General features: G+C 65.4%; 92 protein-coding genes, 3 tRNA genes, 1 other RNA gene and 1 pseudogene (1 of these 97 running past the window's edge). 53 read left to right on the forward strand and 44 right to left on the reverse strand.

Features of this window, described 5'->3' with window-relative positions:
• The 4 genes from gap to QA600_RS12030 form a co-directional block, all read left to right on the forward strand.
• On the forward strand, positions 1-898 hold the 3' portion of the coding sequence (gene gap, locus QA600_RS12015; RefSeq protein ID WP_278292183.1) for a type I glyceraldehyde-3-phosphate dehydrogenase. The gene continues 173 nt to the left of window position 1, outside the view; the window shows 898 of its 1071 coding nt (coding positions 174-1071); its start codon lies beyond the left edge, outside the window; it ends in the stop codon at positions 896-898.
• Positions 899-927: 29 nt separating this feature from the next.
• Positions 928-2052, forward strand: coding sequence for a phosphoglycerate kinase (locus QA600_RS12020; RefSeq protein WP_278292184.1), 1125 nt, complete (start codon positions 928-930; stop codon positions 2050-2052).
• A gap of 1 nt (position 2053) precedes the next feature.
• A complete protein-coding gene (locus QA600_RS12025; RefSeq protein WP_278292185.1) occupies positions 2054-3034 on the forward strand; it encodes a sugar phosphate nucleotidyltransferase in 981 nt (326 codons plus the stop codon).
• Positions 3035-3167: 133 nt separating this feature from the next.
• Positions 3168-3329, forward strand: a complete 162-nt coding sequence (locus QA600_RS12030; protein ID WP_278292187.1) for a hypothetical protein — start codon at positions 3168-3170, stop codon at positions 3327-3329.
• Here QA600_RS12030 and QA600_RS12035 read toward each other — a convergent pair.
• Both QA600_RS12035 and QA600_RS12040 read right to left on the reverse strand, forming a co-directional pair.
• The gene (locus QA600_RS12035) at positions 3318-3557 is read right to left on the reverse strand and encodes a hypothetical protein (RefSeq protein ID WP_278292188.1); all 240 of its coding nucleotides are present in this window, start codon (positions 3555-3557) and stop codon (positions 3318-3320) included. The genes QA600_RS12030 and QA600_RS12035 overlap by 12 nt on opposite strands.
• 31 nt (positions 3558-3588) lie before the next feature.
• Positions 3589-4761 carry a hypothetical protein gene (locus QA600_RS12040; RefSeq protein ID WP_278292189.1) on the reverse strand — a complete coding sequence of 391 codons (1173 nt, stop codon included), beginning with the start codon at positions 4759-4761 and terminating at the stop codon, positions 3589-3591.
• Positions 4762-5011: 250 nt separating this feature from the next.
• Between QA600_RS12040 and QA600_RS12045 the strand changes: the two genes are divergently transcribed.
• Together QA600_RS12045 and QA600_RS12050 are read left to right on the forward strand one after the other, a co-directional pair.
• Positions 5012-6790: an acyl-CoA carboxylase subunit beta gene (locus QA600_RS12045; protein ID WP_278292190.1), complete on the forward strand. Its 1779-nt coding sequence runs from the start codon at positions 5012-5014 to the stop codon at positions 6788-6790.
• Between the two features lie 130 nt (positions 6791-6920).
• Positions 6921-7271, forward strand: coding sequence for a DUF5658 family protein (locus QA600_RS12050; RefSeq protein WP_278292191.1), 351 nt, complete (start codon positions 6921-6923; stop codon positions 7269-7271).
• A 14-nt stretch (positions 7272-7285) separates the two neighbouring features.
• Here QA600_RS12050 and QA600_RS12055 read toward each other — a convergent pair whose 3' ends face one another.
• Genes QA600_RS12055 through QA600_RS12065 form a run of 3 tightly spaced genes read right to left on the reverse strand, consistent with a single transcriptional unit; the run spans position 7286 to position 9389 of the window.
• On the reverse strand, positions 7286-7906 hold the full coding sequence (locus QA600_RS12055; protein ID WP_278292193.1) for a PH domain-containing protein: 621 nt from the start codon (positions 7904-7906) through the stop codon (positions 7286-7288).
• On the reverse strand, positions 7903-8754 hold the full coding sequence (locus QA600_RS12060) for a PH domain-containing protein (protein ID WP_278292194.1): 852 nt from the start codon (positions 8752-8754) through the stop codon (positions 7903-7905). Before QA600_RS12060 ends, QA600_RS12055 begins: the two co-directional genes overlap by 4 nt.
• 2 nt (positions 8755-8756) lie before the next feature.
• Positions 8757-9389: a MaoC family dehydratase gene (locus QA600_RS12065; protein WP_345782026.1), complete on the reverse strand. Its 633-nt coding sequence runs from the start codon at positions 9387-9389 to the stop codon at positions 8757-8759.
• An 87-nt stretch (positions 9390-9476) separates the two neighbouring features.
• On the opposite strand from QA600_RS12065, the gene gdhB reads away from it, so the two are divergent.
• Positions 9477-10751, forward strand: coding sequence for a glutamate dehydrogenase GdhB (gene gdhB, locus QA600_RS12070; RefSeq protein WP_278292196.1), 1275 nt, complete (start codon positions 9477-9479; stop codon positions 10749-10751).
• 180 nt (positions 10752-10931) lie between these two features.
• Here gdhB and QA600_RS12075 read toward each other — a convergent pair whose 3' ends face one another.
• Positions 10932-12215: an orc1/cdc6 family replication initiation protein gene (locus QA600_RS12075; RefSeq protein WP_278292197.1), complete on the reverse strand. Its 1284-nt coding sequence runs from the start codon at positions 12213-12215 to the stop codon at positions 10932-10934.
• Between the two features lie 904 nt (positions 12216-13119).
• Here QA600_RS12075 and QA600_RS12080 point away from each other — a divergent pair.
• The gene (locus QA600_RS12080) at positions 13120-13248 is read left to right on the forward strand and encodes a hypothetical protein (protein ID WP_278292198.1); all 129 of its coding nucleotides are present in this window, start codon (positions 13120-13122) and stop codon (positions 13246-13248) included.
• Positions 13249-13466: 218 nt separating this feature from the next.
• The gene (locus QA600_RS12085) at positions 13467-13844 is read left to right on the forward strand and encodes a helix-turn-helix domain-containing protein (protein ID WP_278292199.1); all 378 of its coding nucleotides are present in this window, start codon (positions 13467-13469) and stop codon (positions 13842-13844) included.
• A 70-nt stretch (positions 13845-13914) separates the two neighbouring features.
• Here QA600_RS12085 and QA600_RS12090 read toward each other — a convergent pair whose 3' ends face one another.
• Positions 13915-14421, reverse strand: a complete 507-nt coding sequence (locus QA600_RS12090) for a GNAT family N-acetyltransferase (RefSeq protein ID WP_278292200.1) — start codon at positions 14419-14421, stop codon at positions 13915-13917.
• Between the two features lie 158 nt (positions 14422-14579).
• On the opposite strand from QA600_RS12090, the gene QA600_RS12095 reads away from it, so the two are divergent.
• A complete protein-coding gene (locus QA600_RS12095) occupies positions 14580-14681 on the forward strand; it encodes a twin-arginine translocation signal domain-containing protein (protein WP_278292201.1) in 102 nt (33 codons plus the stop codon).
• Between the two features lie 189 nt (positions 14682-14870).
• A complete protein-coding gene (locus QA600_RS12100; RefSeq protein ID WP_278292202.1) occupies positions 14871-15629 on the forward strand; it encodes a hypothetical protein in 759 nt (252 codons plus the stop codon).
• Between the two features lie 110 nt (positions 15630-15739).
• On the opposite strand, the gene QA600_RS12105 is transcribed toward QA600_RS12100, so the two are convergent.
• The 4 genes from QA600_RS12105 to ribH all read right to left on the reverse strand — a co-directional run bounded on the left by QA600_RS12105 (position 15740) and on the right by ribH (position 18301).
• Positions 15740-15812: transfer RNA gene (locus tag QA600_RS12105), tRNA-Gln, on the reverse strand.
• Positions 15813-15917: 105 nt separating this feature from the next.
• Complete coding sequence (locus tag QA600_RS12110) at positions 15918-16649, reverse strand: HNH endonuclease signature motif containing protein (protein ID WP_278292203.1); 732 nt, start codon at positions 16647-16649, stop codon at positions 15918-15920.
• A gap of 87 nt (positions 16650-16736) precedes the next feature.
• Positions 16737-17885, reverse strand: coding sequence for a pyridoxal phosphate-dependent aminotransferase (locus QA600_RS12115; RefSeq protein WP_278292204.1), 1149 nt, complete (start codon positions 17883-17885; stop codon positions 16737-16739).
• Positions 17882-18301, reverse strand: coding sequence for a 6,7-dimethyl-8-ribityllumazine synthase (gene ribH, locus QA600_RS12120; RefSeq protein WP_278292205.1), 420 nt, complete (start codon positions 18299-18301; stop codon positions 17882-17884). The genes QA600_RS12115 and ribH overlap by 4 nt, the downstream gene beginning before the upstream one ends.
• 213 nt (positions 18302-18514) lie before the next feature.
• Here ribH and QA600_RS12125 point away from each other — a divergent pair, with 213 nt between their 5' ends.
• From QA600_RS12125 to QA600_RS12215, 19 genes are all read left to right on the forward strand, one after another.
• Positions 18515-19708, forward strand: coding sequence for a 5-(carboxyamino)imidazole ribonucleotide synthase (locus tag QA600_RS12125; protein WP_278292206.1), 1194 nt, complete (start codon positions 18515-18517; stop codon positions 19706-19708).
• Between the two features lie 152 nt (positions 19709-19860).
• On the forward strand, positions 19861-20496 hold the full coding sequence (locus QA600_RS12130; protein ID WP_278292207.1) for an AIR carboxylase family protein: 636 nt from the start codon (positions 19861-19863) through the stop codon (positions 20494-20496).
• 238 nt (positions 20497-20734) lie between these two features.
• Positions 20735-21145 (forward strand): NADH-quinone oxidoreductase subunit A, encoded by a 411-nt coding sequence (locus QA600_RS12135; RefSeq protein WP_005553434.1) that lies wholly within the window; start codon positions 20735-20737, stop codon positions 21143-21145.
• A complete protein-coding gene (locus QA600_RS12140; RefSeq protein ID WP_278292208.1) occupies positions 21145-21852 on the forward strand; it encodes an NADH-quinone oxidoreductase subunit B in 708 nt (235 codons plus the stop codon). The genes QA600_RS12135 and QA600_RS12140 overlap by 1 nt, the downstream gene beginning before the upstream one ends.
• Positions 21849-23501, forward strand: coding sequence for an NADH-quinone oxidoreductase subunit D (locus QA600_RS12145; RefSeq protein ID WP_278292209.1), 1653 nt, complete (start codon positions 21849-21851; stop codon positions 23499-23501). Before QA600_RS12140 ends, QA600_RS12145 begins: the two co-directional genes overlap by 4 nt.
• Complete coding sequence (locus QA600_RS12150) at positions 23498-24583, forward strand: complex I subunit 1 family protein (RefSeq protein WP_278292210.1); 1086 nt, start codon at positions 23498-23500, stop codon at positions 24581-24583. The genes QA600_RS12145 and QA600_RS12150 overlap by 4 nt, the downstream gene beginning before the upstream one ends.
• On the forward strand, positions 24580-25041 hold the full coding sequence (locus tag QA600_RS12155) for an NADH-quinone oxidoreductase subunit I (protein ID WP_278292211.1): 462 nt from the start codon (positions 24580-24582) through the stop codon (positions 25039-25041). Before QA600_RS12150 ends, QA600_RS12155 begins: the two co-directional genes overlap by 4 nt.
• Before the next feature lie 40 nt (positions 25042-25081).
• Positions 25082-25366 (forward strand): NADH-quinone oxidoreductase subunit J, encoded by a 285-nt coding sequence (locus QA600_RS12160; protein ID WP_278292212.1) that lies wholly within the window; start codon positions 25082-25084, stop codon positions 25364-25366.
• Positions 25363-25791: a hypothetical protein gene (locus QA600_RS12165; RefSeq protein WP_278292213.1), complete on the forward strand. Its 429-nt coding sequence runs from the start codon at positions 25363-25365 to the stop codon at positions 25789-25791. Before QA600_RS12160 ends, QA600_RS12165 begins: the two co-directional genes overlap by 4 nt.
• Entirely contained in the window at positions 25788-26093 is a 306-nt protein-coding gene (nuoK, locus tag QA600_RS12170) for an NADH-quinone oxidoreductase subunit NuoK (protein WP_005553423.1), read from the forward strand. The genes QA600_RS12165 and nuoK overlap by 4 nt, the downstream gene beginning before the upstream one ends.
• A 1-nt stretch (position 26094) precedes the next feature.
• Positions 26095-28131, forward strand: coding sequence for an NADH-quinone oxidoreductase subunit L (gene nuoL, locus QA600_RS12175; protein ID WP_278292214.1), 2037 nt, complete (start codon positions 26095-26097; stop codon positions 28129-28131).
• On the forward strand, positions 28128-29654 hold the full coding sequence (locus QA600_RS12180) for a NuoM family protein (RefSeq protein ID WP_278292215.1): 1527 nt from the start codon (positions 28128-28130) through the stop codon (positions 29652-29654). Before nuoL ends, QA600_RS12180 begins: the two co-directional genes overlap by 4 nt.
• Positions 29654-31183: an NADH-quinone oxidoreductase subunit N gene (locus QA600_RS12185; RefSeq protein ID WP_278292216.1), complete on the forward strand. Its 1530-nt coding sequence runs from the start codon at positions 29654-29656 to the stop codon at positions 31181-31183. The genes QA600_RS12180 and QA600_RS12185 overlap by 1 nt, the downstream gene beginning before the upstream one ends.
• Before the next feature lie 84 nt (positions 31184-31267).
• Entirely contained in the window at positions 31268-32749 is a 1482-nt protein-coding gene (locus QA600_RS12190) for a DHH family phosphoesterase (protein WP_278292217.1), read from the forward strand.
• Positions 32750-32792: 43 nt separating this feature from the next.
• Positions 32793-33599: a CBS domain-containing protein gene (locus QA600_RS12195; RefSeq protein ID WP_278292218.1), complete on the forward strand. Its 807-nt coding sequence runs from the start codon at positions 32793-32795 to the stop codon at positions 33597-33599.
• A 64-nt stretch (positions 33600-33663) separates the two neighbouring features.
• Positions 33664-34401: an NAD(P)-binding oxidoreductase gene (locus QA600_RS12200; protein ID WP_278292219.1), complete on the forward strand. Its 738-nt coding sequence runs from the start codon at positions 33664-33666 to the stop codon at positions 34399-34401.
• Positions 34402-34447: 46 nt separating this feature from the next.
• Positions 34448-36148, forward strand: a complete 1701-nt coding sequence (locus QA600_RS12205; RefSeq protein WP_278292220.1) for a methylmalonyl-CoA mutase family protein — start codon at positions 34448-34450, stop codon at positions 36146-36148.
• Positions 36149-36211: 63 nt separating this feature from the next.
• Positions 36212-36826 (forward strand): cation transporter, encoded by a 615-nt coding sequence (locus QA600_RS12210; protein ID WP_278292221.1) that lies wholly within the window; start codon positions 36212-36214, stop codon positions 36824-36826.
• Entirely contained in the window at positions 36826-37125 is a 300-nt protein-coding gene (locus QA600_RS12215; protein WP_278292222.1) for a cation transporter dimerization domain-containing protein, read from the forward strand. Before QA600_RS12210 ends, QA600_RS12215 begins: the two co-directional genes overlap by 1 nt.
• Here QA600_RS12215 and QA600_RS12220 read toward each other — a convergent pair whose 3' ends face one another.
• The 3 genes from QA600_RS12220 to QA600_RS12230 form a co-directional block, all read right to left on the reverse strand.
• Complete coding sequence (locus tag QA600_RS12220) at positions 37126-37404, reverse strand: hypothetical protein (protein WP_278292223.1); 279 nt, start codon at positions 37402-37404, stop codon at positions 37126-37128.
• A 78-nt stretch (positions 37405-37482) separates the two neighbouring features.
• Complete coding sequence (locus QA600_RS12225; RefSeq protein ID WP_278292224.1) at positions 37483-37863, reverse strand: hypothetical protein; 381 nt, start codon at positions 37861-37863, stop codon at positions 37483-37485.
• A 147-nt stretch (positions 37864-38010) separates the two neighbouring features.
• Positions 38011-39075, reverse strand: a complete 1065-nt coding sequence (locus QA600_RS12230; RefSeq protein ID WP_278292225.1) for a polyprenyl synthetase family protein — start codon at positions 39073-39075, stop codon at positions 38011-38013.
• Between the two features lie 168 nt (positions 39076-39243).
• On the opposite strand from QA600_RS12230, the gene QA600_RS12235 reads away from it, so the two are divergent.
• Complete coding sequence (locus tag QA600_RS12235; RefSeq protein ID WP_278292227.1) at positions 39244-40554, forward strand: M28 family peptidase; 1311 nt, start codon at positions 39244-39246, stop codon at positions 40552-40554.
• Positions 40555-40597: 43 nt separating this feature from the next.
• Positions 40598-41368 (forward strand): ATP-NAD kinase, encoded by a 771-nt coding sequence (locus QA600_RS12240; protein ID WP_278292228.1) that lies wholly within the window; start codon positions 40598-40600, stop codon positions 41366-41368.
• 269 nt (positions 41369-41637) lie between these two features.
• Here the strand turns inward: QA600_RS12240 and QA600_RS12245 are convergent, their stop codons facing one another.
• Together QA600_RS12245 and nth are read right to left on the reverse strand one after the other, a co-directional pair.
• Positions 41638-41883, reverse strand: coding sequence for a hypothetical protein (locus QA600_RS12245; RefSeq protein ID WP_005556246.1), 246 nt, complete (start codon positions 41881-41883; stop codon positions 41638-41640).
• A gap of 88 nt (positions 41884-41971) precedes the next feature.
• Positions 41972-42655: an endonuclease III gene (gene nth, locus QA600_RS12250; RefSeq protein ID WP_278292231.1), complete on the reverse strand. Its 684-nt coding sequence runs from the start codon at positions 42653-42655 to the stop codon at positions 41972-41974.
• A gap of 116 nt (positions 42656-42771) precedes the next feature.
• Here nth and mvaD point away from each other — a divergent pair, with 116 nt between their 5' ends.
• The gene (mvaD, locus tag QA600_RS12255) at positions 42772-43749 is read left to right on the forward strand and encodes a phosphomevalonate decarboxylase MvaD (RefSeq protein ID WP_278292233.1); all 978 of its coding nucleotides are present in this window, start codon (positions 42772-42774) and stop codon (positions 43747-43749) included.
• Between the two features lie 117 nt (positions 43750-43866).
• Here mvaD and QA600_RS12260 read toward each other — a convergent pair whose 3' ends face one another.
• From QA600_RS12260 to QA600_RS12270, 3 genes are all read right to left on the reverse strand, one after another.
• On the reverse strand, positions 43867-44172 hold the full coding sequence (locus QA600_RS12260) for a hypothetical protein (protein WP_005556241.1): 306 nt from the start codon (positions 44170-44172) through the stop codon (positions 43867-43869).
• Between the two features lie 246 nt (positions 44173-44418).
• The gene (gene fen / locus QA600_RS12265; protein ID WP_278292234.1) at positions 44419-45396 is read right to left on the reverse strand and encodes a flap endonuclease-1; all 978 of its coding nucleotides are present in this window, start codon (positions 45394-45396) and stop codon (positions 44419-44421) included.
• Positions 45397-45709: 313 nt separating this feature from the next.
• On the reverse strand, positions 45710-46276 hold the full coding sequence (locus QA600_RS12270) for a GNAT family N-acetyltransferase (protein ID WP_278292235.1): 567 nt from the start codon (positions 46274-46276) through the stop codon (positions 45710-45712).
• A 121-nt stretch (positions 46277-46397) separates the two neighbouring features.
• Between QA600_RS12270 and QA600_RS12275 the strand changes: the two genes are divergently transcribed.
• Positions 46398-46676: an amphi-Trp domain-containing protein gene (locus QA600_RS12275; RefSeq protein WP_278292236.1), complete on the forward strand. Its 279-nt coding sequence runs from the start codon at positions 46398-46400 to the stop codon at positions 46674-46676.
• A 263-nt stretch (positions 46677-46939) separates the two neighbouring features.
• On the opposite strand, the gene QA600_RS12280 is transcribed toward QA600_RS12275, so the two are convergent.
• From QA600_RS12280 to QA600_RS12290, 3 genes are all read right to left on the reverse strand, one after another.
• On the reverse strand, positions 46940-47410 hold the full coding sequence (locus QA600_RS12280) for a hypothetical protein (RefSeq protein WP_278292237.1): 471 nt from the start codon (positions 47408-47410) through the stop codon (positions 46940-46942).
• A gap of 300 nt (positions 47411-47710) precedes the next feature.
• A tRNA-Gly gene (locus QA600_RS12285) sits at positions 47711-47781 on the reverse strand.
• 31 nt (positions 47782-47812) lie between these two features.
• Entirely contained in the window at positions 47813-48484 is a 672-nt protein-coding gene (locus tag QA600_RS12290) for a class I SAM-dependent methyltransferase (protein ID WP_278292277.1), read from the reverse strand.
• Positions 48485-48651: 167 nt separating this feature from the next.
• Between QA600_RS12290 and QA600_RS12295 the strand changes: the two genes are divergently transcribed.
• The 4 genes from QA600_RS12295 to QA600_RS12310 all read left to right on the forward strand — a co-directional run bounded on the left by QA600_RS12295 (position 48652) and on the right by QA600_RS12310 (position 52612).
• The gene (locus tag QA600_RS12295; RefSeq protein ID WP_278292239.1) at positions 48652-49119 is read left to right on the forward strand and encodes a DUF5793 family protein; all 468 of its coding nucleotides are present in this window, start codon (positions 48652-48654) and stop codon (positions 49117-49119) included.
• 86 nt (positions 49120-49205) lie between these two features.
• A complete protein-coding gene (locus QA600_RS12300) occupies positions 49206-50378 on the forward strand; it encodes an ABC transporter ATP-binding protein (RefSeq protein WP_278292240.1) in 1173 nt (390 codons plus the stop codon).
• A 79-nt stretch (positions 50379-50457) separates the two neighbouring features.
• Positions 50458-50736: a UPF0058 family protein gene (locus QA600_RS12305; RefSeq protein WP_008426477.1), complete on the forward strand. Its 279-nt coding sequence runs from the start codon at positions 50458-50460 to the stop codon at positions 50734-50736.
• A gap of 37 nt (positions 50737-50773) precedes the next feature.
• Entirely contained in the window at positions 50774-52612 is a 1839-nt protein-coding gene (locus tag QA600_RS12310; RefSeq protein ID WP_278292241.1) for a hypothetical protein, read from the forward strand.
• 81 nt (positions 52613-52693) lie between these two features.
• On the opposite strand, the gene QA600_RS12315 is transcribed toward QA600_RS12310, so the two are convergent.
• Positions 52694-52999 (reverse strand): hypothetical protein, encoded by a 306-nt coding sequence (locus tag QA600_RS12315; protein WP_005556221.1) that lies wholly within the window; start codon positions 52997-52999, stop codon positions 52694-52696.
• Between the two features lie 328 nt (positions 53000-53327).
• Here QA600_RS12315 and QA600_RS12320 point away from each other — a divergent pair, with 328 nt between their 5' ends.
• The 3 genes from QA600_RS12320 to QA600_RS12330 all read left to right on the forward strand — a co-directional run bounded on the left by QA600_RS12320 (position 53328) and on the right by QA600_RS12330 (position 55638).
• Positions 53328-54707 (forward strand): adenylosuccinate synthase, encoded by a 1380-nt coding sequence (locus tag QA600_RS12320; RefSeq protein WP_278292242.1) that lies wholly within the window; start codon positions 53328-53330, stop codon positions 54705-54707.
• Between the two features lie 103 nt (positions 54708-54810).
• Positions 54811-55005, forward strand: a complete 195-nt coding sequence (locus tag QA600_RS12325; protein WP_005556217.1) for a methytransferase partner Trm112 — start codon at positions 54811-54813, stop codon at positions 55003-55005.
• 15 nt (positions 55006-55020) lie between these two features.
• Positions 55021-55638, forward strand: coding sequence for a hypothetical protein (locus QA600_RS12330; protein WP_278292243.1), 618 nt, complete (start codon positions 55021-55023; stop codon positions 55636-55638).
• Between the two features lie 36 nt (positions 55639-55674).
• Here QA600_RS12330 and QA600_RS12335 read toward each other — a convergent pair whose 3' ends face one another.
• The 3 genes from QA600_RS12335 to QA600_RS12345 all read right to left on the reverse strand — a co-directional run bounded on the left by QA600_RS12335 (position 55675) and on the right by QA600_RS12345 (position 58150).
• The gene (locus QA600_RS12335) at positions 55675-56787 is read right to left on the reverse strand and encodes a DR2241 family protein (protein WP_278292244.1); all 1113 of its coding nucleotides are present in this window, start codon (positions 56785-56787) and stop codon (positions 55675-55677) included.
• A gap of 2 nt (positions 56788-56789) precedes the next feature.
• Positions 56790-57692, reverse strand: a complete 903-nt coding sequence (locus QA600_RS12340; RefSeq protein ID WP_278292245.1) for a CbiX/SirB N-terminal domain-containing protein — start codon at positions 57690-57692, stop codon at positions 56790-56792.
• A gap of 110 nt (positions 57693-57802) precedes the next feature.
• Entirely contained in the window at positions 57803-58150 is a 348-nt protein-coding gene (locus QA600_RS12345; RefSeq protein ID WP_278292246.1) for a BsuPI-related putative proteinase inhibitor, read from the reverse strand.
• A 103-nt stretch (positions 58151-58253) separates the two neighbouring features.
• On the opposite strand from QA600_RS12345, the gene QA600_RS12350 reads away from it, so the two are divergent.
• Together QA600_RS12350 and QA600_RS12355 are read left to right on the forward strand one after the other, a co-directional pair.
• A complete protein-coding gene (locus tag QA600_RS12350; protein WP_278292248.1) occupies positions 58254-58853 on the forward strand; it encodes a class I SAM-dependent methyltransferase in 600 nt (199 codons plus the stop codon).
• Positions 58854-58903: 50 nt separating this feature from the next.
• A complete protein-coding gene (locus tag QA600_RS12355; RefSeq protein WP_278292249.1) occupies positions 58904-59656 on the forward strand; it encodes a DUF2797 domain-containing protein in 753 nt (250 codons plus the stop codon).
• Positions 59657-59708: 52 nt separating this feature from the next.
• Here QA600_RS12355 and QA600_RS12360 read toward each other — a convergent pair whose 3' ends face one another.
• Complete coding sequence (locus QA600_RS12360) at positions 59709-60344, reverse strand: hypothetical protein (protein ID WP_278292250.1); 636 nt, start codon at positions 60342-60344, stop codon at positions 59709-59711.
• A gap of 223 nt (positions 60345-60567) precedes the next feature.
• Here QA600_RS12360 and QA600_RS12365 point away from each other — a divergent pair, with 223 nt between their 5' ends.
• Positions 60568-60930 carry a hypothetical protein gene (locus tag QA600_RS12365; RefSeq protein WP_278292251.1) on the forward strand — a complete coding sequence of 121 codons (363 nt, stop codon included), beginning with the start codon at positions 60568-60570 and terminating at the stop codon, positions 60928-60930.
• An 81-nt stretch (positions 60931-61011) separates the two neighbouring features.
• On the opposite strand, the gene QA600_RS12370 is transcribed toward QA600_RS12365, so the two are convergent.
• The 4 genes from QA600_RS12370 to QA600_RS12385 are packed head-to-tail and all read right to left on the reverse strand — an operon-like array spanning position 61012 to position 66312.
• Complete coding sequence (locus QA600_RS12370; protein WP_278292252.1) at positions 61012-61848, reverse strand: phosphatase PAP2 family protein; 837 nt, start codon at positions 61846-61848, stop codon at positions 61012-61014.
• Complete coding sequence (locus QA600_RS12375; protein WP_278292253.1) at positions 61848-63596, reverse strand: ABC transporter substrate-binding protein; 1749 nt, start codon at positions 63594-63596, stop codon at positions 61848-61850. Before QA600_RS12375 ends, QA600_RS12370 begins: the two co-directional genes overlap by 1 nt.
• A gap of 54 nt (positions 63597-63650) precedes the next feature.
• Complete coding sequence (locus tag QA600_RS12380) at positions 63651-64514, reverse strand: phosphatase PAP2 family protein (RefSeq protein ID WP_278292254.1); 864 nt, start codon at positions 64512-64514, stop codon at positions 63651-63653.
• Positions 64515-64518: 4 nt separating this feature from the next.
• Positions 64519-66312 carry an ABC transporter substrate-binding protein gene (locus QA600_RS12385; RefSeq protein WP_278292255.1) on the reverse strand — a complete coding sequence of 598 codons (1794 nt, stop codon included), beginning with the start codon at positions 66310-66312 and terminating at the stop codon, positions 64519-64521.
• Between the two features lie 159 nt (positions 66313-66471).
• On the opposite strand from QA600_RS12385, the gene QA600_RS12390 reads away from it, so the two are divergent.
• From QA600_RS12390 to QA600_RS12400, 3 genes are read left to right on the forward strand one after another with little or no spacing between them, the layout of a single operon-like run.
• Complete coding sequence (locus tag QA600_RS12390; protein WP_005556190.1) at positions 66472-66750, forward strand: ribonuclease P protein component 4; 279 nt, start codon at positions 66472-66474, stop codon at positions 66748-66750.
• Positions 66751-66804: 54 nt separating this feature from the next.
• Positions 66805-67053: a YhbY family RNA-binding protein gene (locus tag QA600_RS12395; protein WP_005556189.1), complete on the forward strand. Its 249-nt coding sequence runs from the start codon at positions 66805-66807 to the stop codon at positions 67051-67053.
• On the forward strand, positions 67050-67943 hold the full coding sequence (locus tag QA600_RS12400; RefSeq protein WP_278292256.1) for a mechanosensitive ion channel family protein: 894 nt from the start codon (positions 67050-67052) through the stop codon (positions 67941-67943). Before QA600_RS12395 ends, QA600_RS12400 begins: the two co-directional genes overlap by 4 nt.
• Before the next feature lie 27 nt (positions 67944-67970).
• On the opposite strand, the gene QA600_RS12405 is transcribed toward QA600_RS12400, so the two are convergent.
• The 5 genes from QA600_RS12405 to QA600_RS12425 form a co-directional block, all read right to left on the reverse strand.
• Positions 67971-68954 carry a kelch repeat-containing protein gene (locus QA600_RS12405; protein ID WP_278292258.1) on the reverse strand — a complete coding sequence of 328 codons (984 nt, stop codon included), beginning with the start codon at positions 68952-68954 and terminating at the stop codon, positions 67971-67973.
• Positions 68955-69062: 108 nt separating this feature from the next.
• An RNA gene (gene ffs, locus QA600_RS12410) (signal recognition particle sRNA) lies at positions 69063-69375 on the reverse strand.
• 115 nt (positions 69376-69490) lie between these two features.
• Positions 69491-70003, reverse strand: coding sequence for a hydrolase (locus QA600_RS12415; protein WP_278292259.1), 513 nt, complete (start codon positions 70001-70003; stop codon positions 69491-69493).
• A 116-nt stretch (positions 70004-70119) separates the two neighbouring features.
• A complete protein-coding gene (locus QA600_RS12420; protein ID WP_278292260.1) occupies positions 70120-72372 on the reverse strand; it encodes a CDC48 family AAA ATPase in 2253 nt (750 codons plus the stop codon).
• A 146-nt stretch (positions 72373-72518) separates the two neighbouring features.
• Positions 72519-72890, reverse strand: coding sequence for an Hsp20/alpha crystallin family protein (locus QA600_RS12425; RefSeq protein ID WP_278292261.1), 372 nt, complete (start codon positions 72888-72890; stop codon positions 72519-72521).
• Positions 72891-73004: 114 nt separating this feature from the next.
• Here QA600_RS12425 and QA600_RS12430 point away from each other — a divergent pair, with 114 nt between their 5' ends.
• Positions 73005-73325, forward strand: coding sequence for a DUF5798 family protein (locus tag QA600_RS12430; protein WP_278292262.1), 321 nt, complete (start codon positions 73005-73007; stop codon positions 73323-73325).
• Between the two features lie 100 nt (positions 73326-73425).
• Positions 73426-74406, forward strand: a complete 981-nt coding sequence (locus QA600_RS12435) for a PLP-dependent cysteine synthase family protein (RefSeq protein ID WP_278292263.1) — start codon at positions 73426-73428, stop codon at positions 74404-74406.
• A 33-nt stretch (positions 74407-74439) separates the two neighbouring features.
• Here QA600_RS12435 and QA600_RS12440 read toward each other — a convergent pair whose 3' ends face one another.
• From QA600_RS12440 to QA600_RS12460, 5 genes are all read right to left on the reverse strand, one after another.
• On the reverse strand, positions 74440-74619 hold the full coding sequence (locus QA600_RS12440) for a hypothetical protein (RefSeq protein ID WP_008426423.1): 180 nt from the start codon (positions 74617-74619) through the stop codon (positions 74440-74442).
• Between the two features lie 100 nt (positions 74620-74719).
• A complete protein-coding gene (locus QA600_RS12445) occupies positions 74720-75130 on the reverse strand; it encodes a CoA-binding protein (RefSeq protein WP_278292264.1) in 411 nt (136 codons plus the stop codon).
• A 42-nt stretch (positions 75131-75172) separates the two neighbouring features.
• On the reverse strand, positions 75173-75784 hold the full coding sequence (locus tag QA600_RS12450; RefSeq protein WP_278292265.1) for a recombinase RecA: 612 nt from the start codon (positions 75782-75784) through the stop codon (positions 75173-75175).
• A gap of 120 nt (positions 75785-75904) precedes the next feature.
• A complete protein-coding gene (locus tag QA600_RS12455; RefSeq protein ID WP_278292266.1) occupies positions 75905-76756 on the reverse strand; it encodes a geranylgeranylglycerol-phosphate geranylgeranyltransferase in 852 nt (283 codons plus the stop codon).
• A gap of 41 nt (positions 76757-76797) precedes the next feature.
• Positions 76798-76989 carry a hypothetical protein gene (locus QA600_RS12460; protein WP_278292267.1) on the reverse strand — a complete coding sequence of 64 codons (192 nt, stop codon included), beginning with the start codon at positions 76987-76989 and terminating at the stop codon, positions 76798-76800.
• A gap of 140 nt (positions 76990-77129) precedes the next feature.
• Here QA600_RS12460 and QA600_RS12465 point away from each other — a divergent pair.
• Positions 77130-77204 (forward strand) — tRNA-Arg (locus QA600_RS12465).
• Positions 77205-77447: 243 nt separating this feature from the next.
• On the opposite strand, the gene QA600_RS12470 is transcribed toward QA600_RS12465, so the two are convergent.
• Entirely contained in the window at positions 77448-78569 is a 1122-nt protein-coding gene (locus QA600_RS12470; protein WP_278292268.1) for a site-specific integrase, read from the reverse strand.
• Positions 78570-79145: 576 nt separating this feature from the next.
• On the opposite strand from QA600_RS12470, the gene QA600_RS12475 reads away from it, so the two are divergent.
• The 3 genes from QA600_RS12475 to QA600_RS12485 all read left to right on the forward strand — a co-directional run bounded on the left by QA600_RS12475 (position 79146) and on the right by QA600_RS12485 (position 81515).
• The gene (locus QA600_RS12475) at positions 79146-79694 is read left to right on the forward strand and encodes a hypothetical protein (RefSeq protein ID WP_278292269.1); all 549 of its coding nucleotides are present in this window, start codon (positions 79146-79148) and stop codon (positions 79692-79694) included.
• A 565-nt stretch (positions 79695-80259) separates the two neighbouring features.
• On the forward strand, positions 80260-80586 hold the full coding sequence (locus tag QA600_RS12480; protein ID WP_278292270.1) for a hypothetical protein: 327 nt from the start codon (positions 80260-80262) through the stop codon (positions 80584-80586).
• A 242-nt stretch (positions 80587-80828) separates the two neighbouring features.
• Positions 80829-81515 (forward strand): hypothetical protein, encoded by a 687-nt coding sequence (locus QA600_RS12485; RefSeq protein ID WP_278292271.1) that lies wholly within the window; start codon positions 80829-80831, stop codon positions 81513-81515.
• Between the two features lie 21 nt (positions 81516-81536).
• Here QA600_RS12485 and QA600_RS12490 read toward each other — a convergent pair whose 3' ends face one another.
• Together QA600_RS12490 and QA600_RS12495 are read right to left on the reverse strand one after the other, a co-directional pair.
• A complete protein-coding gene (locus tag QA600_RS12490) occupies positions 81537-81851 on the reverse strand; it encodes a cold shock domain-containing protein (protein ID WP_278292272.1) in 315 nt (104 codons plus the stop codon).
• Positions 81852-81887: 36 nt separating this feature from the next.
• Positions 81888-82221: pseudogene (locus QA600_RS12495) on the reverse strand (cell division control protein Cdc6); the annotation flags it as partial.

The raw sequence follows: 82221 nt of genomic DNA on the forward strand, positions 1-82221 counted from the left end.
GTACGATTCGGTTCACGGCCGTCTCGACGGAGTCTCCCGTCGCGGCGATAGGCTCTTTGTGGACGATCGGGAGTTCCAGTTGCTCTCGAAGGGCGAGCCGCCAGAACTCCCGTGGGACGAACTGGATGCCGACGTCGCCTTCGAAGCGACGGGGTTGTTCCGGACCCGCGACGAGGCTGCACAGCACCTCGAGGCGGGCGCAGAGAAGGTCATCATCTCGGCGCCACCGAAGGGCGAAAAGGAGGTACCGATGTTCGTCTACGGCGTCAACCACGAGGAGTACGGCGGTGACGACGTCATCTCGAACGCCTCCTGTACGACGAACTCGGTCGCGCCGGTCCTGAAGATCCTCGACGAGGTGTTTGACGTCGTCTCTGGACACTTGACGACCGTCCACGCCTACACCGGAAGCCAGGGACTCGTTGACGGCCCCATGGCCAAGCGACGACGCGGCCGCGCCGCTGCCGAGAACATCGTCCCCACGACGACCGGGGCAGCCGGTGCGACCAGCGAGGTGCTTCCCGAGTTCGAGGGCAAACTCGAGGGGATGGCGATGCGGGTACCGGTCCCGAACGGTTCGATCACCGACATCACCGTCAACATCGAGGAAGACGTCGAGCGGGACGAAGTGATCGACGCGATCCGGGTGGCGGCCGACGACGACCTGGCCGGCGTCCTCGGCTACACCGACGACGAGATCGTCTCGCGGGATATCGTCGGGTCGCCCTTCGCCTCGTATGTTGACCTGGAATCACTGATGGTCGCGGCCAACGACACCGTAAAAGTGCTCGCCTGGTACGACAACGAGTACGGCTTCTCGAACCAGATGATCAAACTCGCGAAACACGTCGCGACCGAGTCGGAGAGCATCGACGCCGGGCGAACCGTCATCAACTGACGGAGACACGCGAGCAATACTTTCCAGCCATGGCTACGTTTCGAACTATCGACGACCTCGAACCTGGGCGACGCCTGCCCGTCCGGATCGACGTCAACACCGCCGTCGAAGACGGAATCGTACAGGACAGTCGCCGGTTCGCAAGCCACGCGGAAACCATCCGGGAACTGCTCGCGGACAACCACCTCAATCACCCCGTCGAGTTCGTCGCAGACACGTACGGCGAGGACGCGCTCGCAGCTATCGACGACCTCGAGTCGGGTGACGTGCTCCTCCTCGAGAACGCCCGGATGTGCGACGAGGAGTTACCCGAGGAAGAGCCGGACGTGAAAGCCGAGACGGACTTCGTTCGGACGCTCGCTCCGGAGTTCGACGCCCACGTCGGGGACGCGTACTCGGCCGCGCATCGTTCCCACGCTTCGATCGTCGGCTTTCCGCGCGTCATGGACGCGTACGCGGGGCGCGTGATGGAACAGGAGTACACGGCGATCACGGCCGTCCGGGAGCGGGAGTTCGACGGTCCGGTTACGATGGTCCTCGGCGGGACGAAAGCCGAGGACGTCATCCCGATCATCGAGCGACTCGACGACACCGTCGACCGGTTCTGTCTCGGCGGCGTCGTCGGCGAACTCTTCCTGCAGGCGGACGGGTACGACGTGGGCTACGACGTCGCCGAGACGTCGCTTTTCGACCACCAGTGGGACGACCATCGTGGTCGACTCGAGCGTACCCTCGAGGCCTACCGCGACCGACTGTCGCTCCCAACCGACTTGGCTTACGAGGACGACGACGGCGAACGTGTGGAAGCGTCGCTCGAAAGACTCGAAAAAGATCGACCGTTCCTCGATGTCGGTTCCGAGACGGCCGATCGCTACGCCGACGTCGTCGAGGACGACGACGCGGTGTTCGTCAAGGGCGCACTCGGCGTCTTCGAGGACGAGCGGTTCGCCCACGGGACCGTGACGGTCGTCTCGGCGATCGTCGAGACCGACTGTTTCTCGGTCGTCGGCGGCGGCGACATCGCCCGCGTCGTCGAACTGTACGACCTCGACGAGGACGATTTCTCGCGCGTCACGGTCGCTGGCGGCGCGTACGTTCGCGCGCTCACCGGCGATCCGCTCGTCGGCGTCGAGATACTCGAGGGAGGGGGCTGAAATGGCGGACACGACTACCGCCGTCGTTCTGGCCGGTGGCTACGCGACTCGCTTATGGCCGATCACGAGGCACCGACCGAAGATGTTGCTCCCGCTCGGCGAGACGACGGTCATCGATCGCATCTACGCCGAACTCGAGGCCCTCGATCGGATCGAGGAGGTCTACGTGAGCACGAACGAACGGTTCGCTCCCGACTTCGAGGCTCACCTCGAGGACAGGCCGTACGACAAACCGCGTCTGTCCGTCGAGGAGACCGAACGCGAAGACGAGAAACTCGGCGTCGTCGGCGCGCTCGCCCAGTTGATCGATCGCGAAGGACTCGACGACGACCTGCTGGTGATCGCGGGCGACAATCTCTTTAATTTCGCACTCGAAGAGTTCTTCGAGTACTTCGACCGACGCGAGGGCCCGGCGATCGCGGCCTACGACGTCGGCTCACGGGAGCGGGCCACGTCGTACGGTGTGCTCGAACTGGACGACGAGCGCGTCGTCGGCTTTCAGGAGAAACCGGACGAACCGGAGAGTTCGCTCGTCTCGATCGGCTGCTACGCGTTCCCCGGTGAGATGCTGTCCCTGTTCGATCCCTATCTCGAAGGGGGAAACGACCCGGACGAGCCGGGCTGGTTCGTCCAGTGGCTCCAGGACCGCGAACCCACCTACGCATACACGTTCGACGGTGCGTGGTACGACATCGGAACCAGGAGGAGCTACCTCGACGCCGTCTCCTGGCACCTCGACGGCGACTCCCACGTCGCCGAGTCGGCGACCGTTCGGGATGGCAGTGTCGGCGACGACGTCCACGTAATGGCGGACGCGACCCTCGTCGACGCCGACGTCGAACGCTCGGTTATCTTCCCGGCAGCGCATCTCGGATCGACGACTGTTCGCGACTCGATCGTCGACGAAGAAGCCAGAATCAGCGGCTTCGACCTCGAGTGCGCCCTTATCGGAGCCCACTCCCGGATCCCGGACGACCGGTGAGACGAGGCCGGTTCCTTACGTTGGTAGCTCACCGAACCGCTGTCGCCGTCGGCAGATCCACCTCGTCGCCCAGCGGATCCGGCCGCGTCGACAGAAGTCGTCGGTGAAACAGGTCACTGCGTCGTTCCACTTGATGCGACCGGTCGTGTGGCCGATCAGCGCACCCACCGTCTGGATCTGGCGACGGGATCGGCGACAGCACCTCGACTCGAGTTTCGTCCTCGAGGCCGTCGTGCCGTGGCCGGGAGCGGGACCGATCGAGACAGGCTGTCTCGCATTGCAGTTACGACCCTGAGGTCGACCCGCCCCACCAGGCGGTGAACTGGACGTAGAGTCCGACCCCGCCGAGCAGGAGGACGTAGAACAGCCACCGCGGCCAGTTCGTCGAGAGAAACAGCAGCGTCAGAAACAGGACCCAGAGCCCGACGACGAGCGCGTCGGCGAGGACGCGGGTCCCGACGCCGATGGCTGCCGCGAGGGTGGCGACGGCGCGGCGCAGTCGGGAGGGGTGATCGTCGGACATCCGGGATCCGTGCGTAGTATCGCGTTCCATATCAGAAGTGATAACCGTACCGTTCGGTGACGCGATAGGCGGCGACCCCCCAGACGTAGCTCTGGCCGGGCCACCAGGTGCGGGCGTTGTTGAACCCCGCAACGAGAACGTCCTCCTCGTTACCGTCGGGATCGTCGTAGTAGCTGGCCGAGCCGCTGTCGCCGTCGGTCAGGTCCATCTCGCCGCCCCAGCGGATCTGGCCCCGCCGACAGAAGTCGTCGGTGAAACAAGTTACCGCGTCGAACCCCTGAACCCGGCCGGTCGTATGGCCCGTCAGCGCGCCGACCTTCTCGAGGCGTTCGTCCCGTGCGATGAGGTCGGCGAGGCCCCAGCGCGTCAGCTGACCGCGCACGCGGACCGGCTCCGGGGCGTCGATCCACATCGACGGGGCGAGGCTCCCGTTCGGTTCAATAGCGGCGACGTCCTCGACAGGATAGGCGTGTCTGACCGGCCCGAGATCGACGGGTTCCTCCGCCGAGATCGGAAGCGAGAGCAACGCGCCGTCGACCTCGTCCTGTTCCTCGAAGGCGTGTTCGGCCGTGACGAAGTACCGCTGCTGCGTTTCGGGGTCGAACATGGCCGGCCCGAGCGTCGCGAGACTCGAGGGCGTCTCGCAGGCGATTCCGGCGGGGATCTGACTCGAAGTAAGCGATTCGGCCATCCGCGGCTCGTAGCGGTCGGAATCGTCCTCGACCGCGTCGACGTCGACGATCTCCCGGACGTTTAGGGAAACGCCCTCGGAGAGGTTGCCGACCGCGTCCCGGATCGAACCGAGATCGCTAGAGACGCCGACGGAGACCGCCGCACCGCCGTCGTCGTAGGGCTCGGGGACGACCGCGCTGCCGAGGTATCCGGTGAAAGCAGCCCGCGAGAGGCGGTCGTTCAATTCGATCGCACTCTCGACGGCGGCGTACCAGTCGGCGGGAACGTACTCCGTGCGTTCCTCGAGCGACCAGGGGTCGTCGGGGTCGCTCCGGACGAGCGCGGTGACGACCGGGACCTCGCCGTCGTCGGCCGCGAGGAAGTCCTCGACGCCGAGAAAGTGGGCCATACCGAGGGCGTACCCGCCGGTAGCGAGGGTTCGGAAGAACTCGCGGCGGCTCATCCCTTCCTGTACGTGGTCGCGAATCCTCGCGAGTCGATCTGCGGAGCGGGAAGCGGTCGCATCGGACATACTACTGATCTCTCGAGTCTGGCTCTACGGTGTACGCCACGGGCTGTCATAGCTAATCGTCACGTACACCCGTGGGATCGGAATCTACTACGGGTTTGGGCGATTTAGAAGATACCGATTCTGCCTGCAGGTGCTATTTCCGTTTCGAGACCTGACAGTCACCGAAACCGGCGTTTCGACGGGACGATCAGTCGAACCTCGGCGCCGGCGAGTGAAAACGGTTTTGAGACCCCCCGTCGCAATTTTTGTCATGAAAGTTCGTATCGCTGCGACCGCGTCCGACGACGAGGCGGCCGCGATCGCGGCCGCGCTGGCCGAACACGTTGGGAGCAACGTCGAGGTGTACGTCGGCGACGGAGACGAGCCAGCGGCGACCCACGAGGAGCCGTCCGAACCCGAGTCGACGGCGGATCGATCGGCGGACGACCGGTCCGCCGAGTCGCTCGGCCCGACCGACCGCGAGGAACTGCTGTGGGAAGAAATCGAGGACATCCTCGAGGGTGGCCCGAAGAAGTACCGCGAACAGCTCGAGGACGGCGAGAAGCTGTTCGTCCGGGACCGCCTCGACCTGTGGTTCGGCGGGGACGACGGCGACCTGCTGTTCGAGGACGGGAAGTTCGCGGCGTTCGACGACTGGCACCCCCGCGGAGCCGATGCGGACGAGGAGACCGACGACCGACTTCCGGCCGACGGGCTCATCACTGGCGCCGCGGAGTTCGAGGACAGGGACGTCCACTTCATGGCCAACGACTACACCGTCAAGCGCGGCAGCATGGCGGCCAAGGGCGTCGAGAAGTTCCTCCGGATGCAACAGCGGGCGCTGAAGACGGGCAAGCCGGTACTGTACCTGATGGACTCCTCCGGGGGGCGGATCGATCAGCAGACGGGCTTTTTCGCCAACCGCGAGGGGATCGGGAAGTACTACTACAACCACTCGATGCTCTCCGGTCGTGTGCCCCAGATCTGCGTGCTCTACGGCCCCTGTATCGCCGGGGCCGCCTACACGCCCGTCTTCGCCGACTTCACGGTCATGGTCGAGGAGATGTCCGCGATGGCGATCGCCTCTCCGCGGATGGTCCAGATGGTGACTGGTGAGGACATCAGCATGCAGGACCTCGGCGGCCCGCGGGTCCACGCCGCCGAATCCGGCTCCGCGGACCTCGTTGCGCGCGACGAGGAACACGCCCGCGAACTCGTCGCCCAGCTGATCACGTACCTCCCCGACAGCGCCGATGAGAAGCCACCGAAACAGGAGCCGAAGCCGCCGGCCGCCTCGCCGGAGGGGATCGACGCGATCGTTCCCCAGGAACCGAACAAGGGGTACGACATGACCGACGTCATCGATCGGGTCGTCGACGACGGCTCCTACTTCGAGTTACGGCCCGACTACGGCGAGGAGATTATCACGGCGTACGCCCGAATCGATGGCCAACCCATCGGGATCGTCGCGAACCAGCCGGCCCACCGCGCCGGCGCGATCTTCCCCGACGCCGCCGAGAAGGCCGCCGAGTTCATCTGGAAGTCCGACGCCTTCGATATCCCCCTGCTCTACCTCTGTGACACGCCCGGCTTCATGGCCGGCTCGCAGGTCGAGAAAGACGGCATCCTCGAACAGGGCAAGAAGATGATCTACGCGACCTCCTCGGCGACGGTGCCCAAGCAGACGGTGGTCGTCCGCAAGGCCTACGGCGCCGGCATCTACGCGATGGGCGGGCCCGCCTACGACCCCGAGAGCGTCATCGGCCTCCCCTCCGGCGAGATCGCCATCATGGGCCCCGAGGCCGCGATCAACGCCGTCTACGCGCGCAAGCTCTCCGAGATCGACGACCCCGAGGAGCGCGAACGCCACGAGCAGGAGCTGCGCGAGGAGTACCGCGAGGATATCGACGTCCACCGGATGGCCAGCGAGGTCGTCATCGACGAGATCGTTCCCCCGAGCACGCTTCGCGAGGAGCTGTCGGCCCGCTTCGCGTTCTACGAGGGCCTCGAGAAGGAGCTGCCGGACAAGAAACACGGTACTATCCTCTAGTTCGGCTATCGGGAACCGTTTAGCAGCCACCTATCCGGCCGCTATCGCTCCCATAACAAAACCGCTCCTCGTCGAGGTGAGCAGTGCGCTCCCGAGGGCGGCCGCCGGTTCGACTCCGGCGGGGAGACTTATGAGTTTCGACGAGGGGTACACCTCGAGACGGCTTCCCGGCGAGCTGACGCCGCAGACGCTCGAGCGCGCGCTCTGGATCCTCGTCGCCCTCTCGCTGGTCGGCGACGTCGTCACGACGTTCGTCGGCCTCCAGCTCGGGTTGGCCGAGTCGAACCCGATCGCCAGGAACGTGATCTATAGCTACGGGCTCGCTGGAATGCTCGCGATGAAGGGCGCCGCCGTCGGCGTCGGCCTGGCCTGTCGGCCCCTCCTTCCACAGGTGTATCGGGTGATCGTCCCCGCCGGCCTCGCGATCCCCTGGACCATCGCGGTCGGGATCAACCTCTACATGATATCGCAGGTCGTCTGAGTGCCTAAGAGGGGCTACCGGCGCTCGTCGCCGTTTCGCTCCTCGAGGGCGACCCGCCAGTCCCGAACCGCGTCCCTGATCGCGGTCCACTGTGCCCGTGTCCCGGGAATTCCAGCCCTTCCGGACCCGTCCGCCGCGCGCTCGAGTTCGGCGCGAACCTCGAGCGGAGCGTCGACGGAGCGAAACGCGAGCGTCGACCCGCTCGCGGTCTCGATCGAGACCGTTCCGGCGTCGATCACCGTCTCGAGGGCGCCCTGCGTGACGGTCGTGTTCTGGACCTGCTCGAGGCCGACCGTTCGCACCGAGACGCCGACCACGCCGCGTCTGATCGCCAGCCGGTGGTCGGTGATCACGAACTCCGTTCTCGCGAGTCGAACGTAGGGCCACACCGGGATCGCCGCGAGTATCGGGATCCAGCCTAGTGCCAGAACCGTGAGGAACTCGAGGACGACGCCGGCCGCGATCGCGGCCATGGCGAAGACCGTGCCGGCCAGCCACGGGTAGACGGTCTGGATTCGGGGCCGACCCCGCCAGCGAAGCCGTTCGTCCGACTCGAGGGCCAGCCAGGATGCGACCCCGTTCCGATCGGTCGGCTCGGCGGAGTCGGTCGAAGAACGACTCGTCGTGGCCGTCATCGTCGGTTCCGATCGTCGTCGTCGGATCCGTTCCTCGAGGGGTCGTCCTCGAGCGGACGGTCATTGAACGACGGATCATCACCCTCGAGGAGTCGGTCGTCGGACGGCTCGCCGTCGAACGGGCTCTCATCCGTCGGGCTTGTGTCGTCCGTCGGCGGCTGTCGCCTGCGAACGGGCTCCCGCCGATCCGGTTCGGGTTCGGTCCTGGATTCGAATGCAGGCTTCGACTCGGCTTCGCGTCCGGCGTCCGAGTCGGGCTCGAGCAACCCTTCGCCGTCGATATCCGATATTTCGTCGTCGATATCCGGCATCTCGCCGCGGTCGTCCGACTCCTCGACGGCCGCACGGATCGCCCGTAGCTCGGTGAGGATCTCCTCGAGGACATCGCCCTCCCCCTGACCCGGGTCGCGGTGACGGCCGACCTGCTCGCTGATCCGCTGTTGGACCGTTCGGGGCTCCGGAACGGACCGGAACGCCATCTCGACGCCCGCGCCGCCGGCTGTCGTGAGTTCGACGGTCCCGTAGCCGAAGGTCGAGCCGAGCGCGGACTGGCTGTAGGAGATGTCCTGGACCTTCTCGTGGTCGATCCGTTTGACGTCCCGGGAGAGTACACCCGTCTTCCGGTAGACGGCGCTGTCGGTGATCACGTAAACGGTGTTACTGATCCGAAGGTACTCGCCGACGATGAGCAGGATCCCAATCAGCACGATCGAGAGCGGGATCCCGATCGCCAGCGTCGGCAGCAGCGTCCGACGGTCGGGGCCGCCGACCCAGACGATCTCCTCGTCGTCCTCCAGCGAGAGCCACTCGAGGTCGTGCTCGAGGGCAGCGTCACCGGAGGCCGACATCGTCACTCCGCCTCCGCGTGCTCGCGTTTCAGCGAGAGGACGGTGCGCTCGAACTCGCAGACGAGCTCGTCGTTCTGGTTGAACGCCTCGACGCGCATAGTGACGATCCCGCGCTCGCCGTCGCTGGTTTCGCGCTTGTCGGTCACCGTTGATTGGACCCGGATCGTGTCGCCGTGAAACACCGGCTGGGGGTGTTCGACGTCGTCGTAGGAGAGATTCGCGACGATCGTCCCGTCGGTCGTCTCCGGGATCGAGACCCCGACCGCCAGCGACATCGTGTAGAGACCGTTGACCAGCCGCTCCCCGAACTCGGTGTCGCCAGCGAACTCCTCGTCTAAGTGGAGGGGCTGCTGGTTCATCGTCATGTCACAGAAGCGCTGGTTGTCGCTCTCGGAGATCGTCCGGCGGCGCTCGTGTTCGATCGTCTCTCCGACCTCGAACTCCTCGTAGTACAGTCCGGTCATGCGTTCGACCTCCACGAGACCGCACAAAAACGCGTCGGGATCTCGAGGCGTCTTTCGCGCGCTCGAGGGTAGCCCAGGTGCGATCGGACGGCTGTCGGGTGTTGGCCTCGTGGTCGCAAGTATTGTCATAATTCGTCGGGAGTGACAAGGATTATTGTTCGGCGCGGACATCGATCAGACCTGCACTCCGGAGCCCGGGTCGACGACGAGTCGCCGATCCGTTCGAGCACTACTCCGATCGTGCACCACCGTTTCACAATGACTACAGCCGAATCCACAGCGGAACCCGAATCCGAGAGCGCCGTCGAAACCGCCCGTCGCCAGCTCGAGCGCGCCGCGGCACACCTCGAGGTCGACGAGGGCGTCGTCGAACGGCTCCGGCACCCGACCAGCGTCTACCGGGTGTCGATCCCGCTCGAGCGCGACGACGGGACGACCGAGATGTTCACCGGCTACCGCGCCTACCACGACAGCGTTCGTGGCCCGTACAAGGGCGGGCTGCGCTACCACCCCGGCGTCAGCGAAGACGAGTGCGTCGGGCTCTCGATGTGGATGACCTGGAAGTGCGCCGTGATGGATCTCCCCTTCGGCGGCGCGAAGGGTGGCGTCGTCGTTAACCCGAAGGAGCTGAGCAAAGGGGAGAAGGAGCGGCTCACCCGGCGATTCGCCGAGGAGCTCCGGCCGGTCATCGGCCCGATGAAAGATATTCCGGCCCCGGACATGGGAACCGATCCACAGACGATGGCGTGGTTCATGGACGCCTACTCGATGCAGGCCGGCGAGACGACGCCCGGCGTCGTTACGGGGAAGCCGCCAGTTATCGGCGGTTCCAAGGGCCGCGAGAAGGCCCCCGGTCGAAGCGTCGGGATCGTCACGCGGGAGGCGATCGACTACTACGACTGGGAGCTCGAGGAGACGACGGTCGCGGTCCAGGGGTTCGGCAGTGTCGGCGCGAACGCGGCCCGCTATCTGGACGAACGCGGCGCGACGATCGTCGCGGTCTCGGATGTCGACGGGGCGATCTACGATCCGGACGGGTTCGACACGAACGACGTCGAGGACCATGACGAGGCGCCAGGGATGGTATCGACGTACGATGCCCCCGAGACGCTCTCGAACGCGGAGCTGCTCGAGCTCGACGTCGACGTCGTGATCCCCGCGGCGATCGGGAACGTGTTGACGGTCGAGAACGCCCGTAACGTCCAAGCTGACATGATCGTCGAGGGCGCGAACGGACCGACGACGTCGGCCGCCGACCAGGTCTTCGAGGACCAGGGCGTTCACGTGATCCCGGACATCCTCGCTAACGCCGGCGGGGTGACGGTGAGCTACTTCGAGTGGCTTCAGGACATCAACCGCCGGGCCTGGAGCTTGGAGCGGGTCCACAAGGAGCTCGAGTCGGAGATGCTCCAGGCGTGGAACGCCGTTCGGGAGGAGTACGACGCGCGGGACGTCACCTGGCGCGACGCGACGTACCTCGTTGCACTCTCGCGGATCGCGGACGCACACGACGCCCGCGGCCTGTGGCCGTAGTAAGGGGGTATCGTCCCCCGTCGATAATCGCGACCGTTGGGTCGGGGTCCCACCCCTCGTTCAGAGTGAAACGGCTCGAGAGAGCGGTGGGGCGACGGAAACGCGGAGTGGTGCCGAGACTACTGGAACGGAGAGCGACTGCGATGGGGAGCGACGTAAGAGAGCGACTGGAACGGAAAGCTACGAGAACGAGGACAGGTCGACGCGCCCGCGTGTCGAGTCGGTACTGTCGGCGAGTTTGTCGTAGGGCGGTAGCTCCTCGAGCGAGTCGTCGCGGCGGACGGCCTTGACGATGTGTTTCGGATCCGTGACGAGCCGGTGGAGGAGGTAGCTTCCCTGGGAACGTCCCCCGCCGGTCTTCTCGGACTCGATGACGCCTAAAAAGGCCTGTTCCTTGAGCTGGCGGTAGAGCCCGTTCTCGGTGATCGGGTCCGTCGCGACCAGCTCGCAGATGTCGGCGTAGCGCTCGTAGATCTCGCGGGTCTTGTAGGTCTCGCGGTCGCCGGTGACGATACAGCTCGCCAGCGCGTACAGCGCCAGCTTCGCGTGGGCGGTCGCCCCGCTGGTGAGCTCCTCGATCCGGTTGATCTCGGCGACCTCCTGAGCCTGCTTGATGTGGCGCTCGGAGACGCTCTCGGAGGCCGTGCGGCGCGCGAGCTCGCCGGCTTCCTTGAGGATCTCGATTGCCTTGCGCGCGTCGCCGTGTTTCTTCGCCGCGAGGGCGGCACAGAGCTCGATCGTGCCGTCCTCGAGCACGCCGGGTTGGAAGGCGTCCTGCCGATTTCGCATAATCTCCCGGAGCTGTGCGGCGTCGTAGGGGTGAAAGAACAGCTCCCGGTGGCCGAAGCTGCTGTCGATCCGTTCATCGAGGGTCTCGCGGTACTGGACCTTGTTCGAGATGCCGATGACACCGATGTAGGCGTCGGTCTTTCGGGCCTCGCGGGCCCGCGAGAGCTGCATCAGGATGTTACTGTTGTCGAGCTTGTCGATCTCGTCGAGGATCACGATCACCGAGTCGAAACAGTCCTCGAGGATCGACCAGATGTGCTGGTAGTACTCCATTGTACCGACGCCACGGACCGGAATATGCTGGTCGTAGCCGGTCTGGTCGGCGAGGCTAAGCGCGAGCTGGCGGGTCGCCCGCGTTTCGGTGTTGGCTTCGGAACAGTCGACGTAGAGCACGCCACAGCCGATCTCGTTGTCATCGGCGGCATCCCGGGCCCGTGTCGCGACGTGGCGGGAGATGAGACTCTTCCCGGTCCCGGTCTTGCCGTAGATCATCACGTTGTTCGGTGGATCGCCCCGCGTGATCGCCCCGACTTCGGCGGCGACGGACTGGATCTCGTCGTCCCGGCCGACGATCCGGTCCTCCTCGGGGACGTGGCCGACGTGCAGGAGTTCCTTCCGATTGAAGATCGGATCCTGCGACTGGAAGAGGGGATCCCCACCGGCCTGTTCGGTCATGTTGCTGTCCTTGGAGAGTTGTATAATAAAACTATGGAAGGTAGCTCAGACTGATAAGGTATCTCGAGCGGCGTTGAACCGATGTATTTCGAGAGAATCGGCGCGAGCGGGCCGGAGGCCGCATGCAGACTGAACTGCAGGGAGACTCCACCGATGTTTTCGGCCTCTGTTCGACCCCACCCCCACCCCTCGTTCAGAGTGTAACGGCTCGAGAGAGGGTGGGGGTGGGGTGATGAGAAACGGCAGTGGGTAACCACGGGATTGAGACAGTAACTGCTGTGAGGACGTGATAGTTCATTCACCATACACCCATCTCGAACGTAGCGTGAGTGTGTCTAGCGTTCCCTGTAGCCAAGGTCTACTAGTTAGTATTATATTTTGTGTTATAGGTTATTATTGCTGGGAAATGGCAATGTCTAGAACACCTCTAGTTAGTTACTGTGTCTTTCTAGATATCTATCTAGTGTCCAGGCATAGACATTCAGAGAGACAGTCCACCACGATATGCTAGTTGCTAACTAGGTCAAAGATAACATACTCCAAGACAGCGTGCTACACGAATCGACACCTACATCGGTCCAGAACAAGGATGCTGGCAGTATACCGTATCTACACAGCAGCGTTTGCTCCCCTTTTCCGCTCTGATCTAGGGACTGTGTAAAATTGTCGCGAGACAACCCAGCTGTGGTGATTCCGAACGATACGCCGGTTTCTCGCTGAGTATCTTTCCCACCCTCGTGCCCTACAGGCAGTGGGACACCTTCGAAGCCCTTTTCACTCTGAACGAGGGGTGGGGGTGGGCACACACCCCATTCAGAGTGAAAACCTGCAGTCAGCTATCGCCGCTTCCCCGAGCTTCCCGCTCGAGCCGTTACACTCTGAACGAGGGGACCGGGGGACGGGGATGGCGACAGCGACGCCACACCGATCGTTCAACGACGGTGAGGGTGACTTCCGCTGTGGAACCTGCAGCGCGACGTCCTCGGGACCGACCGCCGAGATGCTGATGGGCAACCGCAAAGGTCCCTACTGAGCTCCCGTTCGATTTCGGCCGTATCCCGTTCGATCCCGCGTCCGATCGGAGTCGTCCCTTTCCGACCCGATTCGGCGCTGCCCGATCCGATCTCGAGCGGACTTGTGTTTCGCTGCACCTCCAACCCTGTCCCACATAACCACCCCCTAATAAATGGGCCCGTATATTTTGGGCAGTAGTTGGTACGGATCCCACGGAGAGAAGGGAGTAGAACGACGATGTCCGCGACGAACTACGACCGCGACCCCGCCGACTCCGAATCGCCTCTCTCGACCGAAGACGACGTCGACGTCGACTCCGTCCTCACGGCCCTCGAGGACGGCGACTGCCGAACGATCCTCGAGGCGACGACCGACGAGGCGCTGACCGCCTCCGAGGTCGCCGAACGGTGCGAGATCCCCTCCTCGACGGTGTACCGCAAACTCGAGCTACTGACCGATGCAGGACTGCTCGAGGAGCGGATCCGCATCCAGATGGGCGGCAAACACGCCAGCGAGTACTATCAGTGTTTCGATGAGATAACGGTCTCCGTGACCGGCACCGACGAGATTTCGATCGACGACCCGGGGCAGGGCTCGAGTGCGCTCTCGGACTAAGATCGACACTTCTGCGAGCTCCCGCCGATGCTCGAGCGATCGCCACGCAACGTGCTCTGATTCGACCGGTCTACAGGAAGAGCTCCATCTCGTGTTCTCCGCGCCCGCTCGCCGTCGTCTCGAATCCGGCCGACCAGTAGAGATTCATCGCGATCCGGTTCGAGCGGGAGACGGTGAGCCAGACGTGCTCGACGCCGTGCTCCTGTCCCTGGCCCAGCAGCCCGCGGATGAGCTGCGTGCCGATTCCCGCCGCCTGGTACTCCGGTCGGACGAAGATCGCGAGCTCGAACAGCTCGCCGGAGGGGACCAACACTGCGTGGCCCACCGCGTCGTCGCCGTGGTAGGCGACGGTGTTGTACCCGTCCTCGAGCAGCCCCTCGAGCCACTCGCGGGTTCGATCGTCCGACCTGGGCGGGAGCCCCTGTGACCGCGACTCCTCGTCGAAGTGGCCGTACATCTCGACGAGGGGTTCGGTGCCGCCGTCGTACTCGACGACCGTTATCGTCCGGCCCTCGTGATCGTCGGCCGTCGTCGGCGGACGCGGGAACCGCGATCGCTGGTCGGGCGGGAGGGTCATGTGCTGTACTCGGTAGTGGACGTTCCTAAGCCTGTCCCGGGTTCCCAGCGGCTGGGAGCGAGCGAGCATCCGTCGTTTCGGTCGAGAGACTCGGTACCGTACGTCTCTACGGGACGAGCGCGTCACGGTTTTCCCCGTTCGGGCCGAAGCGCCACCGTATGAAACGCCGTCAGTTTCTCTCGACGACTCTCGCCGCGACGGGCGTCGCGACGATCGCCGGGTGTTCCGGCACCGGCGACCTCGACGGTGACGACGGCTAGTTCCCCTCCCGCGACGTTCCCGGCTACGCCGGGTGGGTCCCCGAGGCGAGCCGAGGAACGGAGACGGGAACGTTTTTCGCCCACCTCGACTGGACGGCCCTCGAGGACGTCGAGCGGGAGGCCGACGTTCCGAGAACTGACGACGAAACCGAGGCGTTCCTCGAGGAGGCTCCGATCCTCGGCCTTCCGGTGTACGGCGGTCTGGTCGCTCCGTTCGCGGTGTCCGGGATCGCGTTCTACCCCTTCTCCAACGATCTCCTCCCCGAGGACGGCCAGGAGGTCGACGGGATCGCGACCGACTCGGTGACCTGGACCGAGAACGTGCTCGTGTTCCATGGAACGTACGACCCCGAACTCTTCGTCGCGCAGTACTCCGAGGAGTTCGAACAGGCGGACGAACGGAACGGGTACACCGTCTACGTCGCCCCCGAGGAGCTGGCCTACGCCGTCTCGGAGGACGCGGTAGTCGTCGCGATCCAGCCCGGCGACGACGACGGGTACCGACCCGAAGCCGTCGTCGAGGACGCGCTCGAGCGTCGCCTCGACGAGGTCGACCGAACCGTCGACACCGACGACGGTCGCTGGCTCTTCGAGACGACGGGCGACGCCGCGATGGCGTTCGGCGTCTGGAACGTCGAGAGCTTCGACGACGCGCTCGAGCCGGCAGAGGAGCTCGGCGCCGGCGACGAGCCGCGAGTCGACCTGGATGTGGGCGGCAATCCCGTCCTCAGCGACGTCGATGAGTTCGTCACTACTCTCGTGGTCGATACCGAGGACGGCGACCTCCTCGAGACGGAAGCCCGATTCTCGGGGCGCTATCCCGAGGATTCGGTCCCCGCCGAGAGCATGGTTCGGGACCACCTCGTCGACGAGGACGTGCCCCACGAGATCAGCCTCGAGGGGAATCGCGTCCACGCGTCGGCGACGTTCGAGGAACTGCCGTCGTAGGCTGTTCGGGAGTTGGGGTCGGGTGGCTTGGGATTGCTTCCGCTAAAAGGTATCTACGCACTACTGCTCTCGGTTGAGCGGGTTTGTTTCACGAGAAAATATCTGAAATATAGTCCCGGGCGGATTCGAACCGCCGTCATGGGCTCCAAAGGCCCATATGATTGGCCACTACACCACGGGACTTCTCACTCCGGTCGAAGCCCCGTAAGGATCGCAGTTCCAAGGGAACTGCTCACCACCACGGGACTCCTCGTGTTACGCGCAGATGCGGCTTATCCGCGTAACGGTTTATGAGTTGCTGTTTCCCGTCGAGATGTCGATCGCCCCGATTTCGGCTAGCCGGTGGCAGCTTCGGCACAGACAGACGAGGTTATCTATCGAGTGGGCGATCTGTGGATCACTGAACTCGCGAACGGGAACGATATGATGTACATCCGGTTCCTGTCCGAGTTCTTCCTCGGTAGCTCCACAGTTTTTACAGCGGTGGTCGTCTCGATCCAACGCTCGTCGTCTTACTTCTCGCCAGTTCCCGTTGTAGACGTTCTGGTCCGAAGCATCCCGCATCATGAGCGAGAGGGATAGACAGTTGTGACTGCAGAACCTCACAGGATATCTATCGGCTCGAGACTGAAGGACGTCTATTATTCTACCGCAAAACTCACAGACTTTCTTGGTCCGCTCGATCTCGTGCACTTCGTAGTACGGTTCTCCGAGAAACTCGGACGATGCTTCCACACATTCCGGACAGTACACTCCTTTCTTGTCCGACGGATAGAACTCGAACGTCTCGTCACACCGTTTGCAAGTCGTTTCTTCCCGCTTTCCTGTCCAGTTTCCGTTGTGTTCCCCCGCGTTCGGATTACAGTTGTCGCAGAACTTCCGGCGAGCCTTCGGGTCGTAGAACTCCGTTTCACAGCCCTTACAGGTTCGGTTTAGTAGCGGCTCCCCGTGTACTTTCGTGTGGTGCTGTCGCATTCCTCGCTCCGACTGGAGGGACTTGTCACACGTTGGACAGTCCATACCGTCGTTGACCTCGCTATCGTACGTAAAGCTAGGTCAACGGACAAAATCGACTGGGACCCGCGAAAATCGGGATCGGTGACGGCGTTACAGGTAGCCTTCGTCGGCCAGCCGCTCGATACCTTCCTGCAGGCGCTCCTCGCTCGCGGCGTAGGAGATCCGGGCGTACCCCGGCGTACCGAACGCGCTGCCGGGGACCGTGGCGACGTGGGCGTCCTCGAGTGCGCCCTCGCACCACGCCTGGTCGTCCTCCGAGACGGGCAGCATCATGTAGAACGCCCCCTTCGGAACGGCGACGTCGACGCCGTGGCCCTCGAGCAGGTCCACCACCAGGTCCCGTCGCTCGGCGAAGGCGGCGACCATGTCGTCGACGGCCTCGTCGGTGTTCTCGAGTGCTTCGACGCCGGCGTGCTGGACGAAGTTTACCGCCGAGGAGACGGAGTGGCTGTGCAGTTTGCCGGCCTGGTCGATCAGTTCCTCGGGGCCGGCGAAGTACCCGAGCCGCCAGCCGGTCATCGAGTAGGCCTTCGAGAAGCCGTTGACCGTGACGGTGCGCTCTTCCATCCCCTCGAGCGTTCCCAGGCTCGTGGGCTCGACGCCGTAGGTGATCTCCTTGTAGATCTCGTCCGAGATCACCGTCACGTCGTGCTCGACGGCGAGGTCGCGGACGCCCTCGAGCGCCTCGTCGGAGTAGACGGCGCCCGTGGGGTTCGACGGCGAGTTGACGATCAGCAGTTCGGTGTCGTCCGACACCGCGGCCTCGAGGTCCTCGAGGCCGGGCTCGAGCTGGAACTCGTGTTCGGAGAGGTCGACCCGCGAGAGCGAGCCGCCGGCCATCTTGACCATCGCCTCGTAGGAGACCCAGGCGGGATCGAGCAGCACGACCTCGTCGCCCTCGGCGATCAGCGCCTGGACGATCTCGTAGAGGGCCTGCTTCGCCCCGGGCGTGACGATGATCTCGTCGGTGCCGTGCTCGAGGCCGTCCTCGGCGAGCTTCTCGGAGATCGCCTCGCGCAGCTCGAGAATCCCCGCCGAGGTCGTGTAGCCGGTGTGGCCGGCGTCCATCGCATCCTTGCCGGCCTCGACGACGTTCTCCGGCGTGGGGAAGTCGGGTTCGCCGACCGAGAGGTCGACGACGTCTTCGCCGTCGTTCTCGAGTTCGGTCGCGAGTGCGGAGATGGCGAGCGTTGCGGACGGTTCGACTCGGGTCAGGCGGTCGGTGAATTCCATGGTCATCGTTGATCTGGGTCGGGTAGCTCGGCGACGAGGTCGAGCGCGCCGTCGACGGCCTTCGCCGCGTTGTCGACGCGTTCCCGGGCTTCCGCGGCTGACATGCCGGGGCCGGTGACGCCGAGCGTCACGGGTGTGTCACGCTCGAGACTGACGTCGGAGAGTCGCTGTGCGGCCGCGTCGGTGATCACCTGGTCGTGGTCCGTGTCGCCGGTGATGACCGTGCCGATCACGGCGACGGCGTCGACGTCCTCGAGGCGAGCGAGTCGGTCGGCCGCGAGCGGGGCGTCGTAGACCCCCGGGACACGAACCGTCTCGTACACCTCGGCGCCGGCGTCGGCGGCGGCCTCGCTGGCGACGGTCTCCATCTGCTCGGTGATCTCTCGGTTGAACTCCGCGACCACCAGTCCGAGCGTGGTCATACTCGAGCGGTCGGGTGGGGAGTTCAAAGAGGTACCGTTCTCGGCGGACGGCGCGGCTCTTTGGCCGAGGACGAGCCATCGCCGCGAACTGAAGCGGACAGTCGGTCGTCGTTCGCCGAAGTACTCACGAACGTGCCGACCGCGGCCGTTCTCAGCCGAAGAAATCGGCAGCATTGAGAATACTTAAGCGACGGCCCGTCCAACTCACAGCCGATGACGACGCTACGGACGCCGGGGCCGACCCTCGGCGTGGTCGGTGGCGGACAGCTCGGACGAATGCTCGCCGAGGCGGCCGCACCGCTCGGCGTCGAGGTCGTCGTGCTCGATCCGACGCCGGACTGTCCGGCCGCACCCGTCGCGCGCGATCAGATCGTCGCCGAGTTCGACGACGAGGCAGGTATTCGGGAGCTCGCCGCCCGGGCCGACGTCCTCACCTTCGAGATCGAACTGGCCGACCAGGATGTCCTCGAGCGGGTCAGCGAGGAGTCGGGAACCCCCGTCCACCCCGATCCCGCGACCCTCGAGACGATCCACGACAAGCTCGTCCAGAAACGGGCCCTTGAGGACGCGGGCGTCCCCGTCCCGCCGTTCCGGGCGGTCGAGGGTCCCGACGACGTCCGCGAGGCGATCGACGACTACGGCGCGCCCGTCATGCTGAAGGCCCGGACTGGCGGGTACGACGGTCGCGGGAACGTCCCCGTCGAGTCGAAAGCCGACGCGGAAGACGCACTCGAGTCGGTCGCCGGCCCCGCGATGGTCGAGTCGTTCGTCGATTTCGAACGCGAGATCTCGGTGATCGCGGTCAAAGGCGACGGCGAGACCGCAGCCTTCCCGATCGGCGAGAACGTCCACGAGGACGAGATCCTGCGGGAGACGATCGTTCCCGCCGGCTCGAGCGAGGCCGTCGAACAACGAGCCCTCGAGGTCGCCGAGGACGTCCTCGGGGTGATGGACGGGCGTGGCGTGTACGGGATCGAACTCTTTGAAGTGAGCGAGGCGCGTAGCGCTTCGGAGGACTCGAGCGACGGCACCGTCCTGCTCAACGAGATTGCCCCTCGCCCGCACAACTCGGGACACTGGACCATCGAGGGCGCACAGAGCTCGCAGTTCGAACAGCACGCCCGAGCCGTGCTGGGCTGGCCGCTGGCGGCGACCGACCTGCGCTCGCCGACCGTCTCGGTGAACCTGCTCGGCGACGTCAAGGAGTCGCGAGACGCCGAACTCAGAGACGTCGAGCGGATCCTCGAGACGCCCGCGGCGAACCTCCACTGGTACGGCAAGCGACAGGCTCGGCCGCTGCGAAAGATGGGCCACGTCACGATCACTGATCGTGAGGGCGAGACGGCCGAGGATTTACTCGAGACCGCCCGTGAACTCGAGCGTTCCGTTACGTTCACTGCGGAGTGACGAGCGAGCGGGAAGTGACGGACGGGCCAGCACAATATATCGAAGTTTCGACACGACGAGCGCGTTCCATCTTGGGTCCACGGCGAATGCTTCTCTGACCCGACGCCGACGAACCGTACCGTTTCTTTGTCGACGGATCGTAGTCTCGACTCATGCCCGCCAACTCGGTTTCGGAACTGATCGACCGTCTGCACCGCGAAGCCGAACTGGACCTGCCCGACGCCGAGACCCCCGACGTGGGTATCGTGATGGGCAGCGACTCCGACCTCGAGGTGATGTCAACCGGAGGCACCCGTCGCGGCGCCTACGACGCCCTCGTCGACGAGCTCGGCTTCGAGGAGCAGACCGACTACGAGAACCCGCCCGAGGCCCGGTTTACCTTCGAGACGTACGTCACCTCCGCCCACCGCACGCCGGAGCTGATGACCGCCTACGCCGAGACGGCCGAGGACCGCGGGCTCGAGGTGCTCATCGCCGGCGCGGGCGGGAAGTCCGCGGACCTGCCGAACATGACCGCCTCGATCGCCTACCCGCTTCCGGTGATCGGCGTCCCCGTCCAGGAGAAGTCCGTCGACAGCGTGATCGGGATGCCGACGGGCGCGCCGCTGGTCGCTGTCGATGCCGGGAAGTCGTTCAACGCTGCGCTGTCGGCAGCCCAGATCCTCGCCCGTCAGCACGAGCCGGTTCGAGAGCGACTCCTCGAGTATCACGAAGGACTGCGAGCGGAGGTCGGTGAGGTCTCCCGGCGGCTGCACGACGACGGCACCGCGCGCTTCTCGAGCGAGTAGCCGACTGACGGCGCCCCCGGTCGGCTTGTCGGTTCAGTCTCCAGTGGGGCTATCGATTCGGGACCGTCCCACGTGAGAGATTGGGGCTTCTTTCGGCGATGAACGGGTCAGGAGTTGTGCTGCCGATCATTCGGCCGATACCCCGAACGACGAAAACGGATGCTGATGCTCCTACCGGCCGAAACAGCAAGAATCAACCCTTATATGCGTGGGGTCAGAAGATTCGGACGTTACCGAGATGAATGACTGGATCGCTATCGGCGCGCTCGCGCTCGTCGGACTGCTGATACCGTTCGGGATGATGGCGGTATCGTACCTCCTGCGGCCGAGCGTCCCCGAAACGAGCAAACGTGCCACCTACGAGAGTGGCGAGGTGCCGACCGGCGGGACGCGCATCCGATTCAACATCCAGTACTACATGGTTGCGCTTCTGTTTCTCGTCTTCGACATCGAAACCGTCCTGTTGTTTCCGTGGGCGGTTGTCTATCAAGATGCGCTCGCGGCCGAGGAGTACGGCCTCGTCCACGCTCTCGGTCCGATGCTGGCGTTCGTCGCCATCCTGCTGATCGGGTTCGCCTGGGCGTGGCGCACCGGCGCCGTTCAGTGGGCGCGAACGCCAGAGCAGGTGGAGGCCGGAGCTGATCGATAATGAGTAGTGACAACCCACGCCAAGAGATCTACGACAGTACCGCCCCGTCGACCGACACTCGAGAGGCGCGGATGGGTGCCGGCCCCGACGATCGATTCAACTCGAAGCTTCGGGAGGCGTTCGGTGCGTCGCCGTTCATCCTCACGAAGTTCGACCAGTTCATGAACTGGGTTCGGGGGAACTCGATGTTCATGCTGCAGTTCGGGATCGCCTGCTGTAGTATCGAGATGATTCACACGTACGCGATCAAACACGACCTCGACCGCTTCGGTGCGGGCGTCCCTCGAGCCTCGCCGCGACAGGCCGACGTGATGATCGTTCCCGGAACGATCGTCTCGAAGTTCGGCCCGCGGATGAAGCGGGTCTACGACCAGATGCCCGAACCCAAGTTCGTCGTCGGGATGGGATCGTGTACGATCTCCGGAGGTCCGTTCCAGGAGGGGTACAACGTCGTCAAGGGTGCCGAGGAGATCATCCCCGTCGACATCCACGTTCCCGGCTGCCCGCCCCGACCGGAGGCGTTGATCTACGGCGTCGCCAAGCTTCAGGAACGAATTCGCAACGGCGAGACCTCGCCCGTCGTGGTCAAGCCGTACGAACTCGAGCAGTTCGGCGACCTTCCGAAGGACGAACTCATACAGAAACTCGCGGACGATATCGACGAGGAGGACCTCGTCATGCGGTACAACTGGGCTGATTCGCCATGAGCACGGAACTCGAACCACAGACACCGGAGGTCACCGAGAACGACCTCGAGGCGCTGATCGGCGACCGCGCGCTCAGACGTGACGACCACCTCAACGCGCCGGGCTTTGTCATCCGGCCGGACGACGTTCAGGACGTCCTGTTCGATCTCCGGGACGAGGCGGGGTTCGACCACCTCTCCTGTCTGACCGCCCAGCAGTACGAGGACCGCTACGAGTCGATCTACCACATGAAGAAGTATGCCGACCCGACCCAGGAGGTGTCGGTCGTCGTTCCGACGTCGGTCGATAACCCGGTCAGCCAGTCGGCCGAACCCGTCTTCCGCACCGCCGACTGGCACGAGCGGGAGGCGTTCGACCTGGTGGGGATCGACTACGAGGGCCACCCCGACCCGCGCCGGATCCTCCTGCCCGAAACCTGGCAGGGTCATCCCCTCTCGAAGGACTACGACCAGGAGCAGCCACAGGTCGTCACTCTCGCCGAGCACGCCAACCCGATCCAGCCCGATCACCACGACGAGGAGTCGGACACGATGTTCCTCAACATCGGTCCCCACCATCCGGCGACCCACGGCGTACTCCACGTCAAGACGGTGCTCGACGGCGAGACTGTCGTCGACATCGACCCCGACATCGGCTACCTCCACCGCTGTGAGGAACAGATGTGCCAGCAGGGAACCTACCGCCACCAGATCATGCCCTACCCGGACCGATGGGACTACGTCTCGGCTGGCCTACTCAACGAGTGGGCTTACGCTCGCGCCGCGGAGGATCTGGCCGACATCGAGGTCCCCGAGTACGCCCAGGTCATCCGGACGATGGGCGCGGAACTCTGCCGGATCGCCTCGCACTTCCTGGCGCTCGGCACGTTCTGTCTGGACGTCTACGGCGACTTCAACGCCGTCTTCCAGTACTCGTTCCGCGACCGGGAGGTCGTCCAGGACATCTTGGAGGACCTGACCGGTCAGCGGCTGATGTTCAACTACTTCCGACTCGGCGGGGTCGCCTGGGACCTGCCCGAACCCCGCGACGAGTTCATCGAGAAGGCCCGGGACTTCCTCGACGAACTCCCGGCGAAGATCTCCGAGTACAACGACCTCGTAACGGGCAACGAGATTTTCCAGGTGCGCTGCAACGATACGGGTGTCCTCGAGCCCGACCTCGCCAAGTCCTACGGCTGTACGGGGCCCGTCGCCCGCGCGTCGGGGATCGACTACGACCTCCGGCGAGACGACCCCTACGGCTACTACGAGAACCTCGACTGGGACGTCATTACCCGCCAGGGCTGTGACAACTACGCTCGTGTCCTCTGTCGGATGGAGGAAGTCGAGGAGTCCGCGAAGATCATCGAGCAGTGTCTCGACCTGCTCGAGGACTGGCCCGAGGACGACCGCGAGATCCAGGCGAACGTCCCCCGGACGCTCAAACCGGACCCCGACACTGAAATCTACCGGGCCGTCGAGGGTGCGAAGGGTGAACTCGGTATCTACATTCGGTCGGACGGGACCGACAAACCCGCCCGATTCAAGATCCGCAGTCCGTGTTTCCACAATCTCTCGTCGCTCGAAGAGATCAGCGAGGGTGACTTCATCCCCGATCTGATCGCCTCGCTGGGCAGCCTCGATATCGTGCTCGGAGAGGTGGATCGATGATCGAGGGGACGCTCATCCAGGCCGGTGATACGGTCTTGCTTCCCGAGCGGATCGGCGACCTGACCGGGCTCGACCAGTTCGGCCTCGCCGGAGAGCTGCTCGCGGCATTTCTCGCCGCGTTCATCGTCGGCAACCTGATGCTGGCGATGACCGGCGTCGCCGGCCCGTGGGCGAAACGGAAGATCACCGCCGCGTTCACGGACCGGATCGCCGTCAACCGACTGGGACCCGCCGGGCTATTGATCATCGTGGCCGACTCCGTTCGGCTGCTCTCGAAGGAGAACATCATCCCCGAGAACGCCGACCGACCGGCCTACGACCTCGCACCGATCGTCGTCGCGTCCTCGGCGCTGCTCGGCTTCGCGGTTATTCCGATGGGCAGCGGAATTCATCTCGCCGACCCTGAGGTCGGCCTGGTGTTCGTCTTTGCGGTCGCCGGCATCGCGAGTCTCGGCCTGGTGATGGCCGGCTACTCGTCGGCGAACAAGTACTCGATGCTCGGCGGTCTCCGTGCCGTGGCACAGAACGTCGCCTACGAGATCCCGCTCGTCGTCACCGGGATGTCGGTCGTTATCTTCACCGGCAGCCTGCAGATGAGCGAGATCGTCGCGGTCCAGAACCAGCCGCTGGTCGATTTCGGCCTGTTCGCGATTCCGGCATGGTTCGCGATCGTCAACCCGTTCGCGTTCGTTCTCTTCCTGCTCGCGAACTTCGCGGAGGTCGGCCGCAACCCGTTCGACACGCCGGAGGCACCGACGGAGATCGTCGCCGGCTACCAGACCGAGTACTCCTCGGTGTATTTCGTCCTGATCTACCTCGGCGAGTTCCTCCATATCTTCCTCGGCGGGGCGATCATCGCGACGATCTTCCTCGGCGGCCCCGCCGGACCCGGTCCCGAGGCGCTCGGGATCGTCTGGTTTATCATCAAAATCTGGGGCGTCTTCCTGCTGACCCAGTGGATGCGGTCGGCGGTGCCGCGAGTTCGAGTCGACCAGCTGATCGAAATCGGCTGGAAGGGACTGCTCGTCCTTTCGTTTGCGAATCTCATCTTGACCGCGATAATCGTGGGGATCATCCAATGATTGGGATACTCAAATCGATGGCAACGACGATGAAACACGCACTGGATGGCTCGACGTTCACCGTCGAGTATCCGGAGACCGCACCGGACGTCTCCCCGCGCTTTCGGGGCGTCCACAAGTTCAGCCAGGAACGCTGTATCTGGTGTCGCCAGTGCGAGAACGTCTGTCCGAACGACACCATCCAGATCGTGATGGACGACCAGCGAAACGGCGAACAGTACAACCTCCACATCGGCCAGTGTATCTACTGCCGGCTCTGCGAGGAAGTCTGTCCAGTCGACGCGATTCTGCTCACCCAGAACTTCGAGTTCACGGGCGACACCAAACACGATCTGGTGTACAACAAAGAACAGCTGAAGGCCGTCCCGTGGTACAAGGACATCGACCCGCTCGAGTCACGCGAACCCGACCGGGGCGCGTGGATCGGTGAGGGTGACGGGGAGGTCGATTATCAGTAATCGGGCCGCCCGTCCCGAGAACGGGCAGACACTCACAATAATGACATATGAGCTGATCGCGTTCGCGCTGTTCGCGTTCGTCACGCTCGCCAGCGCGCTCGGCGTCGTGTTGCTTGCTGACCCGTGGCACTCAGCACTGATGCTCGGCGTGACGCTGGTCAGCGTCGCGGTGTACTACGTGATGCTGGCGGCGGAGTTCGTCGCCATGATGCAGATCCTCGTCTACGTGGGCGGGGTGCTCATCCTTATCACGTTCGCCGTGATGCTTACCCAGCGCGAGGACGCGGACGCGGAGACGGAGACCGACGAGGTGGTACAGACATGACGAACGGGCCGCAACTCCGGCTCGGCGAATCGCTGTTGCCCGGTATCCTCGCCGTTGCGCTGTTCGGCGTGATGGCGATGATCGTGCTCAACACCGGTTTCGCCGACGAGATGGTCGGCTTCCCCGAGGGGATCTCGGTCACCTCCGAGATCGGCTACGCGCTGTTCGACTTCACGGCGCTGCAGTCGACGGAGGGGTCGATCGGCAACACCGAGCCGTTCCTCATTTCGTTCCTGCTAATCGCGGTCGTCCTCGACGCCGCGCTGGACGCCGCGCTCGTGCTCGCGAAACGCGAGACCGAGGGTGAACCCATCGCGGCGCTCTCGAGCGTCTCGACCGGCGACTCGGCAGGTGCCCAGCCCGCGGCAACCGATGGCGGCGCCGAGAACGGCACCTCCCGCTCGAGCGGAGGTGAGCAGCGGTGAACGTTCCCATCGAGTACTTCGTGTTGCTGTCGATGGCGCTGTTCTCGATCGGTCTCTTCGGGATTCTGACGCGCCGAAACGCACTGATGTTCCTGATGTCCGTCGAGATCATGGTCAACGCGGCCAATATCAACCTGATCGCGTTCGCGCTGTATCACGGCAACCTCACGGGACAGGTGTTCGCGCTGTTCGTGATGGCGCTCGCTGCCGCAGAGGTCGCGATCGGACTCGGGATCATCCTAGTGTTGTACCGCAACTTCCGTGACGTCGACGTCACGGTTCCGACGACGATGAGGTGGTAAGATGGAAGGGTTATTCGACTACGCACCGGCGATCGCGCTGTTCCCGCTTGCGGCGTTCGTCATCGCTCTGGCCTTCGGGCCGAAGCTCCCGAAGAAGGGGGCGATTCCGGGCATCGTTGCGACGGCTGGCTCGCTGGCCCTCTCGCTCGCGATGGTCGCGGCTGTCGTGGGCGGCGAGGAGGGGTACTATCACACGACACTGTTCACGTGGGCGGCCGGCGACGCCGCCGGCGAGGTCGGCGAGGGGATCGAGTTCACGTTCGGTATCCTGATCGACCCACTCGCCGCGCTGATGCTCGTGATCGTCTCGCTGATCGCCTTCCTCGTTCACGTCTTCAGTCTCGAGTACATGAACGCCGAGGGCGAGACCGGACTCCCACGGTACTACGCCGGGCTCGGTCTGTTTACGTTCAGCATGCTCGCCTTCGTCTATGCAGACAACCTGCTGATGGCGTTCATGTTCTTCGAGCTGGTTGGACTGTGCTCGTTCCTGTTGATCGGTTTCTGGTTCCGCACCCGATCGGCACCTTCGGCTGCGAAGAAGGCGTTCCTTGTCACCCGATTCGGTGACTACTTCTTCCTGATCGGGGTCGTCGCCATCGCCGCGACGTTCGGCACGCTCCAGTTCGCCGGCGACGACTCGTTCGTCGCCGCGGCCGAGGCGGCTATCGACGACGGCGGCCAGCTGTTCGGCTTCGACGCCGAGACCTGGGTGACGATCACCGGGCTGCTCGTCCTCGGCGGCGTCATCGGTAAGTCCGCCCAGTTCCCGCTACACACCTGGCTACCCGATGCGATGGAGGGTCCCACCACCGTCTCCGCGCTGATTCACGCGGCGACGATGGTCGCGGCCGGGGTCTACCTGATCGCCCGGATGTTCGGCTACTACGCCCTCTCGCCGACGGCGCTGGCGATCATCGCCTTCGTCGGCGGCTTCACTGCGCTGTTCGCGGCAACGATGGGCGTCGTCAAAGACGACATCAAACAGGTGCTGGCGTACTCGACGATCAGCCAGTACGGATACATGATGCTCGGGCTGGGAGTCGGCGGCTACGTCGCCGGAGTCTTCCACCTGATGAACCACGCCTTCTTCAAGGCGCTGCTGTTCCTCGGGGCCGGCGCCGTCATCATCCTCATGCACCACGAACAGGACATGTGGAAGATGGGCGGTCTGAAGAACAAGGCTCCCGTCACCTACTACACGTTCCTCGCGGGCGCGCTCGCGCTCGCCGGGATCATCCCGTTCTCGGGCTTCTGGTCGAAAGACGAGATCCTCTACGACGCCCTGATCGTCGGCACCGAGGAGCCCCTGATCATGGCGGCGTACGCGATGGGACTGCTCGCCGTCTTCTTCACCGGCTTCTACACGTTCCGGATGGTGTTCCTGACGTTCCACGGCAAGCCGCGTTCGGACGTCGCCGAGGATCCCCACCCGGTCGGCTGGGCAGTGAAGTTCCCGCTGATCGCACTCGGCGTCCTCGCGGTCATCGCGGGCGTCGCGAATCTCGCCCCGGTCGCGAAGCTGACCGGACTCGAGATCGAGTTCTTAAACGAGTGGCTCAGCGGCGGTGCCGAGGGGGCGAACTACGCCGCCTACACCGACGCACTCGCGGCCGTCTACGACACCGGCTTTATCGGAACTGAGTCGACGACCGTGCTGATCGCAGCGGGGCTGTCCCTGCTGCTTGCCTTCTCGGGCGCCGGTCTGGCCTGGAAGCTGTACAACGTTCCGGAGCCGGTCGCACACAAGGAGCGTCTCGGGAGCGTTCGCGAGACGATCGAATCCAACTACTACCAGGACGAGTATCAGGTCTGGCTTGCGGAGGGGCTGACCCTGCCGCTGGCTCGAGCCGCGGACCGGTTCGACCAGACCGTCATCGACGGCACCGTCAACGGCGTCTCGTCGGTGAGCCTGTTCGGCAGCGATCGGATCAAACGGATCCAGACGGGGATCGTAACTAACTACGCGGCGCTGATCGTAACCGGCTTTATCGCCCTGGTTATCGTGCTCGGCGTTCTTGGAGGGTGGTTCCTATGATGATCGAAGCGCTACTCGCGGTGACACTGGTCGGTGCGCTGGTAACGTTCGTCGCGCCGAATCGCATCGCCGGCAAGCTGGCCTTCGGGATCAGCCTGATCCCTGCGGCGCTCAGCCTGTGGATGTTTACGGCGTTCGACGGCAGCGGAAACGCCTTGCTCGACGGCGAACTCGCCTTCGAGTCCCAGTTCGAGTGGATCCAGCTGGGCGACTACACCATCTCGTGGCTCGTCGGCCTCGACGGGATCAGCCTGCCGCTGGTCGTGTTGACGACGGTCCTGACGTCGCTCGCGATCATGAGCTCGTGGACGCCGATCGACGAGCGCGAGTCGCAGTTCTACGGGCTCGTGCTCTTTATTGAGGCGAACCTGATCGGCGTCTTCACGGCGCTTGACTTCTTCGTCTGGTTCATCTTCTGGGAGGCCGTGTTGATCCCGATGTACCTGCTGATCGGCGTCTGGGGTGGTCCGCGCCGGAAGTACGCGGCGATCAAGTTCTTCGTCTACACGAACGTCGCCTCGCTGCTGATGTTCGGTGCGTTCATCACGCTCGTGTTCGGCCTCGGCGACGTCACCAGCTTCGCGCTGCCCGAGGTCGCCACGGCGATGCTCGAGGGCGGGCCTGACGGCTTCGCCGGCCTCGGCGGCTCGGCGCTTGCCTCGGTCGTGTTCGTCGCGATGTTCCTCGGGTTCGCGGTCAAGGTTCCCGTGGTGCCGTTCCACACCTGGCTGCCCGACGCTCACGTCGAAGCGCCGACCCCCGCGTCGGTGCTGCTGGCGGGCGTCCTGCTGAAGATGGGGACGTACGCCCTGCTGCGGTTCAACTTCACGATGTTCCCGGAGCAGGTCGAGGCCTACGCCATCCCGATCGCCGCGATCGCGGTCATCAGCGTCATCTACGGCGCGATGCTCGCGCTGGCCCAGACCGACCTCAAGCGGATCGTCGCCTACTCCTCGGTGTCGTCGATGGGCTACGTTATCCTCGGTCTGGTCGCCTACACCCAGTTCGGCGTCGGCGGTGCGACGTTCCAGATGGTCAGTCACGGTCTGATCTCCGGACTGATGTTCATGGCCGTCGGCGTCATCTACAACGCGACCCACACTCGGATGGTCACCGACATGTCCGGGATGGCCGATCGAATGCCCGTCGCCGTCGGCATCCTCGTCGCCGGCGCCTTCGGCTACATGGGACTGCCGCTGATGAGCGGCTTCTTCGGCGAGTTCGCCATCTTCTTCGGCGCCTTCGGCTCCGGACTGCTGGCGTACTCGCAGCTCTTCACCTCGCTGGCGATGTTCGGTATCGTCATCGTGGCTGGCTACCTGCTGTTTGCCCTCCAGCGGACCGTCTTCGGACCGTATCACCTGGAAACCGACTACGACGTGGGCCGCGCGCCACTACACGACGTCGCGCCGATGTTCGTGTTGCTCGGCATCATCATCGCCCTCGGCGTCGCGCCCGAACTGATCTTCGACATGATTACAGACGCGGTCGATCCGATCCTGGAGAACGGAGGTGACGCCTGATGGCGGTGTTCGAGCTCCCCGACTGGGCCGCACTCGCCCCGGCGTTGATCCTCGTGGCGACGGCACTCGCGCTGTTCGTCATCGACAGCATCAACCCGCACACGAAGAACCGATCGCTGCTCGCGGGCACGACCGCAGTCGGCGCGCTCGCAGCGCTGGGCGTCGCCGTCTGGTTCATGGTCGCCGGCGTCGGCACGCCCACCGCCGCTGGCGGTCGCGGCGTCGTCGAGCTGTTCGGCGGCCAGCTCGTGGTCGACCAGATGGCGCTGTTCTTCATGACCGTCGTCTCGGTCGTCACCGCACTCGTTGCCGTGGCGAGCTACGACTACATGGGCGACCACGCCTACCAGGCGGAGTACTACTCCCTGATGATGCTCGCGGCGACCGGGATGGCCACGATGGCCGCCGCGAACAGCCTGGTCACGATCTTCATCGCCCTCGAGCTGGCGAGTCTCCCATCCTACGCGCTGGTCTCGATCCTCAAGGACAACCGCGGCAGCGTCGAGGGGGGGCTGAAGTACTTCCTGATCGGCGCGCTCTCGTCGGCGATCTTCGTCTACGGGATCTCGCTCGTATACGGCGCGACCGGTCACCTCCAGCTCGAGGCGATCGCGGATAACCTCCAGGGTGCCGGCGAGTACGGCGGCCTGCTCGGGCTCGGCATTCTGATGTTGATCGGCGGCTTTGCGTTCAAGACCGCCAGCGTGCCGTTCCACTTCTGGGCGCCAGACGCCTACGAGGGCACGCCCGCACCGGTCGCGGCGTTTCTCTCCTCGGCGTCGAAGGCGGCGGGCTTCGTGATCGCCTTTCGCGTGTTCACGACGGCGTTCCCGCTCGAGCCGACGACCGCGGTGATCGGCGTCGACTGGACGCTCGCGTTCATCATCCTCGCGATCGTCACGATGACGCTGGGTAACTTCGCCGCGGCGACCCAGGACAACGTCAAGCGGATGCTCGCGTACTCCTCGATCGGCCACGCCGGCTACGCCCTCATCGGACTCGCCGGGCTCTCGGCCGACGGCGGCGAGATCGTAATGGGCGCGGCGATGATGCACCTGCTGGTCTACGGCTTCATGAACACGGGTGCGTTCCTGTTCGTCGCACTCGCGGAGTACTGGGGTGTCGGCCGCACGTTCGAGGACTACAACGGACTCTCGAACCAGGCGCCGGTCGCCTGTTTCGCGCTCGGGATCTTCATGTTCAGCCTCGCGGGGATTCCGCCGCTGGGCGGCTTCTGGAGCAAGTACTTCCTCTTTACCGGCGCGATCGAGGCGGCAACGGCAAACAGCGCGATGTTGATCGTCGCCGCGGCGCTCGTAGTTAACAGCGCGATCTCGCTGTACTACTACGCGCGGCTGGTGAAGGCCGTCTGGATCGAGGACCCGGTCTCCGGGCGCGACACGCTCTCCCAGCCGACGGGCCTGTACGCGGCGATCATCTTCGCCGCCGTCCTGACCGTCGTCGCGTTGCCGGTGTTCGGCCCGATCGCCGACGCCGCGCTCGAGGCGGCGACCGTCGCGATCAGCTAACCTCGGCCGCGTCGGCGTTCTCGACTCCGTTCGATCTCACCCGAGCCGGTAGCTTTTACCCGACAGGGTTGCAAGCACCGCTGTATGGTTTTTCGGCTCGTACTCGGGTGTGGAACCATCGGTCGCCAGACGATCGGACGGCTGCCCGAGTGCGACGGCCGGCTACTCGTCGTCACCGACGACGAACAGACCGTCGAGACGCTACGCGACGAGAGCGTCCCGGCTCGAGACGCCGACCCAGCCGATCCCGTCCTCCTTGAGAGCCTCGAAACGCCCGACATCGTCTTCGTCGCCGGGGATCGCACCGATCGCAACCGGCTCGCACTCGAGCGTGCCCGAGACCGGTTCCCGGCCGCGTCGATCGTCGCCTACCTCGGCGGGAAACCGACCGAGGAGGATCGGACGGCGTTCGACGAACTCGCGGACCGGGTCGTCGACCCCGAACTGGCCATCGGCGACGCCGTCCTCAGGGAGACGACGAGTTCGCCCGCCGACGCCGGGATTCGGCTCCGGCGGCATCTCCAGGGACTCGAGGGACCGCTCGCGGTCGTAATGCACGACAACCCCGACCCCGACGCGATCGCCAGCGCGGTTGCGCTGGCCGAAATCGCCGAGTCGGTCGGCCTGTCGGCAGACCCCTGTTACTTCGGACGGATCTCCCACCAGGAGAATCGGGCGATGGTCAACGTCCTCGAACTGGACCTGCGAAACTTCGAGCCCAACGCCTCTCTCGAGGAGTACGGCTCCTTCGCGCTGGTCGATCACTCCAGGCCGGGCGTCAACGACCAGCTTCCGGAGGATCTCCACGTCGACATCGTCATCGATCATCACCCGCCGCGTGGCCCGGTGCCGAGCGACTACGTCGACCTCCGGGAACACGCCGGCGCGACGAGTACGGTGTTGACCGAGTACTTAGAGCGGTTCGAGCCGGCCCTCGAACGGGCGGTCGCGACGGCGCTTCTGTACGGGATCCGCGTCGATACAGACGAGTTCACCCGAGAGGTCTCGGCGGCCGACTTCGAGGCGGCGGCGACGCTGTGGCCACACGTCGACACCGACGTGCTCCGACAGATCGAACAGCCGTCCCTCGAGGGCGAGACGCTGGAGACGATCGCCCGCGCGATCAAAAACCGGGAGCAGCGGGGTTCGGTCGCGGCCGCGAGCGTGGGCCGAATCGGCGACCGCGACGCGCTCCCACAGGCGGCCGATCGGCTGCTCACGATGGAGGGCGTCGACACGTCGCTCGTCTTCGGCTTCATAGCGGAGATGGTGTTCGTCTCCGCGCGGTCGCGGGCGACCGACGTCGATCTCGGCGAGACCCTGCGGGACGCGTTCGACCGAATCGGCAGCGCCGGCGGCCACGCCGACATGGCGGGCGCCCAGCTCGAGATCGGCATCCTCGGCACCGCCGACGACGAGCAGGTCGACTCGATCGTCAGCGTCGTCGAGGAGGTCATCACGGATCGGTTCTTCGAGGCGATCGAGAGCCAGCCCGGCACGCCGGTCGGCTCTTACACCCAGACCAGCGAGGTGCTGTTCTCGCTCGAGGAGCCCGAGGCCGAGTAGCGGCGACGACAGCGCTTTTGCACCGGGGTTGCGTTGGTACGGTATGGACGTAACGTCGGATCGGACCAAACCTCAGGTCAAAGATTACATGACCCGCGACGTGGCGACGGTCTCGCCCGACACCACCGTCGGCGCGGTCGCGAACCGAATCGCCGAGACCGACAACCACAGCGGCTTTCCCGTCTGCGAGCGCCGGCGCGTGGAGGGATTTATCAGCGCCCGCGATCTGTTGCTGGCCGACGATGGTGACCCGATCTTCAAGGTGATGACGACGGACCTGCTGGTCGCCCACCCCGAGATGAAGGTCACCGACGCCGCCCGGGTGATCCTGCGCTCGGGGATCCAGAAGCTGCCCGTCGTCGACGACGCGGGCAACCTCGTCGGCATCATCTCGAACGCCGACGTGATCCGCAGCCAGATCGAGCGGGCGACCCCCCAGAAGGTCGGCAAACTGGTCAACACGTTAGAACAGATCCACAACGTCGAACTGCGCCAGGAGCGCCGAACGGTCCCCCTCGAGGAGCTCACGCCGACCCAGGGCCGGGTGTACGCCGACGAACTCGAGGGTCGGCGGTACGAACTCGAGAACGGGCTGGCCGAGCCCCTCGTCGTCATCGACAACGCCGGCACCCTGCTGCTGGCCGACGGCCACCACCGTGTGCTCGCGGCCGACCGCCTCTCGATCGACGAGATGGACGCCTACATCATCGTCATCGACGATCCGATCGACCTCGGGATGGCCCGCACGGCGAAGAAGGAGGGTCTCGAGCGAATTAGCGATATCGAGGTCGTCGACTACGCGCGCCATCCGCTGGTTCAGACGACCGAACGGCTCCAGGGCGAGGAATAGTCCGAACGTTTCGCTCCGTTGATCACTGGTCAGGGTTTTCCCGCTCGGGCGAGTACGCGGTTCGATGACCGATGACAGTTCAGCGAGCGTACTCATCGCGGGGGCGAGCGGCGACACCGGGACGGAACTGCTCGCCGTCCTCCGGCCGACGGATCTCACGGTTCGCGCGACGACCCGGTCGTACACGAACGTCGATCACCTCGAGCGCCTCGGCGCCGACGAGGTGATCGTCGCGGACTTCTTCGAACCCGGCGACGCGGTCGCGGCCGTCGAGGGCTGTGACGTCGTCTGCTGTGCGCTCGGGACACCGCCCAGTTATCGCCACACCGTCGGCGGCAAACTGGTCGATCGGACCGGCGTCAGCAACCTCCTGACGGCCGCCGTGAGCGAAGAAGTTTCTCACTTTGTCCACCAGAGCGCGATCGGCGTCGGGAGTTCGAAGGCGGGACTCCCACTGCTGGCAAGAATCCTCATTAGGGGTTCGCTGAAGGCCAAGGCCGACGCCGAGACCGCGATCCGGCGGTCGGGGATCGACTACACGATCGTCCGGCCCGGACGACTCACGAACGAGCCGCCCAGCGGCGACATCGTCGTCGGCGAGGGAGGCGACTCCGTCGCGGGATCGATCTCACGGGCCGACGTCGCCCGCGTCATGGCCGCCGCGCCGTTCACTCCGGATGCGCGAAACCGCACCCTCGAGGTCGCCAGCCGGAACGGGCTCTCGGGCCCGCCGAAACGCGTCGTCGAGGTCGACTGGGCGTTCGATCGCGTCGAGGCGGATCGGGACCGGATGCGCCTGTAGAAGCCACCCGGAATCCTTAATGGACCGTCCGGCAAAAATTACGATCATGTACGACGATGAGGATCTAGAGTCCATTCGGCAAGCCGGCGAGGAGTGGGAAGCGGAGAGCCTCGAGCCGACGCTCGAGGCCCACGGCGAGCGAAAAGACCGGTTCGCGACCATCTCGAACCTCGAGGTCGATCGGCTCTACACGCCCGAGGACGTAAGCGATCTGGACTACCTCGAGGATCTGGGCTTCCCGGGCGAGGAGCCCTACACCCGTGGTCCGTATCCGACGATGTACCGCGGGCGCACCTGGACGATGCGCCAGTTCGCCGGCTTCGGCACCGCCGAGGAGACCAACGAACGCTTTCACTACCTGATCGACGAGGGCCAGACCGGGCTGTCGGTCGCGTTCGACATGCCGACGCTGATGGGGCTTGACTCGGACGACCCGATGAGCGAGGGCGAGATCGGCAAGGAGGGCGTTGCGGTCGACACCTTGCGGGACATGGAGATCCTCTTCGACGGGATCGACTTAGAGGAGATCTCGACGTCGTTTACGATCAACCCCTCCGCGCCGGTGATCTACGCGATGTACGTCGCGCTGGCCGACGATCAGGGCGTCCCCCGCGAGAAGATCCGCGGCACCCTCCAGAACGACATGTTCAAGGAGTTCATCGCCCAGAAGGAGTGGGTGATCCCGCCCGAGCCGTCGCTGGACCTCGTGACGGACACGATCGAGTTCTCGACCGAACAGACGCCGAAGTTCCACCCCGTCTCGATCTCGGGCTATCACATCCGCGAGGCCGGCTCGACCGCGGTCCAGGAGCTGGCCTTTACGCTGGCCGACGGCTTCGGCTACGTCGAGGACGCGATCGATCGGGGGCTCGAGGTCGACGAGTTTGCTCCTCGCCTCTCCTTTTTCTTCAACTGCCACAACTCCTTCTTCGAGGAGATCGCGAAGTACCGGGCGGCCCGCCGGATCTACGCCCGCGTGATGGACGACTGGTACGACGCCGAGCGTGCGGAGTCCAAGCGTCTCAAGTTCCACACGCAGACCGCAGGCCAGTCCCTGACGGCTCAGCAGCCGCTGAACAACGTCGCTCGCGTGACGATCCAGGCGCTGGCAGGCGTTCTCGGGGGCACCCAGTCGCTACACACCAACAGCTTCGACGAGGCGCTGGCCCTGCCCGGCGAGAAGGCGGTGCGGGTGGCGCTTCGCACCCAGCAGATCATCGCCGAGGAGTCGGGCGCCGCGGATATCGTCGACCCGCTGGGCGGAAGCTTCGCCGTCGAGGCGCTGACCGACGAGACCGAACGGCGCGCGATGGAGTACATCGAGGAGATCCGCGAGATGGGTGAGGGTTCGGTTCGGGACGGCATCCTCGAGGGGATCGACCAGGGGTACTTCCTGCGGGAGATCCAGGAGGCCTCCTACGAGTACCAGGAACGGGTCGAGCGCGGCGAGGAGGTCGTCGTCGGCGTCAACCAGTACACGATCGAGGAGGACACCAGCCCCGATATCCTCCAGGTCGACGAGGACACCGCCGACCGCCAGCTAGGCCGACTCGAGGACGTCAAGAGCAAGCGCGACGACGGCGAGGTCGAGGCGACGCTCGAGGCCCTCGAGGGAGCCATCGACCGCGGCGAGAACACGATGCCGTACATCGTCGACGCGGTGAAGGCCTACGCCACGATGGGCGAGATCATGGACGTCTTCGAGGCCGAACACGGCGCCTACAGCGAGCAGATCGGACTGGCCTGAGCGGCGCTCGGCAGTCTGGCGATTCCCTGCGTTCTTGATGGTGCGCCGAGAGATGGCTACCGGATGGTCTCGACCCGTCTCGTCGTCCTCGTCTCGCTGGTCGCGAGCCTCGCGATCGCGATCGCGAAGTTCGTCGCCTACCTGCTCACCGGCAACGTGAGCATGCTGAGCCAGACGTACTACTCGCTCGCCGACGTCGCCAACCAGGGACTGTTGCTACTTGGGTTTCGACTCAGCGAGGAGGGCGCGAGCCGCAAACACCCCTTCGGGCGCGGGAAGGAGCAGTACTTCTTCGCGTTCGTCGTCACCGTGCTCCTGTTCGGGATCGCCGGCTTCGCCTCGGTCCGGGAGGGATACGCTGCCCTCGAAGCCGGCGGATCCGCCGACGACGTCGACGTGACCAACTACGTCGTCCTCGGAGTCGCGCTTCTCTTCGAGTCCTACGCGCTGTACACCTCCTACGGTGGCATGCAATCCGAGCGCGAGGCGAAGGGGTTCGGCTCCATGTTCGAGACGTTCCGTCGCTCGAAGGACCCCTCGCTGCTGACCGCGGCCACGGAGAACTTCGTCGCAGTCGTCGGTGTGTGCGTCGCGATCGGCGGGATCTACCTCACCGATCGCACCGGTGTGCGGTCGTCTACGACGCGGCGGCGAGTATCGTCATCGGGCTCCTGCTGATGGGCCTGGCGCTGGCGCTGGCCTGGGAAAGCCGCAGCCGCATCGTCGGCGAGGGCATGACCCGCCGCGAGCGGATCGCGATCGTCGACGCGATCCGCGCGGTCGACGGCATCGAGGAACTGCTCGACCTACGGACGATGCATCTGGGTCCGGAGTCGGTGCTCGTGGCGTGTGATGTCCGCTTCCGGTCGGATCTCGAGACGGTCGACCTCGAGCGAACGGTCGACGCCGTCGAGGTCGCGATCCGGGAGCAGGTCCCCGAGGCCGATCGGATCTACGTCGAGGCCGAGTCGGCCTGATCAATCGTCCTCGAGGTGTGCGATCGACGTGAACACGAACGCCAGCGTCGCCAGAAAGACGCCGACCGTCACGCTGGCGTACAGCGCCCCCGTCGTCGGCGAGGCCACGAACGTGATGCCGAGGACGGTCACGTCCTCGACTCCGGTACGGACCGGGATCGCGTAGCCGATGAGCGCTCCGAGCGCGGCCGCAGCGGTGACGAGCGCGAGCCCGAGGGCGACGACGAGACGCCGTCTCTCGAGCGATCGGCCGCCGCGTCGGTCGGAGTCGGTAGCCACGGCCGACGGTTCGAGAGCGGCCCTTAGACGATTGTCGGTTTCTCGCACGGACCCGGTGACCGCGGTCGGCGTGGACGGCTATCCGCGACGGTATCGCAGCACGACGGCGCCGAGGGCCGTTATGACACCCGCAGCCACGAGCGCGACGCCCCGGGCCGCGAGGCCGAACGGGTCGTCGCCGGCGGCGGCGACCTGCTCCGTGCCGACGGCGTACAGCCCCCCACCCAGCACGACGAAGAGGGCGCCGAAGCCGATCGCGAGCGGCCAGGGGCTCGAGACGTGGCCCGACTCCGTGATGAAGCCGGTGACGCTCGACGCGAGGAGCACGAGGCCGCCGATTGCGACCGGGAGGACGTCGACGAGGATGCCGATTTCCGAGAGGACGAGTCCGGCGGCGATCAGCACGGGCCAGGGGCTCGAAGTGGGCGGCTGTTCGGTTTCGGTCGAACCGTCGGTCATATCGGTCGTAGGACCTCCCGCGTGTAGTACCTGCCCAAATCGAGCCGAACGGATCGATACCCCGGACGCATCGTCAGCGCTCGAGACGGGTCTTCCGTGCTACGTTCGGACGATAGCGTTCGCTTGCCGGCTCGCGTGCGGCCGATGCTAGACGTCGCGGTCGATGACGAACTCCGTGAACTCCCGAAGCTTGCGCTCGTTCTCGGGATCGAACTCGAGTCCGTCGATCGCCGCTCGAGCTTCGGTCGCCAGCTCGAGGGCGTGCTCGCGGGCGTACTCGATGCTGCCGGCCTCCTCGAGGACCGAGAGCGCCTCGCCGATCTCCTCGTCGGTGTTCTCGTCGGCCTCGAGGATCGCCTCGAGCCGACGAGCCGTTTCGGGGTCGCTTTCCTCGATGGCGTGGATCACGAGCAGCGTCTTCTTTCCCTCGCGGACGTCGTTGCCGAACTCCTTGCCGAACTCGCCGGCTCGGCCGAGCGAGTTCTCGACGTCTAAGATGTCGTCGCCGATCTGGAAGGCGACGGCGGTCAGCTCGGCGTAGCTGGCGACTGCCTCCTCGACGTCGGCGGGCTGGTCGGTGATGATCGCGGCCAGCCGGGCGACGATCCGACCCAGACAGCCGGTCTTGCAGGCACACATCTCGAGGTACTGCTCCGGTGTGACCCGTACTTCGCTCTCGTTGTGCCAGCAGATGTCCATTCCCTGACCGAGATGGGTCCGATTGAGTTCGTCCATCAGCATCTCGTAGGCAGCCAGCCGACGCTCGGCCGGCAGCTCTGCCTGCTCTCGGGTCAGGATCTTCAGCGGAAGGAAGTACATCGCGTTGCCCGCGTTGAGCGCAATGTCCTCGTCGAAGACGTGGTGGAGGGCCGGCTCCCCCCGACGCATCGCGGCCTCGTCCTCCACGTCGTCGACGATGATCGTTCCGTTGTGGAGGATCTCAGGGATACAGGCGTAACGCAGGTACTCCTCCGGATCCTCCCCGAACGCGTCGATGAACACCAGAAACAGTACCGCCCGCCAGCGTTTGCCGCCCCGATCGAGCAGCTCCCAGAGCGGGTCGGATAGCGCCCGCTGGATCCCCTCCGGGTCGTACTCGTAGGTCGGCTCGCCGAAGAAGTCCTCGAGGTACTCCCCTTCGACCTCGCGCGGTACGAGATCGGCGATCGCCTCGTCGATAGCCGGCTGCCACTCGGCAAGCGTCTCCCGCATACCACCTTCGAGTGGGAGCGAGGTAAAAAAGATTCAGTTCCTCGTGTCTCCCCGCGCTCGCGGACGGTCGCGGTCGCGGGAGTGCCACGCCGTGACGAACTGTCAGGGAGCGTACTCGCTGTCGCCGAAGCCGATACCGTTACACGGCGGCAGGGAGACGATGCGAGCATGAGTACGTGGATCGGCGAGCTGTTTCGAAGCGACGTCGGCTGGAATCACCTCGAGGAGTTGGTCGACATCGGAGATCGGATGGCCGGCAGCGCGGGCGAGCGCGAGGCCGCCGAACTGACCCGTGACGCCCTCGCAGACGTCGGCGCTGAAAACGCCCGGCTCGAGTCCTTCGAGATTCAGGGCTGGAGCCGCGGCGAGAGTTCGATCACCGCCGGCGAGACGACCCAGGACTCCATCGCGCTGCCGCGCAGTCCCGCCGACCGCGTCAAGGCGCCGCTGGTCGATCTGGGGTACGGCCTGCCCGAAGCGTTCGAGGACGCCGACCTCGAGGGCAAGGTCGTCATGGTCCGAAGCGACATCCCGAGCTACGCGGACCGGTACGTCCACCGCCGGGAGAAGTACTACCACGCCGTCGAGGCCGGCGCCGTCGGCTTCGTCTACCGGAACCACGTCGAGGGCTGTCTCCCGCCGACGGGTAGCGTTGGAACGGCCGAGGACCCGATCGGCGAGATCCCGGCCGTCGGCGTCTCGAGCGAGGTCGGGGCCCGCCTGGCGCGGCGGTTCGACGGCGAGCCGATCGAGGTCTCGGTCGACGCCGAGATCGGTACTGCAGAAAGTCAGAACGTCCACGCCGAACTCGGCCCCGACACCGACGAGCGCGTGCTCGTGACGAGCCACGTCGACGCCCACGACATCGCGGAGGGGGCGCTGGACAACGGCGCGGGCACCGCGATGGTCGTCGAACTCGCGAACGCGCTCGCGGCCCGCGAGGACGACCTCGAGACTCGCGTCGAGTTCGTCGCCTACGGCGCCGAGGAGGTCGGACTGGTCGGCTCGAACTCCCACGCCGAGACCGCCGACCACGACGCGATCAAGGCGATCGTCAACAACGACGGCGTCGTCCGAGATCGCACCCTCGAGTTCACGACCCACGGCTTCGATGGGCTCGAGTACGCAGCCGAAGCGGTCGCCGACCGCTACGATCACCCGGTCGATATCGTCCCGCGACTCGGCCCTCACAGCGACCACTGGCCGTTCGTCCAGTGGGGCGTTCCGGGCTACCACGTGATGTCGACCTCCGACGACGTGGGCCGGGGCTGGGGCCACACCTTCGCCGACACGCTCGACAAACTCGAGGTGCGCGACCTGCGCGAGCAGGCGATCCTGCTGACCGATCTGGTCGTCGACCTGGCGGGCGAGGACCGGTCCGTCGAGCCCCGTTCGCCCGAGGAGATAATCGATGACCTCGAGGACCAGGACCTCGCCGAGGGGATGCGGGTGACCGGCGACTGGCCGTACGACGAGTAGCGGGAACCGTATCCTTTTGGATCGGCCGCGCGAACGCCGAGCCATGGACGCCGCGTGGGAACCGCCCGAGGACGGTGCCGTCGTCGGGATCGTCGTCGAGGAAGCCGACCGTCAAAGCGCCGTTGCCGACTCGTTGGCGGCCTCCCTCGAGGACCGCGGCCGGACGACCGTCGAGGTCTCGGCCGCGGAGCCGTCCGAGGCCGACGCCTCGGTACTGGTCGCACTCGGCGAGTGCGCGCTGTCGGCACTCGCCCGCGAGACCCCCGACGTTCCGGTGCTCCCGGTCGGGGATAGCGCGGGCCTCGAGTCGGCCGCAGCCGAGTCAGTTGCCGACGCGCTCGAGGCGCTCCTCTCGAATACCGCCAGCGTTCGCTCGCGTCCGATCCTCGAGGTCGTCCTCGAGGGCGAGCGCTACCGCTGCCTGTTCGACGTCACGCTGGTGACCGCCGAACCCGCCAAGATCTCGGAGTACAGCGTTCACTCGGATGACGAACTCGTCGGCTCGTTTCGCTCGGACGGCGTCGTCGCGGCGACGCCCATTGGTACCCACGGCTACGCGAGTGCCGTCGACGCACCGGAACTCTCGCCCTCGCTCGAGGCCGTCGCCGTCGCCCCGATCGCGCCCTTCGCGACGCACGCCCGCCAGTGGGTGCTCCCGCCCGGGTTCGAACTGCAGGTCGAACGCGACGAGGGCCCCGTCACGCTGGTCGTCGACGATCGCTCGGTCCGGTCCGTTCCCGTGGGCTCGCCGGTCGAGCTAACGTTCGAGGACGAACTCCGAACGCTGGTCCCACCGGCGGGCTGCCGGCGATAACTCGGTTCAACCGCCTCAAGCGTCGGCCTCGAGGTCCGCCCGCTCGAGGTCGTCGCCGCGGACGAGCAGGTAGATGATGAGGACTAGCAGACCGAGAACGACGGCGAGCACTGCGAGCACCTTGAGGTACGTCACGATCGGATTCGCCGTCGGTGTCGAAAGCGTTCGTGTAGCTACACACACCAGTCGGTATTAGTTAAATCCTTCACACAGTCCAGTTCGGATGGCGGAACGAAAACGGGGCAGCGTGCGAGACGGCGGAACGAACGTTAGCTCTCGAAGGGCTCCTCGTCGCGGTGGTTGTTCGGGTTCTGGTGCTCGAGGGCGTCGTCCTCGCGGTCGTCGGACTTGTGCTCGATGTCCTGGCGGCGCTGCTCCTCGTCCTGTCGTTCGCGGGCCTCCTTTTCTTCCTCGGTCAGTCCCTCCTCGTCCTCGTCCTCGGCGTCCGCGTCCTCGTGGGTCAGCTCGACGTCCCGTCCGTGCTCGTCCTTGCCGGTCTCGTTGTTATCGGACATAGTGATCTCGGGAGTGGATTCACACGGGCGGCGAAAAGACGTTCGGCTTGCAACGGACGGCTGCAACCGACGAACCAGTTCGGCGCGACTACCAGGGCTCGCCCGATGCGAGGTCGACCTCGCTGTCGCCCTTCTCCGAGGGACAGACGTCGGCGAGCACGCAGTCGTCACAGTCCGGACTGCGGGCGGTACAGGTCGCCCGTCCGTGGTCGATACAGAGATGGGTAAACTGCTGCCAGTACCTCTCCGGAACGAGCGCCATTAGCTCCTGCTCGATCGCCTCCGGACGCTCCTCCTCCGTGAGTCCGAGCCGACGGGAGAGCCGTTGGACGTGCGTGTCGACGACGATCCCCTCGACGACGTCGTGGCCGTGCTGGAGCACGACGTTCGCGGTCTTCCGTCCGACCCCCGACAGCTCGGTCAGTTCGTCCATCGTGTCGGGCACCTCGCCGTCGTGTTCCTCGAGGATCGTCTCGCAAGAGCTCTTGATGTAGCCGGCCTTGCTGTTGTAGTAGGTGATCGAGTTCAAGTCCTCGGCGAGTTCGTCCTCGGAGACGGCGACGTAGTCCTCGGCGCCGTCGTACTTTTCGAAGAGGTGGTCGGTCTCTGCGTTGACCCGTTCGTCGGTACACTGCGCCGAGAGGATCACGGCGATCAGCAGTTCGAGTCGGTTCGAGTACCGCAGCGAGATCGTCGAGTCGGGGTACTCGGCCTCGAGCCGATCGACGACCTCGACGGCCTGCTCCTCGGGGGTCTCGAGCGGGGTTCCCATGGCCGTTCTTTCGATGGCGTCCATTTCAGGGGTTCGGTTCGGCGGTCCGCACGGAGTGCAGACGGCACACACCCGGATGTCGTGGGTTTTAAGCGCACTTCAGCCGGCTATCCGGTATGAAAGCGACCGCGATCGCCCACCCCATCCAGGGCCTCGTCAAGTACCACGGGATGCGCGACGACGAGAAGCGCCTGCCGTACCACGACAGTATCAGCCTCTGTACGGCGCCGAGCCACACGAAGACGACCGTCGAGTTCTCGAGCGAACTCGATGCCGACACGTTCGTCGTCGACGGCGAGACCCTCGAGGGTCGAGCGGCGGAGCGAGTCGACAGCGTCGTCGCGAAAGTCCGGGAACGAGCCGACGCTGACCACGCCGACGAGCCGGTACACCTCGAAAGCGAGAACAGCTTCCCCACGAACGTCGGGCTGGGTTCTTCGTCGTCGGGCTTCGCCGCAGCGGCGATGGCGCTCTCCGAGGCCGCGGGCCTCGAGGCCGATCTGGAGACGGTGTCGACGATCGCCCGCGTCGGGTCGGCCTCGGCCGCCCGCGCGGTGACCGGCTCGTTCTCCCAGCTTCACACCGGATTGAACGACGAGGACTGTCGCTCTCGAGCGATTCCGAGCGACCTCGACGAGGACGCCAAGATCGTCGTCGGACTCGTCCCCTACCACAAGGAGACCGAGGACGCCCACGACGAGGCCGCCGACAGCCACATGTTCCAGGCCCGCAACGCCCACATCCACGGCCAGATCGCGGAGATGCGCGACGCGCTCCGGAGCGACGACTTCGACCGGGTCTTCGAACTCGCCGAGCACGACTCGCTGTCGCTGGCGGCGACGACCATGACCGGCCCGAAGGGATGGGTCTACTGGCAGCCGGCGACCCTCGAGATCTTCAACCGGGTGCGCCAGCTCCGCGAGGAGGAGGACGTCCCGGTCTACTTCTCGACGGACACCGGCGCGAGCGTCTACGTCAACACTACCGAGGACCACGTCGACCGCGTCGAGGACGAAGTGAGCGACTGCGGAGTCGAGACGATGGTCTGGGACGTCGGCGGCCCGGCACGAACCGTCGATGACCACCTGTTCTGAGCGACCGCTCGGATCGAAACTCGGCTGCCCGACACGGTCGGAGACGCCGCTTCTCGAGATCGTTCGCGGAAAGAATGGGTGAGCAACGACTACGTCGATCGGATCAGACTCGGCGCGCTACCGAGGCCGCGCGAAACTCATCGCTCGCAGCGCCGCGATGACGAGGATCAACGCGAGCACCGCCACCGCGAGCCACTGTCCGGTGTGTGTGGCGAGCGCGTCGCCGACCATGCCGAGGAGGTCGGCGCCGACCGCTTGCCCCACGGCGAACAGGACGACTGCGAGACCGACGAGGATGACGACCGTCTGGACGGCGGTCGAGGCCATCCACGCCCCGGGAGCGAACCGGGAACCGCGCGGTTGTTCCTCCGGCGGACGACTCTCGTTCGACTGGGAGCCACCGCGTTCGGTCTGTTCGGACATAGGCGTTCACCCGACCAGGGCTACCGCCACGCCACGGATTATTATGTCTCAGGTAAGGCGGTCGCCCCGGGCCGTCTCGAGTACCCTATCCGAATGCTAACGGCGATCCGATCGACGAAACTATGCGATGATTCTTCGTGAAGTTATCGAGGATACCGGGCAGGTTCGGCCCTCGAGGCCGACCGTTTGGCTGTCGAAACGGTCTTCGAAGGGGCGGTCGGACCCGACCCGCTCCGGTACGCCGGCTCAGGTCCAGCGATCCAGCCCCGTCTGGGTCGCCTGCTCCTCGATGCGCTCGAAACTGCGCTCGACCTCGTCGGCCGCGACGCCCCACTCGCCGGTGACGTACGCGCGTGCAGCCTCGAGGTCTGGCTCGATCGTCGTCTCGAGGCTGTAGTCGTCGGTAACGTTCGGATCGCGGAACAGCTGGCGAACGCGATCGCCGTACTTGATGGTGTCTCCGCGGGCCTCGAGCACGCTCCAGAGGTCGCCGTGCTCGGTGATCTCGCTGATCGCCGTCTTGGGTCCAATCCCCGAGATGCCCTCGTTGAAATCGGTACCGATCAGGATGGCGGCGTCGATCAGCTGCTCCAGCGTGAGGGCGTGGCGTTCGAGGGTCGCTTCGAGATCCATCAGCTCGGGGTCGCCCTTGCTCGTCAGCTGGCGCAGCGTCAGCGGCGCGCCGAAGAGCAGGGCGTCGTAGTCCTCGGAGCCGACGTAGTCGGCGTCGCCGCGTTTGGCCATGTGGGCCGCCTGGGCCTCCCCCTCAGCGGGCGCCTCGACGACGGGAACGTCGAGCAGCTCGAGCAGCTCGCGGCTCGTCTCCTGGATCGTCGGAGTCAGGCGCTGGGTTCGGGATTCGAGTTGGGCGATGGCCACCTCGTCGCCCTCCTCGCGGGCGGTCTCGAGCTGTTCCTCGTACGTTCGGCGCTGCTCCCGGCGGGATTCGATCTCGTCTTCCTTGAGCTGTGAGGGGCCGCCGTCGAACACCATGACGGGGGTGACGTCGTGTTCGAAGAACCGAGAGATGCCCTGGACGATACCGATGAGGTTCGCGACCTCGGTGCCGTCGGCGGTAGTGTACTTTTCGCTCGAGGTCCACTTGACCGTCGTCGTCAGATACCGATAGAGCCAGTTGTGGGCGTCGACGGCGATGACGCCCTCGACCTCGTCGAACGGCACGTCCTCGATGACCGCGATGTCCCGCAGTGCAGCGTTACCCATTACCGGTCGTTGGACGCGTCGGGGTTTGAATCGTTGGCTTCCGGATCGTGGCCGTCGACGGTCGAAGCTATCGAGTGAGTCCCTCGAGTGATACCCTCTTGAGCGTAGGGAAGGCGGATTGTGGGCACAGACGCTACTCACACGCGTGAGAACGGGAGAACGCCTCGTCCTCCCCAGCCGACTCGCTCGCGTGGACCGCTCGCTCGCCCCTCGCGGTTCGCGGCGCGTCTCACTGCGCTCGCAGCGCCGCCGCGCGCCAGCGAACGGGTGGTCCGTCGCCAGTAGGATGCTCGCGGTCGTTTCGCGGGATCGGTCACTCGCGGGGCGCGCTCGAGTCGGGTGGGCCACGATCCCGCCGCGCCTCGAGGAACGCCTCCTCCTCCGTCGAGAGATCACGCTCGCGGAACTCCTCGAGCCCCGCCTGGTAGCGCTCGCGGCTCGTCCCTTCGTCGGTCGCGTCCTCGTCGCTCGAGCCGTCGACGGGAGCGGGGTACTCGAGGATCAGCTCCGCGATCCCGGTCGTCTCGCCGGTGTAGCCGAAATCCGCTCTGTACAGCGCCTCGTAGGCGAAGGGATTGTTGACCGCGATCCGCAGGCGATCGTACCCGCGCTCCGTCGCGCGGTCTCGGACGAGACGGACGAGTTCGGGGCCGATTCTCTCGCCGCGGCGGTCGCGGGCGACCGTCACGTACCGCAGCCAGAGGGTCGCCTCGTCCGTGCGGTCCTCGTTGAACGCGATCGCCGCGACGAGGTCGCCGTCCTCGCGCGCGACGGCCTTTCCGATGTTCGTCATAACGAACTTCCCGGCGTAGCTGAACCGCTCGTGGTCGAGGCAAAGTTTCGGTCCGTCCGGCGGCCAGCCCAGTAGTTCGTACTCCACGGGTGACCGTTCGTCGACGCAGGGCCTAAGAGTCACGCCCCATTTTCGTTCATCCTGCCGATTCCCGCAGTGGCGAATTCAACGGGCGGATTTTTCCGCTTACGGCCCCTCTGTGTGAGTGATGACGGACGAAGAAGATCACGAGGAGGAACTTCTCGAGGCGGAGCTCGAACAGTCGCCCGATCAGGCCGCCGACTGGCTACGCAACCTCGCCGACGAACTCGAGGACGGCGACGAACTGACGGTTTCAACCGACGACGACTCCGTGACAGTCGCGCTGCCCGAGGACAACCTCGAGTTCGAGGTCGAACTCGAGCGCGAACCCGAGGACGACGACCACGACGAGATCGAACTGGAGATCGAACTCGAGTGGCTCGTCCCGAGTTCGGACGACGAGTAACGGATCGGCCTGCGCCCGGATCGCTGGGGCACCGCCCACAGCGATACCCGTTTTCGCGGTGTCTCTCGAGGACGACAGCCGCGCGTCCGTCGGTCGCTCTTCCGGATCCACACCGAACGCGATAGCCCCGGCTGTCGAACGCTAGAAGGTGGTTATGAAGAGTGGGAGCTCGCTACTCCACACTCGGTACGAGGGGTCGTTCCCGGATATCCCTGGCCCCAAAACAGATTGGGTCGATTTGGCCCGTCCGTGAGAGCGAACGCTCAGAACCGGTTTCGCCAGCGCTCACTCCGGATCACTTCGTCTTTCATCGCCGAGCAGTGTTCCTTCGCGCGCTCCTCCTCGAACTCGTCGGCCATGTCGTCGACGCAGGACTCCCAGGAGCCGCCGATCGACGACCAGTACTCGAGGACGCTGTCACGATCCCACCCTTCCGGGAGGCCGTCGAGCCCGTTGACGTCCTCGTCGACGATCTCGGTCAGCACCTCCTCGGCGGTCTCCCGGGTCGCGTTCTCGTCGTCGAGGTCGCTCGCCTCGAGGGCCGACGCCCGGTAGACCGCCGAGCCGACGGCCTCGAGTCCAACGACGTACGCGGGCTGGTCGTCGCTCGCAGAGATCTCGGCGAGTTCGTCCCCGTTCTGTGGGAACTCGAACGATTCGGTCAGCACGGCCGCGACGACGCCGCGTCCGTCTGGCGTGGCGACGACGTCCCCTTCTTCGTATCTGGTGCCCATACCCGGTTCTCCGACTCCAGTTTCAGTAGTGGCGGTGCCGGGAGCTGCAAGGGGTGGATTCGGGGGTAGTGCTCGAGTCGAAGGTTGTGGTTCGGTCGCTCGAGGTGCGGTCTTCGAAAGAAGCGCGGACCGGGATTTGAACTACGCGAAACGCTCGCTGTCGCTCGCGTGAGAACATTCGCGGACCGGGATTTGAACTACGCGAAGACGGTCGCGCTCGCTTCGCTCGCGTGCTGCGTCTTCTCTACTTCAAATCCCTAATGCGATTTCTGCTGCTCGCGGTATTGCTCGCAGCAGAAATGCGCGGACCGGGATTTGAACCCGGGCCATGAGCTTGGAAGGCTCAGGTCCTACCACTAGACCATCCGCGCGCACTCTTTCGTTTTCGTTCCTCGTTTAAGGCTATTCCGTTTCGGCTCGAGGGACGCGTTCCCCGCCCACGACGGTCGCATAGCAGTTCCCGCTCGAGAGCTCCCACTCCGCGATCTCGAGGGCGCTCGCCTCGAGGTCGCGCTCGAACTCCGCGGGGTCGTAGATATGGTAGAACCGATCGACGGTCTCGCCGCCGGGGAGGGTCCACTCGACGGTCGTGTCGAACCCCTCGGTCTCGTCGAATCGGTCGTGGGCGGTCGACCAGGCGCTGATGAGCGCGCGGCCGTCGGGGGCGAGGACGCGCGCGAGTTCGTCCAGGCTCGCCAGCCGCATCGCTCGCGTCGGCAGGTGGTGTAACGTCGCGACGTAGACCGCGACGTCGACGCTGTTATCGGCCAGGGGCAGGCTCGAGGCGTCGCCCTGGACCAGCGAGACGTCGAACTCGCGTTCGCGGGCCCGTTCGCGCCCGGTCTCGAGCAGGCCGCGGCTCACGTCCAGCCCGACTACCCGGTCGATCCCGTCGGCGTCGGCCAGCAGCTGGGCGTGCCGACAGTTGCCACAGCCCAGATCGAGCCCGACGCCTCCCTTCGGAGAGCGTTCCTCGAGAAAGGCTTCGACCTCGGGCCAGGCGTACTCGCGGGTCGAGGCGAAGTGGGTCGCGATCCGATCGTACGTGTCGCGGACGGCCCGCCGGTGGTCCATCTCGGTCGCACGGAGAGCGCGAGCGCGCAAAAAGCGTTCGATGACTCGAGCGATCGTCGTCACGACCACGTTTGCCCACGCGAACCGGCTCCATCGACGGATCCGTCGAAGACCGGAGTAGTCTTGCGTTACGTTCATACGGTGGGAGTACCAAGCGAGGGTACGGAATGAGGCGCGAGCACTTCACACTGGATGTCAGCAACGTCGACTGGGTCGAGACCGACGGCGAGCCGGCGAAACCGTCGGTATCGATCGACTTCACCGGTCCAGCGACGGCACTCCGTGAGCGCCTTACCGCTCCCGACGGGGACGTTCTCGAGGCGAGCGAGACCGACGCCGCCCTTCGTCTCCAAGGTCCGCTCGGGGAGGAAACCGACGGCGTCGTGAGCGTCGCCAACCGAACCACAGGCGAGTTCCTGCTGGAACTCAACGAGGACGCCGACAACGTCCTGCGGTTCATTCGGGCCGCGCGCGGCTACGGCGAGAACGGGAGCGGCGACGGTCGGTACGAGATCGAGCTCCTGTTCGACGGCGAGGAGTTCGTCAGCTACGACAAGGGAACGTTCCTGGTCTACGACGAAGACGGCAACCTCCTCCGCCAGCACAGTCTCATCCCCAGCGGCGTCGAACTCTAAACCCAGGCCGCGGGAACCGACCGGCAATTATAAGTATTTTAGGCACGCCTAAACCGAATGAACGCCGGCAGACGCCGGAAATCGATATGGCGAACGGACAACTACTCACGTCGGCAACCGACGCAAGGCAGTCGAGAACCCCGTCTCCGGAATCCGATGAGGACATCGTCCTCGAGCTCGACGGCGTCGCGAAACGGTACGGTACCGAGGACGTGATCTCGGATCTCTCGCTGTCCGTTCGCGACGGCGAAATTCTCACCCTCCTCGGCCCCTCCGGCTGCGGGAAGACGACGACGCTCCGACTGATCGCGGGGCTAGAGCGACCGAACGCGGGCACCGTCCGACTCCAGGAGACCCCGGTCGCAGGCGAGGGCCGGTTCGTCCCGCCGGAGGAACGCGGAACGGGGGTCGTCTTTCAGGAGTTCGCACTGTTTCCACACCTCACGTCCCGCGAAAACGTCGCGTTCGGACTACAGGAGTGGGACAAACCCGACCGTGAGGCGCGAGTCGATGAACTGCTCGAGCTGGTCGGCCTCGAGGATCACGGCGAGGACTACCCGGACGAACTCTCGGGCGGACAACAACAGCGAATCGCGCTCGCCCGCTCGCTGGCACCCGAACCCGAGATGCTGTTGCTCGACGAGCCGTTCTCGAACCTGGACGTCGACCTGCGCGTCGAGATGCGCGAGGAGGTTCGCCGAATCATCAAGGCCGCCGGCGTCACCGCCGTCTCCGTGACCCACGACCAGGAGGAGGCGCTGTCGATCTCCGACCGGGTCGCCGTGATGAACGACGGCGACATCGAACAGATCGACACGCCCGAACAGGTCTTTCAGCAGCCCGAGTCACGCTTCGTCGCGGGCTTTCTCGGCCACGCGAGCTTCCTCGCCGGGGACGTACGGGGCGACCACGTCGACACCGCGCTCGGCCGAGTGTTACGCGACAACGTCAACGGCCTCGCCCAGCAGTACGACGGAACCACCGTCGACCTGCTCGTCCGACCCGACGACGTGACGGCCTACCCGGCTGCGGACACCGACGCCGCGGCCGACGGCACCGTCGTCTACCGTCGGTATCTCGGGCCGACCGTGCTTTACCGGGTCGAACTCGACACCGGCGAGACGATCGAGTGCATGCACAACCACTCCGATCGGATCAACCTGGACGAACGCGTCGCCGTACGGGTCACCGCCGACCACGAACTGGCCTGGTTCCCCGCCAGCCAGCGCGAGCGAGCGCCCTCGGCCGCGGCCGACTGAGCCGCTCTTCGCCCGGCGCGACAGTTTTGCGACGCGTCGCCACACAATGCTTAAACCAAAACCCTCCTTACACGTGGATATGCACAAGGACGAACTCCTCGAACTCCACGAAGAACTCGTCGTCATTATGGAGTACTTCTCGGAGCGCGAGGAGGTCGACGAGGAGTTGTTCGATCCGTACCGCCAGCTCGACGTCGATCCCTCGCACGTCCACAAATCGAAGAGCGAACACAAACACGCCGTCTTCGTGCTGGGCAACGCGCTGGCCAAGGCGATGAGCGAGGACGAGTTCTCGAGCGCTGGGCGGATCGGCAAACGCATGAAGGAACTCGCCGAGGACGCCGAGTCAAAGATATAGACGAAACGTATTTGTCCCGGATCCTGGTTGTTGTCGCATGGACTCGCGCACGCAAGAGCGCGTCGAGCGCTGGGATTCTCGCCCGTTCGACGGGGATCTCCACGCGCTCGCTGGCGCCGACTTCTCCGGTGCCGTCGTCGTCGGCGACACCTGGGTGTTCTTGCTCGGAGGGCGTGTCGTCGGTGTGATCGACGGCAACCTCGAGGCAGTCGCGGACGGATCCGGAACCGCCTACGAGGCTCCCCACCGGGCGCTCCCGTTGCTCTGCTCGATGGAGGCCCAGCGCGGCGCGCCGCGGGGCCAGTACTACACGAACGAGACGCCTCTCGAGGAGGTCGACGACACCCTTCAGGAGGGGGCGTTCACCGGCTACGTCGAACTGAGCGAGAACGTTCTCAGCGGAGACTACTACCTGGTTTATTACGGCGGCCGACGGATGGCGGTCGCGTACATCGGCAACGCCGAACGACTGCTCGTCGGCGAGGAAGCGTTCGAGCGAGCGATCGACGAGGTCGGCATCTACGACGTGATCGACGTCGAGGTCGAGGTTACGGACGTCGCCGACGCGGTCGACGCGCCGTCGGCGACCGACACCCGAGAGGCTGGCACCCCGGAGACCCACACGCAGGCCGGCGAGCCGAATCCGGAGCCCGACCGTCCGCAACGGGCGACCGTTGGACCGGAGCCGGCTGGATCGAACGCGACAGCCTCCGCGAGGTCCCGGAGTGCGACCGACGACGACCCGGCCGAGACGGACGACCTCGAGGAGGACGAGACGCGATGGCAGGAGTCGCGGACCGTTCCCTCGGTCGATGCGGAATCGGACGGTGACGTCGCGAACGCTCCGAGTGACGAGGGTGTCGCCGCCGAGGAGCCGTCGGCGTCGTCGAACGCGCCGGAACCGGACGCCGATGCCCCGCCCGACTCCGAAAAGCCGACCGAAGCCGACGGCGCAGCCGAGACGACGACGCCCACCAAGGGATCTGATCCCGGTGACGAACGCGATACCGAGGACCCCGTTGGACGCCTCGAGGCCGAACGGGAGCGGCTTCGTGCGCGCAACCAGGAACTGTCGTCGACCGTCGCCGAGCTTCGAGCGCGGATCGAATCCCTTGAGGCGGAACTCGAGGAGGCCCGTGGCAACCATCGCCCCTCGTCCGGACCTGATCTCGGGATCGACGAGGCGCTCTCGCAGACGAACCTCTTCGTCCGGTACGACTCGCGGAGCCAGCCCACGCTCGGGACGGCCCACGAGGACCGCGTCGACCGCAGCGAGGTCGATGCGAACCTGCGACTCGAGTACCACACACAGTTCGACGACGTCGGCACCACCGTCGACGGCGTCCCCTTCGCCGAGGCACTGACCGACTCGATGGAGTTTCGCTTCCTCGAGTGGCTCACGACGGAGCTGTTCTTCGAGATCCGAGACACCGGTCGTGCGGACGGGCTCGCCGATCTCTACGAGGGAATCACGCGGATCGACCGGGTCGAGCTTCGAAGCGAGGTTCCGATCGGAACCGGCGTCGAGGACGGCGCCGAGACGGTCGCGTTCGACGTCGTCGCCTACGACAAGATGGGCCACCCGTTGCTCGTGGCAGCACTGAACGACTCCCGGGAACCGGTCTCGCGCGACCGACTCGAGTCGGTCGCAACCGACGCAGCGGCGGTCGCCGATCGCCACCCGGAGCTGGCGGCTGCGCTCGTCGTCACCCGGAGCTACTTCGAACCCGGCGCCCTCGAGGTCGTCGAGGAGGCGACCAAGAGCGGCTTTCTCAGCCGCGGCTCGCGGCTGAGTTACGTCAATAACGCGGGGTATCACCTCTGTCTCTCCGAGTCGCGGTCGGAGGGGTTCCACCTGACCGTCCCCGAACTGTAGCCTCGAGCGAGCGGTCGTCGCTCGCCGGCACCCGTTCGCACCGCTACCGACGCTGCGGGCAAAACGACGACAAAAGAGAGACTATCCTTCGATCTCGGCGACGTCTTCGATCTTCATCCCGTCGAGCTTGTCGACGATGTCGTCGATCTTGCCGTCGAGGTCGTCGACGAACTCGGCGGTGCGCTCGGTCTTGATCGCACCCTGGCTCGAGGGCTCGATGAGGTTCTCCTCCTCGAGGACCCGCAGCGAGTACCGCACCTTGTGGTGGGGGTAGCCCGTCTCGTTCGACATCTTGACGATCCCGATCGGCTCGTTCTCGATAACCATCTTCAGGACCTGCAGATGTCGTTCCAACATATCGACTTCCTTCTCAAGTCGGTCTATCATGGCATTTGTTAACTTGTCTTTGGGGCCTTTAAAAGTTACTCTCTGCGAATGAAACGACCACTCTCAACAGTGTGTCAAATCCTGTCAGTAGTTAACGCTTCCGGTCGCACGTGCCTGAAGTCGATCGCTGTCACGAATCGGTTCGGCTCGCCGAACCGGTTCGGCGGGGAAGCGGCGACGGGCGCGCAGCTGTTACACGGAGATGAGAGGACGATCGGCGCGCAGGCCGCTCGGTCGCGGTATCCATTCGCGTTCGTGGATATTGCCCCGCCGCTCGCCCGCACAGACCGTAATCTGTTTATCGGCCGGGCAAGAATCCGCCGCTGTTATGACCGTCACAATCGTCGGGTCTCAGCTCGGCGACGAAGGCAAGGGTGGGGTCGTCGACCTCTACGGCGACGCCGCCGACGTCGTCGCCCGCTACCAGGGAGGCGACAACGCAGGCCACACCGTCGTTCACGGCGGCGAGAAGTACAAGCTGTCGCTCGTTCCCTCCGGTGCCGTTCGGGGGAAAGTCGGCGTGCTGGGCAACGGCTGCGTCGTCAACCCACGGACGCTGTTCGACGAAATCGAAACGCTCCGGGAGAAAGGCCTCGATCCCGACGTTCGGGTCGCAGAACGCGCCCACGTCATCCTGCCGTTCCACCGCGTCCTCGACGGTATCGAGGAGGACGTCAAAAGCGAGGACGACCAGGAAGTCGGCACGACCGGTCGCGGCATCGGCCCGACCTACGAGGACAAAGCCGGTCGTCGCGGCGTCCGCATCGGCGACCTGCTCGACCCCGACGTGCTCCGGGCCCGACTCGAGTACGTCGTGCCACAGAAGCGCGCGCTCGTCGAGGACGTCTACGGCGCCGACGTCTCGGACCTCGAGAACCCGGATGCGTTCGACGTCGACGCACTCTTCGAGGAGTTCCGCGAGATCGGCCAGCGCCTCGACGAGCAGGACATGACCGTCAACGCGAGCGCGTTCCTCACGGACGCGATGGCCGACGGCGAGACCGTCATGTTCGAGGGCGCACAGGGGACCGTCATCGACATCGACCACGGGAACTACCCCTACGTCACGTCCTCGAATCCGACCGCGGGCGGCGCGGCAGTCGGCACGGGCCTCAGCCCCAACGTCATCGCGGACGGCGAGATCATCGGTATCGTCAAGGCCTACCTCACGCGCGTTGGGAGCGGCCCGCTGCCGACCGAACTCGGCGGCGTCGAGGGTGATACACCTGGGTACGACGAACAGGGCGACGGCGAGAACGAGGAGCTTGCAACGTACATCCGCGAGGAGGGCGGCGAGTACGGGACCGTTACCGGTCGCCCGCGCCGCGTCGGCTGGCTCGATATGCCGATGTTGCGCCACTCCGCGCGCGTCAACGGCTTCACCGGCCTCGCGATCAACCACATCGACGTGCTCGCCGGCCTCGAGGAGGTGAAGGTCGGCCACAGCTACGAACTCGACGGCGAGGAGCTACTCGCGATGCCGCCGACGACCGAGGAGTGGGGTGACTGTGAGGCGAACCTGAAGTCCTTCGAGGGCTGGGACGACGTCGACTGGAGCGCGGTCGCCGACGAGGGGTACGAGGCGATCCCCGAGAACGCCCGCAGCTACCTCGAGTACGTCGCCGACGAGCTCGAGGCCGCTATCTACGCGGTCGGCGTCGGTCCCGGTCGCGAGGAGACCGTCGTCGTCGAGAACCCCTACGAGTAGGGCAGTTTGGCGTCTCGGTTCGACGGGCGTCGCGCTCGAGGGAATCCGGTCGTCATCGCGGCGTTCCCGAAGCCTTTTGCTGTATGCGTTCGCCTGTCGTAGTATGAAGGAGTCGCTGCTGGAGATCCTCTGCTGCCCGCTCGACAAGCACGAACTGGAGCTCGAAGACGCCGAATACGAAGGCGACGAGGTCATCGACGGAACCCTCGTCTGTACCGAGTGTGGCGAGCGATACCCCGTCGAGGACGGGATCCCGAACCTGCTGCCGCCGGACATGCGCGACAAATCCCCCGCCTGAGCGCCTCTCTGAACCGTGTTCACCCCAGCGGTCACCGTCCACGTCAACCGCGACTCGTCCGAGCGACTCGAGGCAGCGACCGCCACGTTCGAGACCGCCGAGTCGTTCACCCTGCTCCTCGAAGGCCACGACTCCCCGACCCACGTCCACTGCCGGCTCGACGACGAGCTGGCCCGCGTCGCCTCGCTCCCCCAGTCGAACTACTACGTCGAGGCCGACGCTCGAACCCCGGTCCCGATCGAGGTGGAAGCAGGCGGGCTCGAGGACCCAGTTCAGGGATACCTCGAGGTCTCGACGGGGTACGGCGCCGAATCGGCCGCCATCGCCGTCACCGTCGAACCCGGACCCGATCGGGTCGAGGTCGACGAATCGCTCTCGAAACCACAGCGGTCCCCAACCGTCCAGTCGTCCGAGCCGGCAGAACCGCTTTTTGGGGACCTCGGCCTGCCCGGCGACGTCGGGCCGGCAGCGCTGGCCGCACTCGCGCTCGGCGCCGTCGTCGTCGCGCTCGCCGTTGGGCTCGCCGTCGCCACGATAGCCGGCGGGACGGCCGCCGTCGCCATTTTCGCCGTCGTTGCGGTGGCCGTCGTCGCCGCCGTCGGGTTGCGATTCCGTCCCTCTGGTAGCCGTTGAACGGGAGTGCACTGACCTTCAACGGCTACTACCGTTTTACTCCCGCTTCGTCGCCTCGAGCCCGCCGTCCCCGTCGAAGCGCTTCGCCCGGAGGTACCGCGCCCGGTAGCGGTTCGCGCCGTCGTTGACGTCGGCTTCGCGGATCTCGTCAGTCCGGCCGTCCGCGACCGCGTCGATCAGCTCGGCGAGCTGGTTGAGTTCGCTCGTCGTGAACTCGAGTTCGTACGTGCGCTCCGCTTCGGACTCGAGGATCGCCCACTTTCGCGCGGCCGCGACGACGAGCGAACAGGGTTCTCGACAGGGGAACGGACCGTCGCCGCCCTCGGGTTCGAGCTCGTCGCCCTCCTCATACTCCCACTCCCGACGGCGGAGACACTGCGAGTCGACGCAGCAGGCTTCCGCCATCCAGTCGACGGCCTCCCGGGGTAGCTCGTCGATCACGTCGTAGATTCCCGTCTGGCGCTCGGCGGTCTCGAGCCAGTGGTCGACGTCGAGCTCGCCGCGTCGCTCGCGGTGCCAGTTGGCGATCGTCGCTGGATAGAAGAACTCGACCGCGTCGACGAGCTCCCGGCCCGAGAGCTCGGGGAAGACCCACCCCGACCGCAGCGTCGGCGCGGTCTTCAGCGGTCGGTAGCGTCCGTCCCCGTCGTACGTCGAGAGCTCGCGGGCGTCGCGGGGGTTCTCTTGGCGCTCGAGCTCCTCGCGGGCGCGGTCGGCGTCGTCGACGTGACGGAGTTCGTACCGTCGTTCGCCCTCGCCCCCGTCGACCAGCTCGCCAGTGATCCGAAGCTGTCCCCACTCTCGAACGATTCCGTCCTCGAGGGCGTCGTATCGCTCGGGGACCTCGAGGGGCTCGTCCTCGAGCGTTCGGTCCTCGGTCGGGGGCGCCCGCTCGCACCACCGGAGGAAGGCTCGTCGGGCCGTCCCCTCGCCGCCGATCGCGTCCCAGTAGCGCCAGTTCGAGACGAGCGACGGGATCGACTCGAGGGCGCGCTCTATTTCCTCGCCCTCGAGGCCGGCTTCGCGACTCTCGGGCGTCTCGAGGACGTACGTCCCGTCGTCAGTTCGCTCGACGAGGAGGCCGTCGAGGGCGACTCCCTCGTCGGCGGCGGCGAGCAGGGACTCGAGGTCGGTTGTTGGGTCTGCCACGCTCAGTTCCCCGCCTTCGGCTCCGGCTCGTCGGTCGCCGCGTCGTCGCTCCCGGCCGTCATCGCGCGAACGCGCTCGACGGCATTGCCCAGCTCTGCGCCGGCGTCGGCTGCCCGCTCGAGGAGGACGTCGGCCATCAGTCCCTCGGTGCCGACGGCACCGGCATACCAGATCCGGTGGCCGTCGACCTCCGTCGGGACGTCCCAGCCGAGTCGGTAGTCCTCGGTCAGGCCCATGTCCTCGGGGATGTCCTCCTGGGTGTGGTAGCCGTCGGCGACGAACAGCGGAACCACCACGACGTCGCTGCTTTCGAAAAAGTCCGTGACGTCGTCGACCTCCGGCTCCTCGTCCATGAACAGGGCATTCACCTCGTCGAAGCGGTCCCGCTCCCGGATTCGATCGGCGTGGTACTCGATGGCCTTCGCCGAGTTCTCGTTTCGCTCGGTGCCGTGGCCGACGACTGCCAGGCCGACCCCCTCGCCGACATCGGAGTCGTTGGTGACGCTCTCGGCGCGCTGGACGATCACGTCGGTCATCGCGTCGTGGGTACCGACGGGACCGCAGTAGTGGACCGTCTTGTCGGCGTCTCCAGCCTCGAGCGTGACCTGCGAGGCGTCGGTGCCCTCGGAGTCCCACTTCTCGGGGTCCCAGTCCTCGAGTCGGAGTTCGCGGGGGATGACCTGCTCGGTGAAGTACCCCTCGCTGATAAAGAGAGGAACGACGAACACCTCGTCGGACTCGAGAGTGCGGATCACCTCCCGGAAGTGCGGTTCCTCCTTCCAGAACGCCTCGCGGACCTCGTCGAACGCCCCCGTCTCCCGGACGGTGTCGGCGTGGGCGTAGGTCGGATCCGAGGCGTCCGGATTCAGGTGCGACCCGTGTGCCGCGACGACCAGCGCTTGCATACGCGGCCGTTAGGAGGGGTGGCGTTTAGGGACTTCGCTGGGAGCAGGGGTCGCCGCCGTTCCTGACGACTCGAGCGACACTCCATCGACCGCGAGCCGCCAGCGGTCGGCTACGGAACCGAGAACTCGGTGCGACCCTCGCACGTTGCCTCCTGGGCGCGAAGCTCCGCGACGGCGGTATACTCGCCGGACCGGGCCCTCTCCCACTCGGCCTCGTAGGTCGCGGTCTCGCCGGGAGCGATCCGCTCGGAGCTGATCATCTGGGCGAACATGCGGCCGTCGGTGTAGCGCCACACCTCCCGACCCTCGTCCTCGACGACGAATTCGGCCTTGCAGGCGTCCGAGAACCGAAGCTCGACGGGGTCGGTACCCGCGTTCGTTACGGTGAACTCGAACCGAACCGCATCGGCTTCCCCGTTCGACGCTACCTCCGCCTCGAGCCGTCCCTCGAGTGCCATACGCGGACCTGTGCCGGCCCGCCGTATAGTTCTTCAGCCGGTACGGACTGACACGTTAGCGCGCGAACGGAACGCATACGAACTGTTGGAGAGGAACTTCCGTATGGATCCGTTTCGAAACACGGGCCAGCCCGACTGGGACTGGTGGGGCAAGCTCTGGCCGACACCGGGGGCGACGCTTCGCCGACTCGGAATCGACCGCGGGACGACCCTCGCCGAGGTCGGTTCGGGCGACGGCTACTTCGCGCTGCCGGCCGCCCGGATCGTCGAGCCCGCGCCGGTGTACGCCGTCGACCTCGAGCCCGACCTGCTCGCGGCCCTCGACGAGGTCGCTTCCGCGCAGGGCATCGAGAACGTACACACGATCCGCGGCGACGCCCGCGACTTGGACGAGATTCTCCCCGAACCGGTCGAAGCGGTGATCTTGGCGAACGCTTTCCACGGTGTCGACGACTACGACCGGCTACTCGAGGCCGTCGCGAACTCGCTTCGGCCGGGCGGCTCGTTCGTCGTCGTCAACTGGGCCGATCGTCCGCGCGAGGAGACGACCGTCGTGGGCGAGGCCCGCGGACCGCCAACCGAGCTTCGAGTCGGTCCCGACGAGACTCGCAAGGTAGTCCTCGAACACGGCGGATTCGCCGTCGACCGCGCGCTCGAGCTGCCGCCGTACCACTACGGGCTGGTCTTCGAACGCGAACGGTAGCCCCAGGTCGGAGCAGCACGCCTATCCGCGCTCGCCACCAACGCCACCGCGTGCAACTCGTGGGCTACGAACCGAGCGGGCGCGGGTCGGCGCTGCTGGTGAGCGACGGCGGAAGCGTCGAGTCCGTTCCGCTCGAGCCCGGCGCGGAGCTCTCGTACGCCCTCGGATCGCGGCGCTGTGCCGGGACGATCGCCAACGGCGAACACGTTCCCTGCGACCGCTCGAGGGCGCCCTACTGCGAGTACCACACAAGCACGTGGGTCTGTGCCCGCTGTACGGGGAGCTGTCTCAAGCCGGAGATGGACTGCTACCAGGAACACGCCGTCTACGTCGCCGCGTTCGCCGCGGACACGTTCAAGATCGGCGTCACCAAGTCTCGGCGCCTCGAGACCCGCCTCCGCGAGCAGGGCGCCGATCGGGCGGCCCACATCCACACGGTCTCGAACGGCCGGATCGCCCGCGAGCTCGAGGCCGAGATCGCCGACTGGCTGGTCGATCGCGTCCGAACGCGCTCGAAAGTTGCCTCGCTGGCCAATGCCGTCGACGAAGCGGCCTGGGAGGTCGTCCTCGCGGAGTTCGACGTACTCGACCGGTTCGACCTCGAGTACGGGCTCGCACTCGAGAGCCGTCCTGTCCGGGAGACGATCGCTTCGGGGACGGTCCGCGGAGTGAAGGGGCGACTGCTGGTCCTCGAGACGGGCGGGACGACCTACGCCGTCGACATGCGCGACCTCGTGGGCTACGAGATCACGGAGGGAGCGACCAGCCGTAACCTTCAGTCGTCGCTGGGATCGTTCGGTTGATCGGGTTCCGAAAACGCGGCTCGCCGACGAATCGATTCGCCCTCGAGAGCGGTCAGTACTCCAGTTTCGAGTCGCCCGTCTCGCCCCAGCGCTCGAGGCGGGCGTCCTCGACCCCGTAGTCGATGTCGTAGGGCGTTCGCTCGGTCCATCCCTCGCCGGTCAGGTGGGCGACGACGTCCGCGGCCGCCTCGCCGTAGTGGTCTCCTCGGTGAAAGTGCGAGGCGGTGAGATCGAGCACGTCGAGGTGGGCGTGGATTGCAGCCCGGTCGTCGTCGACGTGCCAGACGTGAACGTGGTCCCACTCGTCGCCCAGCCGCGGCCGCCGGTAGGAGGCGTCCGGCGGAACGAGTTCCGCCGCCTCGGGGTCCCACGCCTTCGCGGTCGCGTCGGGGAGGGCGGGGGTCCACTCGAGGTTGCCCAGTCCAGTGAAGCCGTCCTCGACGGCCTCGAACGCGGACTTTGGCCCGTCGGCGCGGGCGCGGACGTTGATCGGCAGGGCGGGGTGCCACTCGCCGTCGTCGTTCGCTTTGTACAGACACAGCGGGTAGTCGTCCTCAGCGTCGCGGTCGGCGTCGACGACCGCGTCGGTCGGCCCCGCGCTCGCGCTTGCGCTCGTACTCGCTGCACCGACGGCGACCGCGCTCCCGATCCCCGCGATCGTCTGCCGTCTAGTGGGGGTTCGGTCCACGGGCGGTCACCGACCCCTCGAGGGAATCGTCCCGACGTTCGGTTGCACGCTCGCCCGTTCGGCGAGGTTCCAAAGAAGCGTTCGGCTTGAGTGTTCGTGGACGGATCGACGAGGCGTCGTCTCGCGTCGTCGTGCCGGCTGCCCGGGCTCGAGGAGCCCGATAAACGCGTCGGCGGTCGGGAACATGGCAATCCTTTTCCGCTGCGCTACGGAATCCGAAGGTATGGCTGACGAAAACGAACCCGACGACGCCGGCGACGAGGGCGAGGAGAAGTCGTTCCGAGAGCGAGTCGAGGAGATCCGCGAGAAGCGCGCCGAGGAGGGCGAAGGCGAGGGCGAACCGCCCGAGAGCCCGTTCGGTGGCGGCGGTGGCGGCCCCGGCGGCATGGGCGGCGGTGGCGGCAACCCGTTTGCCCAGATGATGGGCGGGATGATGGGCGGCGGCCCCGGCGGCGGTCCGGGCGGTCCCGGCGGCCAGGACGAGGGTAACGAGGAACTCGTCCGTGAGGTCCGACAGCTCCGCGACGAGATGCGCGACCAGACCCGTGCACTCAAGCGCATCGCCGACGCCCTCGAAGACCAGTAACGACCCGTCTTTTCGGTTTTTCCGTTCCCGTAGCGCCGCGGCCGGCTCCCGTCTCGAGCGAACCCGAATTCGCTCGAGCCCTCACCGCAGCCGGGAGAGCGGGTTTCCGATGTCGAACCGCTCCGTGACCGACCACCGACCGACGAGGATGCCCGCGAGTTCGACGCAGACGTACGCGAGGACGATTCCCGCGACGACGTCGATCGCCCAGTGGATCCCCAGGTACATCGTCGAGATCGCGACGCTGATCGCGAGCGGGACCGCGACGATGGCCCAGCGCGGGTAGACCGCCCGGGTCTGGTAAGCCAGGATACCGACGGTGGCGGCGAGTGAGGTGTGCAGCGAGGGGAAGACGTTGGTGTTACGGTTGACCTGCCGAGTGAGGTGCTGGTAGCGCGGATAGGTGTCGTACATCAGCGCCTCGACGAGCTCGGGCATCATGTTGCGCGGTCCGTAGGCGATAACAAGTGTGTAGAGTGCCAGCCCGAGCACGTAGTTGAGCGTGTAGGCAGTCAGCAGCTCCCCCAGCGGTCGCGTGTTCGACAGCGCGAAGTAGGCGATCACGGGGAAAATCAGCAGGAAGACGTAGCCGTAGATGTAGACGAACGAGAAGAACGCCGTCAGCGCCGGCGTCTCGAAGGACTGCAGCCAGAGGATGAACTGGCCCTCGATGTCGTAGATCGCCCACGTGAGGTTCCAGCCGAACATCCAGGAGAGATCGGGAACGACCTGCCTGGCGACGCCGTTGCCGAGCAACACGACGACGAGGACGACCGTGATCGGCGTGGCCGCGCGAAGTCGGGACGCCCACTCGCGGCGCGTATCCCGGAGTCGGTAGCGACCGACGATAACCGCGATCCCCGCGAGCGTCAGCAGGGTGACGACGACGGCCAGCTGGAGCAACACCTGGACCAACATTAGCGTCTCACCCGGAGCGCGCCGTCGTCGTAGCTGAAGCCGGCGTCCTCGAAGGCCTCCCTGGCGGCGTTGACGTCGAGCTCGCCGTCGGAACCGAAAAACGGCGTCGCCGGATCCTCGCCGTTCCAGGCGAGCTCCTCGGGCGTCCACTCCTCGGTGACCGGCGTCGCGGTCGGCGCGGCATAACCGTGGAAGACGTCCTCGACGAGCCAGTCCTTGTCGAGCAGCCCCGCGACGGCGCGTCGAAATCGGGCGTTTGCGAACGGTGCCCGACGGGTGTTGAACCCGAGGTGGTAGAACGTCCACGACGGCGACTCGAGCGGTGCCGTCTCCGGGGCCGGCTCGAGGTCGTCGAGAACGTACGTCTCGAGGATCGCGCTCGTGATGTCGGCGCCGTCCGTGTTGACGAGCTCGATCGCCGACGTGCTCCGCGGATCGATCTGTATCCGAAGCTCCTCGACGCTTGCCTCGGGGAGGTCGACGCCCTCGCGGCGGGTGAAGTGGTCGTCGAACCGCTCGAGGGTTACGTGTTCTCGCTCGGTCCGGCTCCCGAAGCGGAACGGACCGCTCCCGACCGGGGGGACGTTGTCGACCGTGACCGCCTCGGTGGCTCCCTGGGCGACGCTGACGCCGCGAACGGTGGCGGGCGCGGCCCGATCCGCCCAGACGTGTTCGGGGAGGATCGGAACGGTGAGGACCCGCTCGGCGACCGCCTCGCCCGCGTCGAGTTCGAACTCGAGGTCGAGCTCGCCGTCGACGTCGATCCCTTCGACGGCTGCCGCCAGCCCTCTGTACCGCGGCGGGGGCGACGGTGACTCGCCGCCCTCGAGTTCGGTATCCTGCAGCAACCGGTAGCTGAACTCGACGTCGTCGGCGTCGAGCGGTTCGTCGTCGTGGAACCGGCAGTCCTCGCGGAGCCGGACCCAAAGGGTGCCGTCGTCGTACGTCCAGTCCTCGGCCAGCCAGGGCTCGATCTCGCCGTCGCGCTCGGTCGCCAGCGAGTCGTACACCAGCTCGAGAAACGGCTCGTGATCCCGGTACTCGGCCGTCAACGGATTAAGGTTCTCGGAGATGCGTGCGTCGGTGTGAGCCGTCCGCAGCCGGTCGACGTCGTCGCCGGCCTCGAGTTCGAGGTAGCCAAGCCGGGTCGCCGGGTGGGCCTCGCCCCAGCCGTCGAAGCGGTCGGTCCGGACGAAGCGGTGTTCTTCGGGCACGCAGATCGGGACGAACGGCTGTTCGCGAGCCAGCTCTTCGAGCAGCTCCGCGACGACGGCCTCCCGCTCCTCGCCGTCGGCTCGACGCTGGGCCTCGAGGAGATCGTCCAGTTGCAGGTTCGCGTAGCCGAAGGGGTTCTGCCAGCCGGACTCCTCGGCGTAGACCGAGTGCAACGCCTCGTAGAGGAGGTCCGGATCGGTGCCGCCGGGGTGGCGACCGACGTAGAGGTCGAACTCGTGGTTTATGAGGATCGCCCGCAGGAACTCCTCGTTCGAACGCATATCGACGGAGACGTCGACGCCGACGGCCTCGAGGACGGCGGCGACCTCCCTGGCGAGGCGGATCCCCTCGCGGTCGCCGTCGGCCGGCAGGGTGACGATGGTCACGGAGAGCTGATCGACCGCGTCGCGGTTGACGACGGTTCGAACCTGGCGAACGCAGCCGCTGGTCGCGACGGTGAGCCCCGCAGTGCCGGCGAGAACCGCGCGTCGACTACGGGGACGCCCGGGGGATGCCGTCTTCTCGTCGGTCATTCGGTGGATACCTTCAGTTCAGCCAGTGTCGGTATAACAGTATTGCGTTCGGGCTTACTCGCGATCGTCCCGCGGGGTCGGTCGCCGATCGAGGTACCGACGGAACCGGGCGACTGGCTGTCGGCCGACGAGGACTCCCGAGAGCCGGACGCAGACGCCGGCCAGGACCAGCCCGGCGACGACGTCGATCGCCCAGTGGATCCCCAAGTACATCGTCGAGACCGCGACGCTGGCCGCGAGGACGGCCGCGACGGGGAACCAGTAGGGGTAGCTCGAGCGCGTGATGTAGGCAAAGACGCCGACGGTGGCGGCAAGCGAGGTGTGTAGCGAGGGGAAGACGTTGGTGTTTCGGTTGACCTCCCGGGTGAGGTGTTGGTATTCGGGGCTGTTGTCGTACAGCATCGTTACCGTCAGCTCCTCGGGCATCACGTTCCGCGGGCCGTAGGCGATGACCAGCAGGTAAAACGCCAGTCCGAGCACGTAGTTCAGCGAGTACGCCGTCAGCAGCCGGCGGAAGGTCCGCGTATCCGACAGCGCGAAGTACGCGATTCCCGGGAAGATCAGGAGGAACGCGTAGCCGTAGACGTAGATGAACGAGAAGTAGGCGGTCAGCTCCTCGGTCGCGATCGACTGAAAGAGCAGGACGAACTCCCCCTCGAGGTCGTAGAACGTCTCGGTCATGTGGAAGCCGATCGCGCCCTCGATCTCGTCGCCCCGCCAGCGAACGACGCGGTTGAGTCCCAACACGGCGGCCAGAACCGCGACCGCAGGCGCCGTGGCTTGGAGCCTGGATCGCCACTCCCTCGCGGTCGTGACGAGGCGGCCGCGGCCGACGAACAGCGCGATCGAGGTCAGAAGCAAGATCCCGACGACGACGGCGACCTGCGTCAGAACCCGGGTGAGAACCTCGGCGTACATTGTGTTAGAGGCGGAGCCGCCCGTGATCGTCGTAGCGGTAGCCGGTGTCCTCGAAGGCGTCCCTGGCCGCCTCGACGTCGAGGTCGCCGTCGGAACCGAAAAACGGTGTGATCGGATCGTCGCCGTCCCACGTCAATCGCTCGGGAACCCACTCCTCGGGAAGCGGCGTCGCAGTCGGTGTGGCGTGCCCGTCGAACACCTCCTCGACGAGCCACGCCTTGTCGAGCAGTCCGGCGACCAGCCGTCGAGCGTGAGGATTGCTGAACGGCTCGATTCGCGCGTTGAATCCGACGTGGTAGAACGTTTGCGACGGTGACTCGAGGTAGTCGATCTCCGGCTCGTCCGGGATCGTATCGAGCGCGTGGGCCTCGAGCATCGATGCCGTGAGATCCGCGCCGTCGTTCGCGACGCGTTCGATCGAGGAGGCGCTCCCGGGGTCGATCCCGAACTGCAACCGCTCGATTTCGACCGACGGGAGGTCGACGTCCTCGCGGCGGGTAAAGTGATCGTCGTAGCGCTCGAGGGTGAGGTGTTCGCGCTCGCTCCGGCTCTCGAAGCGAAACGGGCCGCTGCCGACCGCCGGAACGTTGTCCATCGTCACGAGACCCCACTGCCCCTGCATCGCGGTGAACGTCTCGGTGTTCTCGGCGCGGGCGTCTACCTGTTCGCGCCAGCGATGTTCGGGGAGGACCGGGACGGTGAGGGCGCGTTCGGCGGCCTCGTAGCCGGCCGAGAACTCGAGGCGAAGCTCGCGGTCGCTCTCGACGGTAACGTCCTCGAGCGTCGAGACGTGGCTCCGGTAGCGGGGAGCCGGCGAGGTGAACTCGGCCCGGCCGAGCGCCGTGTCCTCGAGGAACCGATACGTAAAGGCGACGTCGTCGGCGGTAACTGGTTCGTCGTCGTGGAACCGACAGTCCTCGCGGAGCGTTACCGTCGCGCGGGTGATCGCGTCGTCGTCTTCCGTCTCTTCGATCTCCGTCTCTTCGATCGTCGTCGTCTCCCAGTCCTCGGCGAGCCAGGGGACGAGTTCGCCGTCGTGCTCGGTCGCCAGCGAGTCGTACAACAGATCGATCGTCGAGCCCTGCTCGCGAAGCGTCGCCGACAGCGGGTTCAGGTTCCGCGAGATTCGGGCGTCGGTGACCAGCACGCGAAGCCGATCGACGTCCTCGCTCGGCTCGAGGCCGAGGTAGCCGTGGCGGCTCTCCGGATGGTCGGCGTTCCAGCCGTCGACGCGATCGGTTCGAACCACGCGGTGTTCCTCGGGAAAGCAGATCGGATCGAACGGCTTCTCCTCGGCCAGCCCCTCGAGCAACGTCGCGATCCGCTCCCGCCGGCGCTCCCCGTCGACCCGTCGCTGGGCCTCGAGGTGACCGTCGACGGGCATGCTCGAGAAGCCGAGGGGGTTTTGCCAGCCCGATTCGTTCGCGTACGCCGAGTGGAGGGTCTCGTAGAGGAAGTCGGGGTCGTAGTCGGCGGGGTGGCGTCCGACGTAGAGATCGAACTCGTGGTCGATCAGGACGGCCTCGAGAAAGTTCGAGCGCGAGCGCATGTCGAGTGAGGCGTCAATCCCGACGGCTTCGAGGTGTTCCTCGAGGTGGCGGGCGATCCGGACGGCCTCTCTGTCGCCGTCCGCGGGAACCGTGGTGATAGAGAGCGAAAGGCGGTCGGTCTCCTGTCCGACGGCGCTCTCGACGCGATCGATACAGCCGCTGGTCGCGGTGGCGAGTCCGGCGACACCCGCTGCTAGCACCGAGCGTCGATCGATGCCGTTCGACCGAGTAGTTGACTGACGATGCATTCCGTCTTGCTATCTCGATTTGGTGTAGCTACATAACAACTTTGTGCTCTATGCGTGTCCTAAACGGGACTGTTGAGGACATATGCGGCTGATAAACGCTGTTTCATCCGTCTCTGACGTTCCGTAACATCAATGTGAAGCTGTGCGAAACGTGCAGCCATGACCGTCGCCGCCGAGCGAATCGACCGCCTTCACGGACTGGCTCGAGCGGCGGCCGCGGACGGCGACCAGGAACGAGCCCGATACTACGTTCGACTCGCACGCCGGGTCGCGGAGCGAAACCGGATCGCGCTCCCCCGCGAGTTCCGTCGATTTACCTGTGACGCCTGTGATGCGTACCTCAGACCGGGGAAAAACGCCCGTGTTCGGACTCGAGACGGCCACGTCGTCATCACCTGTGACTGTGGCACCCAGGCGAGATACCCCTACCGGGAGTAGGGCGTCCGTCCGATATTGCTAAGATTCAAACGGGTTGCGTTGCTATGCGGGGGTATGGATATCGAAGAGCGAAAGCGAAAGGCCCACGACCTGGACGTCACCGTCTGGGTCGGCAAGAGCGGGCTCGAGGCGGTCGTCGACGAACTCGACGATCAGCTTTCCAACGAGGACCTCGTGAAGGTGAAGTTCCTGCGAGCCGCTCGAGCTGGGGACTCCACCGATGAGAAAGCGACTGATCTCGCCGAGCGAGTTAACGCCGAACTCGTCGACGTCCGCGGTCACACGGCGGTTCTGTACCGATGAACGCCGCAGGAACGCTCGTCCAGGTCGAAGATATCAACGCGCTCGAGACGGCGACGCTCGTCGACATCGCGATCACGGGACTCCGGTTCCTCGCCGCGTTCGTCGTTGTGGTGATGATCGGACGGTTCGTCCTCGTGCCGCTGGTCAACCGCGCGTTCGATCGGCGCGAACTGGACGAACACGTCAGGAATCCGCTGTTGATGCTGACACGGTTCGGCATCCTCTTCGTCGCCATCGCGGCCGCGTTCGGCTTCGCCGGCTTCGAGAACTTCCTCGTGTCGCTGGCTGGCATCGCCGCAGCCGGGGCGCTCGCGATCGGGCTGGCGATGCAGAACGTCATCTCGAACTTCGTCGCGGGAATCTTCATCTACGCCGACAAGCCGTTCCGGATCGGCGACTGGATCGAGTGGGACGGCGGCGACTACGCCGGCGTCGTCGAGGATATCAGCCTTCGCGTGACCCGTGTCCGAACGTTCGACAACGAGTTGCTGACCGTTCCCAACTCCGCGCTCACCGGCGGGGTCGTCAAGAACCCCGTCGACGGGGACAAGCTCCGACTGAAGTTCGTTTTCGGCATCGGCTACGACGACGACATCCAGCAGGCGACCGACATCATCGTCGAGGAGGCAAAGCGCCACCCCGATATCATGGACGACCCCGAGCCGGCCGTCCGCCTGACCGAACTCAACGACTCCGACGTCGGCCTCCAGTCGCGGATCTGGATCTCGGATCCCTCGAGAGCCGACTTCGTCCGCATCAAAGGCGAGTTCATCACCGCCGTCAAGGGGCGCTTCGACGAGGAGGGGATCGATATCCCCTACCCGGTTCGGACGCTCGAGGGCGGTCTCGAGCTCGAAGACCGACAGACGGTCGGGCAAGCGGCCGAATAGCCGGCATCTCGGTTTTCTCGCTGTCCGTTACGGCTCGTAGACGAACGTCCGATCGCTCCAGGCCGTCGCCGACAGCGCCCCCTGTCGCCACGCGCCGCCGACGACGTAGAGGGCGCCGTCGTGGGAGACGGCGGTCGGCCCGTGCAGCGAGAGCGGGAGCTCGGGTGCGGTCGTCCACTCCTCACCGTCGAAGACCTCGTGTGTGTCGGTCGTCCAGCCCGTGAGGACCGCCGGGTCCTCGCCCCCGCCGAGGTGGAACCGGCCGCCGACGACGGCACCGGCGGTACCGCTTCGTGGGATCGGGGCTGCGTCGATCACCTCCCACGCGTCGGCGTCGGGATCGTAGGCGTCGACGGTCGGCTCGTTGTCGCCGTCCCAGCGCCCGCTGACCGTAAGAACCCGGTCGTCGAGGACCCCCGCCGCGAGGTGGTCCCGGGGCGTCGGGATCGGCTCGCCGCGGTCCCACGTCTCGCCGTCGAAGATCAGGACGTCGTGGCTGTCGGTCGTGAGCCCGCCGACGAGGTACAACCGGTCGTCGGACGCGACGAGTTCGTGACCCCAGCGGCCCTCCGGCAGGGGGTCGCGTTCGGTCCACTCGTCGGCGTCGGGATCGTACTCGAAGACGTGGTCCTCGGGGGGATCGTCGAACTCGCGGTTACCGCCGACGACGTAGAGGACGTCCTCGAGCGTCGCCGCCGCGTGGTGGTTCAACGGCTCGGGCATCGACGCCGCGTTCTCCCACTCGTCGGCGACGGGGTCGTAGACGTCCATCCGGTCCGTCGTATCGCCCAACCCCGTCAGTCCGCCCGGGACGTGGATTCGGTCCTCGAGGACCGCGCCCTTCATCTCGCCGCGCTCGGTGGGCATGGTCGCGCGCTCGCTCCAGCCCTCGCTGTCGTCGACCGGCGCGGGCCGGAACGTCCACGCGGTCGCGCCGCCGACCGCGAGCAGGCCGCCGCCGGCGATCGCGCGCCGTCGCGTCAACAGGCTGCGGTCATCGTCCTCGCTCACGAGTAAACGGTCGACGAACGGAGTGAAAGTCGTTGTCACTATCGAGCTACCGGGCGGTGAGCGCGACGGGTTGCGCCTCGGCTCACGGAACAGGTGAAATGAAGTATGAGTGTGGAGGGCCGCGGTTGCCCGGCGTTCCGGCCGGGGGAATCCCGGTTGCCTTCTCCACCCCGCGACCCGTCGAGCGACAGGTGTCCGGCGGTCCACTGCTCGCTTCCGCGCCTGATGGGCTGTCGCCGACTAACCACGATGGGGCGTCCCTGCGGACGGCCACCGTGGACCGCTGTCCCCGACGGACGAGGCTTCTCTGTTGGCTCCCGGGGCCCCGGCCGGTCTGACCGGACGCCCGCGGCGTTCGGTCCCCGCTGATGACCATAGCGCGGGTGACGAGCAGGGCCAAACTGCCCGACCTATCCATCCCTATGTAGGTGGCTGGAACTTAAGGACCTTTCGTCTCGAGTACCATCCGAACCGCCCGACTGGACGGCGATCAGGAGCGCCCGTTCAGGGGGCCGAGACCGCGGCCGAGGTGCAGATCAGTCGCTCTCGGGGCCTCGAACTCGGCCTGGGAGCCCCCACTCCTGGAGGATCGCGAGGACCGCCCAGCCGAGAACCGCGACCTCGAGGGCCAGTACGACCGGGTGGAGCGTGTGCGTAACGTCGGTTACGGGGAGGACGATCGTCACCGTCTCGAACGCCTCCCGCTCGTCCGAGGGCGGTCCGAGAAAGAACACGTAGTACGGCGTCGTGGAGAGCCCCTGGGTCGTCGCCACGTTCAGGAAGTCGGTCCCGATATGGAGTAGCCACCCCAGCGACAGCGCCGCGCCTCGTCGGCCGAACAGCCGCGTGAGCACGAGACTCGCGGGAACGGCGACCGCGATCGAGTGTGCGACGGTGTGGGTAAACGGCGTCAGGCCGAGCCAGTACAGCGGCCGATCGACGAGGTCGGGCAGCGCCGAGCCGACGACGAGGTACGCTACCGGAAACCGGCTGTAGACGCCGAGCAGATACCCCATCGCCAGGTGAGTCGGAAAGGTGAGGTGGAGCATCGGGATGACGGCTACGGAACGGCAGGCGCTCGCGGAACTTCAACCGTCGGTGTGTGAACGAGTTACGAGAAATCGAATCGGTCAGGTCGCGTCGACAGACCGCGTGGTCGTATCGATCAGGCCACGTCGTTCGCGTCGAACTCGTCGAACCCACCCGTCTCGAGCCCGGACTCGAGGTCGGCGACCGCGTCGGGCGAGATCTCCTCGAGCGCGCGCTCGAAGTGGTCGGCGGTGAGTTCGATCGCCTCGGCGTCGGAGTCCTTGCCGGCGGCCTCGCGTTCGACGTGTTCGCGGACGGCGATCGTCGCGGCCTCCCGGCAGACGGCCTCCACGTCGGCGCCGGTGTAGCCCTCGGTCTCTTCGGCCAGCGTGTCGAGGTCGACGTCCGCCGCCAGCGGCCGGTTCTGGGTGTGGATCCGGAAGATCTCCCGGCGAGCGTCCCGGTCGGGTTCGGCGACTTCGACGTGACGGTCGAGCCGGCCGGGTCGCAGCAGGGCATCGTCGATCAGCTCGGGTCGGTTCGAGGCCGCGACGACGACGACGTCCTCGAGCTCCTCGAGCCCGTCGAGTTCGGTCAGCAGCTGTGAGACGACCCGCTCGCCGACGTTGGAGTCGCCGCTTCCGCTGCCGCGTTTGGATGCGATGGCGTCGATCTCGTCGAAGAAGATGATCGTCGGGGCGTTCGCGCGGGCCTTCTCGAAGACCTCGCGGACCCCCTTCTCCGACTCGCCGACGTACTTGTCGAACAGCTCCGGACCCTTGACCGAGATGAAGTTCGACTGCGACTCGCTTGCGACCGCCTTGGCGAGCAGCGTCTTCCCGGTGCCCGGCGGGCCGTGCAGCAGGACGCCCTTCGCGGGACTGAGATCGACCTGCTCGTAGGCGTCGGCGTGTTCCATCGGCCACTGGATCGCCTCGCGGAGCCGTCCCTTCGCCTCTTCGAGGCCGCCGACGTCCTCCCAGGTGACGTCCGGGACCTCGACGAACACCTCCCGCATCGCCGAGGGTTCGACGCCCCGGAGCGCGCTCCGGAAGTCTTCGCCGGTGACCTCGATCTTCTCGAGGACCTCGGCGTCGATCTCGTCGGCCTCGAGGTCGAGCTCGGGCCGGAGCCGGCGCATGGCGGTCATCGCCGCCTCCTTGGCGAGATTCTCGAGGTCGGCGCCGACGAACCCGTGCGTGTTCTCGGCGAAGCGCGCTAGGTCGACGTCCTCGCTGAGGGGCATGCCGCGGGTGTGGATCTGGAGGATCTCCTCGCGCCCGCCCGTATCGGGGGCGCCGATCTCGATCTCGCGGTCGAATCGGCCGCCCCGACGAAGCGCGGGGTCGATCGCGTCCACGCGGTTTGTGGTTCCGATGACGGTGATCTCGCCGCGGTCCTCGAGCCCGTCCATTAGGCTGAGCAGCTGGGCGACGACGCGTCGCTCGACGTCACCCTGGACGTCCTCGCGCTTTGGCGCGATCGAGTCCAGTTCGTCGATGAAGACGATCGCGGGCTCGTTCTCGGCGGCCTCCTCGAACACCTCCCGGAGCTGTTCCTCGCTCTCGCCGTAGTACTTCGACATGATCTCCGGGCCGGAGATCGAGTGGAAGTGGGCGTCGACCTCGTTGGCGACCGCCCGTGCGATGAGTGTCTTCCCGGTGCCGGGCGGGCCGTGTAACAGGACGCCCTTGGGCGGGTCGATACCCAGCGTCCGGAACAGCTCGGGGTGGCGCATCGGCAGCTCGATCATCTCGCGGACCTGCTCGAGTTCGTCGTCTAAGCCGCCGACGTCCTCGTAGGTAACCGTCGGCGTCTCGCCGTCCTCGCCGTCGGCGCCCTCGATCGGGCCTTGGGCTTCGATCTCGAGCTGGTCGGGGGTCCGATCGACGAGTTCGATGTCGGTTCGGTTGCCGACGACGACCGTTCCCGCGGGCTCGGTGTCGACGACCGTGATCGGGAGCTGGCGGCCCGATCGGCTCGTCAGCAGGCCGAAGCCGAGCGACACCGTGAGGGTGTCGCCGGGGCTAACGGCCCGATCCGAGAGCTTCCCTCGCAGGTAGGAGCCGATGTCTCCCTGGATGCGAACGTTCTCGGGGAGGGCGACTCGAACGTGCTCGGCGGGCTCGACGTCGGCTGCCTCGACGGAGACGGCGTCGTCGATCCGGGCGCCCGCGGCCTGTCGAAGCTGGCCGTCGATACGGACGATACCCCTCCCCGTGTCCTGGGAGCGGCCGGGCCAGACCCGCGCGATGACGCGACCCTCGCCGCCCTCGATGGCGACGAACTCGCCGCTCGAGACGCCGAGTTCGTCCATTGCTTTTCTGTCGATCGATGCCAGACCGCTGCCCGCGTCTTTCCGTTTGAGTGGTTTTACTCGAAGTTGCATACGTATCAGTGATAGCTGTCGCTGTCGGCCGACGCGAACGCGATCCGCGCAGGCCGGAGTAGTCGGTTCGCCGGCGTGGAGCCGGGTGGCGGTACGGGTCGTTCGGGATGCCGAATCGGCTGCGAACGATTCGAGGCTGTTCGGGGTTACTCACCCTCGAGGGGAATCTCCTTGCCGCGGGTCGCGGGACCCGCAGCCGGGAGCGTCACCTCGAGGACGCCGTTCGTGTACGCGGCCGTGATCTCGTCGTCGGCGATGCTCTTGGGGAAGCGGAACCGACGATGGTAGGTCTTCTTCCGTCCACGACCGTCGTCGACGTGTTCGGCGGCGACGTTCAGAACGCCGTCGTCCCACGTCAGATCGATCTCGTCGGTTTCGAACCCCGGCATGTCGATCGTGAGGACGAACTCGTCCTCCTCTTCGTACAGTTCGTAGTCGTTGCTTCCCTGCTGTCCGAACAGCCGAGACGGCATCTCAAGGTTCTGGGTCCAGGTGCTTGTGGTCGGTCGGAGCACCATGGGTGGTCACCTCGTGTGCATTAGTTGCTTGTTCGCGGTTCGTAATAAGCCTTTCGGACAATGTCGGACGAGCTAGTGAAAAGGACCAATTGGGAGCGTCCCCAAGGGCCGACTATGGGACTTGGAAGCACTGCAAAGAAGCTCCAGGGGTTGTCCGAACGCGCAGAAGCAATGTACAAGCAGGTACAGGAGCTCCAGCAGCGAATCACGAACCTGGAGGAAGAAGTCGATGACACCCACGACACCGTCAACCGAATGGACCACCAGCTGACCGAGCAGCGCGAACTGCTGCTCGCGATGGCCGAGGAGCAGGGGATCGACGGCGAGGAGATCCTCGCGGACGCCGCGATCGATCAGGCCGAACTCGAAGCCGAGGACGGCACGACGGAGGAAGCCGACGGAAAGCGTCAGCGAGAGGAGACGACCGCAGAGTAGCGCCGAATCGTCTTCTGATGGACGAAATTCCCGATACAGCGACGCGATCCGGTCCTCGGGATAGTAAAACCTAACAACAGGGGTAACATTTGCCAGCACGATGACGACCCACGAGCGACCGGTGGACTCGGTGCTCGAGACGATCGGTCGGACGCCGCTCGTCCGGCTTCAGGAGTCGCCGGACGACGTGCAGATCTACGCCAAACTCGAATCGTTCAACCCCGGCGCGAGCGTCAAGGACCGCATCGGCCGCTACATGCTCGAGCGAATGCTCGAGCGCGGCGACCTGCCGGCCGGCGGGACGGTGATCGAACCCACCGCCGGCAACACGGGGATCGGCCTGGCGATCGCGGCCCGACAGCTCGGCCTCGAGGCGATGTTCGTCGTGCCCGAGCGCTTCAGCGTCGAGAAACAGCAGCTGATGGCCGCTCTCGGCGCGGAGGTGATCAACACGCCGACCGACGACGGGATGGGCGGGGCGATCGACCGCGCCCACGAGCTCGCCGCCGAACTCGACGACGCCGTCGTCCCCCAGCAGTTCTCGAACCCGCTGAACACCGAGGCTCACTACGAGACGACCGCCCCCGAGATCTACGAGGCCCTCGACGACGAGGTCGGTGCCGTCGTCGCGGGCTGTGGCACGGCCGGGACGCTGATGGGACTGGCCCGCTACGGCCTCGAGCGCGACGCGTCGACCCACGTCGCCGCCGTCGAACCCGAGGGGTCGGTGTACGGCGACCTGCTCGAGGAGGAACGCGAGGAAGGCGAGTACAAGATCGAGGGGATCGGCACCCACGACCCCTCGACCAACGAGCTGTTCGATCCGGAGCTGGTCGATATGGTTCACGCCGTCTCCGATCGGGATGCCCACGAGGAACTGGCCCGTCTCGCCCGTGAGGAGGGCCACCTGGTGGCCTCGAGCGCCGGGGCAGCCAGCATCGCGGCGAAACGGGTCGCCCGGGCGATCGCCGACGGCGACCTCGAGACCCCCCACGACACCGTCGTCACGGTGTTTCCCGACTCGAGCGAGCGCTACCTCTCGAAGGGGATCTACCGCTCGTTCGAGGAGTGGACATCCTGATCGGATCGGCCGTCCATCCGCCGCGTAGCCGGCTTACTGATAGAGCTTTTTTGCGTCGACGACGTCCAGGGTCTCGTCCTGTTCGGCCTCCCACACCCGAACGACGAGGTGCGCCTTGCAGTGGTATTCCACCATCTCCATCCCCGTCCGCTCGTTTCTGAGTACGAGCTGGCAGGTCCCCTCGTTCGAACAGTCCCCTGACCGGTCACACATTACCTTCCCGTATTCCTCTGGCCGGTAAGTCTTTGTCGGTGGTTGGGGCTTTCTACAGGCAGCAATACCGTCGCCCGCCGACCGACACAATCGGTTGCGGTCAGGCGAGATGCCGCTGGTGTTGTACCTTCAGACACTGATCTTGGACGACGGCTCGCCCGCTCTCCTCGACGCGTTCGGCCGCCTCATCGTCGCGGATCCCCAGCTGGGTCCAGACCGTCTCGATGTCGTCGCGCTCGAGGACCTCGTCGACGATGCCGGCGACCTCCTCGCTGGGCCGGAAGACACAGACGACGTCGATTTCCCGGTCGACGTCCGACAGCGCGTCGGCCGCCGGTCGATCGAAGATCTCCTCGGCGTTCGGGTTGACCGGGAGCACGTCGTACCCCTGCTCGAGGAGGTATCGAGGAACGTCGTGGGCGGCCTTGCCGGGCGTGGTTGAACAGCCGACGACAGCGATCGTCTTGCTCTCGAGCGCATCGCGGATTCGAGCGGATTCGGAGACTGGCATACCCGATGTAGCGTCGCCGGCCCTAAACGTTGCGTGGCGCGTTCAGGTTTCGAGTCCGGTCGTGCTGATCTTCGGCTCGCCGTCGTCCCCCTCCCGGACCCTGATGAGGCCGTCGAACAGCTGTTTGAGCGTGTTCATCGTCTGTTCGTCGTGGGCCGTCGAGTCGATAACGGTGATGCCCAGAGCGCCGGCACTCTGGATGCGGCCGGTGAAGACGTGGAGGAACCGGAACACGGTCTGGAGATCCGCGTACATCAGCAGCGTCGAAACCGAGGAGATGAGCACGCGGTTCCGCTCGAGCCCGCGCTCGTCGTAGAACTCCTGGAGGAACTCGGAGAGCTTGATCCCGATCCCGGTCATGTCCACCGGCGAGGAGGCGTACTTGATCCGTGGGTCGTCCTCGACGGTCCCGACGCCCCGCTGTTCGGTCACGCAGTCGACGACGCCGACGTCGGCCTCGTCCGGAAAGTTCGGGAGGATCGCCTCGGCGCCGTCCTTCGTGGTCACCGCAATCGACCCCTCGCCACGGGCTGCGCCGTTCTCGAGCAGCCCGAGCGCGAGCCCGCGCTTTCCGGTCAGCGGCGGTCCCGACACGAGCACGTTCGTTCCGGGGACGACTTCGAGATCCGGACCGACGGCAGCGAGATTGTACATACCTGACGTTTCCTCGTCGAAACGCTCCGTCCCGACGGCACTCCGGGACTGAAGCAGTTGATAAGATGGTATACTAAGGCGCGTATAGGTCTTTTGATTGATGTGTTCGGTTCGGTCGACTCAGGCGATCGTGCCGCCCTCGAGTGCGCGACCGACGATGAAGGCGACGGCCGCGAGGAACATCCCGTACTTGAGACGGGACTGGCCGGCCGTCGGATCGTCGAAGCTCTCGTAGGCCGCGTACAGCATGATCGCGTTCGCCGGCAGGACGACCGCCAGGTAGGCGACTCCGAACTCGCCGAGGGCGTACGGCAGCGGGCTCGCGAGCACGGCCGCGACCAGCAGCGCCGTCGCGACCGTCAGCGCGGGCCGTTCGCCGATCGCGATCGGCAGCGTGTTCAGCCCCTCCTCACGGTCGCCCTCGAGGTCCTCGACGTCTTTGATGATCTCACGGGTCAGCGTGGCGACGCCCGCGAGAACGAACAACACGGCCGCGGGACCGACCTCGCCGACTGCTGCGGCCCCGAACAGGAACGTACTCCCGACGAGGTAGGCCACCAGGGCGTTGCCCAGCCCGGGCAATCCTTTGAACAGCTCCGTGTACGCGACCAGCGCGAGGAGGTTGATTACGGCGATCGCGATCGCCAACCACGGGAGCACCAGCGCCAGCCCGATCGCACCCGCGAACAGCACGACGCTGAACGCGAGCGCTCCGCGAGGACTCACCGCGCCCCGCGGGATCGCCCGCTCGGGCTGGTTGATTCGGTCGATCTCCCGGTCGAAGTAGTCGTTGATCGCGTTCCCCGCACCGACCGCCAGCCCCGTCGCCGCGACGGCGGCCGTCACCTCGAGCGGGTGGCTCGTCACCCCGCCGGCGACGAACGCGCCGATGAACGTCAGCACGCTGGCGGCGATCACGTTTATCGGCCGTGTCAGCTCGAGCAACCCACGAACCGTCTCCCCCGCAGTCATGCCCGAGTCTGCTCAGGCGGCGAGGATAAACGGTCCGATCTTTACCGCCACTCCTCGAGATCACAGAGATCTGCGTCGGCGACCGAGAGCCAGGCTCCGGCCCGTTCGGCCTCGTCGGTGCCGAGCGGGACCGCCATCCAGACGTCCGCCTCGCCGTCGCCGCACAGCTCGAGGGGACGCCCCTCGGACGATTCCTCGTCGGCACTGGATTCGGGCCGCTCGCGTACCGTCATATGCGAGGGTTAGGTCTCGAGGCATAAAGAGGGCTCGAGGCGATTGCCACGCAGTGAGAACGACCGTGGGTGTGGCGGGTCGTCTCGAGGTTGGGTGAAATCGAGTGACTTATACGGAGCCGACGGAAACCAAGAGGTGAGGGCGCTTAGCTCAGTCTGGACAGAGTACTTGGCTTCGGACCAAGCTGTCGCGGGTTCAAATCCTGCAGCGCCCATCACATTCTGTTACGGTCCACATCCGACAGACAGCGTCGGGTTCCTTTTAATGACCGCGGCCATGGTCCCCGTTGATTTCGTCACGGACTGTTATGCGGGTCTATCCCGTCCTGTGATTCCGTACATCTAACCTCCACCTCATCCCACATAGAAGCCCGTACTCGTCCACTCTCTGCTACCAGTCGAACTGAAAGAAAGGCATCCGCTTTTACGTGTTTTAAACAGAACCTGCCGGTCCGGTGCTAAATGTAGCCGGTGTCGTCGCCGTGCGTTTCCCGGAGGTTCTCCAGCAGATCCCGGTGAAGCTTCCGGCGGTCCGCTTCTGATCGTTCATCGTAGTGCTTCTCGATGATCTCCTCTGAGACATCGCACCGGTCGCTGACGACGGATTTCGGTAGTCCCAGTCGCCGGAGGTGGGTGATATGGCCGTGGCGTGCCGCATAGCTGGACTGGCTTGATGGGCATTTACTGGCGTCGTGTTTCGACTGGGCGGCCGGACACGACTCGATCTGCTTGTCGTGCGGACACTCCCCGGTCACAGTACAGGGCCGGCTCCACGCATAGAACGACAGCCGCATGGCCGTTTTCGACAACCGGCCGTGTCTTGAGGCCAACAACGGCTTCCGATCATACTCATCCGTTACCGGTTCCCGTGCGTGTTCGATGTAGTCATCGAGGACGGTGGCCACCTCATCGGTGATCGGGATATCGCGTTCGCTATTTCGCCCATTTTTCAGTCGGGTCCCTTGCTCCGGGCGATGCCGGAACGCCAGATACGGTGCCTCATCGCAGTGAACATCCGTCACATCCAGAGAATGGATCGCCCCGGGTCGCCGGCCAGTCCGACAGTGCAGCAGCCAGATCACATGATCGCGGCTTGCATACCGGTACGTCTCCAGATACGTGATGATCGTAGCCACCCGTTCCGGGGCCAGTTCCGTACTCCGGACTCCATCAGTCTCTCCTAACCGGGGGATGACAACCGTGTCTGCCAGTCCAGGCCGGACCGCCTCGATCCGTTCTAGGTACCGGAGGAACGCACGGAACAGGTACATCTCGTCTCGCATTGTTTTCGGGCTCAACGATGCAATTGTGTCCGTTGCCTCGTCCCGCCGCCATACCCGGTATGTGTCAACGAGCCGGCCATCCAACTCGTTCAAATCCGCAATCTCCCGTCGGTCACAGAACTCACGGAAATACGCCAGCTTCCGGCGATACTCATTGATCGTCTTCGGGGTCACCGTGGACCCACGAGAATCCAGGTACCGGTCGATCCCTGCTGCCGGAGTAAGCGACTGCAACGTGGTAGACTGGCCGCTTAGCACCTGTTCCAGCTCCGTCAGCCGCCGATCACCACCGGTCATACGGTTACACCATCACCCTTTGTTCTGTGTCCCCCTGCTGATACCGCATCTACCAGCAAAATCCCGGTCGAACCGGTTGAACGGGCTGCTGCTTCCGCTGTCCTCTCCCCGATTCTCGATGCCGCTTCAAATCACGCAGGACACTGCCGATTCCGTACCCGTGGGACGTGACTGTCATAGCTCTGCGGCCTTTGCAGAGCCCTTGGACCGTTAGAACCGGTCAAGACGGCGGCCATCGTCGGAACCAGTTGTCCTCGATACCTCCGAGGACTGATTCACCCATGTCAGAAGGATACGGCGTTGGCGACCCGGACGAACTGGACTACAACTACGTCACCCACAAGTACGTCAACCCCTACTACGAGGAGGAAGAGTACGACTGCGACCTCCTGGACATCTAACCCCTACACAGGAGAGCTCCATCGTTACACCCTGTTCATATTTTACGCCGATGATCAGACACGTTTCACCGACACTGGAAGCGCGCCAGCCGTTCCGTCCTGGCTGCCCGTTTTGTACGCCGCGGCGGCGATGCTGGAGGCACCACAGTCCCGGTACTCAGCAACGGAGGCACCAATGACGCTGGGGCCCGTCGTGTACCCGCTTCATGCGTTCGCTGTCGTCCTGATCGTCGGGACGGTGATCGTCCTGTTGGCTCCGCGCTGGATCGCTGCCAGCATCTACGGTGCCGGCGCCTGCTGGCTGATCCTATCCCAGATCACCGTGTTCCTGTTCGGAACCCCCGGAGACCAACTGACCCTCGGGATCCAACTGGTCCTCTGGTTACTCCCCGGGACGATCCTGTTGGCCCGGACCGTCTTCGAACCGGCCGATGCCGATCACACGACCTCCGGGATGGATCCGCGCTGGGCGTTGACCGCTGTTGCGTTCCTCGGGGAACTGCTTGATGATCCTGCACCGCCTCAGCGCCCGGGGCATCGACCGGACCCGAAATCGGAGACCGATCACGAACAGCCCCCGCCACCCGCTACAGAGGATGCCCCTGACCAGTCCGATGAGGAATATACTGGGCCGCTCGATGTGATGGCAAACGATGCCCGCTGGCTGGTCAGGGTACTTACGCGGCGGTCCACCCGTGATACCGACGAGGATGAGCGGCCATGAACCCGGTAGACCCGCGGCTCCGTGATTGCGGGCATATCGGGCAGATGACGGGGATCTGCCAGTACAACGGCTGTGCCAAACAGCTGTGTCCGTCCTGTCTATACCAGTGTGATACGTGCGGTCAGACCCTGTGTCCAGCCCATAAGTATTGGCGGGACGGCGGCCGCCGTCTGTTCTGTCCGACCCACAACCGTGCGTACCTCATCAGAACCGTTGTCCGCTGGCTGCTGCCCGGTATCACCTGACCCTTCAAAACAAATCCATTGTGCCAATGACCGATAATCCACCGTTCGACCGTACCGAGACCTTTGATCAGACCGACCAGTCCCGGGTCGGGGACCGCGGTGATCCGGTGCTGACGAAAGCCCGGACTGCTACCGACCTTGAAACACTGACCGAGACGTCCGAACAGATCGCTGTCCCGCTGTGTACCTGCGGTATCCCGTACACGGCCACCCCGGAGGTGCATCGGTGCGTCCAGTGCGACAGCCTGGCGTGTCCCCGGTGTGTACTCCGGTTACATCGCCGCCAGTTTTGCCCGCAATGCGCTGAACACGTGTACGCCTTGGACAAACGGGTGTTCCTGTCGTTGCTGTTCCTCAACAAGGACGTACTCACCTTAGACGATCTCTTGCATATCGAGACCCTCGGCGATGCTCCTGTCGAGATCACGATGGACCACGCCGCGACGGTCCTGACCGACAACGGTTACGTCGATACGGACACCGGGGCGCTCACCCCGGACGGTCAGGAAGCTCTGCATGTCGGCCAACACCTCTACGGCGAGGATGGGGACGTCCAATCCGTCATCGACCAGCTCCGCGTCCAAGAAGTCGTTGACCACGGTGAGACCCCGCAGTCACTGTACGACCGAATCAGTCCCGACCAGTGATCCCATGTACAGCACACAGACCCCGTGGAAAGACCACACATCGGTAAAACACTCGGTACCCCCGCCCGCCCGGTATGGTTGACTCAACAGCGATCCCCACCGGATTACAGGACCGGGACCAGTGGGTCTGCTGGCGGACCGTACACCGCAACGGCCAGCCTACGAAAGCCCCGATCGATCCCGGGACCGGTGACTACGCTGCTGTTACCGACGAACAGACCTGGACCGCGTATACTGCTGCTTTGGACTACTACCACCACGAGGAGGTGGACGGACTCGGGTACGTGTTCACCGCAGATGGTCCCTATGCCGGGGTGGACATCGATGATGTTCGGGACCCGGAGACCGAACTGGTCGAAGAATGGGTCCTTGATGTAATGTTGACTCTGCACTCGTACACCGAGTATAGTCCCAGCGGCTGCGGCTACCACATTCTCGTCGAAGGCATCGTTCCACCGGACGGGAACCGATCCGGCCAACTCGAACTGTATGACCACGGCCGATATTTCACTGTCACCGGCGACCGCGTTCCTGGTTCCCCCGAAACGATCCAGGACCGGGACCACGCACTGACCAAAGTCCATACCGAGTACATCGCAGCAGAGACGGCCGACACTACCCCGGCACCGGACCCGTCCACAGTCACCGTTCCCGATGATGACCTGATCGAAAAAGCAATGAACGCCGCGAACGGCGACAAATTCCGCGCTCTCTGGATCGGGGATACCTCCGGGTACCGCAGCCACAGCGAAGCCGACCTCGCGTTGTGTAACTACCTGGCGTTTTGGACCGGTGGCAACCCTGACCGTATCGAAGATCTGTTCAACCAAAGCGGGCTCGTCCGCGACAAATGGCGGGACCGCGAGGACTACCGGGACCGCACCATCCAGACCGCCATCCAGGACTGTTCGTCCTACTACGACGCCTAGCCAACTTGCTACGGATTTTCGCTATCGTTCCCCTTTGAGCAAATCGTTCTTCCCTCCAGACGAGGACTTTAACGGATTAGTCTCCTGCTCGCCTGAGCTGTTATCATTTATTGTTTTAGGCTCGGATGACGATAGAACCTCAATTGTTCGATATCCCTTTTCATCTTCCCCGGTCTCAAACATCACCGTCGCCCCTTCCTTCGGGAACCCATCATGGAAATCTGAAATATGGAAAAAGATCTCTGCTTCCTCTCCGTCATCACCTAACTCGGAAGAGCTGATATACCCATGTTTCTTGTCTTTCTTGTAACAAGTTACTGTCCCCTGTTTCACCATGCGATATCTCTGTTTTCTGCTATTATAATACCTGTCTCAATTCTCTTGGTATTTGGCCGGACTGAAGCTTTGGTTCACATGCTCTGCGGTAACGGTGTCTGCCTCGGTGCGTTCACTGATCCGGCCGGCTCGGTGCAGGAGTTCGATTGCGTGCCGGCAGTCCCCACCTGTTCCGGCGACACGGTCGGCGATCCGGGCTAACGCCTCGTCGGTCACGGTATCTGGTTGGAAGGCGGCGTCTGCGCGTTGCCGGAGAATCGCGTGGAGATCGTCCGCTTTGTACGGACCGAAATAGATGGGCCGGTAGTTGAGCCGGCTTTGGCTGCGTGGATCTAACTGGATTGCGGTCGGTGGCTGGTTCGAGATGAGA

It is taken from the genome of Natronococcus sp. A-GB1 (assembly GCF_029688845.1).
Taxonomy (GTDB): domain Archaea; phylum Halobacteriota; class Halobacteria; order Halobacteriales; family Natrialbaceae; genus Natronococcus.

What these genes read in the sequence shown, in the direction of transcription:
- QA600_RS12020 (WP_278292184.1), top strand. Translation starts at nt 928, where the DNA reads ATGGCTACGTTTCGAACTATCGACGACCTCGAACCTGGGCGACGCCTG.
- QA600_RS12025 (WP_278292185.1), top strand. Translation starts at nt 2,054, where the DNA reads ATGGCGGACACGACTACCGCCGTCGTTCTGGCCGGTGGCTACGCGACT.
- QA600_RS12030 (WP_278292187.1), top strand. Translation starts at nt 3,168, where the DNA reads ATGCGACCGGTCGTGTGGCCGATCAGCGCACCCACCGTCTGGATCTGG.
- QA600_RS12035 (WP_278292188.1), bottom strand. Translation starts at nt 3,557, where the DNA reads ATGTCCGACGATCACCCCTCCCGACTGCGCCGCGCCGTCGCCACCCTC.
- QA600_RS12040 (WP_278292189.1), bottom strand. Translation starts at nt 4,761, where the DNA reads ATGTCCGATGCGACCGCTTCCCGCTCCGCAGATCGACTCGCGAGGATT.
- QA600_RS12045 (WP_278292190.1), top strand. Translation starts at nt 5,012, where the DNA reads ATGAAAGTTCGTATCGCTGCGACCGCGTCCGACGACGAGGCGGCCGCG.
- QA600_RS12050 (WP_278292191.1), top strand. Translation starts at nt 6,921, where the DNA reads ATGAGTTTCGACGAGGGGTACACCTCGAGACGGCTTCCCGGCGAGCTG.
- QA600_RS12055 (WP_278292193.1), bottom strand. Translation starts at nt 7,906, where the DNA reads ATGACGGCCACGACGAGTCGTTCTTCGACCGACTCCGCCGAGCCGACC.
- QA600_RS12060 (WP_278292194.1), bottom strand. Translation starts at nt 8,754, where the DNA reads ATGTCGGCCTCCGGTGACGCTGCCCTCGAGCACGACCTCGAGTGGCTC.
- QA600_RS12065 (WP_345782026.1), bottom strand. Translation starts at nt 9,389, where the DNA reads ATGTCCGCGCCGAACAATAATCCTTGTCACTCCCGACGAATTATGACA.
- gdhB (WP_278292196.1), top strand. Translation starts at nt 9,477, where the DNA reads ATGACTACAGCCGAATCCACAGCGGAACCCGAATCCGAGAGCGCCGTC.
- QA600_RS12075 (WP_278292197.1), bottom strand. Translation starts at nt 12,215, where the DNA reads ATGACCGAACAGGCCGGTGGGGATCCCCTCTTCCAGTCGCAGGATCCG.
- QA600_RS12080 (WP_278292198.1), top strand. Translation starts at nt 13,120, where the DNA reads ATGGCGACAGCGACGCCACACCGATCGTTCAACGACGGTGAGGGTGAC.
- QA600_RS12085 (WP_278292199.1), top strand. Translation starts at nt 13,467, where the DNA reads ATGTCCGCGACGAACTACGACCGCGACCCCGCCGACTCCGAATCGCCT.
- QA600_RS12090 (WP_278292200.1), bottom strand. Translation starts at nt 14,421, where the DNA reads ATGACCCTCCCGCCCGACCAGCGATCGCGGTTCCCGCGTCCGCCGACG.
- QA600_RS12095 (WP_278292201.1), top strand. Translation starts at nt 14,580, where the DNA reads ATGAAACGCCGTCAGTTTCTCTCGACGACTCTCGCCGCGACGGGCGTC.
- QA600_RS12110 (WP_278292203.1), bottom strand. Translation starts at nt 16,649, where the DNA reads ATGGACTGTCCAACGTGTGACAAGTCCCTCCAGTCGGAGCGAGGAATG.
- QA600_RS12115 (WP_278292204.1), bottom strand. Translation starts at nt 17,885, where the DNA reads ATGACCATGGAATTCACCGACCGCCTGACCCGAGTCGAACCGTCCGCA.
- ribH (WP_278292205.1), bottom strand. Translation starts at nt 18,301, where the DNA reads ATGACCACGCTCGGACTGGTGGTCGCGGAGTTCAACCGAGAGATCACC.
- QA600_RS12125 (WP_278292206.1), top strand. Translation starts at nt 18,515, where the DNA reads ATGACGACGCTACGGACGCCGGGGCCGACCCTCGGCGTGGTCGGTGGC.
- QA600_RS12130 (WP_278292207.1), top strand. Translation starts at nt 19,861, where the DNA reads ATGCCCGCCAACTCGGTTTCGGAACTGATCGACCGTCTGCACCGCGAA.
- QA600_RS12135 (WP_005553434.1), top strand. Translation starts at nt 20,735, where the DNA reads ATGAATGACTGGATCGCTATCGGCGCGCTCGCGCTCGTCGGACTGCTG.
- QA600_RS12140 (WP_278292208.1), top strand. Translation starts at nt 21,145, where the DNA reads ATGAGTAGTGACAACCCACGCCAAGAGATCTACGACAGTACCGCCCCG.
- QA600_RS12145 (WP_278292209.1), top strand. Translation starts at nt 21,849, where the DNA reads ATGAGCACGGAACTCGAACCACAGACACCGGAGGTCACCGAGAACGAC.
- QA600_RS12150 (WP_278292210.1), top strand. Translation starts at nt 23,498, where the DNA reads ATGATCGAGGGGACGCTCATCCAGGCCGGTGATACGGTCTTGCTTCCC.
- QA600_RS12155 (WP_278292211.1), top strand. Translation starts at nt 24,580, where the DNA reads ATGATTGGGATACTCAAATCGATGGCAACGACGATGAAACACGCACTG.
- QA600_RS12160 (WP_278292212.1), top strand. Translation starts at nt 25,082, where the DNA reads ATGACATATGAGCTGATCGCGTTCGCGCTGTTCGCGTTCGTCACGCTC.
- QA600_RS12165 (WP_278292213.1), top strand. Translation starts at nt 25,363, where the DNA reads ATGACGAACGGGCCGCAACTCCGGCTCGGCGAATCGCTGTTGCCCGGT.
- nuoL (WP_278292214.1), top strand. Translation starts at nt 26,095, where the DNA reads ATGGAAGGGTTATTCGACTACGCACCGGCGATCGCGCTGTTCCCGCTT.
- QA600_RS12180 (WP_278292215.1), top strand. Translation starts at nt 28,128, where the DNA reads ATGATGATCGAAGCGCTACTCGCGGTGACACTGGTCGGTGCGCTGGTA.
- QA600_RS12185 (WP_278292216.1), top strand. Translation starts at nt 29,654, where the DNA reads ATGGCGGTGTTCGAGCTCCCCGACTGGGCCGCACTCGCCCCGGCGTTG.
- QA600_RS12190 (WP_278292217.1), top strand. Translation starts at nt 31,268, where the DNA reads ATGGTTTTTCGGCTCGTACTCGGGTGTGGAACCATCGGTCGCCAGACG.
- QA600_RS12195 (WP_278292218.1), top strand. Translation starts at nt 32,793, where the DNA reads ATGGACGTAACGTCGGATCGGACCAAACCTCAGGTCAAAGATTACATG.
- QA600_RS12200 (WP_278292219.1), top strand. Translation starts at nt 33,664, where the DNA reads ATGACCGATGACAGTTCAGCGAGCGTACTCATCGCGGGGGCGAGCGGC.
- QA600_RS12205 (WP_278292220.1), top strand. Translation starts at nt 34,448, where the DNA reads ATGTACGACGATGAGGATCTAGAGTCCATTCGGCAAGCCGGCGAGGAG.
- QA600_RS12210 (WP_278292221.1), top strand. Translation starts at nt 36,212, where the DNA reads ATGGTCTCGACCCGTCTCGTCGTCCTCGTCTCGCTGGTCGCGAGCCTC.
- QA600_RS12215 (WP_278292222.1), top strand. Translation starts at nt 36,826, where the DNA reads ATGGGCCTGGCGCTGGCGCTGGCCTGGGAAAGCCGCAGCCGCATCGTC.
- QA600_RS12225 (WP_278292224.1), bottom strand. Translation starts at nt 37,863, where the DNA reads ATGACCGACGGTTCGACCGAAACCGAACAGCCGCCCACTTCGAGCCCC.
- QA600_RS12230 (WP_278292225.1), bottom strand. Translation starts at nt 39,075, where the DNA reads ATGCGGGAGACGCTTGCCGAGTGGCAGCCGGCTATCGACGAGGCGATC.
- QA600_RS12235 (WP_278292227.1), top strand. Translation starts at nt 39,244, where the DNA reads ATGAGTACGTGGATCGGCGAGCTGTTTCGAAGCGACGTCGGCTGGAAT.
- QA600_RS12240 (WP_278292228.1), top strand. Translation starts at nt 40,598, where the DNA reads ATGGACGCCGCGTGGGAACCGCCCGAGGACGGTGCCGTCGTCGGGATC.
- QA600_RS12245 (WP_005556246.1), bottom strand. Translation starts at nt 41,883, where the DNA reads ATGTCCGATAACAACGAGACCGGCAAGGACGAGCACGGACGGGACGTC.
- nth (WP_278292231.1), bottom strand. Translation starts at nt 42,655, where the DNA reads ATGGGAACCCCGCTCGAGACCCCCGAGGAGCAGGCCGTCGAGGTCGTC.
- mvaD (WP_278292233.1), top strand. Translation starts at nt 42,772, where the DNA reads ATGAAAGCGACCGCGATCGCCCACCCCATCCAGGGCCTCGTCAAGTAC.
- QA600_RS12260 (WP_005556241.1), bottom strand. Translation starts at nt 44,172, where the DNA reads ATGTCCGAACAGACCGAACGCGGTGGCTCCCAGTCGAACGAGAGTCGT.
- fen (WP_278292234.1), bottom strand. Translation starts at nt 45,396, where the DNA reads ATGGGTAACGCTGCACTGCGGGACATCGCGGTCATCGAGGACGTGCCG.
- QA600_RS12275 (WP_278292236.1), top strand. Translation starts at nt 46,398, where the DNA reads ATGACGGACGAAGAAGATCACGAGGAGGAACTTCTCGAGGCGGAGCTC.
- QA600_RS12280 (WP_278292237.1), bottom strand. Translation starts at nt 47,410, where the DNA reads ATGGGCACCAGATACGAAGAAGGGGACGTCGTCGCCACGCCAGACGGA.
- QA600_RS12290 (WP_278292277.1), bottom strand. Translation starts at nt 48,484, where the DNA reads ATGGACCACCGGCGGGCCGTCCGCGACACGTACGATCGGATCGCGACC.
- QA600_RS12295 (WP_278292239.1), top strand. Translation starts at nt 48,652, where the DNA reads ATGAGGCGCGAGCACTTCACACTGGATGTCAGCAACGTCGACTGGGTC.
- QA600_RS12300 (WP_278292240.1), top strand. Translation starts at nt 49,206, where the DNA reads ATGGCGAACGGACAACTACTCACGTCGGCAACCGACGCAAGGCAGTCG.
- QA600_RS12305 (WP_008426477.1), top strand. Translation starts at nt 50,458, where the DNA reads ATGCACAAGGACGAACTCCTCGAACTCCACGAAGAACTCGTCGTCATT.
- QA600_RS12310 (WP_278292241.1), top strand. Translation starts at nt 50,774, where the DNA reads ATGGACTCGCGCACGCAAGAGCGCGTCGAGCGCTGGGATTCTCGCCCG.
- QA600_RS12315 (WP_005556221.1), bottom strand. Translation starts at nt 52,999, where the DNA reads ATGATAGACCGACTTGAGAAGGAAGTCGATATGTTGGAACGACATCTG.
- QA600_RS12320 (WP_278292242.1), top strand. Translation starts at nt 53,328, where the DNA reads ATGACCGTCACAATCGTCGGGTCTCAGCTCGGCGACGAAGGCAAGGGT.
- QA600_RS12325 (WP_005556217.1), top strand. Translation starts at nt 54,811, where the DNA reads ATGAAGGAGTCGCTGCTGGAGATCCTCTGCTGCCCGCTCGACAAGCAC.
- QA600_RS12340 (WP_278292245.1), bottom strand. Translation starts at nt 57,692, where the DNA reads ATGCAAGCGCTGGTCGTCGCGGCACACGGGTCGCACCTGAATCCGGAC.
- QA600_RS12345 (WP_278292246.1), bottom strand. Translation starts at nt 58,150, where the DNA reads ATGGCACTCGAGGGACGGCTCGAGGCGGAGGTAGCGTCGAACGGGGAA.
- QA600_RS12350 (WP_278292248.1), top strand. Translation starts at nt 58,254, where the DNA reads ATGGATCCGTTTCGAAACACGGGCCAGCCCGACTGGGACTGGTGGGGC.
- QA600_RS12365 (WP_278292251.1), top strand. Translation starts at nt 60,568, where the DNA reads ATGGCTGACGAAAACGAACCCGACGACGCCGGCGACGAGGGCGAGGAG.
- QA600_RS12370 (WP_278292252.1), bottom strand. Translation starts at nt 61,848, where the DNA reads ATGTTGGTCCAGGTGTTGCTCCAGCTGGCCGTCGTCGTCACCCTGCTG.
- QA600_RS12375 (WP_278292253.1), bottom strand. Translation starts at nt 63,596, where the DNA reads ATGACCGACGAGAAGACGGCATCCCCCGGGCGTCCCCGTAGTCGACGC.
- QA600_RS12380 (WP_278292254.1), bottom strand. Translation starts at nt 64,514, where the DNA reads ATGTACGCCGAGGTTCTCACCCGGGTTCTGACGCAGGTCGCCGTCGTC.
- QA600_RS12385 (WP_278292255.1), bottom strand. Translation starts at nt 66,312, where the DNA reads ATGCATCGTCAGTCAACTACTCGGTCGAACGGCATCGATCGACGCTCG.
- QA600_RS12390 (WP_005556190.1), top strand. Translation starts at nt 66,472, where the DNA reads ATGACCGTCGCCGCCGAGCGAATCGACCGCCTTCACGGACTGGCTCGA.
- QA600_RS12395 (WP_005556189.1), top strand. Translation starts at nt 66,805, where the DNA reads ATGGATATCGAAGAGCGAAAGCGAAAGGCCCACGACCTGGACGTCACC.
- QA600_RS12400 (WP_278292256.1), top strand. Translation starts at nt 67,050, where the DNA reads ATGAACGCCGCAGGAACGCTCGTCCAGGTCGAAGATATCAACGCGCTC.
- QA600_RS12415 (WP_278292259.1), bottom strand. Translation starts at nt 70,003, where the DNA reads ATGCTCCACCTCACCTTTCCGACTCACCTGGCGATGGGGTATCTGCTC.
- QA600_RS12420 (WP_278292260.1), bottom strand. Translation starts at nt 72,372, where the DNA reads ATGCAACTTCGAGTAAAACCACTCAAACGGAAAGACGCGGGCAGCGGT.
- QA600_RS12425 (WP_278292261.1), bottom strand. Translation starts at nt 72,890, where the DNA reads ATGGTGCTCCGACCGACCACAAGCACCTGGACCCAGAACCTTGAGATG.
- QA600_RS12430 (WP_278292262.1), top strand. Translation starts at nt 73,005, where the DNA reads ATGGGACTTGGAAGCACTGCAAAGAAGCTCCAGGGGTTGTCCGAACGC.
- QA600_RS12435 (WP_278292263.1), top strand. Translation starts at nt 73,426, where the DNA reads ATGACGACCCACGAGCGACCGGTGGACTCGGTGCTCGAGACGATCGGT.
- QA600_RS12440 (WP_008426423.1), bottom strand. Translation starts at nt 74,619, where the DNA reads ATGTGTGACCGGTCAGGGGACTGTTCGAACGAGGGGACCTGCCAGCTC.
- QA600_RS12445 (WP_278292264.1), bottom strand. Translation starts at nt 75,130, where the DNA reads ATGCCAGTCTCCGAATCCGCTCGAATCCGCGATGCGCTCGAGAGCAAG.
- QA600_RS12450 (WP_278292265.1), bottom strand. Translation starts at nt 75,784, where the DNA reads ATGTACAATCTCGCTGCCGTCGGTCCGGATCTCGAAGTCGTCCCCGGA.
- QA600_RS12455 (WP_278292266.1), bottom strand. Translation starts at nt 76,756, where the DNA reads ATGACTGCGGGGGAGACGGTTCGTGGGTTGCTCGAGCTGACACGGCCG.
- QA600_RS12460 (WP_278292267.1), bottom strand. Translation starts at nt 76,989, where the DNA reads ATGACGGTACGCGAGCGGCCCGAATCCAGTGCCGACGAGGAATCGTCC.
- QA600_RS12470 (WP_278292268.1), bottom strand. Translation starts at nt 78,569, where the DNA reads ATGACCGGTGGTGATCGGCGGCTGACGGAGCTGGAACAGGTGCTAAGC.
- QA600_RS12475 (WP_278292269.1), top strand. Translation starts at nt 79,146, where the DNA reads ATGACGCTGGGGCCCGTCGTGTACCCGCTTCATGCGTTCGCTGTCGTC.
- QA600_RS12490 (WP_278292272.1), bottom strand. Translation starts at nt 81,851, where the DNA reads ATGGTGAAACAGGGGACAGTAACTTGTTACAAGAAAGACAAGAAACAT.